This is a genomic window from Streptomyces sp. NBC_01241, assembly GCF_041435435.1.
Taxonomy (GTDB): Bacteria; Actinomycetota; Actinomycetes; order Streptomycetales; family Streptomycetaceae; genus Streptomyces.
The window spans coordinates 1147192-1260044 of record NZ_CP108494.1; the positions used below are offsets into that span (position 1 = coordinate 1147192).

Annotated in this window: 108 protein-coding genes, 14 pseudogenes and 1 riboswitch (2 of these 123 only partly in view); of the genes and pseudogenes, 73 read left to right on the plus strand and 49 right to left on the minus strand. The window is 69.2% G+C overall.

The window, feature by feature from the left end; all coding sequences use genetic code 11:
• The 5 genes from OG306_RS04635 to OG306_RS04655 all read right to left on the minus strand — a co-directional run.
• On the minus strand, positions 1 to 136 hold the 5' portion of the coding sequence (locus OG306_RS04635; RefSeq protein WP_266907307.1) for a carbohydrate ABC transporter permease. 827 nt of this gene lie to the left of the window's left edge; the window shows 136 of its 963 coding nt (coding positions 1–136); it begins with the start codon at positions 134 to 136; the stop codon falls past the left edge of the window.
• A gap of 83 nt (positions 137 to 219) precedes the next feature.
• Positions 220 to 1635: an extracellular solute-binding protein gene (locus OG306_RS04640; RefSeq protein ID WP_266744765.1), complete on the minus strand. Its 1416-nt coding sequence runs from the start codon at positions 1633 to 1635 to the stop codon at positions 220 to 222.
• Between the two features lie 275 nt (positions 1636 to 1910).
• Complete coding sequence (locus OG306_RS04645; protein ID WP_266907305.1) at positions 1911 to 2918, minus strand: LacI family DNA-binding transcriptional regulator; 1008 nt, start codon at positions 2916 to 2918, stop codon at positions 1911 to 1913.
• Positions 2919 to 3104: 186 nt separating this feature from the next.
• On the minus strand, positions 3105 to 3230 hold the full coding sequence (locus OG306_RS04650; protein WP_266744767.1) for a hypothetical protein: 126 nt from the start codon (positions 3228 to 3230) through the stop codon (positions 3105 to 3107).
• 33 nt (positions 3231 to 3263) lie between these two features.
• Positions 3264 to 3761: a MarR family winged helix-turn-helix transcriptional regulator gene (locus tag OG306_RS04655; protein ID WP_266744768.1), complete on the minus strand. Its 498-nt coding sequence runs from the start codon at positions 3759 to 3761 to the stop codon at positions 3264 to 3266.
• An 84-nt stretch (positions 3762 to 3845) separates the two neighbouring features.
• Between OG306_RS04655 and OG306_RS04660 the strand changes: the two are divergent.
• A pseudogene (locus tag OG306_RS04660) lies at positions 3846 to 3998 on the plus strand (3-phenylpropionate dioxygenase); the annotation flags it as partial.
• A 412-nt stretch (positions 3999 to 4410) separates the two neighbouring features.
• Complete coding sequence (locus OG306_RS04665; RefSeq protein WP_266907772.1) at positions 4411 to 5112, plus strand: NAD(P)H-dependent flavin oxidoreductase; 702 nt, start codon at positions 4411 to 4413, stop codon at positions 5110 to 5112.
• Here OG306_RS04665 and OG306_RS04670 read toward each other — a convergent pair.
• The 3 genes and pseudogenes from OG306_RS04670 to OG306_RS04680 all read right to left on the minus strand — a co-directional run.
• Positions 5061 to 5626: pseudogene (locus tag OG306_RS04670) on the minus strand (IS3 family transposase); the annotation flags it as partial. The gene OG306_RS04665 and the pseudogene OG306_RS04670 overlap by 52 nt on opposite strands.
• A 100-nt stretch (positions 5627 to 5726) precedes the next feature.
• A complete protein-coding gene (locus tag OG306_RS04675; RefSeq protein WP_266744770.1) occupies positions 5727 to 7103 on the minus strand; it encodes an alpha-L-fucosidase in 1377 nt (458 codons plus the stop codon).
• The gene (locus OG306_RS04680) at positions 7103 to 7294 is read right to left on the minus strand and encodes a hypothetical protein (protein WP_266744771.1); all 192 of its coding nucleotides are present in this window, start codon (positions 7292 to 7294) and stop codon (positions 7103 to 7105) included. The genes OG306_RS04675 and OG306_RS04680 overlap by 1 nt, the downstream gene beginning before the upstream one ends.
• Positions 7295 to 7606: 312 nt before the next feature.
• Between OG306_RS04680 and OG306_RS04685 the strand changes: the two genes are divergently transcribed.
• Positions 7607 to 8350: a DUF6461 domain-containing protein gene (locus tag OG306_RS04685; RefSeq protein ID WP_266744772.1), complete on the plus strand. Its 744-nt coding sequence runs from the start codon at positions 7607 to 7609 to the stop codon at positions 8348 to 8350.
• 7 nt (positions 8351 to 8357) lie between these two features.
• Here OG306_RS04685 and OG306_RS04690 read toward each other — a convergent pair whose 3' ends face one another.
• The 9 genes from OG306_RS04690 to OG306_RS04730 all read right to left on the minus strand — a co-directional run bounded on the left by OG306_RS04690 (position 8358) and on the right by OG306_RS04730 (position 17637).
• Positions 8358 to 8630, minus strand: a complete 273-nt coding sequence (locus tag OG306_RS04690) for an integrase (RefSeq protein WP_371665137.1) — start codon at positions 8628 to 8630, stop codon at positions 8358 to 8360.
• A gap of 371 nt (positions 8631 to 9001) precedes the next feature.
• Positions 9002 to 9709 carry a gamma-glutamyl-gamma-aminobutyrate hydrolase family protein gene (locus tag OG306_RS04695; protein ID WP_266744773.1) on the minus strand — a complete coding sequence of 236 codons (708 nt, stop codon included), beginning with the start codon at positions 9707 to 9709 and terminating at the stop codon, positions 9002 to 9004.
• Positions 9706 to 11196, minus strand: coding sequence for an aldehyde dehydrogenase (locus OG306_RS04700; protein WP_266744774.1), 1491 nt, complete (start codon positions 11194 to 11196; stop codon positions 9706 to 9708). Before OG306_RS04700 ends, OG306_RS04695 begins: the two co-directional genes overlap by 4 nt.
• Positions 11197 to 11216: 20 nt before the next feature.
• Positions 11217 to 12023: an acetoacetate decarboxylase family protein gene (locus tag OG306_RS04705; protein ID WP_266907303.1), complete on the minus strand. Its 807-nt coding sequence runs from the start codon at positions 12021 to 12023 to the stop codon at positions 11217 to 11219.
• 160 nt (positions 12024 to 12183) lie between these two features.
• Complete coding sequence (locus OG306_RS04710) at positions 12184 to 13548, minus strand: pyridoxal phosphate-dependent decarboxylase family protein (RefSeq protein ID WP_266744776.1); 1365 nt, start codon at positions 13546 to 13548, stop codon at positions 12184 to 12186.
• A gap of 42 nt (positions 13549 to 13590) precedes the next feature.
• Positions 13591 to 14436, minus strand: a complete 846-nt coding sequence (locus OG306_RS04715; protein WP_266744777.1) for a fumarylacetoacetate hydrolase family protein — start codon at positions 14434 to 14436, stop codon at positions 13591 to 13593.
• Between the two features lie 9 nt (positions 14437 to 14445).
• Entirely contained in the window at positions 14446 to 15381 is a 936-nt protein-coding gene (locus OG306_RS04720) for a 3,4-dihydroxyphenylacetate 2,3-dioxygenase (RefSeq protein ID WP_266744778.1), read from the minus strand.
• A complete protein-coding gene (locus OG306_RS04725) occupies positions 15374 to 16843 on the minus strand; it encodes an aldehyde dehydrogenase (protein ID WP_266744779.1) in 1470 nt (489 codons plus the stop codon). The genes OG306_RS04720 and OG306_RS04725 overlap by 8 nt, the downstream gene beginning before the upstream one ends.
• 218 nt (positions 16844 to 17061) lie before the next feature.
• A complete protein-coding gene (locus OG306_RS04730) occupies positions 17062 to 17637 on the minus strand; it encodes a MarR family winged helix-turn-helix transcriptional regulator (protein WP_266744780.1) in 576 nt (191 codons plus the stop codon).
• A gap of 272 nt (positions 17638 to 17909) precedes the next feature.
• On the opposite strand from OG306_RS04730, the gene OG306_RS04735 reads away from it, so the two are divergent.
• The 6 genes and pseudogenes from OG306_RS04735 to OG306_RS04760 all read left to right on the plus strand — a co-directional run bounded on the left by OG306_RS04735 (position 17910) and on the right by OG306_RS04760 (position 24606).
• Complete coding sequence (locus OG306_RS04735) at positions 17910 to 19265, plus strand: glutamine synthetase family protein (RefSeq protein ID WP_266744781.1); 1356 nt, start codon at positions 17910 to 17912, stop codon at positions 19263 to 19265.
• 484 nt (positions 19266 to 19749) lie between these two features.
• The gene (locus OG306_RS04740; protein ID WP_266744782.1) at positions 19750 to 21186 is read left to right on the plus strand and encodes an amino acid permease; all 1437 of its coding nucleotides are present in this window, start codon (positions 19750 to 19752) and stop codon (positions 21184 to 21186) included.
• A 136-nt stretch (positions 21187 to 21322) separates the two neighbouring features.
• Positions 21323 to 22033 (plus strand): type 1 glutamine amidotransferase, encoded by a 711-nt coding sequence (locus tag OG306_RS04745; RefSeq protein WP_371665138.1) that lies wholly within the window; start codon positions 21323 to 21325, stop codon positions 22031 to 22033.
• A 243-nt stretch (positions 22034 to 22276) separates the two neighbouring features.
• Positions 22277 to 23374: a hypothetical protein gene (locus OG306_RS04750; RefSeq protein ID WP_327259463.1), complete on the plus strand. Its 1098-nt coding sequence runs from the start codon at positions 22277 to 22279 to the stop codon at positions 23372 to 23374.
• A gap of 132 nt (positions 23375 to 23506) precedes the next feature.
• Positions 23507 to 23936, plus strand: a pseudogene (locus OG306_RS04755) (hypothetical protein); the annotation flags it as partial.
• Between the two features lie 25 nt (positions 23937 to 23961).
• On the plus strand, positions 23962 to 24606 hold the full coding sequence (locus OG306_RS04760; protein ID WP_266744785.1) for a protein-L-isoaspartate(D-aspartate) O-methyltransferase: 645 nt from the start codon (positions 23962 to 23964) through the stop codon (positions 24604 to 24606).
• Between the two features lie 4 nt (positions 24607 to 24610).
• On the opposite strand, the gene OG306_RS04765 is transcribed toward OG306_RS04760, so the two are convergent.
• A complete protein-coding gene (locus tag OG306_RS04765; protein WP_266744786.1) occupies positions 24611 to 25063 on the minus strand; it encodes a YbhB/YbcL family Raf kinase inhibitor-like protein in 453 nt (150 codons plus the stop codon).
• 111 nt (positions 25064 to 25174) lie between these two features.
• On the opposite strand from OG306_RS04765, the gene OG306_RS04770 reads away from it, so the two are divergent.
• The gene (locus tag OG306_RS04770) at positions 25175 to 25735 is read left to right on the plus strand and encodes a nucleoside-triphosphatase (protein ID WP_266744787.1); all 561 of its coding nucleotides are present in this window, start codon (positions 25175 to 25177) and stop codon (positions 25733 to 25735) included.
• Positions 25736 to 25924: 189 nt separating this feature from the next.
• Positions 25925 to 26286, plus strand: a pseudogene (locus tag OG306_RS04775) (hypothetical protein); the annotation flags it as partial.
• A gap of 36 nt (positions 26287 to 26322) precedes the next feature.
• Here the strand turns inward: OG306_RS04775 and OG306_RS04780 are convergent.
• Complete coding sequence (locus OG306_RS04780) at positions 26323 to 27807, minus strand: DEAD/DEAH box helicase (protein ID WP_266744788.1); 1485 nt, start codon at positions 27805 to 27807, stop codon at positions 26323 to 26325.
• A 171-nt stretch (positions 27808 to 27978) separates the two neighbouring features.
• Positions 27979 to 28182 carry a cold-shock protein gene (locus OG306_RS04785; protein WP_053666944.1) on the minus strand — a complete coding sequence of 68 codons (204 nt, stop codon included), beginning with the start codon at positions 28180 to 28182 and terminating at the stop codon, positions 27979 to 27981.
• A gap of 878 nt (positions 28183 to 29060) precedes the next feature.
• On the opposite strand from OG306_RS04785, the pseudogene OG306_RS04790 reads away from it, so the two are divergent.
• Positions 29061 to 29478 (plus strand): annotated as a pseudogene (locus OG306_RS04790) (ABC transporter ATP-binding protein); the annotation flags it as partial.
• 250 nt (positions 29479 to 29728) lie between these two features.
• Here OG306_RS04790 and OG306_RS04795 read toward each other — a convergent pair.
• Together OG306_RS04795 and OG306_RS04800 are read right to left on the minus strand one after the other, a co-directional pair.
• Entirely contained in the window at positions 29729 to 30034 is a 306-nt protein-coding gene (locus tag OG306_RS04795) for a hypothetical protein (RefSeq protein WP_371665139.1), read from the minus strand.
• Between the two features lie 28 nt (positions 30035 to 30062).
• The gene (locus OG306_RS04800) at positions 30063 to 30776 is read right to left on the minus strand and encodes an SDR family NAD(P)-dependent oxidoreductase (protein WP_266744790.1); all 714 of its coding nucleotides are present in this window, start codon (positions 30774 to 30776) and stop codon (positions 30063 to 30065) included.
• Between the two features lie 195 nt (positions 30777 to 30971).
• Between OG306_RS04800 and OG306_RS04805 the strand changes: the two genes are divergently transcribed.
• The 3 genes and pseudogenes from OG306_RS04805 to OG306_RS40885 form a co-directional block, all read left to right on the plus strand.
• Entirely contained in the window at positions 30972 to 32741 is a 1770-nt protein-coding gene (locus tag OG306_RS04805; protein ID WP_266744791.1) for an MOSC and FAD-binding oxidoreductase domain-containing protein, read from the plus strand.
• 203 nt (positions 32742 to 32944) lie between these two features.
• On the plus strand, positions 32945 to 33640 hold the full coding sequence (locus tag OG306_RS04810; protein ID WP_266744792.1) for a type 1 glutamine amidotransferase domain-containing protein: 696 nt from the start codon (positions 32945 to 32947) through the stop codon (positions 33638 to 33640).
• Between the two features lie 131 nt (positions 33641 to 33771).
• A pseudogene (locus tag OG306_RS40885) lies at positions 33772 to 33987 on the plus strand (hypothetical protein); the annotation flags it as partial.
• Between the two features lie 197 nt (positions 33988 to 34184).
• Here OG306_RS40885 and OG306_RS04815 read toward each other — a convergent pair.
• Positions 34185 to 34607 carry a secondary thiamine-phosphate synthase enzyme YjbQ gene (locus OG306_RS04815; protein WP_266744793.1) on the minus strand — a complete coding sequence of 141 codons (423 nt, stop codon included), beginning with the start codon at positions 34605 to 34607 and terminating at the stop codon, positions 34185 to 34187.
• A 380-nt stretch (positions 34608 to 34987) separates the two neighbouring features.
• On the opposite strand from OG306_RS04815, the pseudogene OG306_RS04820 reads away from it, so the two are divergent.
• The 3 genes and pseudogenes from OG306_RS04820 to OG306_RS04830 form a co-directional block, all read left to right on the plus strand.
• Positions 34988 to 35245, plus strand: a pseudogene (locus OG306_RS04820) (ABC transporter permease); the annotation flags it as partial.
• A pseudogene (locus OG306_RS04825) lies at positions 35221 to 35733 on the plus strand (ABC transporter ATP-binding protein); the annotation flags it as partial. The pseudogenes OG306_RS04820 and OG306_RS04825, both read left to right, overlap by 25 nt.
• Positions 35734 to 36312: 579 nt before the next feature.
• Complete coding sequence (locus OG306_RS04830) at positions 36313 to 37539, plus strand: NAD(P)-binding domain-containing protein (RefSeq protein WP_266752080.1); 1227 nt, start codon at positions 36313 to 36315, stop codon at positions 37537 to 37539.
• A gap of 12 nt (positions 37540 to 37551) precedes the next feature.
• Here the strand turns inward: OG306_RS04830 and mltG are convergent, their stop codons facing one another.
• Positions 37552 to 38400 (minus strand): endolytic transglycosylase MltG, encoded by an 849-nt coding sequence (mltG, locus tag OG306_RS04835; protein ID WP_266744794.1) that lies wholly within the window; start codon positions 38398 to 38400, stop codon positions 37552 to 37554.
• Positions 38401 to 38781: 381 nt separating this feature from the next.
• A complete protein-coding gene (locus OG306_RS04840; protein WP_371665140.1) occupies positions 38782 to 40587 on the minus strand; it encodes an ABC transporter ATP-binding protein in 1806 nt (601 codons plus the stop codon).
• 157 nt (positions 40588 to 40744) lie between these two features.
• Here OG306_RS04840 and OG306_RS04845 point away from each other — a divergent pair, with 157 nt between their 5' ends.
• The 5 genes from OG306_RS04845 (at position 40745) to OG306_RS04865 (ending at position 49985) form a co-directional block, all read left to right on the plus strand.
• Entirely contained in the window at positions 40745 to 41188 is a 444-nt protein-coding gene (locus OG306_RS04845; protein ID WP_189280113.1) for a MarR family winged helix-turn-helix transcriptional regulator, read from the plus strand.
• Between the two features lie 127 nt (positions 41189 to 41315).
• On the plus strand, positions 41316 to 44267 hold the full coding sequence (locus tag OG306_RS04850; RefSeq protein WP_371665141.1) for an FAD-binding and (Fe-S)-binding domain-containing protein: 2952 nt from the start codon (positions 41316 to 41318) through the stop codon (positions 44265 to 44267).
• Between the two features lie 319 nt (positions 44268 to 44586).
• Positions 44587 to 46062 (plus strand): Gfo/Idh/MocA family protein, encoded by a 1476-nt coding sequence (locus OG306_RS04855; protein ID WP_371665142.1) that lies wholly within the window; start codon positions 44587 to 44589, stop codon positions 46060 to 46062.
• Positions 46063 to 46287: 225 nt separating this feature from the next.
• Positions 46288 to 48207: an ABC transporter transmembrane domain-containing protein gene (locus OG306_RS04860; RefSeq protein ID WP_371665143.1), complete on the plus strand. Its 1920-nt coding sequence runs from the start codon at positions 46288 to 46290 to the stop codon at positions 48205 to 48207.
• Positions 48204 to 49985 (plus strand): ABC transporter ATP-binding protein, encoded by a 1782-nt coding sequence (locus tag OG306_RS04865; protein ID WP_371665144.1) that lies wholly within the window; start codon positions 48204 to 48206, stop codon positions 49983 to 49985. The genes OG306_RS04860 and OG306_RS04865 overlap by 4 nt, the downstream gene beginning before the upstream one ends.
• A gap of 329 nt (positions 49986 to 50314) precedes the next feature.
• Here OG306_RS04865 and OG306_RS04870 read toward each other — a convergent pair whose 3' ends face one another.
• Positions 50315 to 50755 (minus strand): Lrp/AsnC family transcriptional regulator, encoded by a 441-nt coding sequence (locus OG306_RS04870; RefSeq protein ID WP_371665145.1) that lies wholly within the window; start codon positions 50753 to 50755, stop codon positions 50315 to 50317.
• 141 nt (positions 50756 to 50896) lie between these two features.
• On the opposite strand from OG306_RS04870, the gene OG306_RS04875 reads away from it, so the two are divergent.
• Entirely contained in the window at positions 50897 to 51814 is a 918-nt protein-coding gene (locus OG306_RS04875) for an SMP-30/gluconolactonase/LRE family protein (protein WP_371665146.1), read from the plus strand.
• Between the two features lie 492 nt (positions 51815 to 52306).
• Here OG306_RS04875 and OG306_RS04880 read toward each other — a convergent pair whose 3' ends face one another.
• Positions 52307 to 53098: a metal-dependent hydrolase gene (locus OG306_RS04880; protein ID WP_371665147.1), complete on the minus strand. Its 792-nt coding sequence runs from the start codon at positions 53096 to 53098 to the stop codon at positions 52307 to 52309.
• Positions 53099 to 53236: 138 nt separating this feature from the next.
• Here OG306_RS04880 and OG306_RS04885 point away from each other — a divergent pair, with 138 nt between their 5' ends.
• A complete protein-coding gene (locus OG306_RS04885) occupies positions 53237 to 55750 on the plus strand; it encodes a DEAD/DEAH box helicase (RefSeq protein ID WP_371665148.1) in 2514 nt (837 codons plus the stop codon).
• Between the two features lie 46 nt (positions 55751 to 55796).
• A complete protein-coding gene (locus OG306_RS04890) occupies positions 55797 to 56669 on the plus strand; it encodes an acyl-CoA thioesterase (RefSeq protein ID WP_371665149.1) in 873 nt (290 codons plus the stop codon).
• 12 nt (positions 56670 to 56681) lie between these two features.
• Here the strand turns inward: OG306_RS04890 and OG306_RS04895 are convergent, their stop codons facing one another.
• The 4 genes from OG306_RS04895 to OG306_RS04910 form a co-directional block, all read right to left on the minus strand.
• Positions 56682 to 56948: a DUF6011 domain-containing protein gene (locus OG306_RS04895; protein WP_371665150.1), complete on the minus strand. Its 267-nt coding sequence runs from the start codon at positions 56946 to 56948 to the stop codon at positions 56682 to 56684.
• Positions 56949 to 57059: 111 nt separating this feature from the next.
• Entirely contained in the window at positions 57060 to 57332 is a 273-nt protein-coding gene (locus OG306_RS04900) for an SHOCT domain-containing protein (protein ID WP_371665151.1), read from the minus strand.
• Positions 57333 to 57417: 85 nt separating this feature from the next.
• Positions 57418 to 57882 carry a DUF6325 family protein gene (locus OG306_RS04905; protein WP_371665152.1) on the minus strand — a complete coding sequence of 155 codons (465 nt, stop codon included), beginning with the start codon at positions 57880 to 57882 and terminating at the stop codon, positions 57418 to 57420.
• A 208-nt stretch (positions 57883 to 58090) separates the two neighbouring features.
• Entirely contained in the window at positions 58091 to 58531 is a 441-nt protein-coding gene (locus tag OG306_RS04910; protein ID WP_371665153.1) for a DUF7144 family membrane protein, read from the minus strand.
• Between the two features lie 157 nt (positions 58532 to 58688).
• Between OG306_RS04910 and OG306_RS04915 the strand changes: the two genes are divergently transcribed.
• The 3 genes from OG306_RS04915 to OG306_RS04925 all read left to right on the plus strand — a co-directional run bounded on the left by OG306_RS04915 (position 58689) and on the right by OG306_RS04925 (position 60526).
• On the plus strand, positions 58689 to 59270 hold the full coding sequence (locus OG306_RS04915) for a helix-turn-helix domain-containing protein (protein WP_371665154.1): 582 nt from the start codon (positions 58689 to 58691) through the stop codon (positions 59268 to 59270).
• A gap of 80 nt (positions 59271 to 59350) precedes the next feature.
• Entirely contained in the window at positions 59351 to 59917 is a 567-nt protein-coding gene (locus OG306_RS04920; RefSeq protein ID WP_371665155.1) for a GNAT family N-acetyltransferase, read from the plus strand.
• Positions 59918 to 60037: 120 nt separating this feature from the next.
• Positions 60038 to 60526, plus strand: a complete 489-nt coding sequence (locus OG306_RS04925) for a glutathione peroxidase (RefSeq protein ID WP_371665156.1) — start codon at positions 60038 to 60040, stop codon at positions 60524 to 60526.
• A gap of 87 nt (positions 60527 to 60613) precedes the next feature.
• On the opposite strand, the gene OG306_RS04930 is transcribed toward OG306_RS04925, so the two are convergent.
• Entirely contained in the window at positions 60614 to 61840 is a 1227-nt protein-coding gene (locus OG306_RS04930; protein WP_371665157.1) for an acyl-CoA dehydrogenase family protein, read from the minus strand.
• 174 nt (positions 61841 to 62014) lie between these two features.
• Between OG306_RS04930 and OG306_RS04935 the strand changes: the two genes are divergently transcribed.
• Positions 62015 to 62665, plus strand: a complete 651-nt coding sequence (locus OG306_RS04935) for a TetR family transcriptional regulator (RefSeq protein WP_371665158.1) — start codon at positions 62015 to 62017, stop codon at positions 62663 to 62665.
• An 11-nt stretch (positions 62666 to 62676) separates the two neighbouring features.
• Here the strand turns inward: OG306_RS04935 and def are convergent, their stop codons facing one another.
• Entirely contained in the window at positions 62677 to 63222 is a 546-nt protein-coding gene (gene def / locus OG306_RS04940) for a peptide deformylase (protein ID WP_266744810.1), read from the minus strand.
• Between the two features lie 114 nt (positions 63223 to 63336).
• Between def and OG306_RS04945 the strand changes: the two genes are divergently transcribed.
• The 5 genes from OG306_RS04945 (at position 63337) to OG306_RS04965 (ending at position 67794) form a co-directional block, all read left to right on the plus strand.
• Entirely contained in the window at positions 63337 to 64575 is a 1239-nt protein-coding gene (locus OG306_RS04945; protein WP_266744811.1) for a Mur ligase family protein, read from the plus strand.
• Between the two features lie 34 nt (positions 64576 to 64609).
• Positions 64610 to 65338, plus strand: a complete 729-nt coding sequence (locus OG306_RS04950; RefSeq protein ID WP_266744812.1) for a type 1 glutamine amidotransferase — start codon at positions 64610 to 64612, stop codon at positions 65336 to 65338.
• A 142-nt stretch (positions 65339 to 65480) separates the two neighbouring features.
• Positions 65481 to 66509: a 6-phosphofructokinase gene (locus tag OG306_RS04955; RefSeq protein WP_266744813.1), complete on the plus strand. Its 1029-nt coding sequence runs from the start codon at positions 65481 to 65483 to the stop codon at positions 66507 to 66509.
• A gap of 111 nt (positions 66510 to 66620) precedes the next feature.
• Positions 66621 to 67571, plus strand: a complete 951-nt coding sequence (locus tag OG306_RS04960; protein WP_266744814.1) for a cytochrome c oxidase assembly protein — start codon at positions 66621 to 66623, stop codon at positions 67569 to 67571.
• Between the two features lie 64 nt (positions 67572 to 67635).
• Positions 67636 to 67794 carry a hypothetical protein gene (locus OG306_RS04965; protein ID WP_266744815.1) on the plus strand — a complete coding sequence of 53 codons (159 nt, stop codon included), beginning with the start codon at positions 67636 to 67638 and terminating at the stop codon, positions 67792 to 67794.
• 34 nt (positions 67795 to 67828) lie between these two features.
• Here OG306_RS04965 and OG306_RS04970 read toward each other — a convergent pair whose 3' ends face one another.
• Positions 67829 to 68224 (minus strand): SSI family serine proteinase inhibitor, encoded by a 396-nt coding sequence (locus OG306_RS04970; RefSeq protein WP_266744816.1) that lies wholly within the window; start codon positions 68222 to 68224, stop codon positions 67829 to 67831.
• 417 nt (positions 68225 to 68641) lie between these two features.
• On the opposite strand from OG306_RS04970, the gene OG306_RS04975 reads away from it, so the two are divergent.
• From OG306_RS04975 to OG306_RS05010, 8 genes are all read left to right on the plus strand, one after another.
• On the plus strand, positions 68642 to 69238 hold the full coding sequence (locus OG306_RS04975; protein ID WP_266744817.1) for a COG4315 family predicted lipoprotein: 597 nt from the start codon (positions 68642 to 68644) through the stop codon (positions 69236 to 69238).
• A 4-nt stretch (positions 69239 to 69242) separates the two neighbouring features.
• On the plus strand, positions 69243 to 69494 hold the full coding sequence (locus OG306_RS04980; protein ID WP_371665159.1) for a hypothetical protein: 252 nt from the start codon (positions 69243 to 69245) through the stop codon (positions 69492 to 69494).
• A 23-nt stretch (positions 69495 to 69517) separates the two neighbouring features.
• Positions 69518 to 69688 (plus strand): cupredoxin domain-containing protein, encoded by a 171-nt coding sequence (locus tag OG306_RS04985; protein ID WP_371665160.1) that lies wholly within the window; start codon positions 69518 to 69520, stop codon positions 69686 to 69688.
• Positions 69689 to 70069: 381 nt separating this feature from the next.
• The gene (locus OG306_RS04990) at positions 70070 to 72820 is read left to right on the plus strand and encodes a glycoside hydrolase family 48 protein (protein WP_266907768.1); all 2751 of its coding nucleotides are present in this window, start codon (positions 70070 to 70072) and stop codon (positions 72818 to 72820) included.
• Positions 72817 to 73053, plus strand: coding sequence for a hypothetical protein (locus tag OG306_RS04995; RefSeq protein ID WP_266744819.1), 237 nt, complete (start codon positions 72817 to 72819; stop codon positions 73051 to 73053). Before OG306_RS04990 ends, OG306_RS04995 begins: the two co-directional genes overlap by 4 nt.
• A gap of 83 nt (positions 73054 to 73136) precedes the next feature.
• Positions 73137 to 75251, plus strand: coding sequence for a glycoside hydrolase family 6 protein (locus tag OG306_RS05000; protein WP_371665162.1), 2115 nt, complete (start codon positions 73137 to 73139; stop codon positions 75249 to 75251).
• A gap of 189 nt (positions 75252 to 75440) precedes the next feature.
• Entirely contained in the window at positions 75441 to 75635 is a 195-nt protein-coding gene (locus OG306_RS05005; protein ID WP_266744820.1) for a hypothetical protein, read from the plus strand.
• 300 nt (positions 75636 to 75935) lie between these two features.
• Complete coding sequence (locus OG306_RS05010) at positions 75936 to 76829, plus strand: serine hydrolase (protein WP_266744821.1); 894 nt, start codon at positions 75936 to 75938, stop codon at positions 76827 to 76829.
• A gap of 54 nt (positions 76830 to 76883) precedes the next feature.
• On the opposite strand, the gene OG306_RS05015 is transcribed toward OG306_RS05010, so the two are convergent.
• Positions 76884 to 77462, minus strand: a complete 579-nt coding sequence (locus OG306_RS05015) for a TerD family protein (RefSeq protein ID WP_266907275.1) — start codon at positions 77460 to 77462, stop codon at positions 76884 to 76886.
• 107 nt (positions 77463 to 77569) lie between these two features.
• On the opposite strand from OG306_RS05015, the gene OG306_RS05020 reads away from it, so the two are divergent.
• The gene (locus tag OG306_RS05020) at positions 77570 to 77800 is read left to right on the plus strand and encodes a hypothetical protein (protein WP_266744823.1); all 231 of its coding nucleotides are present in this window, start codon (positions 77570 to 77572) and stop codon (positions 77798 to 77800) included.
• A 19-nt stretch (positions 77801 to 77819) separates the two neighbouring features.
• Here OG306_RS05020 and tatA read toward each other — a convergent pair whose 3' ends face one another.
• Complete coding sequence (gene tatA, locus OG306_RS05025; RefSeq protein WP_266744824.1) at positions 77820 to 78095, minus strand: Sec-independent protein translocase subunit TatA; 276 nt, start codon at positions 78093 to 78095, stop codon at positions 77820 to 77822.
• Positions 78096 to 78241: 146 nt separating this feature from the next.
• Here tatA and OG306_RS05030 point away from each other — a divergent pair, with 146 nt between their 5' ends.
• The gene (locus OG306_RS05030) at positions 78242 to 79780 is read left to right on the plus strand and encodes an LCP family protein (RefSeq protein ID WP_371665163.1); all 1539 of its coding nucleotides are present in this window, start codon (positions 78242 to 78244) and stop codon (positions 79778 to 79780) included.
• A 32-nt stretch (positions 79781 to 79812) separates the two neighbouring features.
• On the opposite strand, the gene OG306_RS05035 is transcribed toward OG306_RS05030, so the two are convergent.
• Entirely contained in the window at positions 79813 to 80190 is a 378-nt protein-coding gene (locus OG306_RS05035) for an ArsR/SmtB family transcription factor (protein ID WP_371665164.1), read from the minus strand.
• Positions 80191 to 80426: 236 nt separating this feature from the next.
• Here OG306_RS05035 and OG306_RS05040 point away from each other — a divergent pair, with 236 nt between their 5' ends.
• The 4 genes from OG306_RS05040 to OG306_RS05055 all read left to right on the plus strand — a co-directional run bounded on the left by OG306_RS05040 (position 80427) and on the right by OG306_RS05055 (position 83205).
• Entirely contained in the window at positions 80427 to 80693 is a 267-nt protein-coding gene (locus OG306_RS05040) for a GlsB/YeaQ/YmgE family stress response membrane protein (protein WP_266744827.1), read from the plus strand.
• A gap of 205 nt (positions 80694 to 80898) precedes the next feature.
• Positions 80899 to 81510, plus strand: a complete 612-nt coding sequence (locus OG306_RS05045; RefSeq protein WP_371666217.1) for a hypothetical protein — start codon at positions 80899 to 80901, stop codon at positions 81508 to 81510.
• Complete coding sequence (locus tag OG306_RS05050; RefSeq protein ID WP_266752084.1) at positions 81411 to 82091, plus strand: lysophospholipid acyltransferase family protein; 681 nt, start codon at positions 81411 to 81413, stop codon at positions 82089 to 82091. The genes OG306_RS05045 and OG306_RS05050 overlap by 100 nt, the downstream gene beginning before the upstream one ends.
• Positions 82092 to 82155: 64 nt before the next feature.
• Entirely contained in the window at positions 82156 to 83205 is a 1050-nt protein-coding gene (locus OG306_RS05055) for an NAD-dependent epimerase/dehydratase family protein (protein WP_266744829.1), read from the plus strand.
• Between the two features lie 83 nt (positions 83206 to 83288).
• On the opposite strand, the gene OG306_RS05060 is transcribed toward OG306_RS05055, so the two are convergent.
• From OG306_RS05060 to OG306_RS05070, 3 genes and pseudogenes are all read right to left on the minus strand, one after another.
• On the minus strand, positions 83289 to 84866 hold the full coding sequence (locus OG306_RS05060) for an alpha/beta hydrolase (protein ID WP_266744830.1): 1578 nt from the start codon (positions 84864 to 84866) through the stop codon (positions 83289 to 83291).
• Between the two features lie 157 nt (positions 84867 to 85023).
• Positions 85024 to 85853, minus strand: a pseudogene (locus OG306_RS05065) (urease accessory protein UreD).
• Positions 85854 to 86049: 196 nt separating this feature from the next.
• Entirely contained in the window at positions 86050 to 86334 is a 285-nt protein-coding gene (locus tag OG306_RS05070) for a type II toxin-antitoxin system Phd/YefM family antitoxin (RefSeq protein WP_266744831.1), read from the minus strand.
• Between the two features lie 429 nt (positions 86335 to 86763).
• Between OG306_RS05070 and OG306_RS05075 the strand changes: the two are divergent.
• Positions 86764 to 87232 (plus strand): annotated as a pseudogene (locus tag OG306_RS05075) (transposase); the annotation flags it as partial.
• Between the two features lie 77 nt (positions 87233 to 87309).
• On the opposite strand, the gene OG306_RS05080 reads toward OG306_RS05075, so the two are convergent.
• Both OG306_RS05080 and OG306_RS05085 read right to left on the minus strand, forming a co-directional pair.
• Positions 87310 to 87714: a hypothetical protein gene (locus OG306_RS05080; protein ID WP_266907271.1), complete on the minus strand. Its 405-nt coding sequence runs from the start codon at positions 87712 to 87714 to the stop codon at positions 87310 to 87312.
• Between the two features lie 80 nt (positions 87715 to 87794).
• Positions 87795 to 88241 (minus strand): hypothetical protein, encoded by a 447-nt coding sequence (locus OG306_RS05085; RefSeq protein WP_371665165.1) that lies wholly within the window; start codon positions 88239 to 88241, stop codon positions 87795 to 87797.
• A gap of 90 nt (positions 88242 to 88331) precedes the next feature.
• On the opposite strand from OG306_RS05085, the gene OG306_RS05090 reads away from it, so the two are divergent.
• Complete coding sequence (locus tag OG306_RS05090) at positions 88332 to 89018, plus strand: RHS repeat-associated core domain-containing protein (protein WP_266907267.1); 687 nt, start codon at positions 88332 to 88334, stop codon at positions 89016 to 89018.
• A 187-nt stretch (positions 89019 to 89205) separates the two neighbouring features.
• Positions 89206 to 89712, plus strand: coding sequence for a hypothetical protein (locus tag OG306_RS05095; RefSeq protein WP_266744836.1), 507 nt, complete (start codon positions 89206 to 89208; stop codon positions 89710 to 89712).
• Between the two features lie 252 nt (positions 89713 to 89964).
• On the opposite strand, the pseudogene OG306_RS05100 reads toward OG306_RS05095, so the two are convergent.
• Together OG306_RS05100 and OG306_RS05105 are read right to left on the minus strand one after the other, a co-directional pair.
• Positions 89965 to 90399 (minus strand): annotated as a pseudogene (locus OG306_RS05100) (transposase); the annotation flags it as partial.
• Between the two features lie 57 nt (positions 90400 to 90456).
• A pseudogene (locus tag OG306_RS05105) lies at positions 90457 to 90624 on the minus strand (IS1380 family transposase); the annotation flags it as partial.
• Between the two features lie 171 nt (positions 90625 to 90795).
• On the opposite strand from OG306_RS05105, the pseudogene OG306_RS05110 reads away from it, so the two are divergent.
• The 6 genes and pseudogenes from OG306_RS05110 to OG306_RS05135 form a co-directional block, all read left to right on the plus strand.
• Positions 90796 to 91989: pseudogene (locus OG306_RS05110) on the plus strand (IS4 family transposase); the annotation flags it as partial.
• Between the two features lie 251 nt (positions 91990 to 92240).
• The gene (locus OG306_RS05115; RefSeq protein WP_266744838.1) at positions 92241 to 92471 is read left to right on the plus strand and encodes a hypothetical protein; all 231 of its coding nucleotides are present in this window, start codon (positions 92241 to 92243) and stop codon (positions 92469 to 92471) included.
• Positions 92472 to 92480: 9 nt separating this feature from the next.
• The gene (locus OG306_RS05120) at positions 92481 to 93347 is read left to right on the plus strand and encodes a site-specific integrase (protein ID WP_266752085.1); all 867 of its coding nucleotides are present in this window, start codon (positions 92481 to 92483) and stop codon (positions 93345 to 93347) included.
• A 201-nt stretch (positions 93348 to 93548) separates the two neighbouring features.
• Positions 93549 to 94184 (plus strand): ATP-dependent Clp protease proteolytic subunit, encoded by a 636-nt coding sequence (locus OG306_RS05125; protein WP_323184038.1) that lies wholly within the window; start codon positions 93549 to 93551, stop codon positions 94182 to 94184.
• A gap of 7 nt (positions 94185 to 94191) precedes the next feature.
• The gene (locus OG306_RS05130) at positions 94192 to 94500 is read left to right on the plus strand and encodes a hypothetical protein (RefSeq protein WP_327349994.1); all 309 of its coding nucleotides are present in this window, start codon (positions 94192 to 94194) and stop codon (positions 94498 to 94500) included.
• Positions 94501 to 94905: 405 nt separating this feature from the next.
• Positions 94906 to 95070: riboswitch (cyclic di-AMP (ydaO/yuaA leader) on the plus strand.
• A gap of 3 nt (positions 95071 to 95073) precedes the next feature.
• Entirely contained in the window at positions 95074 to 95547 is a 474-nt protein-coding gene (locus OG306_RS05135; protein WP_266744841.1) for a C40 family peptidase, read from the plus strand.
• Between the two features lie 43 nt (positions 95548 to 95590).
• Here OG306_RS05135 and OG306_RS05140 read toward each other — a convergent pair.
• Together OG306_RS05140 and OG306_RS05145 are read right to left on the minus strand one after the other, a co-directional pair.
• Positions 95591 to 95704: pseudogene (locus OG306_RS05140) on the minus strand (LysE family translocator); the annotation flags it as partial.
• A 50-nt stretch (positions 95705 to 95754) separates the two neighbouring features.
• On the minus strand, positions 95755 to 96186 hold the full coding sequence (locus tag OG306_RS05145) for an ATP-binding protein (RefSeq protein ID WP_371665166.1): 432 nt from the start codon (positions 96184 to 96186) through the stop codon (positions 95755 to 95757).
• A 351-nt stretch (positions 96187 to 96537) separates the two neighbouring features.
• On the opposite strand from OG306_RS05145, the gene OG306_RS05150 reads away from it, so the two are divergent.
• A complete protein-coding gene (locus tag OG306_RS05150) occupies positions 96538 to 96639 on the plus strand; it encodes a DUF397 domain-containing protein (RefSeq protein ID WP_266744843.1) in 102 nt (33 codons plus the stop codon).
• Here the strand turns inward: OG306_RS05150 and OG306_RS05155 are convergent.
• Positions 96632 to 97774, minus strand: a complete 1143-nt coding sequence (locus OG306_RS05155) for an 8-amino-7-oxononanoate synthase (protein ID WP_371665167.1) — start codon at positions 97772 to 97774, stop codon at positions 96632 to 96634. The two genes, OG306_RS05150 and OG306_RS05155, sit on opposite strands and share 8 nt — an antisense overlap.
• A gap of 142 nt (positions 97775 to 97916) precedes the next feature.
• Here OG306_RS05155 and bioB point away from each other — a divergent pair, with 142 nt between their 5' ends.
• The 4 genes from bioB (at position 97917) to OG306_RS05175 (ending at position 101870) form a co-directional block, all read left to right on the plus strand.
• Positions 97917 to 99125, plus strand: a complete 1209-nt coding sequence (gene bioB / locus OG306_RS05160; RefSeq protein WP_327259451.1) for a biotin synthase BioB — start codon at positions 97917 to 97919, stop codon at positions 99123 to 99125.
• The gene (locus tag OG306_RS05165) at positions 99118 to 100422 is read left to right on the plus strand and encodes an adenosylmethionine--8-amino-7-oxononanoate transaminase (protein ID WP_266744846.1); all 1305 of its coding nucleotides are present in this window, start codon (positions 99118 to 99120) and stop codon (positions 100420 to 100422) included. The genes bioB and OG306_RS05165 overlap by 8 nt, the downstream gene beginning before the upstream one ends.
• A gap of 1 nt (position 100423) precedes the next feature.
• Positions 100424 to 101131, plus strand: a complete 708-nt coding sequence (gene bioD / locus OG306_RS05170) for a dethiobiotin synthase (protein ID WP_266744847.1) — start codon at positions 100424 to 100426, stop codon at positions 101129 to 101131.
• A gap of 61 nt (positions 101132 to 101192) precedes the next feature.
• On the plus strand, positions 101193 to 101870 hold the full coding sequence (locus OG306_RS05175) for a class I SAM-dependent methyltransferase (RefSeq protein ID WP_327259450.1): 678 nt from the start codon (positions 101193 to 101195) through the stop codon (positions 101868 to 101870).
• Positions 101871 to 102000: 130 nt separating this feature from the next.
• Here OG306_RS05175 and OG306_RS05180 read toward each other — a convergent pair whose 3' ends face one another.
• Both OG306_RS05180 and OG306_RS05185 read right to left on the minus strand, forming a co-directional pair.
• Entirely contained in the window at positions 102001 to 102372 is a 372-nt protein-coding gene (locus tag OG306_RS05180; RefSeq protein WP_266744849.1) for a fic family toxin-antitoxin system, toxin component, read from the minus strand.
• Positions 102369 to 102596 carry a hypothetical protein gene (locus OG306_RS05185; protein WP_030921856.1) on the minus strand — a complete coding sequence of 76 codons (228 nt, stop codon included), beginning with the start codon at positions 102594 to 102596 and terminating at the stop codon, positions 102369 to 102371. Before OG306_RS05185 ends, OG306_RS05180 begins: the two co-directional genes overlap by 4 nt.
• Before the next feature lie 224 nt (positions 102597 to 102820).
• On the opposite strand from OG306_RS05185, the gene OG306_RS05190 reads away from it, so the two are divergent.
• The 10 genes from OG306_RS05190 to OG306_RS05235 all read left to right on the plus strand — a co-directional run.
• Entirely contained in the window at positions 102821 to 103267 is a 447-nt protein-coding gene (locus OG306_RS05190) for a GNAT family N-acetyltransferase (RefSeq protein WP_266744851.1), read from the plus strand.
• Between the two features lie 177 nt (positions 103268 to 103444).
• Complete coding sequence (locus OG306_RS05195; protein ID WP_266744852.1) at positions 103445 to 104785, plus strand: hemolysin family protein; 1341 nt, start codon at positions 103445 to 103447, stop codon at positions 104783 to 104785.
• Positions 104782 to 105801, plus strand: a complete 1020-nt coding sequence (locus OG306_RS05200) for a hemolysin family protein (protein WP_266744853.1) — start codon at positions 104782 to 104784, stop codon at positions 105799 to 105801. Before OG306_RS05195 ends, OG306_RS05200 begins: the two co-directional genes overlap by 4 nt.
• Positions 105802 to 106077: 276 nt before the next feature.
• Complete coding sequence (locus OG306_RS05205; RefSeq protein WP_266744854.1) at positions 106078 to 106926, plus strand: SGNH/GDSL hydrolase family protein; 849 nt, start codon at positions 106078 to 106080, stop codon at positions 106924 to 106926.
• Between the two features lie 1028 nt (positions 106927 to 107954).
• Entirely contained in the window at positions 107955 to 109565 is a 1611-nt protein-coding gene (locus OG306_RS05210) for a sensor histidine kinase (RefSeq protein WP_371665168.1), read from the plus strand.
• A 2-nt stretch (positions 109566 to 109567) separates the two neighbouring features.
• The gene (locus OG306_RS05215) at positions 109568 to 109975 is read left to right on the plus strand and encodes a roadblock/LC7 domain-containing protein (RefSeq protein ID WP_266744855.1); all 408 of its coding nucleotides are present in this window, start codon (positions 109568 to 109570) and stop codon (positions 109973 to 109975) included.
• On the plus strand, positions 109972 to 110337 hold the full coding sequence (locus tag OG306_RS05220) for a DUF742 domain-containing protein (protein WP_327259449.1): 366 nt from the start codon (positions 109972 to 109974) through the stop codon (positions 110335 to 110337). The genes OG306_RS05215 and OG306_RS05220 overlap by 4 nt, the downstream gene beginning before the upstream one ends.
• A complete protein-coding gene (locus OG306_RS05225) occupies positions 110315 to 110923 on the plus strand; it encodes a GTP-binding protein (RefSeq protein WP_327259448.1) in 609 nt (202 codons plus the stop codon). The genes OG306_RS05220 and OG306_RS05225 overlap by 23 nt, the downstream gene beginning before the upstream one ends.
• A complete protein-coding gene (locus OG306_RS05230; protein WP_266907255.1) occupies positions 110920 to 112194 on the plus strand; it encodes a cytochrome P450 in 1275 nt (424 codons plus the stop codon). The genes OG306_RS05225 and OG306_RS05230 overlap by 4 nt, the downstream gene beginning before the upstream one ends.
• A 58-nt stretch (positions 112195 to 112252) precedes the next feature.
• Positions 112253 to 112853, plus strand: the 5' portion of a protein-coding gene (locus OG306_RS05235) for a cytochrome P450 family protein (protein ID WP_266907253.1). 629 nt of this gene lie beyond the right edge of the window; 601 of the gene's 1230 nt are visible here — the first part of the coding sequence; it begins with the start codon at positions 112253 to 112255; its stop codon lies beyond the right edge, outside the window.

Sequence of the window (112853 nt, forward strand, 5' to 3'; positions counted from 1 at the left end):
GGAAGCCGTGGGCCGTGAGATTGCGACGAAGGTGCTTGGCGAAGGTTCCGCCGGACGGCCCCGGCCCGCGGCCCTGGTGCCCGGGGCGGCGGGACTTGTTCGCCGTGGTCGTGGTGGAGAGGGTGGGGGCCGACAACTGTCGCCTCCTCGGTGCGGAAGTGCCGGAGTGCGGTCGGGGAACGGTCGGGACACCGGGGGCCGGCCGGCCCCCGGTGTCGGTCACTGGTTGGCCAGGACCTGGTTGACCTGCGCCTCGGCGGTGGCGAGCAGCTTGTCGACGTCGGCGTCCTTGTTGGTGAGGATGCCCGACATCACGTTGTCGAGGACCTTGTAGACCTCCTGGGCCTTCGGCGGCTCCGCCTTGCCCGGGACGGAGTTGTCCGTGAACGTCTTGAAGTTGGCGACCGGCATGGTGGCGTACTGGATACGCGCCGCGTCGTCCTTGGTCTTGGACTCGTTCAGCCAGAAGTTGGGCTGGGGAACGCCCACAGGCAGCTTGTCGGCCTTGGTGCGGGCCCACTCGAACTGCCCCTTGCCGACGGTGAGGTTCTTGAAGTTCAGCCAGGCGACGGCGGCCTTGATCTTGTCGCCGGAGATCCCCTTCTTGATCATGTAGTTGTTGCCGCCGGCCAGGGTGTTCTTCTCGCCCGGGATCGGTCCCATGCCGAAGTTCTCGTAACTGGCGCCGAGTTGCTGGACCATGTATGCGATGTCGTCGGGTGCGGCCAGGAACATACCCAGCTTGTCGGTGGCTATCTGCTTCTGCAGGTCGCCCCACTTGAGCAGTTGCGTCTTGCCCATGCTGTCGTCCTGCCAGCGCATGGCGTGCAGGTTCTCGGCGACCTGCCTGCCCAGTTCGTTGTTGAAGGCGGCCCTATTGCCGCTCGCGTCGACGACCTCACCACCGCGGCTGTACATCTGCGCGGTGAAGTGCCAGCCACCCGTGTTGCCGGCGCTGTACTCGCCGAAGCCCGCGATGCCCTTGCCCAGGCCCGCGATCTTCTTCGCGGCCGTGCGGACCTCTTCCCAGGTGCGCGGCGGAGCGTCGGGGTCCAGGCCCGCCTGTTGGAAGAGCTTGCGGTTGATGAGCAGGCCCATGGTGTAGTTGCTGGTGGGCAGGCCGTAGAGCTTGCCGTCCTGCTTGAGCGAGTTGAGGACGTTCGGGTCGATGTCCTTCAGCAGGGGAACGCTCTTGTCGCTGACGTAGGCGGTGATGTCCGCGGCACCGTCGTTATCGAGGACCTGCGGGAGATCGGTGAAGTAGGTGTAGAACACGTCCGGCTGGGACTTGGCCTTGAGCATCGCTGTGAAGCGCGGCGGCTCCAGACACTGGCCGGGGGTGGAGCGTCCTTCGATAGTGACGCCGGGGTACGTCTTGTTGAACTCGGCGACGTCCTCCTTCCACTCCTTGAGCTCGGCCGCCTTCGCCGCAGGGGGCATGCAGTCGATGGTGAGCGTCACCTTGGTCTTCGGGTCCAGGGGGGCGGCGGGGTCCAAGGACTCGCCACCTTCGGATCCACCGCTGCCGTTGTTGCTGCTGCTCGTGCCGCAGGCGGCGAGCGCGGTCAGCGTGAGCGCGGAGACGAGGGCGACCGCGCCGGCGCGGCGGGTACGGCGGAACCGGGCACTTCTCATGGGTGGTCCCCTTCGGGCATGAACGTGGAGGTCGCCCCACCGCCGATGCGTTGTGGGGCGTCGCACACTCAACCACCGCCAACAGGTGAACGCAATATCTCGCGCTGATTTCGTAATTGTTTGACAGATGACCGTATGGGGCGCGCCGGGAGCGGCGACCCACTGTCGGTCAACCCCGGCTACGCGGACATGGAAATGCCGCGGGGCCCTGTCCGAGGAGGGTGGACACGGCCCCGCGGCATCGCGAAGCGCGGCGGCGGGCAGGCGGCCGGGATCTACCGCGGCGCCTGGGCCGTGGAGCCGCGCACCACCAGTTCGGGCTCGAAGAGCAGTTCACCGGGGTGCACTTCGCCATCCCGGATCTGGGTGCACAGCAACTCGACGGCCGCGCGCCCCATCGCCTCGATGGGCTGACGCACGGTGGTGAGCGGGGGCTCCGTGCAGTTCATGAAGGCGGAGTCGTCGTATCCGACCACGGAGACGTCACCCGGTACGGCGAGCCCGCGCCGGCGAGCCGCCCGTACGGCACCCAGGGCCAGCGGGTCGCTCGCGCAGATGATGCCGGTGACACCCCGATCGAGAAGGCGCGATGCGGCCGCCTGGCCGCCCTCCAGGGAGAATATCGTCCGCTCCACGCACGCGTCCGGCAGTTCCCCGCCGTTGGCCCGTGCGACGTCCCGCGCGGCCCCCAGCTTGCGCCGCGAAGGGATGTGGTCGGCCGGGCCCAGCACCAGACCGATGGACTCATGGCCCAGCGAGACCAGATGACGCCAGGCCTGCTCGACGGCGACGGCGTCGTCGCAGGAGATGCAGGGGAAGTCGAGGTTCTCTATCGGAGCGTTGATGAGGACGACCGGAATCTTCCGCTCGGCGAGCAGCCGGTAGTGCTCGTGCGGGGCGTCCGCCTGGGCGAACAGCCCACCGGCGAAGACGACGCCGGAGACCTGCTGCTGGAGCAGCAGCTCCACGTAGTCGGCCTCGGAGACGCCGCCCTTGGTCTGGGTGCACAGGACCGGAGTGAGACCCTGCTGCGCCAGCGCACCGCCGATCACCTCGGCGAAAGCCGGGAAGATCGGGTTCTGCAGCTCGGGCAGGACCAGGCCCACGAGGCGCGCGCGCTCGCCACGCAGCTGGGTCGGCCGCTCGTATCCGAGCACGTCCAGCGCGGTGAGCACGGACTGCCGGGTCGCCTGGGAGACCCCGGGCTTGCCATTGAGGACCCGGCTGACGGTGGCCTCACTGACACCCACCTTCTTCGCTACTTGAGCAAGTCGTCGCGTCATACACGCAAGACTAACGCAAGCCTCGCAAGCGGCTTGCGTCAGTCTTACGTCTCGACCGAAGGGGCTCCCTGTCTCCCTCCTACGGGGCCCCGTCATCCTTCTACGGGTTGTCGTTGATCTTGAAGGTGGAGTCGGCGCTCCGGGTGTCCACCGCGTTGCCGGAGACTCGCTGGACTCCGCCACAGGTCAGAACCTCGGCGAGTCCTGGTCGCTGAGGTCATCGCGCTGTCGCGAGCCCTCGTCGGCCTCCGGATTGCTCACCAGGGCGACCGGGCGGTCCTTGCCCACGTGCCGTAGCCGTCGGTCGGTCACCAGATGCGGGGTGCCCGACGTGCAGACCGTGCCTTACGACGTGGAGTCGGTCGACTCCTCGTCGGACGCGAGGATCGAGTCCTCCAGCTTGCGCAGCAGCCGCGCGAGTTGGCGGCGCTCGGACGGAGACACTTTGCCGAGCATCCGGCGTTCGTTGTCGAGATGTTCCGCGAACACGGTGTCCACCGTCGCGAGGCCCTTGTCTGCGAGACGCGAGTAGACGGCTTTGCGGTCGTCGGCGTCCCGTTCACGGGTGATCAGACCGTCCTTCTCCAGACGGTCGATCCGCAGGGTCACCCCCGCGGACGACACCAGTCCGGAGTCGGCGAGCTGACCTGCCGTCAGACGATACGGCTCTCCCGACCACCGCAGCGCGGTCAGCACCTCGAAGCCGGCCACGGACAGTCCATGACGTTCGATCGATGCGGTGAGCCTGGTGCTGTAGCGCAGGAAGGAGCGGTGGAGCCGGGCCAAGACCTCCAGCGGGCTCGTCTCCAGTTCCGGCCGTTCGCGCGCCCAGTCCTCGATCACCTTCGCTACGGCGTCCCGGTCCGCCGGTCTCGATGCGCGCCGTTGGTGGTCTCGACCTGCTCCAGGGTCGCCAACGACGAGGGTTGGGAGGTCCTGGAGCAGGACCGCGTGATGCTGGAGGCCATGCCAGCCGACGCCGACCAGCGGGAGAATCTGTACCAGCACGACCTGGGCGTGGTCCGGCTGCGCCGGCTGTACCGGGCGGCGGCCGAGGCCCAGTCGTCGGCGGGCGCCTGAGCGGTCGGCACCGTCACGGCGATGTCGGCCATCGCGCCACGGCGCTGTCGGCTGATCAGGCCACGAGCAGTTCACGCAGGCGCTCGGCCGGGGGTTCCCGGCCGAGCGTTCAGCGGGGGCATGATGATGGTCATGACGTTGTCGACGGCATTCACGAAACTGTTCGGTGTGCGGCATCCCATCGCGCTGGCACCGATGGGGGGGTTCGGCCGGTGGTGAACTGGCGGCGGCCGTCTCACGCGGCGGCGGGCTCGGGTTGCTGGGCTCCGCGAACGGGGATCCGGACTGGCTGGCCCGTGAGCTGCCCATCGTGGCGCAGGGCACCACGGGCCCCTGGGGTGTCGGCCTCTGGACCTGGGCGATCGACGTCGGCGCGGTCGAGCGAGTATTGGAGCACAGGCCCAGAGCGGTGATGTTGTCCTTCGGGGACCCTAGCCCTTTCGCCGGGCGCATCCGCCGGGCGGGCGCGGCACTGATCATTCAGGTCACCGATGTGGACGAGGCCAGGCAGGCGGTGGACCTGGGCGCCGACGTCATCGTCGCGCAGGGCACGGAGGGCGGTGGACACGGAGCCCGGCACGGACGGTCCACCCTGCCGTTCGTACCGCTCGTGGTGGACCTCGCGGCACCCGTGCCGGTGCTGGCGGCCGGCGGGATCGCCGACGGCCGCGGCGTGGCCGCGGCCCTGGCCCTGGGCGCGGCGGGGGCGGCCATCGGCACCCGCTTCCAGGCCACGGCCGAAGCCCTGGTCCACCCGTCGATCGCAACCGCGATCGTCGAGGGACGCGGACAGGACACCGAGCGCAACCGTGTCCTGGACATCGCCCGCAGCTCCCAGTGGCCCGCGCGGTACACCGCTCGCACCCTGGGCCATCGCTACCTCGACCAATGGCGGGGCCGGGAAACGGAACTCGCCGCGGATCCCCGGGCGCAACGGGCCTACCAGGACGACGTGGCACGAGGCGAGATTCCCCCGCTGCCCGTATGGGCCGGCGAGGCGGTCGACCTCATCACCGACCTCCCGCCTGCGGCCGACCTCGTCGCCACTCTGGCCGCCCAGGCCGAGGACGCCCTGACCCGAGCCGGGAGGCACCGCTTCTTCCTCCGCAGGTGACGGCCGACGATGTGGTTGATCCGCGTCAGCCGGGTCACACGCTTGCGGTTATCCTCCGCCCCCTCGCACACAGTTCAGCATGGATGCGTGGGGCTCCGTAGGTGCTGGTGTTCGGGGTGGATGGCGCGGATCTCCCTCACGGTCCGCTTCTCCTCGGCCCGGCGCTCGGCCCGGCGCTCGGCGCGGGCCTGCTCGGTGGCCAGGTGCTGGTGGTAGCCGGCGCGGGACGCTCCGGGCATCCGGCAGATCCGCTTGACGCCGAAGTCGGTGCGGTTGCCGGAGATGAAGTCCCGGCGGCGGGGCCTCACTTCACCTCCCGCGCGAAAAAGGCGGCTGCCCGGCGCAGGATCTCGCGCTCCAGCTGCCACTCCTGCTCGGCCTTGAGCAGCCGGGCGTTCTCCGCCCGCAGCCGGGCCGGCTCCCCGGCCGCGCTCACGCTGCCGTCGCGGCGCTCGGGCGCGGCCCGGGTCTCGTCCATGCGCACCCACGTCCGCAGCGATTGCGCGGTGATGCCGTGCCGTCTGCGACGCTGTCGGGGCGGTCCGGGATCCGGCGGGTGCGGGAGCTGCCACGGCTGCCCGTGCCCGCCGCCGCGACAGGAACGGTGATCACGCTCATGCCGGCCCCTCGTCCCGCAGTTCGATCTTGACGACGGTGTCGACCGGGTCGGGCAGCGGATAGGTGTGGTGGCCGATCTCGCCGAACTGGATGAACGGAAGGTGCGGGTAGGAATCGATGACCCAGGAGTCGCACAACTGGAGTTCACGGCCGTCGGCGAGCGATGTCATCCGGGCGATGCGGTCCTTGGGGATACCGCCGGCCAGGGCCAGCGGCCCGATCGGGGCGCGCAGGACATGGGCATAGACCGCGTTCTCGGTGCGGGTGTAGTAGCCCCATTCCGGCGTGCCGAGTCCGGCCGGGCCCGCGCCGTGGATCGACTCGCCGTTGATGTCCAGCCAGGCGCCGATCGCGCGCAACCGCTCCTCGGCCTCGGGCTGAAGCGTGCCGTCGGGCTTGGGCCCGATGTTGAGCAGCAGATTGCCGCCCTTGGCCACGCACTCGACCAGCTTCGTGATCAGCTGCTGGGAGGTCTTCCACAGATCGTCGTCGGCGCAGTAGCCCCAGCTGTTGTTGAGGGTGACACAGGCCTCCCACGGGACGGGCGCGCCGTCCTGGCCGCGGATCCCCTCGACGGGAATGACCTGCTCGGGCGAGACGAAGTCGCCGCTGTAGGGGTTCGGTGCGGTGGTGGCGATGGATCCGAGACCGCCCCCGCTGGTCTCCAGGCGGTTGTCCATCAGGGCGTCCGGCTGGAGGACCCGGACCATGTCGACGATCTCCTGGGCGCCCCACTGTGCGGGGCCCATGCCGGCGTAGGAGAAGTCGAACCACAGGATGTCCAGCGAGCCGTAGTTCGTGCACACTTCACGGATCTGGCCGTGCAGGAAGCGCCGATAGGAATCCAAATCGCTGACGTGGCCGGCATGGGCGGGGTCGTCGCGGTGCGGGTGGTTCTCGTCGCCGTAGTGAGGGTAGTCCGGGTGGTGCCAGTCCAGCAGCGAGTAGTAGAGGCCGACCTTGATGCCGCGGGAGCGGAAGGCGTCGAGGAACTCCCGGACGAGGTCGCGGCCGATCCCGTTGCGCATGCTGGTGTAATCGGTGAGGGCCGAGTCGAACAGGCAGAAACCGTCATGGTGCTTGGCGGTCAGCACCGCGTACTTCATGCCGGCGGCCACGGCCAGATCGGCCCAGGTCTCCGGGTCGAAGTGCTCGGCGCCGAACCGGTCGACCGCGTCCTGATAGGCGTCGGCATCGACCTTCTCGTGCGAGCGGACCCATTCGCCCCGCGCCCACACCGCGTAGGCGCCCCAGTGGATGAACATGCCGAACCGGTCGTGACGGAACCAGGACGAGCGGGCGAACCGGTCGGGGACGGTCTCCAGGTCGGGCAGGACCGGCCCGGGATTCAGCGGGGTGTTCACCGTCGTCATCACTTCACCGCCCCGGAGGCCAGGCCGCTCACGATGTACTTCTGCGCGAACAGGTAGACCGCCACCACCGGCAGCATCGTGATCACCAAGTCGGCGCAGACCAGGCTGTAGTCGAAGCTGTAGGTGGTCTGAAAGTTGAACACCGACATCGGCAGGGTCCAGAGGTCGGAGTCGGGAATCAAGAAGAGCACGTTCTGAAACTCGTTCCAGGCATAGGTGAAGACCAGTATCAGCGCGGTGGAAGTGACCGGTTGTCGGCGTACTCGCGTATGTGCAGAGGTAGGTACGGATGAACGTGCAGAGCAAGTAGCCGCCGGCTGGCCCTCATTGCCGTGCGAGATGATGGGGGTCCGGTCCCCGTGATGTGTAGGCAGTCCCGCTCTTCTGTGGGCAAACAAGCGGCCGTCCCAGTCATCCGTAGGAAGTTGCGAGTCGCCCCGTCAGCGCCGAGACCGCGCCACTTCTCTCGGCCAATGTCCGAGGCATGCGCAAGGATCTTGGCCATGACTGCAACTGCTGCCGACTACGTATGGCTCAACGAGCGCTTCCCCGACCTCGCGGAGGCGTATTGCTTCACGCTGGTGCACAACCTGGCGCCTGTGGACGTCCTTGCCCGCCTCGAAGGCCAGAGCGAGCCTTCCCAGACCGGGGTGGAGGCGATAGTGGACGCGGCCTTTGAGCTCCTGGACCGTTCGGACAACACCCGGCAGTTCATCGCCATGACCACTGTCGGGGACTGGACCCTGCTGATTGAGCCCGTCGGCTACATCGGCGTCACCGAAGAGAGAGCCCTGCCCGCTTCTGCGGGCACCCGCTGGGTCTCGCACTTCGTCAACATCAACGGCCTCGACTCGTTCCTCTGGGCCCAGGACACGGCCGGTCGCCTGACGTTCGAGCCCGCAGTGCCCGACCGCCGCTGGGGAACAACCCCTGACGAACCCGTCCCGGTGCCGCCCCACGAAATCCGGATCGACATGGGCTCGTCCAAGACCATCGCGGGCTTCGCCTACCTGCCCCGCCAGGACGGCAGCATCAACGGTCGCGTCGGCCAGTACGAGTTCTACGTCAGCTCCGACGGCACGACCTGGGGCTCCCCGGTCGCCACCGGCACCTTCGCCGACGACTCCAGCCGCAAAACGGTCGGCTTCCCGCCCACCGCCACCCGCTACATCCGCTTCCGCGCCCTGACAGCGGTCGACGGCGGTCCCTACACCACCTGCGCCACCCTCTCCGTCATCGGCTCCTGACCAGAAGTCACCGCAGCGGTGGCCGACAAGGGCGCAGGCCATGGCGGCGAGGGCGAGAGACACGGAACCAGGAGCCCGGCTCCGGGCGCGTCATCGGATCGATGGCGCCCGGGACCTCCCAGTCGTCGGCCCAGCCGACGATGTGGACGCCGATGGAGGCGACGGCCCTCAGCACGTTCTCCCGTTGACGCTCGGGGGATGACGTGGCCGGCTTCACGCGGGACAGCCGCCGCACCCCGAGCAGGCATTTGCCGCATCCATCCCAAGGTCGTTCCATCACGTTCAGGTCCGTACCGTGCCATTTACTCTCCGTTCGAGCGTGCAGAGTACGGAGATTTGACGGCAGGACCTCCGCGAGCGATCTTGGTCAGCCCAAGGAGCTCAGTCGAACCTGACGGTTGACATGGGAGATGTTCGTGTCCACCAACCTTCGTCCGTCTTCCCGACCCCGTCCGATGCGGGAGGCTCGGGTCCGGGGGTGGCCTGCACGCGGCCACCCCCGGACAGGCACCAAGGATGCCTGGTCGCAACGGGCACGGCGAGTCCGTCTTCGCCTTCGATGACAAGATCTGCCACAGCTGCCGATAACAGGGCAGACGTTGCCTGTTGGGGCACTGGTGACCTGGGGCCGAGATTCGCCATCCGGGCTGCTCAGCCGGAGCGGGCGTGGCGCACCAGGGTATCGAACAGGTTCTGCTGGAAGGGGTCTTGGTGCGCGGTGTCCTCCGGGTGCCACTGCACCGCCACGAACCAGCCTCCTGCGGAGGGCAGTTCGAGGGCTTCGATGGTGCCGTCGCCGGCTGTGGCGGTCGCGGTCAGACCGTCGCCCAGGCGGTCGGTCCGTTGGTGGTGGTAGCAGGACGCCTCGAGCTTGTCGGCGCCCAGCGCACGCGCCGTCCGCGTTCCGGGGCGGATCGCCACCGGGTGCAGCAGATGGCGGTGCTCGTGGCCGGGGCCGCCCATGTCCTGCTGGAGGCTGCCGCCGAGGGCGACGTTGACGACCTGCAGGCCGCGGCAGATCGCCAACAGCGGCATCCCCGACTGCAGAGCTCGCCGGGCGGCTTCAATGTCAAAGGCGTCCTGGAGGCCGTCGACGTCGTAGACGCTGTCGTGGGTGTCGGCGGCGCCGTAGCGGTACGGGGCGATGTCGCCACCGCCGGGGAGCAGTACGGCGTCGAAGCGGGCGAGGCGGGCGGCGACGTCCTCTTCGGCCGGGTCGGCCGGATGGATGGTCGCCGGTTCGCCGCCGGCCCGCCAGACGGCCTCGACGAGCGCGCGGGCGTTGACCTCGGCGGCGTACCGCAGCGCGGAGGTAGTGGCGCAGAAGCGGGCCGGGATGGCTATCAACGGGCGCGTCACAGCTGAATCCAGGTGGTCTTGAGGTCGGTGTACTTCTCCAGGGCGTGGACGGACTTGTCCCGACCGTTGCCGGACTGCTTCATTCCGCCGAAGGGCACCGTCAGGTCGCCCTCCTCGTAACAGTTGACCCAGACCGTCCCGGCCCTCAGCGCGCGCGAGACCTGGTGGGCGGTGGACAGGTCGGAGGTCCACAGGCCGGCGGCGAGGCCGTACTCGGTCGCGTTGGCGAGGCGTACGGCCTCGTCGAGGTCGTCGAAGGCGAGTACGGACAGGACGGGGCCGAAGATCTCCTCGCGGGCCAGCCGCATGTCCGGGTCGACACGGTCGAAGACGGTGGGCTGGAGAAAGCTGCCGCCGGTGGCGGTCATGGTGCGGTCCCCGCCGGTGAGCAGGCGGGCGCCCTCCGCCCGGCCGGTGGCGATGTGGTCGAGGACGCGCTCCAGGTGGGATTCCGAGACCAGGGCGCCCATCTCCGTCGCCGGGTCCAGCGGGTCGCCGACCTTCAATTCCCGCGCCCGCCGGATGACGGCCTCGGTGACCTGCTCGGCGATGGAGGAGTGCACGAGGAGCCGGGAGGGGGCGGTGCACATCTCGCCCTGGTTGAAGAAGATGCCCCAGGCGGCGGTGGCGGCGGCCTTCTCCAGGTCGGGCGCGTCGGGCAGGATGATGTTGGGTGACTTGCCGCCCAGCTCCAGCCAGACCCGCTTGAGGTTCGAGTCGGCGGCGTAGTGCAGGAAGTGGCGGCCGACGGCGGTGGAGCCGGTGAAGGCCAGCACGTCGACGTCCGGGTGCAGGCCGATCGCACGGCCGGCGGCCGGGCCGTCACCGGTGACGACGTTGAGGACGCCCGGGGGCAGTCCGGCCTCGGTGCCGATGCGGCCCAGCAGCAGAGCCGACAGCGGGGACGACTCGGACGGTTTCAGTACGACGGTGCAGCCCGCGGCAAGGGCCGGGGCGACTTTCCAACTCGCCAGCGTGAGAGGGAAGTTCCATGGCACGACCGCACCGACCACACCGGCCGGCTCCCGTGTGACGAGGGCGAGGGCGTCGGGGGCGGTGTGCGGGGAGGAGTCGGCAAGCTTGTCGGCCAGCTGCCCGTACCAGCGGAACGTGCTGATGACGGCGCGCAGTTCGATGTCGTACGCGTCGGTGATGGGCTTGCCCATCTCCAGGCTGACCGTGAGCGCCAGTTCCTCCCGTCGCTCTTCGAGGAGTTCGGCGATCCGCAGCAGGGTCCGGCCGCGTTCGACGGGGGCCAGGCGTGGCCAGGGGCCGGAGTCGAAGGCGCGGCGTGCGGCCGAGACCGCGAGATCGACATCAGCCTCACCCGCGTCGGCCACGTGGGTGAGAATCCGCCCGTTGCGGGGTGCGACGACGGCGAACGTTGCGCCACTGCCGCTTTCGGCCCGGCCGTCGATGTGGTGCCGGGTGGGCGGGCCGAGCTCCTCGGCCCGGGTCAGCAGTTCCTCATGGGTGACGTTGCGCATGGGTGTCTCCGGCTGCCCCGTCACTCGGCGCCGGAGGTGCCGGACTCCAGAAGCCGCCCGCCGTCCCAGACCACGCCGACCTGGCGGTAGTACGCGGCGATCGGCTCGCGGATCTCCAGGCGGGCCAGCTCCTCGGTGGGTGAGGCGAACAGTTCCAGGTCGGCGTCGCCGACCCAGGGCTGACCGCCCTCGAAGGAGACGGCGCCGGACTCGATCAGTTCGTCCAGCGCGAGTCCCTTGCCGTTCTCGATGGACGGCAGCCAGCGGTGGTGGGCCATCGGATGGGCGTTGACGAATCCGTTCGTCTCCGACGGCTCGCGCAGGGTCACCACGGCCTGCGCCAGACGCCGGTCGGCGGCGGCGAGGGTCGCACCGAACCGTGCCCCGGCCTGGATCCGGGGCGCCGGCCCGTAGGGATGCGGGCGGGTCTGGTGGATGGAGCCGAGCTTCTTCGGGTAGCCCTGGTGCAGTCCGCGGGCGATCGCGAAGTCCTTGTCGACCCAGATGTACACGCAGCGGGTGTAGGTCCGGCCCTGGTACTTGCAGCGGACGACGGCGAACGCCTCCTTGTACTGTGCGAGCACCGGGTCCAGAAGCTCCTCCCCCGACGCCGAGCAGGACTGCCAGTCGGCCCAGATCAGCGCGACGGCACCGGGGTCCTCGTCGGCGAGCTCCAGCGGCTCGGGCAGCAGTTCACGCACCCGAACGGGGTCGGTGCGGTACTCGACGGTGAGCAGGTCGCCGGAGTAGCGCCACGGCGGGGAGGGGATCAGCGACGAGGCGCCCGTCGCCGTCTTGGGGTGGAAGTAGCCACGGACACTGGCCATGTCGTCACGCTCCAGAGAGATCAGCAGGGGCGGGCACGCCTCCTGCGCGGGACGCGGCGGCCGTGGGAAGGGGTGCGCCGCCGCGTGGGGTTCGGGTCGGATGCCGGGCTTCCGGCTCACCGTCGGCTGGGCCGTGGTGAGCCGGTGGCACCCGGGACGGTCATGAGCGGGCGAGCCGCTCCAGCCGCTGGTGCAGGTCCTCGACATACGTCTCGGATTCGGGCTTCATCAGCACGCTGCGCAGGATCCGTGCGCCGTCGGCGTCGGTGGTGATCTTCGGGTGGCGGGCGGTGAAGCGCTCGGCGCCGACGCGGAGGGTGCTGAGGAAGACCGGATCCTGGCTGTCGGTCATCCCTTCCCGCATGATCCGGTCGCTGGCCGCGTCGATCTTCGACAGGCTGGTGCCTTCGGTCACCGGGAAGTAGCTGACGATGTCGAGTTGCGGGGGCTGGTAGAGCTCCAGGTGTTCGGAGCCCTCGATCAGTTCCGCCCAGCGCAGTGCGGCGCGCCGGCCGGCCGCCAGCACCTGGCCCAGCCCCTCGCGGGTGGGCGGCAGCATCTGGAAGGTGAGCCACAGCGCGGCAGCCGCCGCACCCGCCCGGGAGCACTCCAGGCTGATCTCGCCCAGATGCAGTTCCTCGGAGGTGAAGTAGGTGTACGGCGAGTCGTGCAGGTAGAACCGGCCGACCGAGGGGTCGCGGAAGAGGACGGCTCCGCAGCCGTACGGCTGGAGACCGTGCTTGTGCGGGTCCACCACGATGGAGTCGGCCTCGGCGATCGCCCGCCAGGGCTCGGCCGGCAGGCCCTCGGGGCCGTCCGCGTCGGCCAGCAGCGTGAAGAATCCGCCATAGGCGGCGTCGACGTGGATCCGCACGCCGTACCGTTCACGCAGTGCCAGCGCCTCGTGGACCGGCTCGATCGCGCCGAGGCCGGTGGTACCGGCAGTGAGCACCACCGTGCCGACCCGCCCGCCGCGCAGCAGCTCCTCCAGCGCGTCGAGGTCCATGCGGCCGAGGTCGTCGGTGGGGACGGGGAAGCCTTCGACACCGAGAACGCCGCACATGCGGCCGTGGGTGTAATGGGCCTCGGTGCTGTAGGCGATGCCCTTCCCGGGGTGCAGTTCGCGGGCCACGAAGAGGGCTTCGAGGTTGGCAATGGTGCCGCTGGTGGTCAGGTGCCCCAGGTGGGTTCCGTAGCCGAACATGGTGGCCAGCTGCTGCACGACCTCACGCTCCATGTCGGCGGTGGCCGGCCCGCCGTCCAGGGCGTGGTTGTTCGGGTTGATCAGCATGGCGGTCAGGTAGCCCACCACGGCTGCCGGGTGAGGCGGCTTGAGCATCTGGCCCGCGTAACGGGGGTGGAAGAAGGGGTAGTTGTCCTTCAGCCGCTCGGTGAAGGTCTCGAACGCGGCGGCGAACCGGTTGTCGTCGACGGCCAGCGCCGGGTGCGGGTCGAAGGGGCCGAAGGCCTTCGTCCACTCGGCGTTCGATGCGACCGCCGCGGCCAGCCACTTGGTCAGGTCCATTCGGTCACTCTCCTTGATCTGGTGCGTTGTTGTGGTTCGGACTCAGCGCTTGGGCGGGCGGACTCCGCGGAACTCCCAGTCGCCGCCGAGCGCGGTGGACAGCACTTCCTCGGACTCGGTGGGCTGGGCTCCGACGTCGGTGCGGATGGGGGTGGGGCCGGTGACGATGTGGTTGGTGAGGCGTCCAAGGCCTTCAACCTCGACCTCGACGACGTCGCCCGGCTGGACGGGGCGCGAGTTGGCCGGGGTGCCGGAGAGGAGAACATCACCGGGGAAGAGGGTGATGGTGCGGGCGATGTCGGCGACGAGGTAGTGCATGTCCCACGTCATCTCGTCCGTCGAGCCGTCCTGGACGACCTGGCCGTTGACGTACGTGCGCAGCCGCTTGCCGTGGAAGTCCCAGTCGGTGACCAGGCCGGGGCCGAGCGGGCAGAGGGTGTCGGAGCCCTTGACGCGGAGCATGGAGCCGGCGTCGGTGTCGCGGAAGTCGTGCAGGCCGTAGTCGTTGGCGATGGTGTAGCCGGCGATGTACTCCCCCGCCTCGGCCGGGGAGACGTTCCGTGCCGTCCTGCCGATGACGATGGCGACCTCGCCCTCGTAGTTGAGCCATTTGCAGCCCTCGGGGCGCACGATCGCGCCATTGTGGGAGTTCAGGGCCGAGGTCGGCTTGTGGAAGTACGTGGGGGTGTCGGGCAGGCCGATCTGGAACTCCTCGACCCGGCTGCGGTGGTTGAGGTGGACGGCGATGACCTTGGACGGGACGACCGGAGGCAGGTGCTGCGCCATTTCGGTCTTCACGCGGCGGCCGTCCGCGGCGACCAGTTCGTCCCCATGGACGGTGACCTGGACGGCCGCGCCGTCCAGCAGAATGCGGCGGTACTCGGGCATGACGGACTCCTAGATGGGGCTGCGCGAAGAGTGTGCGGACGGGGAGGCGGGCAGGTCGGTGCCGGTCCAGCCGTTGGCCGGGCGGTCGAACCAGAGGTGGGCCTGACCGGTACCGACGGAGTTCTCGTACTCGCCGTACTGGCGGGCCTTCGCCATGCACGCGTGTTCGCCGAGCGCGCCGGCCATCATCAGATAGTGGAAGAACTTCGCCTCCGGCTTGTACTTCCAGAACTCGTCCATGGTTTCGAGGACCCTGTCGTGCCGGCCCTCCTTGAACCAGGCGATCCGCTCCTCGTCGGCCGCCCGTGCCTCGGGCGTGAAGATGTGAACGGGATTGCTGGCCTCGTGATCGCGGAGCTCGCGCAGCGGCCAGAAAGTGTGCGACAGCGCGCCGGAGGCGATCAGCATCACCCGGCGGCCCGGGGTGGCGGCGATACCGTCCGCGAGAGCGCGGCCCAGGCGCAGATGGTCCTCCATGTCGCCGGTCTGACAGACCCCGATGGTCACCCACCGCTTGTCGGGCAGACCCTCGCCGAGGAACTTCCACAGGTTGATGGTGGCGTAGTAGACCGGCAGGTACGCGTCGTCGATCGGCGTGATGAACGTACCGTGCTTGTCGGCGAACGAGGCGATGTTGTCGGCGAGTTCGGGGTCGCCGGGGAAGTCGTACGGCATGCGGCACATGCCGCGCGGCAGTTCCTCGGAGGTGAACAGGCCCGCACGCCGGTCCTGCGCGGCGACGACGAACTCGACGGTGGTCGCCCAGTGAGAGTCCAGGACGACGACGGTGTCGTAGTCGTCGCGCTCGAAGACGTCCCGGCGCAGTTGCTCCAGGCCGGTGACGAGGGTGATCTCCTTGCCCTCGTTCAGCTCCAGCCGCTCCTCCTCGGGGAGCACGATGGTGGGGACGTGGGCGAGCAGGCCCGCCCCGACGATCTCACCCATGGTTCTTCCATCCCTTCGGGGCGACGACGGTGTTCTTCACGTCGCAGTAGAAGTCGAAGCTCCAGGTGCCGCCTTCTCGGCCGACCCCGGACTGGCGGGAGCCGCCGAACGGGGCCTGGAGGTCGCGCACGAAGAAGCAGTTGACCCACACGGTGCCCGCGACGAGCCGTCCGCTGACGCGTTCGGCGCGCTCCGGGTCGCCGGTGGCGACGGTGGCGGCCAGCCCGAAGCGGGTGTCGTCGGCCAGGCGGACGGCTTCCGCCTCGGTGGTGAAGGTCTGCAGGGTCAGTACCGGGCCGAAGACCTCCTCCTGCACGATCTCCGAGTTCTGAGCAACGTCCGTGAGGAGGGTCGGCGCGTAGTACTGACCCTCCTTGCGGTGACCGCCGATGACCGCGCGGGCCCCCGCCTCGACGGCCCGCTCCACGAAGCCGTCGATCTTCTCCAGTTGCCGGACGTGGATGTTGGGGCCGATGTCGGTGGCCTCGTCGCGTGGGTCGCCCTGTTTCAGCGCGCTCGCCTTCTGCACGAAGCGACGGGTGAACTCCTCCGCGACGGACTCCTCGACCAGCAGTCGAGTGGCCGCCAGGCACACCTGGCCGGCGTTGTCGTACTGCTCCACCGCCAGGCCCACGGCCAGGTCCAGGTCCGCATCGGCGAACACCAACAGCGGTGATTTGCCGCCGAGTTCGAGGCTGAGCGGAATGAGGTTGGCGGCGGCCGACGCGGCGATCCGCCGGGCCGTCGGCACGGAGCCCGTGAAGCTGATCCGCCGCACGTCCGGATGCGAGGTCAGCGCGTCGCCGATCTCGGCGCCGTAGCCCTGGACGACGTTGAAAACACCGGCGGGCAGTCCTGCCTCGGCGGCGATGTCCGCGAGCAGCGAGGCGGTCAGCGGGGACCACTCGGCGGGCTTGAGGACCACTGTGTTGCCGGCGGCCAGGGCCGGGGCGACCTTCCAGGTGGCCAGCATCAGCGGGGCGTTCCACGGGGTGATCAGTACGCAGGGGCCGGCGGGGTCCCAGCTGACGTGGTTGGTGTGGCCCCGGGTCTCGAAGTCCTCGTGGCCCAGCTTCAGCAGCCAGTCCGCGAAGAAGCGGAAGTTGTGCGCGACCCGGGGCATCACGCCTCGCCGGTGGGAGCGGAGCAGGGCGCCATTGTCGGCGGTCTCGACGATCGCCAGGTCCTCGATGCGCTTCTCCACACCGTCGGCGATCGCGTGCAGGATCCGGGCGCGTTCGGCGCGCGGGGTGGCGGCCCAGCCGGGGAAGGCGGCCTTCGCGGCAGCCACCGCGGCCGCCGCCTCCCTCGTGGTGCCCCGGGAGATCTCACCCAGAACGCCGCCGTCGATCGGTGAGATGTCGGTGAACGTCTCGGCGGAGGCAACGCGTTCGCCTCCGATCCAGTGCCGGGTGTCTACCGGCACCCCGGCGACGACAGCTGCTTGGGGCTCGCGGGTCATGTCCCAACCTCCAGTTCGTTTGAGTCCAAATAACCAGCCGACTCGCCGGAGTGTCAAGGGATTCCAGCAATTTATTTGGGGTCAAACGTTTTCTCCCTGGGGGTGCCCCGCCTCCGGGAGACAGCGGACCCGACGGACCGTGCGGGTACCACCGTCTCCGGTCATGAGCGCGATGCCCGGCGGGCACACCGATGGGAGCCCGGGCCCCGACGGTCCGGCTACGGGCGCGGGCGGCGGCCCGAGCGACGCGGGGCGAGCTTCTCGCCGTCGAGCAGTTCCCGCCTGCGCTGCTCGCCGTGCTCCTCGAGACGGCTGACGATGGCGCGCAGACTGTCGGCGAGCTGAAGGCACTCCTGGGCACTGAGCGGGGCGGCGACGAAGGCCTCTTCCGCGTTGAACGCCGGGAACAGCCCCTCCATGAGCTTCTCCCCCTGGGGGGTCAGCGAGAGGAGGACCCGGCGGCGGTCCTCGTGGTGAGCGGAACGGGAAACGAGGCCGCGCGATTCGAGGGTGCGGGAGATGCCGGTCAGCGTGCCCTTGGAGATGCCCGCCTCCTCGGCCACCGACCAGGTCTCCGCCTCACCCCAGATCCACAGCACCCACAGCACCACGAAGCCGGTCCACGTCAGTTCGTGCGGACGCAGCACCGAGTTCTCCAGATGCTGACGGACGGCCGCGGCGGCCCGGTGGATGTTGCCCACAGCGGCCATGGCCTCGTGCTGCAACGCGAGACCGCCCAGCCGCCGCCGCACGGCCTGCTCGGTCTCGGTGATGGATCGGCGGGGCCCGGACACAGGCTTCTCCTCAACTGTCGGGGGCGGCAAGGACCGCCGATGTATTCGTTCGCGGCCAAAGGTATCTCCGCAGCCCCTGGACCCGACGGCCTCCGACCCGTACGGGGATACACAAATTCTCCTCGACCCCCTTGTGGGCACCGCACCCGACTCTTATCGTTTGGCATCAAATGATTGCCCCCTGGCCCAAGCCGGCCGGCCGACAGGCCGCATCATCGCTGCGCGGGCAAATCGAACCGTATGCACATCTCGCCGCACCCCTGGAGTATCCCTTGAGCGCCCATACCGACCCCCAGGTCCGACAGATGATGGAGACGCTCGCCGCCGAGGGGACCGATGTCCTCCGCGTCACCTACCCGGACCTGATGGGGTCCGACCGCAGCCGGGACATCATGCTGCACCATCTGCTGCACGCGGCCGGACACGGCCTCGCCTTCAGCCGCGCCGTCTATCACACCGGCGCCCTGGGCGATCACTCCGACATCGCCGGCGGCCTCGAAGCCGGCATGCCCGACGTCCTGGTGCGCCCGGACCTGGACACCGTCGTCCCGCTGCCGTGGGAGCCGAACGCGGCCTGGTGCATCGGCGACGTACGGGACCCGGCTACCGGCCGGAGCGTGCCCGAATCCCCCAGGGACCTGCTGCGTCAGGTCCTCACCCACCTCAACGACGCGGGCCTGACCGCGCTCGTCGGCCCGGAACTGGAATACGTCCTGCTCGAGCCGGACGCCGATGCACTCACCGGGTGGCGGCGCTACGCCCCCGCCCCGGGCAACGTCTACACCACCGGCCGCCGCGCCGACCCGGACGGACACCTCCTGCGCACCATGCGCGCCCTGCACAAGCTCGGTCTGGACGTCAGCGGCGGCAACCGCGAGTTCGACGGCGGGCAGTTCGAGATCAACCTCAACCACTCCGAAGCACTCCACGCCGCGGACCGTGCCTTCCGGTTCAAGGTCGCGGTCAAGGAACTCGCCCGTGCCGAGGGCCGGCTGGCGACGTTCATGGCCAAGCCGTTCAACGACGGCGGCGGTTCGGGTTTCCACCTGCACGTCTCCCTGATCGACGCGGACGGGACCAATGTCTTCGACGCCCCCCACGAGGCCCACGGACTCTCGGCCACGGCCCGCCACGCCCTGGCCGGCGTCCTCGCACACGCGCCCGCGCTGTCCGCCCTGCTCAACCCCACCGTCAACTCCTACAAGCGGTTCGGGCCCGAAACCACCGCCCCCTGGCTGATCAACTGGGGCCTGGACAACCGCAACGCCATGGTGCGCATCCCGCCGGAGCGCGGTGCCGCCTCCCGGCTGGAGGTCCGCCTCGGCGACGCCACGGCCAACCCGTACCTCGCCACCGCCGGCCTCCTGGCCGCCGTCCACCTCGGCATCACCGCCGCCGTCGAGCCCCCCGCACCGGCGACCGGCCACGCCGCCGACACCGGCGCCGCCGACCGGCTGCCCACCGACCTCGGCCAGGCCCTGGACGCCCTCGAGGCCGACGACCAGCTCACCGGCGTCCTCGGCAAGGCGTTCGTCGACGCCTTCCTGACCTTCAAGCGGGACGAACTCGCCCGGTTCCACAAGTACGTCACCGACTGGGAGTTCCGCGAGTACGCCCAGATCAACTGAGACCGCCCGCTCCCCGCTTCCGTTCACCCGACTCAACCACCTGCTCGGCGCCTCACCGCGTTTCCACCCGACCCCGCACGGCGCCCCACCCCGCCTCCGCCTGATCCAGCACGGAGCCTCACCCCCTCCGCCTGATCCAGCACGGAGCCTCACCCCCTCCGCCTGATCCAGCACGGAGCCTCACCCCCTCCGCCTGATCCAGCACGGAGCCTCACCCCCTCCGTCTGATCCAGCACGGAGCCTCACCCCTTCCGTCTGATCCCTGGCGGCGCTCCACCCCGCCTCCGCCTGATCCTGCACGGCGCCTCATCCTTCCTGCGCCGCTTCCCGCAGACCGGCCGTCGCCGCAGCGCTGCCACCACATTCCTTCCGCGGCCTCGCCCTGCCCCGCCACCACCCGCGCGGGCCGGGTCCTCGCTCACACCCCGCCGGAGCGAGGTGCCGCGTCCGTACGTCAGCCCATTCCTTTGCGAGGGACCTCCCGATGGCATTTCGCACGTCCAACGACACCACTACGTCCCGCCCGGCAGACCCACAGGCAGAAAGCTGTCCCCAGCCCGGCGCCCCCGCCCTGGGCGCCGGCCTCAAACGGCGCCACGTCACCATGCTGGCCATCAGCGGCGCCATCGGAGCCGGCCTCTTCCTCGGTGCCGGGGCAGGCATCCACACCGCCGGACCCGGCATCCTCATTTCCTACACGCTGGCCGGCCTGCTCATGGTCCTCGTCATGCGCATGCTCGCGGAGATGGCCGTCGCCCAGCCCAACAGCGGCTCCTTCTCGGTCTACGCCGAAAAGGCCTTCGGCCGCTGGGCCGGCTTCACCGTCGGCTGGCTGTACTGGTGGCTCCTGGCCGTCGTCGTAGCGGCCGAGGCCACTGGAGCGGCCGCCATCGCCCACAGCTGGCTGCCGACCATCCCCCAGTGGGCCTTCGTCCTCGCCTTCATGGCAGCCCTCACCGTCGTCAACCTCTTCAGCGTCGGCCACTTCGGCGAGTTCGAGTTCTGGTTCGGCGCCATCAAGGTCACCGCTGTCGTCGCCTTCCTCGTCCTCGGCTCCCTCGCCGTCTTCGGCCTGCTGCCCGGAACCCAGGCGGTGGGGATGACCAACCTGACCGATCACGGCGGCTTTCTCCCGCACGGCGTGAACGGCGTACTGACCGGGCTGCTCGCGGTCGTCTTCTCCTTCGGCGGCATGGAACTCGTCACCATCGCCGCCGCCGAGTCCCCCGACCCCTCCCAGGCAGTCGCCAAGACCACCCGCACCGTCATCGTCCGCCTGTTGATCTTCTACATCGGCTCCGTCGCCCTCATGGTGCTGCTGCTGCCCTGGAGTTCCGCCTCCGCCGCCACCAGCCCGTTCGTCAGCGTCCTGCAGCAGATCGGCATCCCGGCCTCCGCGGCGCTGATGAACGTCATCGTCCTCACATCCCTGCTCTCGGCCCTGAACTCCAACCTCTACGGCGCCTCCCGCATGGCCTTCTCCCTGGCCCAGCGCCGCGAGGCACCCCAGGTCCTGCTCCACGTCTCCAGCTCCGGCGTCCCCCGCCGCGCCGTCCTCGCCTCCGTCTCCTTCGGATTCATCGCCGTCATCCTCAACTTCCTCGCGCCCGACCGCGTCCTGCCCTTCCTCCTCAACACCATCGGCGCCGTCATCCTCGTGGTCTGGATCGCCATCGCCCTCTCCCAGCTCCGCCTCCGCCAAATGGCCAGGCGCACCCCCGACCAGATCCTGACCGTGCGCATGTGGGGCCACCCCTGGCTGAGCTGGACGGCCCTGGCCGGCATGGTCGGTGTCCTCGCCCTGATGTGCACCGACACCGATGCGCGCACCCAACTGCTCTCCACCGGCGTCCTCACCGCGCTCATCCTGCTCGCCGCGGCCATCCGCGCCGCATGGGCGAAGAACCAGGCGCAGCCGTAGCACCACGTTCCCCGAAGTGGCGTCCCACGACGCCCTGCCGGCCCGCGCACCCACCCTCCGCGCACCGGCAGGGCGCCTCGGGACGCGCCAGGGCTGCGCGACACCCCCTCGGATCCCGGAGAATGGAGATCACCTCATGCGCGCACTCGTCATCCAACACGAACACGTGTCGGCGCCCGGGCTGGTAGGAGACCGGCTCGTCCAGCGTGGCTACGAGCTCACGCTCCTCACCGTCGTCCCGGAGGAGCGGCACCACACGCCGGACGTACAGTTCGACTTCCCCGAAGCCGACGGCTGGGACCTCGTCGTGTCGCTCGGCGCCCCGTGGTCGGTCTACGACGAGACGACGGTCGGCAGCTGGATCGGCGGCGAACTCGCCCTGTTGCGCATGGCCCATCACCTCGGCATCCCGGTACTGGGCATCTGCTTCGGCGCCCAGGCCCTGACGACGGCCCTGGGGGGTACCGTCGAGGCCGCGCCACGTCCGGAGATCGGCTGGACCGGCATCGACACGGACGACCCCGCCCTCATACCGCCCGGCCCCTGGATGCAGTGGCACCACGACCGCTGCGTGCCGCCGCCCGGCGCCCGGGAAACGGCCCGCAACACCGTGTGCACGCAGGCGCTCCGGATGGGAAACTCACTCGGGGTCCAGTTCCACCCCGAAGCGACCCCGGCCGTCGTACGGCGCTGGGTGGACTTCGGCGGCGCTGAACAGTGCGCGCGGCTCGGCATCGATCCGGAAGAACTGGTCGAGCGCAGCCGCGCCATGGAACCGGTGGCGCGGGAGAACGCATACCGCCTGGTCGACGCGTTCCTCGACCGGGTGGTCTCCCCCGCCCGCTGAGACACGGGGCGGCACACGCCGAAGCGGCCAGGCCAGAAGCATGGCGGGGGTGGTCGGTCCGGGTCGGTGGTGCCGGAGGCGACGGCGGGCCGGAGGCCACGGCGGGCCGGTTGCGCGCCCACCGCTTGAGGTCGCCGACGCGGTATCCGGGCGTCACGTCCTCGACGGCCTCGGCCGAGACGGTCACGTCCGTCATCAGGAGCGCATCATCAAAGGAGGGGAGACCATCGACGAGGAGTGGCGATGAGGTTGTCGTTCCTTGAACCCCTCTACGCGGAGCCGGGCCCGTTCGCCTCCGTATACCTGGACACCTCCCGAGACGTCGAGCATCCCGAGCGGACGATCGCGCTGCGCTGGCAGCGGCTGCGCGAGAGCCTGTCCCGTCAGGGCTCGGACCGGGCGCTGCTGAACGCACTGGAGGAGGCGGTCGGTGCCGACACAGGGGTGCCAGGGGTGCACGGTCAGGCCATCTTCGCCGCCCACGGCACACTCGTCCTGGACGGGGAGCTGCCCAGGCCGCCCGAACGCGACTCCGCGCGCTACAGCACCCTGCCGGACGCGATGCCCCTGGTCACCCAGCACGTTCCGGAGATCCCCTACATGGCCGTAGTCGTCCACTACCGCGGCCTTCCGACCGCCGAGACCCACGGCTGGGTAACTCTGGAGGCGGAGACCGGCACCTGGCCCGCGTCCACCGTCACCCCGGGTGAGCGGCTGCACCGCAGGGTCGCGGTGGCGACCTGGCACCACACCTCCCTCCGGCTCGGCCACCGGCTGGACGAACGGGCGCGGCGCGCCCATGCCGACGCCGTCGTCGTGGGCGGGGACGAGTGGGCGTGCAACGTACTGATCCGCCGCCTGCCGCACACCCTGCGGGACAAGGTCGTACGCGTGGGCGGCCGGACCCCCACCGACACCGGACGCGCCCTGTTGGAGCCGCAACTCGACGGCGTCTTCCACGGCCGCATGGCCGCGCACGACCGGGAACTCGTGGACATCTTCATCGGCCGGCGTGCCCTGGACGGACCCATGGCAGAGGGGCTGGCCGCGACCGTCGCCGCACTCCAGCGCGGCCAGGTCGCGGCACTGCTGCTGAACCGGCTGCCAGGGTCTTCGCTGCGGCTCTGGGCGGGCTCCCAGCCCACTCACCTCGCCCTGACCGAGGCGGAGCTGATGTCCTTCGGCGTTCAGGCCCCGCGCGAGGAACGCGCCGACGAGGCACTCGTCCGGGCCCTCGTCGGCACCGGTGCCGAGCTGGTCGTCGTACCGGAGAACGAGCTGAGGCTGTACGAGGGCGTGGGCGCCCTGCTGCGGTACACCGACCCGGGTACCCCGTCCTGACGCCGGCGCACTGCGCCTCCCGGTTCACGGGTCGTCGCCCCTTGCGCCCGACCGCCCCGGATCGCGCCGCGCGCGGAACGTGCCGACACTGGGCTGGAGCGGCAGCGCGGCGGATGAGCGGCGATGGGACACATGGACAGGAGCAGGAGCGGCACGGAGGAGACGGACGTCTCGATCACCCCGCCCAAGACCCGGGCGGTAGCGTTGGCCGGCGGTGGCCCACGCGCTGGGGTACTCCCTGGAACAGACGGCGGTCCGCGGTACGGCGCCGACGCTGATCGACCTCAACCAGGCCAAGGGCGTCGACTGCACGGGCTGCGCCCGGCCGGAAACGAACCCTGCTCTGCGGTGCCGGCACCGGCACCGGCACCGCAGCGAGTACTGCGAGAACGGCGCCGAGCACATGAGCGACGAGGCGACGTCACGACGGATCACGGCCGGGCTCTTCCGAGAGCCCCCGGTCTCCGAGCCGGCCGAACGATCGGCCCGGTGGCTCAACCAGCAGGGCCGGCTCACCGAGCCGATGGTCGAGCGGCCCGGCTCGGACCACTACGAACCCATCGGCTGTGATGCGGCCCCGCGGTCCGATGCCCCATGAAGGGACCCCCGAGGACTTGGTCCGCGCGGCCCACGCCGTGGGCGTGACCGACGACCGTCTCCTGGAGGCCGTACGGAGCATCCCCCGGGCGGAATTCGTCCCCGCGGCCGAGGTGGTATCCGCGTACCGGGACACGCCCGTGCCGCTCCCCCACGGGCAGGTGACCACCCAGCCCTCGCTGATCGCCATGATGGTCTCCGCTCTCGGCCTCACCGGAGACGAACAGGTCCTGGAGGTCGGGACCGGATACGGCTGGCAGACCGCGCTGCTGGCCCGCTTGGCCGCGTACGTCGTCAGCGTCGAGCGCTGGCCCGACCTGGTCGACGAGGCCCGCTCGCGGCTGGCCGGGCAGGGCATCGGCAATGCCGAAGTCGTACTCGGCGACGGGACCCTCGGGATGCCGGCCCGTGCCCCGTACGACGCCGTCATCGTCTGCGCGGCCTTCCCGCGAGTGCCTGAGCCGCTCGTGGATCAGCTCCGCACCGGTGGCCGGCTCGTCCAGCCGATCGGGCATGGTGGGCAGGAGCACGTCCAGCTGTACGAGCGGCGGGCCCGCGGCCTGGTGCACCGCAGGATGGTCACCGCGGCCCGGTTCGTCCGGCTGTACGGCGCCCAGGGCTACGACCAGCGCTGACGCGTCAGCGCTGATAGGTCCCGACCAGAGTGCCGGAGGCCAGCTCCCTGCCCTTCAGGGCACGGTGCACGTCCTCGGCGCCCGGGTGGTCGTGCAGCGGCAGCGGCTCGGACAGGGCGTACAGGCGGAAGAAGTAGCGGTGCGGCCCGTGCCCCGGTGGAGGCATCGGCCCTCCCCAGCCCACGCGGCCGAAGCCATTGGGCCACGGCAGGCCCCCCTGGGGCTTCTGACCCTCCGCCGCCCCGGTGGCCCTCGGATCGATGCCGGTCACCAGCCAGTGCAGGAAGGTCGTCCCCGGCGCGTCCGGGTCCTCGCACAGGAGCACCAGCTCCGTGGCCTCGTGGGGCACTCCCGACCAGGTCAGGGGCGGTGAGATGTTCTCACCCTCGCCACTGTACCGACGGGGGATCACCGTTTTGTCGTCGAACGCGGTGCTGCTGAGTTCAATTCCGCTCATGCGCGCCGCCATACCCGCAACGGCGGCACCGGCACCGGTCCGCACCACCAAATCACCCGTTCGGCCGAGCCCACCCGGGCCACTTCCGAAAGGGGGAGTGAAGATGGCAGTGTGCCGACAAGGATCCTGCTCGAGGGCCGCCCTGGCGCGGGCAAGACGACCGCCCTCCGTCGGCTGGCCGCGCTGCTGCCCACTCACGCGGCCACCGGCTTCACCACGGAGGAGATCCGCGAATCCGGCGCCCGCGTCGGATTCGCCCTGGAGACCCTGGCAGGCCGGCGGGAGGTGCTCGCCCATGTCGACCTGCCCGGTCCGCCACTGGTAGGGAAATACGGCGTCGACCTGGGCGTCATGGAAGGACTGGCGCTGCCGTCGCTTCGGTCGGCGGCAACCGAGGAGGCAACAGAGCGGCTGGTGCTCATCGACGAGCTGGGGCGGATGGAACTGGCGTGCACGGCGTTCCGGCACGCGGTCGACGCGCTGTTCGTCGCAGAGGTCGACGTCGTCGCCACGGTCCACACGCACCGCGATCCGTTCACCGACGCCCTCAAGCGGCGCGCCGACATCGAGGTCGTCCAGCTCACTCCGGCAAACCGGGATGTCCTGCCGGGGGAGCTCGCGGCCCGGCTGCAGCAGCCCCGGACGCACGGGAGGCCTCCCTCTCACGGATGAGAGACCGGCCTCCGACCCCCTCCTCGGTCGTGCGGATCACGGTGGCCCGGTACCCGGCGACGCGCTCGACGAGACGAAGAGGGCTTCGGGATCGTTTCCGGCGTGACTCCTCCGCTGGTCGCGGGGGGCGGGGACGCTGTCGGGTGTCTCGGTCGCGGGTACGTCGGCCAGTGCGACTGTGATCCGCGCGAGGAGGGGCTCCCGGCGGCTCAATTCGCCGCTCCTTCACGGGTGCGTCGCCACCTGGCCCGGAAGGACTCGCGGGGTTGTACGGGGGTGTCACGGCCCTTCGACGTCTCCGAGCGGCGTCTCGGCTTCGACACCTTCGACCTGCTCGAACAGATCCTCGTCTCGCGCCAACTCACCCGCGACGGCGACGATGGCCACTACCACCGCACGAACTCCCGGCACCGGTACGCCTGGCCGGCGGAGCTCGACCTCATGGCACGGGTCGCAGGGCTCGAGCTGGAACGGCGCGTCGCGGACTGGGACGGTGCGCCGTTCACCCAGACTCCGCGAAGCACATCTCCGTGTGGCGCAAGCCGACTTGAGTCACGCACACAGCGTACGAGGGCACCGTTGCCGAACTATGCGCCACGACGGACCCGGGCGGCCATGCGGGCCTCGGCGATCTGGCGGGCCTCAGCAGACCGGCGAGACTCGCCACCGCCACCGGCCCGCCCCGGGCGGGTGCCCAGACCGCGGAAGGGGGCGCCGCCGCGCTTCGGGCGCTCCGCGACCGGCCCGCTGCCGCCGACGGGGACACCGGAGGGAGCCTGGGCGCCAGTGATGCGGCTCAGCTCGGCCTCGCCGGAGCGGACCTGCGTGATCTGCGGCCTGATGCCCGCGTCGGACATGAGACGGGCCATGTCCCGGCGCTGGCCGGGGAGGACCAGCGTGACGACACTGCCGGACGCGCCGGCGCGGGCTGTACGGCCGCCGCGGTGCAGGTAGTCCTTGTGGTCGCCGGGCGGGTCGACGTTGACGACGAGATCGAGGTCGTCGATGTGGATGCCCCGAGCCGCAACGTTGGTGGCCACGAGGGCCGTGACGTCGCCGGTCTTGAACTGTGCCAGGGTGCGGGTGCGCTGGGGCTGCGACTTGCCGCCGTGCAGCGCCGCGGCCTTCACGCCGCTGCTCAGCAGGTGCTTGGTGAACTGGTCGACAGCATGCTTGGTGTCGAGGAACATGATCACGCGCCCGTCGCGGGCCGCGATCTCGGTGGCGGTGTCGTACTTGTCGGCGCCGTGCACCTGCAGCACGTGATGCTCCATCGTGGTGACCGCACCCGCCGACGGGTCGACCGAATGGACCACCGGGTCATGGAGGTAACGACGGACAAGAAGGTCGATGTTGCGGTCCAGCGTGGCCGAGAACAGCATGCGCTGGCCGTCGGGACGTACCTGGTCCAGCAATTCGGTGACCTGCGGCATGAAGCCCATGTCCGCCATCTGGTCGGCCTCGTCCAGGACGGTGATGTTCACCCGGTCCAAGCGGCAGCTCTTGCGCTCGATGAGATCCGCGAGGCGGCCAGGAGTCGCAACGACCACCTCGGCCCCGGCACGCAGTGCGCCGGCCTGCCTGCCGATCGACATGCCGCCGACCACGGTGGCCAGCCGCAGCTTCAGCAACCGGGCGTACGGGGCGAGCACATCGGTGACCTGCTGGGCCAGCTCGCGCGTGGGGACGAGGATCAGGGCCAGTGGCTTCCGCGACTCCGCACGCTGCCCGGCCGTCCGCACGAGGAGCGCCAGACCGAAGGCGAGCGTCTTGCCCGATCCGGTGCGCCCGCGGCCCAGGACGTCACGCCCTGCGAGGGAGTTCGGCAACGTGGCGGCCTGGATCGGGAACGGCTCGTTCAGGCCGAGGCTGGTGAGCATCTTCAGCAACTCGACTGGCATATCCAGTTCACCGAAGGTCGCGGCCGCAGGGAGGGCCGGGGTGACGGTGACCGGCAGCGCGAACTCCCCCTGTGGTGCGGAGGAGCGGCGCCCGGTATCGCCTGGACTGGCGCCAGGGCGCCTCTGGCCCTGTGGGCGGAAACGGTCGTTCGTGCGAGCTGAACGGCTCATGGAGAACCTTCCTCGACAGGGCGCGCATCGAGGAATTTCCGACAGGATGAGCCGGATGAATTGCAAGAACGAGCCGAATGTAAGACTAAAAGAATTCCATCGGAATACAGGAAGCAGAAAGCCGGGGCCCCGACGCAAGGCGGAGCCCCGGCTATCTCATACGCTATGGCGTCAGGCGGGAGTGATGTTCTCCGCCTGCGGACCCTTCTGACCCTGCACGACGTCGAAATTCACCTTCTGGCCTTCCTGAAGCTCACGGAAGCCCTGCGTGGCGATGTTCGAGTAGTGGGCGAAGACATCCGGACCGCCACCGTCCTGCTCTATGAAGCCGAAGCCCTTTTCCGCGTTGAACCACTTGACGGTGCCAGTAGCCATGTCACATCTCCTTGGGGGCAGTGCCCGCGGGCCCACACCATGTGAACCCCTGCGTTGCCACAATGAACCCCGTCCGGATAAGCACCGGAGATACAAAAATGCCCAACGACATACAACCGCCAAGGCATTTGAAGTTTCGGGAACCACAACTGCAACTACGACTTAAGTCTAGCACGGCAGAGACATCCGAACTACTTTCACCCGCGACGTAAAGCCTCAGCCTCACGGCAGCATCTGATCGATATGCCAGCCGGCGCCGACTCGAGTACATACGGGGGGTGAATTTTCTCATTGCTCAAGGTGTGACCAATGAGAACTCATCCTATCCAGCGACGAGCACCTGACCTCCACGAGCCTTTCCTTGTGCGAGCAAAGCCAATCGCACTTCTTGGCTCGGATTATCTCGATTCATTTCTGCAAATGAAAGGCCCGGAATTACTGGTGTCGAGCTGCTCGCATCCCTCCCGCCACCAGGCCTCCCCCAGGCGGCGCGAATCCCCGTCGAACCGGCTGCGGATTCCCGCCCGCACGCAGCTGCTGCCCCGCGATGGCGGCCGTCAGGGCGCCGGGCAGCTTCCCTTACTCACCCTCGAAAGGGTCGAGCAGCCAGTCCTCCACAAGGCTGCGACTCTGCTCGTAGGAGTCGGAGAACAGGGCGAGTTAATCGCTCGCCAAGGCACGATGTCGCCGTGCGTGGATCAGATCCTCCCATTACGCAAGGCAATCAAGCCGGGACTTTCAGATGGGATCTTCGTCGGTGCGGTCGCCGCCCGTTGAGGTGGCCGGTACAGCGGCTCTGCCGCGGAGCGACCTGACGCACTCGCCGTCCCCGGATCGGCACGATCGATCGCCGCGCCCCGCCCACCGAGGATGAGTGCATGGCTGAGACGGCAACAGATATCGAGACGGGAACTGCCGCCCGAGCGGAGCGCCTGCACCGTGAGTACGGGCGCGGCGGTGCTGCCGTGCAGGCGTTGCGCGGGGTGTCGGTGGCTTTCGCGCCTGGGACGTTCACGGCGGTGATGGGGCCTTCGGGTTCCGGCAAGACCACCTTGCTGCACTGCCTTGCGGGGATGGACCGGCCCACTCGGGGCTCTGTCCGGTGGGGGCGGTATCGAGGTGTCCCAGCTGCCTGAGCGACGGCTGGCGGAACTGCGGCGTAGCCGGGTGGGGTTCGTGTTTCAGGCGTTCAACCTGATGCCGGCGATGACGCTCGCGCAGAACGTCGAGCTTCCCGGCCGACTGGCCGGCGAGCGGCCCGACCGGGGCTGGGTGCTGGAAGCGCTCGCGGCGGTGGACTCGGAAGTACGGGCGACGCGTTCCTTCAGCAGGTATCCGATACCCGCCGCACCGTCCGCCAGCAGGAGAGAGGCCAAGGCGGTCCACCCGGCCCATCAGGCCCTCGCACCGCTCCAGGTACTGCCCGCCGCGCTACTGTGACAGCGGCCCCCGCTCTCTGATGGGTCATGCCTCGTCATGATCGCGACAGCGTCATCATCGCCGAACCCGGCCCCCATCTCGCCGTCCAGCGCCACCCAGACACGAACTACAGCTGCCGTGAGAACACGGAAACCCTGCTCAGATGCATGAACGTGCTGACGGGGAACGCCGCGCTGCCCGGCAGCTCGCTCAGGGTGAAGGCCTCGGCCAGGCGCTTTCCGACCTGCCCGGGATCCGGCGCCTCCCGCCAGGTGCGGACCGGTACGAACTCCCAGTGCAGGGCGTTGCGTTCGCCGCCGACCCGGCGCTGGCGCAGGAACCGCACGGTGTCCATGCAGACGGTGCCGATCACTCCCGCCGCCAGACCCGCACCGACAGCGCCGAGCGGAGCCAGTTGCTTGCGCGTGCGCATAGGTCGATCACTCGCGATCCCGGTACTTTCAAAAGCCGGCGCTCTGGCCGCCGTCGACGTGCAGGATCTCGCCGGTGACGAACGAGGCCTTTTCGAGGTACATGATCGCCTCGACGACGTCGTCGATCTCGCCCATCCGCCCGAGCGGGTGCAGCGCGGCGAGCGTGCCGCCCGGGTCGTCCGGGTGCATCGGAGTGCGGATGACGCCGAGTGAGACGGCGTTGGCGCGGATGCGGCGCGCCGCGTATTCGATGGCCAGCTCCTTCGTCGCCGCGACCAGGCCGCCTTTGGTCAGCGAGGCGAGCGCCGCGGGTATGCGCGCGTTGGCGCGGTCGACCAGCGACGTCGACACGCACAGGACGTGCCCGCCGTCGCCGCCCGCCAGCATCGCGGGGATGGCGCTGCGCGTGACGTCGAAGAAGCCGCGCAGGTTGACGCCGGTCACCAGGTCGTAGTCGGCGTCGGTGTAGTCGGTGAATGGTTTCTCCCGGTAGACGCCGGCGTTGTTCACCAGCGTGTCGATCCGGCCGAAGCGGTCCAGCGCCTGCTCGACGATCTGCGCACCGGTACCCGGCCGGCTCAGGTCGCCGGGCACGGCGAGTACGTCCGGATCGTGCGACGAGGGGATGGACCGGGCGGTCACGACGACGGCGTACCCGCGCCTGCGGTACGCGTTGGCGACGGCCGCGCCGATGCCTTGTGAAGCACCGGTGACGATTGCCACCTTCTTCTCCGAGCTCATGGGTATGTCCAAGCTGAGGTTCTTGCGCTGGAAGTCTCCGGCTCGCGGCGGGCCACACGCGGCGACGGCGCCCACCGGCTCTCACTCTACGTGTCGCCGAGCCCCGGCGCCGCGTAGAGCTCTTCGGGTGCGGTCGGCGGCCGACCGTACGACGCTGGAGACACCGGCCTGTCGAGCGCGGGAGGAGCACAGGTCATGGCCGCTCTGGTCGCCGTGAACGTCGGCATGCCCAAGGACGTCCCCTGGCACGGCAGAACCACCCACACCGGCATCTGGAAGCACCCCGTCGCCGGGCCCGTGATGGCGCGCCGCCTCAACCTGGACGGCGACGGGCAGGGTGACCTCGCCGGACACGGCGGCGAGCAGCGTGCCGTGCTGGTCTACCAGTTGAGCTCCTATCGCCATTGGCAGGAGTACCTGAAGCGGGACGACTTCACGTACGGCCAGTTCGGCGAGAACCTCACTGTGGACGGACTCGCCGACGACGAGGTGTGCATCGGTGACCGCTACGAGATCGGCGGTGCGGTCTTCGAGGTCACCCAGCCCCGCGTGACGTGCTACCGCGTGGGGTTGCGGCTCGGCGAGCCGCAGATGGCCGCCCTGCTGGTGTCCCATCGCCGCCCGGGCTTCTACATGCGGGTGCTGACTGAAGGGCGGGTGCGGGCCGGGGACGAGATCGTGAAGATCGCCTCGGGCCCCGAGGAGATGACCGTCGCGGAGATCGACGCGCTGCTCTACCTGCCCGGCCACGCCCGGCCGCAGCTCGAACGGGCCCTGCGCATCCCCGCGTTGAGCCCCGGTTGGAAGACGTCGCTGCGAGCCCTGCTCGACGACGCGGATCGCGGCTCCGACGCCGTGGGTGGAAACCGCGGGCTGACCACCAGCAGCCCGCCGCCGGCCTGGCCCGGGTTCCGTCGGCTCGAAGTCGCCCGCATCGAGCCGGAGAGCGCAAGCATCTTCTCGCTCACTCTGGCGGCAGTTGACGGTGAGCCGCTCCCAGCCGCTCTGCCGGGACAGTTCCTCACAGTCCGCCTGCGGCCGGACCCACAGGCCTCCCCGGTCATCCGCAACTACTCGCTCTCCGGCCGACCGGGCGCCGAGACGTACCGCATCAGTGTCAAGCAGGAGCCACACGGCGTCGCAAGCACCTACCTGCGTCAGCACGTGAAGGTGGGTGACGTTCTCGATGTCGCCGCTCCGCGCGGCACGTTCCTGCTCGCGGACGCGGACACTCCGGTCCTGCTGCTGTCCGCCGGTGTCGGTGCCACCCCGGTCCTGGCCATGCTGCACGCTCTGGCCACGGAGCGCTCGCAGCGCGCGGTGTGGTGGCTGCACGCGGCCCGGGACGGCGAGAACCACCCGTTCGCCGGCGAAGTGCGCGCACTGCTCTCCCAGCTGCCCGCAGGCCGGTCGTTCGTCTCCTACAGCCGTCCGTCCGGCGTCGACCGCCCAGGTGTCGACTACACGGTCAGTGGGCGGTTCAGTCCCGAGCGGATCCGCAGCCTGGAGCCGCCTCCGGACGCCGACGCCTACATCTGCGGGCCGAGCGCGTTCATGCGGGACATGACCGGAGCCCTGGATGCCTGCGGCCTGTCGTCCTCCCGGATCCGCACCGAGGTCTTCGGGGCCACGTCCGCCGTCACCCCCGGTGTGGTGACCGGATCCGCCCGGGCACCGCACCAGCCGGCCGCTCCTCCCGGCGGGCGCCCGGGACCGTCCGTAGCCTTCGCGCGCAGCGGGCTGATCGTCCCCTGGCACCCTGACTACGGGACGCTGCTCGGACTCGCCGAGGCGTGCGACGTGCCCGTGCGCTGGTCCTGCCGCACCGGAATCTGTCACACCTGCGAGACCGCGCTTCTCTCCGGCCACGTCGAGTACGCCCCGCAGCCCCTGGAGCCCCCCGCCGGAGGAAGCGCGCTCATCTGCTGTTCGACGCCCCCGGCCGACGTGGTCCTGGACATGTGACCGGATGCGTCCGTGGCCGAGGGCGCCACCGCCGACGGCGCGATACGCGTCCAAGGCCGCCGACGGAGCACCGGGTTGCGCGGTCGGCGCAGCTGCCTAGCGTGGTTGCGTGGGAAGGGGGAGAAAACCGGCGGGGCGGGTCGGTTTCGTGGGGCATCCCGCCGGACCCGCTCCTGGCATGCGTCCGAGAGGGGATTTCTCCCATGGCAAAGGTGCTTTTCATCGTCAGCGGAGCCACCTACTGGGTGTTGAAGGACGGCACGCGGCATGCGACCGGCTACTGGGCCGAGGAGTTCGCGAACCCGTACAAGATCCTCACGGACGCCGGTCACGAGGTCGTCGTCGCGACGCCGAACGGTGTGACGCCGACCGTCGACATGATGAGCCTGCGCCCCGAGATGGTCGGGGGAAACGACAGCGCCCTGGAGCTGGAGGCCATCATCCGTTCCGCGGAGGTGATGCGTCGACCGCTGCAGCTGTCGGACGTGCGCCTGGAGGACTACGACGCGGTCTACCTGCCGGGCGGTCACGGTCCGATGGCGGACCTGGCGTGGGACGCCGACGTGGGGCGGCTGCTGACCCAGCAGTTGGCCTCGGGCAACCCGCTGTTCATCGTCTGTCACGGTCCCGCCGCGATGCTGGCCACCAGGATCCACGGCGAGTCGCCGTTCAAGGGCTACAACATCACCTGCTTCACCGACGAGGAGGAGGACGGCGTCGGACTGGCCTCCAGGGCGCCGTGGCTGCTGGAGACCGACGTGAAGGCGAAGGTCGGGGTCAACTTCAGCCGTGGTCCGATCTGGGAGCCCTACATGGTCGAGGACCGCAACCTGGTGACCGGACAGAACCCGGCCTCGGCCGCGGTCCTCGGGAACCGGATGCTGGAGATCCTCAAATGACCTGTCCTGGAGCGATCCGGCCCAGGCACGCGCCCGCGTCGCAGGACGTCGGGCGCGTGGTGTTCCGAGCGAAAGGGCCATAACGATGGAAGCGACGGTTGCCCAGGCTCTGCTGGATCGGCCCATGGCTGCTGCTGCGGCTACTCGTCCTGCCACCGCCCCGGCGCGACGCAGAGCACGTCCTGCACTGGTCCAGCTGGCGCCGACGCCACCAGCACCGAGCCCGAACCTGCCACCTCGCCTGGCACGCCTACGCCGACACAACGCCCTGCCCAGCGACAACACCACCCAGATCACGAACTACGGCTGCCGTGCTTCAAGCGCCGTTTTCAGAGGGCGGTACCTGAGGTGACGGTTGGGCTGGGCAGGCTGGTTGCGGCCCGCCGGTGGGGCTACGGACGTGGCAGGGTGAACAGCCCCTGCTCGGTCTCGGCCAGGATCCCCCGCTCGGCGAGCCGCTTGAGCTTGTACCGTGCAAGTTTCTCTCCGTTCGCGCACGCATGGCACGGAGAATCGGCGGCACGACCCCTGGGAGCGATCGTGGTCAGCCCAGGAAGCTCAGACGAACCTGACGGTTTTCTTTAGCGATGTTCGTGTCGACCAGGCATACCGACTGCCACGTCCCCAGTTCCAGCCGGCCGGCGATCACCGGCAGTGTGGCGTGCGGTGGAACAAGGGCGGGGAGTACGTGGTCGCGGCCGTGGCCGGGGCTGCCGTGGCGGTGCTGCCAGCGATCGTCGGCGGGGAGCAGGGTGTGGAGGGCGGCCAGGAGGTCGTCGTCGCTGCCCGCGCCGGTTTCGAGGACGGCGATGCCGGCGGTCGCGTGCGGCACAAAGATGTTGAGCAGGCCGTCGCCGGTGGGGGCCGTCCGGGCGAGGAATTGTTCGCAGTCGTGCGTCAGGTCGGTGACGGACTCCGTCGCTCCGGTGGTGATGTGCAGGACGCTGGTGGTGAAGGCATGGGGCATGGCTCCATCCTCTCGTTCGTGCCGCGAGATCGCGCGTTCACGTGCCGAGACACCATTGACTGTTTCAGTTCTGGATCTCTACGTTCAGCGCCATGTTCCGTTCAGCTCTGCTCACTTCGCGCGGTCACATCGACCTGCTGCGGGTGGTTTCCGCTGCGTGTCGCCGCGGCTGCTGACGTCCCCTCAGCGCATCTGCCGACGGTGACCGGGCGATCCGGTCGCCCGTTCCCGCTGCCGTACGTGCCTGTTGGCATGTGCCTCGGCGTACCCCACCTCGTCGACCGCGCGTCGTAGCCCGTGCCGCAATGGCGGCAGCGGTTCGCGTGCCCGTGCGTCCGAGGTGCACTTCCCACTGACCGTGGACCGCTGGTGGAGCCCTTATGACCATCGGCCATGCCTTCGTCCCACCGGATATATCACCGGAATCCGGTAAATCTTCCCCTTCGGCCGCTCGTCGGTCGCTCGATCTCGAGCCGGTGGTTCCGGCTTCTGTCCGGGGTGTACACCTCCTGGCGGTGCCCCGTTGGATACGGCGTGCCGTCGGGCCGCTGCTGCTGCTTGTGCTGTGGCAGGTGCTCAGTGCCACCGGGGTCCTGCACCCCGATGTGCTCGCATCGCCCGGCACCATTGCCCGCGCGGCGCGTGCGGCCTGCCGGAACCCGCCGTCCGGGTCGAGGGGCTGACCCGTTCCTTCGACGGCAAAGCTGTCATCGAAGGGCTCGATGTCGCCCTGAACGCAGGGGAGTTCACCGCGCTCCTTGGACGCAGCGGCTGCGGGAAGTCGACTCTGCTGCGGGTGCTGGCCGGGCTGGACTGCAAGATCACGGGCACCGTGCTCGTACCGAAGCGACGGGCCGTCGCCTTTCAGGCGCCGCGGCTGATGCCGTGGAAGCGGATCTGGCGCAACGTGCTGCTGGGGCTGCCCGGAAAGCCCGAACGAGCCGTCGCGTAGCGCGCGTTGAAGGAGGTCGGGCTCGAGGAGCGGTTCGGGGCCTGGCCCAGGACGCTGTTCGGTGGTGAGGCACAGCGGGCCTCGCTGGCCCGGGCGTTGGTGCGTGCGCCCGATCTGCTGCTGCTCGACGAACCGTTCGGCGCACTCGACGCATTGACCCGGATCAGGGCGCAGCTGCCGCCGGACCCGCTGCCGGACATCTTCTTCGGCGGCTCGTCGGCGGCGGCGGGGCTGATGGCTGCCGCGCATGCAGATGTCTATCTGACCTGGGGCGAGCCGCCGGCGGCCGTGAAGGAGAAGATCGACTGGATTCGCGGGCTGGCGGAGGAGCAGGGACGTACGGTCCGCTTCGGCATCCGGCTGCACACGATTTCCCGCGACTCCTCGCGGGAGGCGTGGGCGATCGCCGGGCGGCTGCTGGGCGATCTCGATGCCGAGACGGTCGCCGCCGCGCAGCAGGCGCTGGGGCAGAGCGAGTCGGTCGGGCAGCAGCGGATGCTGGCACTGCACGGCGGCTCCCGCGACACGCTGGAGATCGCGCCGAATCTGTGGGTGGGCGTCGGCCTGGTGCGGGGCGGTGCGGGCACCGCGCTGGCCGGCCCGGCGGGGCTCCGCTGCTCGTCGCGGGCGGACGCTGAGCTCCCGAGCTCCCGACCACCTGTGCGTCTGTGCGTCTGTGCGTCTGTGCGTCTGTGCGCGAGCATCACGGCCGATCGCGGGAAGATCCGCACCCTCGAAGAAGTTAGTAGAAGCGTGAACAACTTTGAGGTGGCCGCAGCGCGCACGGTCGAAGTCGTCGTGATAGGCGCCGGACAGGCAGGACTGTCCGGCGCCTACCATCTGCGGCGCGCCGGTCTGGAGCCCGACCGTGACTTCGTCGTGCTCGACCACGCCCCGCGTCCCGGCGGCGCCTGGCAGTTCCGCTGGCCCTCACTGACGTACGGCAAGGTGCACGGCATGCACGCGCTGCCCGGCATGGAACTCACCGGAGCGGACGACAGCCGGCCCTCCTCCGAGGTGATCGGTGCGTACTTCGACACGTACGAGCGCACCTTCGACCTGCGGGTTCACCGGCCGGTCGAGGTGCACGCCGTGCGCGAGGGCGATGGCGGACGACTGCTCGTCGAAACGTCCGAGGGTACGTACGCCACCCGCGCCCTGATCAACGCCACCGGCACCTGGGACCGGCCGTTCTGGCCGCGTTACCCGGGTCAGGAGAGCTTCCGGGGGCGGCAGCTGCACACCGCGAACTACCCGGGACCCGCGGAGTTCACCGGGCAGCGCGTGGTGGTGGTCGGTGGCGGTGCCTCCGGTACGCAGCATCTGATGGAGATCGCCGAGGTGGCAGCCGAGACGTACTGGGTGACCCGTCGGCCACCGGTCTTCCGGGAGGGGCCGTTCGACGCGGACCGGGGACGAACCGCCGTGGCAATGGTGGAGGAGCGGGTACGAAGGGGGCTGCCGCCGCAGAGTGTGGTGAGCGTGACGGGGCTGCCGCTCACCGACACGGTCCGGCTCGCCCGCGAGGAAGGCGTGCTCGACCGGCTGCCGATGTTCGAGCGGATCACGCCGACCGGGGTCGCCTGGGGTGACGGCCGGACGGTCGAGGCGGACGTCATCCTGTGGGCGACCGGATTCCGGGCCGCCATCGATCATCTCGCCCCGCTGAAGCTGCGCGAGCCGGGCGGCGGCATCCGCGTCGACGGCACCCGGGCCGTACGGGACGGACGCATCCATCTCGTCGGATACGGGCCGTCCGCCAGCACGATCGGGGCCAACCGGGCCGGGCGGGCCGCAGTGCGTGCGATCACGCGTCTGCTGCACGAGACCGGGACCGCGGCCGGGACCGCGACCGATGTGGAGGAAGAAGCGGAGACGGGGGCGGAGGCCGGGGCGGTGGCGGGGGCGGGGACCGAAGCAGAGGCGGGAACGGGGGCCGGGGCGGGGGCGGACGCGGCGCTCGCGTCCGCCGCGGTGTGATCGGGCGGGTGCTCAGCCACCGGACGCGCTGCGGTGCCTGCGGTTGAACTCCTCCACATTCCTCTGCTGTTCCGTATAGCTGCTGGTGAAGCGGGTGTCCCCCGGCGCGACCGTGACGAAGTACAGCCACGGTCCGGGCGTGGGCGTGATCGCCGCCACCATCGCCTGCTCCCCCGGGTTCCCGATGGGTGTCGGCGGCAGGCCCTTGCGCTCATAGCTGTTGTAGGGGCTGTCGATCTTCGTGTCACCGGTGGTGGTGTGCAGGGTGCTGCGGTTCAGCGCGTAGTTGAGCGTGGAGTCCATCTGGAGCGGCATGCCCCGGTCGAGCCGGTTGTAGATGACCCGGGCGACCTTGCCCATGTCGCGCTCGGTGTCCGCTTCCGCCTGCACGATGCTCGCGATCGTCACCGTCTGGTACCCCGAGACGCCGTTGCGCCGCGCGCCCGCGGTGATGTGGTCCGCGCCGAATCGCTCGACCGCCGTGTCGGCCATGTACCTGAGCAGGCTCTGCGGGGTGGTGTCGGACGTGATGGGGTACGTCGCCGGGAAGAGGTAGCCCTCGGGATTCCCCTTCGCCGCGGCCGGGAGCGGCAGATCCGCCGTGCCGACGGCCTTCTCGGTGGTGCCGGGTGCGACGGCCAGGGTCTTGTCCACCGCGGCGTACACCTGAGACGCCCGCCGGCCCTCGGGGACCACCAAGGGGTGAACCCGTTCGACCTTCGGCCCCCGCAGGAGCAGTGGTACGAGGACGGCGGCCGCCACGGCAAGGACGAGGACGAAGCCGATGAGCAGCACCAGACGGCCGCACCGGGTCGGGCGGCGAGCGCGGCCAGGCGGGGTGTCCGGAGGCTGGTTCACCATGCGGGCACGCTATCCCGCTGTCCGGAACGCCCATCTGGACGACACGAACCGGACTCACGAACAGAACATACGAACAGGGGATCGGATGTTCGCTGGAACGCGTGATCGTTTCGCCATTCGTTGCTCAGCTTCCCCGCGACGGATGATGATTACAGGGCGCAAGCGACGGGCTGCAGACCGCAACTGCGTTGTCCCACAGATGCACCATGTACAAGGAGAAACACCGAATGAACCTCATCACCAACCTGCTCGCCGGCATCGTCCACTTCGTGGGTTGGCTCGTCTGACCATCGCTTCGCCCGGCGCCGTCGCTCCCCGTCCCACGGGAGCGGCGGCGTCGCCGCATGTACGGCCTCGGCGGGGCACGCCCGAACCCGCCGATCAGCCTGTCGTGGGCGCCAGTTGGGTGTCCCGACGGACGAGGGCTGCGTAGCGCCCGTCCTGGTTGAGGAGTTCGTCATGGCTGCCGCGCTCCGCGGTGCGACCGCCGTCCAGGACGACGATCTGGCCGGCGTCGCGGACGGTGGAAAGACGGTGCGCGATGGTAATCGTGGTGCGTCCCGCGGAGAGCGCGTCGATCGCTTCCTGCACGGCGAATTCCGTACGGGTGTCGAGGGCGCTCGTCGCCTCGTCGAGCACGAGGACGGGCGGGTCGCGCAGGATCGTACGGGCGATGGCCAGGCGCTGTTTCTCGCCGCCCGAGAAGCGGTAGCCGCGTTCACCGACCAGGGTGTCGTAGCCGTCGGGCAGTGAGGCGATGTGGTCGTGGATCTGCGCCGCGCGGGCAGCCGCCTCTATTTGGGCGTCGGTCGCGTCCGGCTTGGCGAAGCGCAGGTTGTCGGCGACCGAGGCGTGGAAGAGGTAGGTCTCCTGGGAGACCACGCCCACGGCCCGGGCCAGAGTGTCGAAGTCCAGATCGCGTACGTCGACGCCGTCGAGCGTGACCCGGCCGCCGGTGACGTCGTAGAGCCTGGGCACCAGATAGCTGAGCGTGGACTTGCCGGACCCGGTGGGGCCGACGACCGCCAGGCTGCCGCCGGCCGGAACGGTCACATCGATGCCGCTCAGGGTCGGACCGCTCTTCTCGTCGTAGCTGAAGTCGACGTCCTCGAAGCGGATCTCTCCGCGGATCTTGTCCAGCCGGACGGGGTTCTCGGGCTCGGTGATGTCCACTTCGAGGTCGAGGTACTCGAAGATCCGCTGGAAGAGCGCGAGGGACGTCTGCATCTGCACGCCGGTGGAGAGCAGGCTCACCGCGGGCCGGAAGAGGCCCTGCTGGAGGGAGACAAAGGCGACGAGTGTGCCGATGGAGACGGCGGGGCCGCCGGACTGCAGGTCGAGGCCCGCTGCCCAGTAGATGACGGCGGGCATGGCCGCCATGACGATGCCGATCGTCGACATCCGCCACCGACCGGCCATGCTGGAGCGCACTTCGAGATCGACCAGCTTCTCGGACTCTTCGGCGAAACCCTGGGTGAGGGAGTCCGCCCGGCCCATCGTCCTGCCCAGCAGGATGCCGCTGACGGAGAGCGATTCGGTGACCGTGGCCGCCATGGCCGCCATCTGCTTCTGCCGCCGGGTGGTGATCTTCTTGCGCTCACGGCCGACCCGGCGGCTGATCCAGACGAAGACCGGCAGCAGGAGGAGCGAGACGAGGGTGAGCCGCCAGTCGAGCGCCAGCATGGCGACGACCGTGGCGATGACCGCGGTGAGGTTGGAGACCAGTGACGTCGCGGTGGAGGTGACGGTCGCCTGCATGCCGCCGATGTCATTGGCTATACGGGACTGCACCTCGCCGGTACGGGTCCTGGTGAAGAAGGCGAGCGGCATCCGCTGCAGCTGGGCGTAGACGGCGGTGCGCAGATCGTGCATGACGCGCTGGCCGACCGTGGTGGAGATCAGGGTCTGCAGGACGCCGAAGACGCTGTTCATCACGGCGGTGAGGATCATGCCGAGGGCGAGCAGCGACAGCAGTCCCGTACGCCCCTGCGGGATGGCGGTGTCCAGGATTTCGCGCAGCAGGAACGGCGAGGCGACCGAAACCAGCGATGAGGCGCCGACGAGCAGTCCGACCAGGGCCAGGCGGCCTCGATAGGGGTGGAAGAGGCGCAGGATGCGGCGCAGCTCGGGGGGCGGGCCGCTTTTGTCCCGGGGCGGGGGTGTCCAGGTGATTTCGTCGGGTTTCATGGGCTCCTTCGTCAGGCGTGCGTCGGGCGTGCGGCAACTCGTCCCGCATCCGGCAACTGGAAGACCGGGACTCGAGGTCCGGGGACTCGAAGCCTTTGAGAGCATAGCTCATTGTTACCTATACTCACAATGCACAAGGTCCTGATACTGTTCGAGCATGGACTCCTCCGACGCCGATGGCGTGCTCGCCGAGCAGTTGCTGCGGGTGACCCGCAGACTCCAGCGGATCCAGAGCCGCCAGTTGGAGCCGATCGGCATCACTCCCGCACAGTTCCGGCTGCTCCGCACCGTCGCGCATTACGACGGCCCTCCCCGGATGGCCGATCTCGCGCAGCGGCTGGACGTCGTCCCGCGCGCCGTGACCAGCCTGGTCGACGGCCTGGAGGCCAGTGGCCGGGTGCGCCGCGCCCCCGATCCGGACAGCCGGCGGGTGGTCCGGATCGAGATCACCGAGGAGGGTCTCGCCACCCTCCGGTCGCTGCGCGACGCGCGCCGGGCCGCCGCAGAGGAGATCCTGGCTCCGTTGACTGCGGATCAGCGCGAGGTGCTCGGCGGGCTGTTGTCCGCCCTGGTCAACGGAATGCCGGAGCGCCGCTGCTGAACCAGCGGGGACGCGCGTTCGCCCGATGGGCGCTGCGTACATGCCATTGCCGTCCGGAACCGCACCGTACAAGCGCAAACCGCACAGGCACACACAAGTACAGAACAGAACCGCCGAGGAGAGCGCCATGCCACTGCTGGAGCCGAAGCCGGAAGCACTCCGCCCCACCGCGGTGCGCGCCCCGTCCGTGGACCGGGTCCCCGACCGGCTGGCTCCGGGGACGCCCGAACCGCTGCGCGGCGACCTGATCGACCTGCTGGGCCCGGAGAAGGTGCAGTGGAAGGTCTCCGACCTGGTGAAGTACGCCTCCGACGCCAGTCCCTACCGGTTCGTCCCCCAGGTCGTCGTGGTCCCGGAGGACATCGACGACATCTCGGCGATCCTGTCGTACGCGCACGGCAAGGGCCGCGAGGTCGTCTTCCGCGCGGCCGGCACCAGCCTGAACGGCCAGGCCCAGGGCGAGGACATCCTCGTCGACGTACGCCACCACTGGGCGGGCATCGAGGTCCTGGACGGCGGCGCGCGGGCCCGCATCCGGCCCGGGACGACGATCCTGCGCGCCAACGCCACCCTCGCCCGGCACGGCCGGCTGCTGGGGCCCGATCCGGCCAGCGCCATCGCGTGCACCATCGGCGGAGTCGTCGCCAACAACGCCTCCGGTATGACCGCGGGGACGACCCGCAATTCGTACCGCACCGTCTCCTCCCTCACCTTCGTGCTGCCGAGCGGCACGGTCGTCGACACCGGGGACCCCGCGGCGGACGAGGACCTGGCGCGTGCCGAGCCGCGGCTGTGCGAGGGGCTGCTGGCGCTGAAGGCGGAGATCGAGGCGGATGCCGGGCTCACCGCCCGGATCCGCGCCAAGTACGAGATCAAGAACACCAACGGCTACCGGCTCGACGCCTTCCTGGACGGCTCGACGCCCGTGCAGATCCTGCGCGGTCTGATGGTCGGCTCCGAGGGGACCTTCGGCTTCATCTCCGAGGTCGTCTTCGACACCCTGCCGCTGGACCGCCGCGTCTCCACCGCCCTGCTGTTCTTCCCCTCGCTGACCGCGGCGGCGGCCGCCGTGCCCGGCTTCAACGAGGCGGGGGCGATCGCCGTCGAACTGATGGACGGCAATACGCTGCGCGCGTCGGTGAGCGTCCAGGGCGTGCCCGCCGACTGGGCCGAGCTGCCCAAGGAGACCACGGCGCTGCTGGTGGAATTCCGGGCTCCGGACGAGACGGGCCAGGAGGCCTACGAGCGGGCGGCGGCAGCGGTCGTCGAAGGACTCGACCTGGTGGCCCCCGTGGCGTCGGTGACCAATGGGTTCACCCGCGACGCCAAGGTCATCGCGGGCTACTGGAAGGCCCGTAAGGCATTCGTCACCGCGGTCGGCGGCTCCCGGCCCTCGGGTACGACGCTGATCACCGAGGACTTCGCGGTACCGCCCTCCCGGCTGGCCGACGCCTGCGAGGCCCTGCTCGGACTTCAGGCGGAGCACGGCTTCGACGCCGCCGTCGCCGGTCACGCGGCGCACGGCAATCTGCACTTCCTGCTCGCATTCGACGCGGCGAAGCCGTCCGACGTCGACCGCTACGCCGCGTTCATGGACGACTTCTGCCGGCTGACGGTGGACCGCTTCGACGGCTCCCTGAAGGCGGAGCACGCCACCGGCCGTAATATCGCCCCCTTCCTGGAGCTGGAGTGGGGTCCGAAGGCGACCGGACTGATGTGGCGCACGAAGCAGATCATCGACCCCGACGGGGTGCTGGCGCCCCGCATCGTCCTCGACCGCGACCCGAAGGCCCATCTGCGCGGGCTGAAGACCATCCCCGAGGTCGAGCCGATCGCCGATCCCTGCATCGAGTGCGGCTTCTGCGAACCCACCTGTCCCAGCCATGACCTGACCACCTCGCCGCGCCAACGGATCGTGCTGCGCCGGGAGATGATGCGGCAGCCCGGCGGCTCCCCGGTGGAGGCACAGCTGCTCGACGCGTACGGCTACGACGCCGTCGATACGTGCGCGGGCGACTCGACCTGCAAGCTGGCCTGTCCGGTCGGCATCGACACCGGCGCCATGATGAAGGACTTCCGCCACCAGCGGCACTCGCCGCGCGAGGAGCGCATCGCGGCACTCACGGCGAAGAACTTCAAGGCGGTGGAGGCTGCGGCCCGAATCGCGGTCGCCGCGGCCGACCGGGTCGGCGACCGACTCGGCGACGGGCCGCTGAAGACCATCACCGCGCTCGCCCGCAAGGCCGTACGCCCCGATCTGGTGCCCGAGTGGCTGCCCGAGATCCCCGGCGCCGCCGCCCGGAAGCTGCCCCGCACCTCCCGTGTCGGGGCGAGCGCCGTCTATTACCCGGCGTGTGTGAACCGTATCTTCGGCGAGCCCGAGGGCCATCGTGGCCCGTCGCTGCCGCAGGCGGTCGTCGCCGTCTCCGCCCGCGCCGGAAGGCCGGTATGGATCCCGGACGATGTCGCGGGCACGTGCTGCGCCACGATCTGGCACTCCAAGGGGTACGACGAGGGCAACGCAGTGATGGCCAACCGCATCGTGGCGGCGGCCTGGGGCTGGACCGCGGGCGGAAAGCTGCCGCTGGTCGTCGACGCCTCGTCGTGCACGCTGGGCATCGCCCATGAGGTGGAGCCGTATCTCACCGACGAAAACCGGGAGTTGCACGGGGAGCTGACCATTGTCGACTCCCTCGTCTGGGCGGCCGACGAACTGCTTCCCGAGCTGTCCATCCTCCGGAAGGTCGGTTCGGCGGTCCTGCATCCGACGTGTTCCATGCAACATCTGGACGACGTGGAGCAGTTGCGCGCGGTCGCGGAGGCGTGCGCGGAGGAGGTCGTGATCCCCGACGACGCCGGGTGCTGCGCCTTCGCCGGCGACCGCGGCATGCTGCACAAGGAGTTGACGGCCTCCGCGACGGCGAAGGAGGCCGCCGAGGTGAACACGCGGGAGTACGACGCGTATCTCTCGGCCAACCGGATGTGCGAGATCGGAATGGACCGGGCCACGGGACACTCGTACTACTCGGTGCTGATGGAGCTGGAGCGTGCGACGCGCCCGGGGGCCGTAGTGCGCTGATCTCGGGCCGTCCGGTGACCGCCCGTCCTCGGTCGCCTGACGGTACAGATCGTCCTGACCCGGACTGACAAGGCCTGCCACCGGCTGCCTCGGGCCGCCCCGAACCACCGCGGGCTTCCCTGGACCATCGGCCGCTGTACCCAATCGCCGGGCGTGCTCGGAATCCGAGCACGCCCGGCTTCTGCGTGCCCACAAAAGTCCATGGTTTCGGCGCAGGAGTCCAATCACTCCCCTTGCGCATCAGCAATACCAACTACCAGGGTCTTTAACGAGGTTCACTCAACAGCCGCGCACGTCAGACCCCTCTCCTGGAGGATCGATGAACGACGCAGCACAGCAGAACGACGACGGTACGCGGGACGGCGAAGACGGCTCGGTGAGCCGCCGCTCGGTCCTGTGGACGACCGCCACGGTGGCCGGTGCCGGGATCGGACTCGGCGGTCTCGGAAGCAGCACCGCGGCCGCCGCCATCCCCGGCCGGAGTCCGGAGACCGCTGCCGCGGCACAGCCGGATCAGGCGGCCGCCCCGAAGCGCCAGGGACGCACCATGGTGGGGGTGCCGTTCGACCGGCGTTCCACCGTACGGGTCGGCCTGGTCGGCCTCGGCAACCGCGGTGGCAGCATGATCGACCTCTTTCTCGCCGTCGGCGGCGTGCAGGTCGTCGCCGTCTGCGACCCGGTCAAGGCCAAGGCGGAACGGGCGGCTGCGAAGGTGACCGCCGCAGGGCAGCCGGCCCCCGCCGTCTACACCAATGGCGAGGACGACTACGAGAACCTCTGCAAGCGCGGGGACATCGACTTCGTCTATGTGGCGACGCCCTGGGACTTCCACTTCGAGATGGCGAAGACCGCCCTGCTGAACGGCAAGCATGTCGGCGTGGAGTGTCCCATCGCTCTCCAGCTCGACCAGCTGTGGGAGTTGGTCGACCTCTCGGAGCGCACCAGACGCCACTGCATGCAGCTGGAGAACTGCTGTTACGGACGCAACGAGATGCGGGTACTGCGCATGGCGCATGCCGGGCTCTTCGGTGATCTGCTGCATGGCGCGGGCGCGTACAACCACGATCTGCGTGGCCTGATGTTCGATCCGGGGTACTACGAAGGGCCCTGGCGCAGGCTGTGGCACACCCGGTTGCGTGGCGATCTCTACCCCAACCACGGCTTCGGTCCGGTCGCCAACTACATGGACATCAACCGTGGTGACCGTGCGGTGAGCATCACCAGTGTGGGCTCACCGTCCCTGGGGCTCGCCGAGTACCGCGAGAAACACATGCCGGCCGGTGATCCGAGCTGGAAGGAGACCTATATCGAGAGCGACCGGACGATCAGTCTCGTCCAGACCGCCAAGGGACGGGTCATCCGGCTGGAGCACGATGTGTCCACTCCGCATCCGTACTCGCGGATCAACAGCCTCGGCGGTACGAAGGGTGTCTTCGAGGACTATCCGGCCCGTATCTACATCGAGCCCGACCACACCGACGACAACTGGGGCGACTTCTCGAAGTACACGCAGTGGGACCACTGGCTGTGGAAGGAGCATGCCAACCCGCCCGGCGGTCACGGCGGCATGGACTACATGCTGGTGTTCCGGCTGATGCAGTGCATGCGGCTCGGTCTCGTCCCCGACTTCGATGTGTACGACGCGGCGACATGGACGTCGCCCGTGCCCCTCAGCCATCTGTCCATCAAGGCGAAGGGCGCGCCGCAGCAGATTCCGGACTTCACGCGCGGTGAGTGGAAGAAGGCCCGCTCCGGCGTGGATTCGAAGGATCCGGAAGGTCCGGGGAAGGCCTGACCGTCCGACGCGAGGGATGAGAGGAAGTGTGGGGTCCGGGCCGGCTCGGTTGAGCCGGCCCGGACCCCGCAGTGCTTCCCCCTCCCGCCCGCCCACTCGCGACCATGGCGTGAAAGGTGCCGTTCGTGGAGAAATTCGATTGCTCCGACGGGCCTTCCGGGGTGAACCTTGCACGGTTTGAGTCATTCACCGAACAAACCGGCACACACCGACCCATGGGACGTCATGCAGATTCGCGATCTTCCGTACTCGGATCCTGGCGATCCCGATGTCCGGTCGGGCCCACGCTTCCTGATCTGGCTCGGCCGCAATCAGCTCCGCGGTCAGCTCAAGGCCCTTTCCTGGGGGCTGTTGCACCAGTGTTCCCTGGCCGGACTGCCACCTGCCGTCGGCTTCGCCGTGCAGGCCGTCGTCGACCGTTCCGGCAGCCGCCTCGCGTGGGCGGGCGGACTGATCGCGGTCCTGGGTGTGCTGATCGCGCTGGGCGACACCATGCTTCACCGGAGCGCCATCACCAACTGGATCACCGCCGCCGCGCGCGTGCAGCAACTGCTGGCCCGTAAGACCGCGGAGCTCGGCTCGGCGCTGACCCGCCGGGTCGCCGCGGGCGAGGTCGTCGCGGTCTCCACCGGTGACGTGGAGAAGATCGGCTGGTTCGTCGAGGCACTCTCCCGCTTCGCCGCGGCCGCTGCCGCCCTCGTGCTGATCTGCGCGGGGCTCGTCCTCTATCTGCCCTCGCTGGGCATCCTGGTGACACTCGCCATGCCGTTGCTGGCCCTGGCCGTGCTGCCGCTGCTCCCCCGGGCCACCCGGCGCGCCGACCTCCAGCGCGAGAAGGCGGGCAAGGCCACCGAGCTGGCCTCGGACACGGTCGCCGGGCTGCGGGTACTGCGCGGCATCGGCGGCGAGGAGCTGTTCCTCGGCCGCTACCGGCGCGCCTCGCAGGAGGTCCGCAAGGCCGCGGTGCGCAGTGCGCGGATGTGGTCCCTGATCTCGGCCATCCAGGTGCTCCTGCCCGGCGTGCTGCTCATCTCGCTGGTCGTGCACGGGGCGACGCTGGCCCGCGACGGCCGGATCGAGGTCGGTCAGCTGGTCACGGTGTACAGCGCGGCGACGCTGTTGCTGTTCCCGCTGCGCCACTTCGAGGAGATCGCGATGGCGTACTCCTTCTCACGGCCCTCCGCCAGGCGTGCGGTCCGGGTGCTGTCGCTGCACCGCACGGACCGGCCCTCGACCGTCGACGCCGTGCCGACCGGTGATCTGTACGACCCGGTCACCGGGCTGATGGCCCCGGAGGGTCTGTTCACCGCGGTGGTCTGCGGCGACCCGGACGAGGCGGGCCGGCTGGCCGAACGGCTCGGCGGACACGCGCACGTGGACAAGGACACGACCGGAATCCGGAACGAGGACGGGAACGCGTCGAAGTACCCGACGCGCGGGACGGACCACAACAGGCCGGAGAACGGCGGGCGGGCCGCCACGGACGGCGTCACGACGGAGCCGATGCATCTGTCCGTCCTGCTCGGTGGCGTACCGCTGGACGAACTCCCGCTGGACTCTGCCCGGACCGCGGTTCTGGTCCAGGACAAGGACCCGGTCCTGCTCTCCGGCACGCTGCGCGAGCTGCTCGATGTTCCGGCCTCGGAGCGGGTGTCCGCCGAGGACGCGCTGTCCGCCGCCCAGTGCGGTGACGTGCTGGACTCGTTGGCGCAGGCGTCCGTCGCCACGGACGGCGACCCCATGACGACGCGCATCACCGAACGCGGGCGTTCGCTCTCCGGTGGCCAACGCCAGCGACTCGCCCTGGCCCGCTCCTTGGTGACCGACCCGGAGGTGCTGGTTCTCGACGAGCCGACCTCCGCCGTCGACTCGCACACCGAGGCCCGGGTCGCCGCCGGAATCAAGGGGCTGCGTCAGGGCCGTACAACCGTGGCGTTCGCCTCGTCGCCGCTGCTGCTCGACCTGGCGGACCGGGTGGTGCTGGTGCACGGCGGCACGGTCGTCGCGGTCGGCGCACACCGTGAACTACTGCGTACGGACCTCCGTTACCGGGCGGTCGTGACACGCGAGACGGACGACGAGACCGCCGTCCCGGCCGCTCAAGGCACACTCAGGACCACCGAGGAAATCGAGGAACGGGCATGATCGGCGTCGCAGAACCGGCGTACGACCCGGCCGCACCGGAGTCGGCGACGACCCTGCCGGTCGGCACCTCCGCCACCGTACGGAGTTATGTACGGGAGCTGCTGCGGCGCCACCGCAGGCCGTTCGCCGTGCTCATCACGTTCAACGCCATCGCGGTGATCGCCTCGATCACCGGACCGTATCTGCTGGGCGGGCTGGTCGAGGATCTCTCCGACGGCGTCACCGACCTCCATCTGGAGCGCACCGCCGGGGTGTTCGCGCTCGCACTGATCGTGCAGACAGTCTTCACCCGGTCGATGCGTCTGCGCAGCGCGATGCTCGGTGAGGAGATGCTGGCCGATCTGCGCGAGGACTTCCTCGTGCGGTCGGTCGGGCTGCCGCCGGGCGTGCTGGAGCGGGCCGGGACGGGTGATCTGCTCTCCAGGATCACCACGGACATCGACCGGCTGGCCAACGCGATGCGCGAGGCCGTGCCGCAGCTGGCGATCGGTGTGGTGTGGGCGGGGCTGTTGCTGGCCGCGCTCACCGCGACGGCTCCGCCGCTGGCGCTCTCGGTGCTGATCGCCCTGCCCGTCCTGCTCATCGGCTGCCGCTGGTACTTCAAGCGGGCTCCGTCCGCGTACCGTTCGGAGGCCGCCGGATACGCCGCGGTCGCGGCGATGCTCGCGGAGACCGTGGATGCCGGGCGGACCGTGGAAGCGCACCGGCTGGGTGCGCGCCGGGTGGCGCTGTCGGACACGCGCATCCGGCAATGGACCGCGTGGGAGCGGTACACACTCTTCCTACGTTCCGTGCTCTTCCCCGTCATCAACGCCACCTACGTGACGATTCTCGGCGCGGTCCTGATGCTCGGCGGCTGGTTCGTCATCGAGGGCTGGCTGACCGTGGGACAGCTGACGACGGGGGCGCTGCTGGCGCAGATGATGGTCGATCCGATCGGGCTGATCCTGCGCTGGTACGACGAGCTGCAGATCGCTCAGGTGTCGCTGGCCCGGCTGGTGGGCGTCCGGGACATCGAACCGGACGCCGGCGACGCGGAGGTGGTCCCGGACGGCCGGGACGTACGCGCCGAGGAGGTCCGCTTCGGCTACCGCGCCGGGCTGGATGTCCTGCACCGGGTGTCGTTGGACGTCGCGCCGGGTACGCGCCTGGCGCTGGTCGGCCCGTCCGGGGCCGGAAAGTCCACGCTGGGCCGGCTCCTTGCCGGGATCTACGCGCCGCGCACGGGTGAAGTGACGCTCGGTGGTGCGGAGTTGTCGCGGATGAAGGCGGAGCAGGTACGTACGCATGTGGCGCTGGTCAACCAGGAGCACCACGTGTTCGTGGGTTCGCTGCGGGACAACCTCCTGCTGGCCCGCGCCGGTGCCGGGGACGCCGAGCTGTGGGCGTCGCTCGCGGCGGTCGACGCGGACGGCTGGGCGAGGGGCCTGGCGGAGGGGCTGGACTCCGAGGTCGGCTCCGGCGGTCTGGCGCTGACCCCCGCTCAGGCCCAGCAGATCGCCCTGGCCCGGCTGGTCCTGGCCGATCCGCACACGTTGGTGCTGGACGAGGCGACGTCCTTGCTGGACCCGCGGGCCGCCCGGCATCTGGAGCAGTCGCTGGCCCGGGTGCTGGACGGCCGTACGGTCGTGGCGATCGCCCACCGGCTGCACACCGCACACGACGCGGATGTGATTGCGGTCGTCGAGAGCGGCCGGATCAGTGAACTGGGCAGCCATGACGAGCTGGTGGCGGCGGACGGCGCCTACGCGGCGCTGTGGCGGTCCTGGCACGGCTGAGGAGCGAGGGGCCCGCCGGTCGGGCCAGGCAAGAAGTGCGCGCGACGCGTACAACGTCGCCGTCATCACGACTGACCTTGAACACCCCGACTGCGAGGAACTGTTCACCCGGCTTCACCACACTTCCGGGCGGCCCGTTTCCATTCCGCGCGAGCACCCCACCTCGAACCGGTGCTGCAGCAGAAGGACATCGGGGAGCTCGCCGGACGCAGCCCCGGGGGCATCCGCTACTCCTTGGAACAGGCTCGCGTCCCCCTGTGAGTGCGGCGCGGCGCGACGAGGCAGGAATCGATGTCGTACAGGGCGTCATAAACCTTCACGGAGGTGCTTCAGACTCCCGTCGACACCGGCCTCTCGAAGAACGTCTCCAGGGCCACCGTCGCCTGAGTGCCACTGACGCCTTCGATCTCGTACAACCGCCTTAGTACGTCCTGAAGTTGCTCGGTCGTCCCGGTCCTGACCTTGACCAGGACCGATGCGCTGCCCGCGATGATGTGGGCCTCCTGCAGTTCGGGGATCGCGGCGAAGCGCTTGCCGGAGTCGCCCATCCAGGCCGACGAGTCGACCATGACGAAGGCCAGCACCCCGCCGCCTACGGCGGCGGGGTCCACCTCGACCGTCGTGCGGCGGATCACCCCCGACTCGCGCAGCTTGCGCACCCGCTCATGGGCCGCGCCCGCCGAGAGCCCGACGGCCTTGCCCAGGGCGGTGTACGCCTGCGTGGCGTCCTCCTGCAGCAGGTTCAGCAGCTTCCGGTCCACATCATCCATAACACTCTCCTCCGAACCGGCTCCAGCAAATGGCTTCGCCCACCATATGACATCCTGCAATACTCACTTTTGGCAGGATGCTACTCACAACTTAGATGCTGTTCATAACTTGGAACGCAGGACTACTGAAGGAGAACGGACATGGCCACCGGCCGCTCCGCGCTGCACGAAGTGCTCGACGACAGGTTCCGTACGGAGAAGTGCACCGTGGGTGATGGGCAACTGGAGACGCTCCACGTGGGCTCCCGCTGGGCGGAGGGGCCGCTGTACATACCGGCCTGGCGCCAGCTGATCTGGAGTGACATCCCGAACGACCGGATGCTGCGCTGGGACGAGATGACCGGGGCCGTCAGCGTCTTCCGCTCACCCGCGGGGCACTCCAACGGCAACACCTTGGACCGGGAGGGCCGTCTGATCACGTGTGAGCAGGGCAACCGCCGGGTCACCCGCACCGAGCACGACGGCTCGGTCACCGTGCTCGCCGACCGCTACCGGGGCAAGCGGCTCAACAGCCCGAACGACGCGGCCGTGAAGTCCGATGGCTCGATCTGGTTCTCGGATCCGGACTTCGGGATCACCAGCGACTACGAGGGCCACCGCGCCGAGAGCGAGATCGGCTCCAACAACGTCTACCGAATCGCCCCGGACACCGGCGAGGTGCGGCTCGCGGCCGACGGCTTCGGCGCCCCCAACGGCCTTGTCTTCTCAGCCGACGAGAGCGAGCTGTACGTCTCCGACACCCGGGCCAACCGGATCCGCGTCTTCGAGGTACGCGCGGACGGCACCCTCTCCGAGGGCAAGGTTTTCGCCGACGGGACCAAGGAGGGCCGCTTCGACAATATCCGCTTCGACGACCGGGGCCACCTCTGGGCCGCGGCCATGGACGACGGAGTGCACTGCTACGCCCTGGACGGGACCCTGCTCGGCCGCATCCTGGTGCCCAACACGGTCTCCAATATCCGCTTCGGCGGCCCGAAGAGGAACCGCCTCTTCATCACGGCGAACGACACGCTCTATTCGCTGCTCATGGGGGTCACGGCGGCACCGAGGGCGGTTTGAACCCCAGTTCTCGGAACTGCCCCCCATGACCTTCTTGGCGGCCATTACCTTCTTGGCGGCCCCGCAATGGGGCGCCACCTCGGCACAGTGATCGGGTTCTCGGTCCCAGCCGTTTCAGTACGGGTGCTTGTCGGGCTTGTTCACCCATGCCTCGTAGGAAGTGGCCCCCAGCTCGGGAAGGAGCTGTTCGAGAGTGATGCTCCGCCGGTCCGGGGGTTTCTCGAAGTCGCGGCACCGGGGGCGACGGCGAGGTGGTGTCCGGCGAGGGCGCCGGGCCGAGGCACGAGGCGGACCGGAGCAGGTCATCGCCGTAGACGGTGGTGACGCCCGGTGTAGCCGATGCTGCGCGGCCTGCTCGACGGGAACGGTCCAGGGGCGGCCGGGGAGATCGTTCCGGCTCAGCGTCCGGTGCAGCGCGACTCTGCCTGGTCGGCCGTTCCCCGTCCCGGCCGTCGGGCCCGGCTTGTCGGCACCGGCCATCGGTACCGACGGTCAGATGAAGTTCAGCGCCACTGCCCCGCTCAGTCCCCCGAGCACCATGAACACCGGCATCAGCACCTTCAGCTCCACCCAGCTCCCGGCCCGGAACCGCATGCCCTTCGGCGGCCCGATCGGGTACCAGCGCTTGCGTCCCAGCGGTATGGGCCACAGGATCGGGCAGCCGGAGACGGTCAGTGCGTCGCCGATGTCGTGGACGAGCGCACCGAGCACGATCGGCAGCCCCAGCCACAGGTACTCCTGCCCGGGGGCGCTGAACAGCCAGTCCGAGCCGTTGCCCGGCTTGTCCAGGACGCCGGCCAGTATCCAGGCGCTCGTCGCGCCGAGCAGCCACACCAGGACGTCACTGGACATCCGGGCCGCCCGCCACAGCAGTCCTTCGACGGCGAGCACCAGGTGGACGAAGAGGATCGCCAGGACCGCCCACCGGCCGCCGGTGATCGCCGCGGCGGAGGCGCCGGCGCCGATCAGGACCGCCCAGAGCCAGGTGTGCGTCAGGGTCCGGTGGCCGCCGTTGCGGTGCGAGTCGCCACGCATCCTGGTCGCCTTGTAGACGGCGTGCGAGAGCTTGTCGACGATCTCGCAGAGACCCCGGGAGACCGGACCGAAGGCGCGCGAGATGGTCGCGGACTTGTGGTCGAGGTCCGGGGCCAGCGCGGCTCCGGCGGTGATCAGCGCGCCGACGACCAGGACGGGCCACGGCATCGCGTGGCCGGCGGCCGCCGCCGCCGCGCCCACCCCCAGCCAGGCCGCTGCCCCTGACAGAGAGTGTGCCGGTCCCATCATGGTTCTTCCCGCCCCCAAAATCGCATCGCTGCCATTGCCGCCCAGGCACGGCCGAGTTGAGTGGGCAGCGTATCGCCCGTGATCTTCATACAGTCGTCCGGTTCCCTCATCCGGGCGGAAGGCAGGCAAGATGGGGGCGTGACCCTTATCGATCAGCTGCCCCCGACCGACGACCCCGACACCCTCTTCGAGGCTTTCTCGTCATGGACGAAGACGCAGGGCATCACCCTCTATCCCGCTCAGGAGGAGGCGCTGATCGAGGTGGTCTCCGGCGCGAATGTGATCCTTTCCACCCCGACCGGCTCCGGAAAGAGCCTGGTCGCGGCGGCCGCGCACTTCACGGCGCTGGCCCAGGACAAGGTCACCTTCTACACGGCGCCGATCAAGGCACTGGTCTCGGAGAAGTTCTTCGACCTGTGCAAGCTGTTCGGTACGGAGAACGTCGGCATGCTCACCGGCGACGCCTCCGTCAACGCGGACGCCCCGGTGATCTGCTGCACGGCCGAGGTGCTGGCGTCCATCGCGCTGCGTGACGGGAAGTACGCCGACATCGGCCAGGTCGTGATGGACGAGTTCCACTTCTACGCCGAGTCGGACCGCGGCTGGGCCTGGCAGATCCCGCTCCTGGAGCTGCCGCAGGCCCAGTTCGTCCTGATGTCGGCCACGCTCGGTGACGTCAGGATGTTCGAGGAGGACCTGACCCGTCGCACCGGCCGCCCCACGTCCGTGGTGCGCTCCGCGACCCGGCCGGTGCCGCTCAGTTACGAGTACCGGCTGACCCCGATCACCGAGACCCTCACCGAACTCCTGGAGACCAGGCAGTCGCCGGTGTACATCGTGCACTTCACCCAGGCCGCGGCCGTCGAGCGGGCGCAGTCGCTAATGAGCATCAACATGTGCACCAAGGAGGAGAAGGAGAAGATCGCCGATCTGATCGGCAACTTCCGCTTCACCACCAAGTTCGGCCAGAACCTCTCCCGCTATGTGCGCCACGGCATCGGGGTGCATCACGCGGGCATGCTCCCGAAGTACCGGCGCCTGGTGGAGAAGCTCGCCCAGGCCGGTCTCCTGAAGGTGATCTGCGGTACGGACACCCTCGGCGTCGGCGTCAACGTACCCATCCGCACGGTGCTGTTCACGGCGCTCACCAAGTACGACGGCACCCGCGTTCGTACGCTGCGCGCCCGTGAGTTCCACCAGATCGCGGGCCGGGCGGGCCGGGCCGGATTCGACACGGCGGGCTTCGTCGTGGCACAGGCGCCCGAGCACGTCATCGAGAACGAGAAGGCCGTCAAGAAGGCGGGCGACGACCCGAAGAAGAAGCGCAAGGTGGTCCGCAAGAAGGCCCCCGAGGGCTTCGTCGCCTGGTCGGAGACCACCTTCGACAAGCTGATCCAGTCCGATCCGGAGCCACTGACCTCCCGCTTCCGGGTCACGCACACGATGCTGCTGTCCGTGATCGCGCGTCCCGGCAACGCCTTCGAGGCGATGCGGCATCTGCTGGAGGACAACCACGAGCCGCGCAGGGCACAGCTGCGGCACATCCGCCGCGCCATCGCGATCTACCGCTCGCTGCTGGACGGCGGTGTCGTGGAGCAGCTCGACAAGCCGGACGCGGAGGGCCGTATCGTCCGGCTCACCGTCGATCTCCAGCAGGACTTCGCCCTCAACCAGCCGCTGTCCACCTTCGCGTTGGCCGCGTTCGACCTGCTGGACCCCGATTCCCCTTCGTACGCGCTGGACATGGTCTCCGTCGTCGAGTCGACGCTCGACGACCCGCGGCAGATCCTCGCCGCGCAGCAGAACAAGGCGCGCGGCGAAGCGGTCGGGCAGATGAAGGCGGACGGTGTCGAGTACGAGGAGCGGATGGAACTGCTCCAGGACGTCACGTATCCGAAACCGCTGAGCGAGCTGCTGTGGCACGCGTACGACGTGTACCGCAGGAGCCACCCGTGGGTGGGCGACCACCCGGTGTCACCGAAGTCCGTGATCCGTGACATGTACGAACGCGCCATGACGTTCACGGAGTTCACCTCGAACTACGAGCTGGCCCGCACCGAGGGCATCGTGCTGCGCTATCTGGCGGGTGCGTACAAGGCTCTTGAGCACACCATCCCGGACGACATCAAGTCCGAGGACCTTCAGGACCTGATCGCCTGGCTCGGCGAGATGGTCCGCCAGGTGGACTCCAGTCTCCTCGACGAGTGGGAGCAGCTCGCCAACCCGGAGGTGGAGACCGCCGAGGAGGCTCAGGAGCGGGCCGACGAGGTGAAGCCGGTCACGGCCAACTCCCGTGCCTTCCGGGTGCTGGTGCGCAACGCGTTGTTCCGCCGAGTGGAGCTGGCCGCGCTGGACAAGGTCCACGAGCTCGGTGAGCTGGACGGCGACACGGGCTGGGACGAGGACGCGTGGGGCGACGCCATGGACGCCTACTGGGACGAGTACGACGATCTGGGCACCGGTCCGGACGCGCGCGGGCCGAAGCTGCTGAAGATCGACGAGGACGCCGCGCACGGCCTGTGGCGGGCGCGGCAGACCTTCGCCGACCCGAACGGCGACCACGACTGGGGCTTCAGCGCGGAGATCGACCTGGCGGCCTCCGACGAGGAGGGCCGGGCGGTCGTCAGGGTCACCTCGGTCGGCCAGCTGTGACCGCGCTCATACCCACGGCACCCCCGCGAGAGTGGAGACGAACCGCATGACGAACCCTGCCGAGCGGCTGGTCGATCTGCTCGACCTGGAGCGGATCGAGGTCAACATCTTCCGTGGGCGCAGCCCCCAGGAGTCCCTGCAGCGGGTCTTCGGCGGGCAGGTCGCCGGACAGGCCCTGGTGGCGGCCGGCCGTACCACCGACGGGGACCGGCCGGTCCATTCGCTGCACGCCTACTTCCTGCGTCCGGGGCGTCCGGGTGTGCCGATCGTCTACGACGTCGAGCGCATCCGCGACGGCCGGTCGTTCACCACCCGCCGGGTCACGGCCGTCCAGCAGGGCCGGACGATCTTCAATCTGACGGCGTCGTTCCACCGGCCGGAGGAGTCGGGCTTCGAGCACCAGCTGCCGCCCGCCCGTGAGGTCCCCGATCCCGAGGAGCTGCCGACCGTCGCCGAGGAGGTGCGCGAGCACCTGGGGGTGCTTCCGGAGGCGCTGGAGCGGATGGCCCGTCGGCAGCCGTTCGACATCAGATACGTGGACCGGCTGCGCTGGACGCGGGACGAGGTCAAGGGCGCGGACCCGCGCAGCGCGGTCTGGATGCGCGCGGTCGGCCCGCTGGGCGACGACCCGCTGGTGCACACCTGCGCGCTGACGTACGCCAGCGACATGACGCTGCTCGACGCGGTCCGTATCCCGGTGGAGCCGCTGTGGGGTCCGCGTGGTTTCGACATGGCGTCGCTGGACCACGCGATGTGGTTCCACCGGCCGTTCCGGGCGGACGAATGGTTCCTCTACGACCAGGAGTCACCGATCGCCACCGGCGGACGGGGGCTGGCGCGCGGCCGGATCTACGACCGCGGGGGCAACCTGCTGGTGTCCGTGGTGCAGGAGGGGCTGTTCCGCCGCCTGGGCGAGTAGCCGTGCCCGGGCTCAGATGCCGAAAAGCGGGTCCTGTTCGACCTCGTGGCGGCGGGTGCGGATATCCGGGCCCGCGGGGTGCAGTTTGGCGTCGCAGGCGGGGCCGAGTCCGGTGCGGCGGGACTCCGTACCGGTGAGTGGCCGGCCGCACATGCGGCAGCGCACCACCCGCCGCCGGGCGGACGGGCCGCCCGGACCGTCCTCGGGCGGGGGCTCGGGCAGTGGCTCGGGAAGACCGGACTCGGGCAGGCGTTCGCGGAGCGGTTCGGCGGAGTCCACGGATCGATCTTCTCAGGGCGCCCGTCCACCCTGCGACTTCGCATGTCGAACAGCACACGACGGAGGTGTTCGCGCGACCCGGGTACGACCCCGACCGCGTGTCCCGACCGGTCAGGAGGCGAGGATTCTGGCCTTCTGTGCCTCGAACTCGCTGTCGCTCAGCACTCCTTGGCTCCTGAGGTCACCGAGCTCCTTGAGCTGGGCGATCTTGTTGCTCATCTCTTCCTCCGGCGCCAGGGCGGTGGGAGCGGGAGCCGGCTGGGCCCGGGTGGCTTCCTGCTGTGCCCAGCGGCCCGCCTGCCGCCGGGAGACCCGGTTGGAGACCGAGGTGGCGGTGCTGGCGATCACCGCCGTGCGGGCGACGCCGCGAAGAAGGCCTGGCATGTTGCATCTCCTTTGACTGGCTCTGCGGGAACGGGCGGCCCGACGGGACCGCGAACGGGTTCGGACCCGGGACTCGGCCGCGTCGTCAGGCCCTGGACTCGGCCACGTCGAGCGAGGCCAGAACCTCGTGGACCGGGATCCGCCCGTTGGCGACGAGGCGTCCGCCGGAGCGGCGCAGGGCTGCCGCGAACGGTGCCGTCCACACGTTCTCGTAGACGAGGATTCCGGCAGCGCTGCCGGGTTCGAGGATCGCGCTCGCCTCATCGATGTCGTCCTGGCCGATCAGGCCCGAGGACACCCCCTCGAACACGGCGAGGTCCACGCCTCCGTCCCCGGTCAGCTCGGAGAGTTCCACGCCGTCGACGGTGCCGTCGCGATTCTTCCTGACGAAGGTCAGATCCAGGATCCGGATGATGCCCCGGTCGACCAGGTCGACCAGCAGGAGCAGTCCTTGTCCCGTGATCCGGCTTCCCGCCGGAAACTCGACCACCAGGTAGTCGATCGGTCCTGTCTCGTCGCTCTCGACGCTCACGTCAGCTCCTTCCGACATCTCGACTGCCCCGGTTCCGTCGAGGCCACGTCCTTCGCCATTGCAGCAGCGGTGGGACCGGAACGCATCTCGGCCACGGCCCCGGGAGGACCCGGTCCCGTTACGCCATTGGACTGACAGCCGTCCACTCCCCCGGCCGGCCGGTGAGAGCCGTACCCCTGTGGTCCCCCGCCGCCACGGATGATGGTCGCGCTCTGGCCTGCGAGCGTCAGGTCCACTCATCCTGCTGCGGACCCGCGCAGAGTGCCCAGAGGATGAAGACGTCGATGGCGATGAGCACGATGGACCAGAACGGGTAGAAGGGCAGCCACAGGAAGTGGGCGAGTGCGCCCAGGCCCACGAGCACGATACCCACGACGCGCGCCCAGGTGGCTCCGCTGATCAGCAGCGCACAGCCGGCGAGGACGATGACGATGCCCAGGATGAGGTGGATCCAGCCCCAGCCCACGAGGCTGAACCGGTACACGTAGTTGTCGGTTGCGACGAACACGATGTCCCGGGTGATGGCCGCGATCCCCTCGAAGGTCGCCATCGCGCCTCCGAAGATCATCAGAACCGCGGCGAAGGTGGTCCACCCGTACCGGAAGGGATGACGTGCAGCCGGGGTGGTGTCACGCGCCACACTCGGCCCGTTGCTGGCACTGGCCATGTCAGCCTCCTCGGGTAGCAGAGCGACCCGGCGGACCCGAGTGGGCTCGCCGGGATTTCGCCGAACCAGCGTGGCACGACGACTCCCGGTCAGCAGAAGAACGACGTCCCGGCCATGGCTTCCCAGAATTTCTCGCAACAGGGATATCATCCCCGATGTGAGAGATTCCGAACGGGCGGAGCCGGGCTCCATCGCCGCCCGGCTCGCCGCGCGGCTGGGCGAACTGCGTACCGGACGCGGCTGGTCGCTGGACGAACTGTCCCGGCGCAGCGGGGTGAGCCGCTCCACGCTGTCCCGGCTGGAGCGGGGCGAGCTGAGCCCGACCGCCGCCCTGCTCGGCACGTTGTGCACGGTCTACGGGCGGACGATGTCGCGACTGCTGATGGAGGTCGAGGCGGAAGCACCGCAACTGGTGCCCGCCGCGCGGCAATCGGTGTGGCGGGACGAGGCGTCGGGCTTCGTACGCCGCTCGGTCTCGCCGCCCCACACCGGCCTGCGCGCTGAGGTTGTCGAGGGCACCCTGGACGCGGGGGCCGCCATCGCGTACGAGAGCGCGCCGGTGCCCGGCGTGGAGCAGCACGTCTGGGTGCTGGAGGGGACGGTCGAGATCACCGTCGACGGCGCCGTGCACACCGTGGGCAGTGGAGACTGCCTGCGATTCCTGCTGCACGGCCCCTCGCACTTCCGCTGTCCGGGGCCGGAGCAGGTCCGCTACGTGCTGGTGGTCGTCCTGCCGTGAATGACGCGAAGACCACCACGAAGACCGCGAGAGCCAGTGACAGCCGTGACAGCCGTGACAGCCGTGAAAGGACCTGCTTCATGATCGGGACCGTTGCGGTCTCCGGACCCGAACTGGTCACCTACGCCGATGAGTTGGCCGCGCTCCTGGTGGAGACCGTGAACGGCGGATCGTCGGTGGGTTTCCTCGCTCCGCTGGACCGCGGCGCGGCTGCCGACTGGTGGCGGAAGAGAGCCGGCGCCGTCGACGCCGGAGACCTCCAGGTCTGGATCGCCCGGGACGCGGAACGGGTGGCCGGGACCATCGGCCTGGTCCGGTCTCCGCTGCCGAATGCCCGTCACCGCGCGGAGATCGCCAAGCTGATGGTCCGTCCGTCGTGCCGCGGCCAGGGGCTCGGGCGGTCGCTGCTGGCCGCCGCCGAGCGGTCGGCCGCCGAGGCGGGGATCACGCTGCTGGTGCTGGACACCGAGAGCGACAGCCCCGCCGAACGGCTCTACCGTTCGGCGGGCTGGACGGAGTGCGGCTCGATTCCGGAGTACGCCGCCGACCCGGCCGGGACCCTGAAACCGACGACGCTCTACTACAAGGCGATCAGCGCCGCGCCGGAGTCGTCGGATCGGGCGGTGAGCCCGTCCACGTCCTCGTAGAGGCCACGCCGTCGGCGCGTCGTTGATCCCCGTTGTTCGGACGTCGGCCGTTCGAGTTCGTGACGATCAGCCAGTGGGCACGACAATGGCGGTGGAAGCCACCCTCACAAGGAGAGCCTCATGACGCTGTACGACATCCCCCTGCGCACACTCACCGGCGAGCCCGCATCCCTGGCCGACTACCGCGGCCGGGCGGTCCTGTTGGTGAACGTCGCGTCGAAGTGCGGGCTCACCCCGCAGTACGCGGGCCTGGAACGGCTCCAGAACGCGTACGGGGACCGCGGCTTCACCGTGCTCGGTGTGCCGTGCAACCAGTTCGCCGGCCAGGAGCCGGGGAGCGCGGAGGAGATCCGGTCCTTCTGCTCGACGACGTACGGTGTCAGCTTCCCGCTGCTGGAGAAGACCGACGTGAACGGCGAGGGCCGCCACCCGCTCTACGCCGAGCTGACCGCTCTCGCGGACGAGGACGGCGAGGCCGGTGACGTCCAGTGGAACTTCGAGAAGTTCCTCATCTCACCGGCGGGCGAGCCGGTCGCGCGCCTCCGCCCGCGCACGGAGCCGGAGGCCCCGGAGCTCATCGCCGCGATCGAGGCCCAGCTGCCCGCCTGACCGGTTCCGTCGTCGATACCGGACAGCCGAAGCGGGGGTGCGGGCCGCACGGGCGTGAACCGTGCACACTGCCACCCCCGCCCCGCGCTAGCGGATCGGCATGCCCGAGAGGGTGCGGGCGATCACCAGGCGCTGGATCTCGCTCGTGCCCTCGAAGATCGTGTAGATCGCCGCGTCCCGGTGCATCCGCTCCACCGGGTACTCACGGGTGAAGCCGTTGCCGCCGAGGATCTGGACGGCCTGCGCGGTGACCTTCTTCGCCGTCTCGCTCGCGTACAGCTTGGACATGGAGCCCTCGGCCGAGGTGAACGGCTTGCCGGTGGCCGCCATCCAGGAAGCGCGCCAGACCAGCAGCCGGGCCGCGTCGATCTGCGTACGCATGTCGGCGAGCTGGAAGGCGACACCCTGGTTGTCGATGATCGGCCGGCCGAACTGGGTGCGGGTCTTCGCGTACTCCAGCGCGACCTCGTACGCGGCACGGGCGGTGCCGACCGCCATGGCGCCGACCGCGGGGCGGGAGGCCTCGAAGGTGGCCATCGCCGCGTTCTTCACCCGCTCCCCGCCGGACGCGGCGCGCTCACGGGCCCGGGCCAGGCGCCGGTCGAGCTTCTCCTTGCCGCCGAGCAGGCAGTGGCCGGGGACGCGGACGTCCTCCAGCACGACCTCGGCGGTGTGCGAGGCACGGATGCCGTGCTTCTTGAACTTCTGGCCCTGGGAGAGGCCGGGGGTGTCCGGCGGCACGATGAACGAGGCGTGCCCCTTGGAACCGAGCTCCGGGTCGACCACGGCGACGACGACATGGACGCCCGCGATGCCGCCGTTGGTCGCCCAGGTCTTGGTGCCGTTCAGCACCCACTCGTCCTTGGCCTGGTCGTACACCGCGCGGGTGCGCATCGAGGCGACGTCGGAACCCGCGTCCGGCTCGGAGGAGCAGAAGGCCGCGACCTTGACGTCGTCGGCGTCGCCGTACATCTGCGGGATCCAGGTGCCGATCTGCTCCTCGGTGCCGTTGGCGAGGACGCCCACGGCCGCCAGGCCCGTACCGACGATCGAGAGGGCTATGCCCGCGTCCCCCCAGAAGAGCTCCTCCATCGCCATCGGGATGCCGAGGCCCGTCGGGTCGAAGAACTGCTGGGCATAGAAGTCGAGGGAGTAGATGCCGACCTTGGCCGCCTCCTGAATGACGGGCCAGGGCGTTTCCTCGCGCTCGTCCCACTCGGAAGCCGCCGGACGGATCACGTCCGCGGCGAAGCCGTGAAGCCAGTCACGCACCTGCTTCTGGTCGTCGTTGAGTTCGAGCGTGAACTCCGCCATGTTCCCCTCCACGTACTGCCCTGAAAAATCCACTGGTTACTTGCGGTAACCGCAGTCTGTTACCGGCAAGTAGCCTCTGTCAACCGCCCAGGTGCCGATCCACACGCCGCGGGACAGGGTGTTACGTTGCGCAGGCAGGACGCAATGTGCATGGCCAGGGCGGGGAGACGCGACATGGAGACCACACAACAGGCCGAGCGGCAGCGGACAGCGGCCGAGAGCCGCCGCCGCGAGCTGCTCGAAGCCGCCGACCGCGTGGTGCTCAGGGACGGGCCGGGCGCCTCGATGAACGCCATCGCGGCGGAGGCCGGAATCACCAAGCCCATCCTCTACCGGCACTTCGGTGACAAGGGCGGCCTCTACCGCGCCCTCGCCAAGCGCCACACCGACGCCCTGCTGATCGCTCTGCGGACGGCGCTGGACGCACCGGCCGAGCGCCGTCGGCGCGTGGAGTCGACGCTCGACACGTATCTCGCGGCGATCGAGGCCCGCCCGCAGGTCTACCGCTTCCTGATGCACCCGTCCGACGACTCCGCGCCCTCGACGGAGCAGGGTTTCGACGTCGGGCGGCACTCCGCGCCACTGCTGCGCAGGCTCGGCGAGGAACTCGCCCTGGTCATCGCCGAGCGGGTCGACCTGGGCCCCGACAGCGAGGCCATGGCCCGCATCTGGGGCCACGGCATCGTCGGCATGATGCATGCCGCGGGCGACTGGTGGCTCGGCGAACGCCCTTGCTCCCGCGAGCAGTTGGTGCGCAGCCTGGCAGATCTGCTGTGGGGCAGGCTGGCCGACGCGGGCGACCGGCCCGGCGGCCCGGGGTTCTGAGGCGCGCGCGGTCAGCCGCCCCGCGCCCAGGGCGCCCGGCGGGCCGCGCGCAGCGCCCTCGACCGGCGCAACCCGGTCAGCCGGTCCGTGTAGACCGTGCCTTCGAGATGATCGCACTCGTGCTGCAGGCAACGGGCGAAGAAGCCGGTCCCGGTGACCCGTACCGGCTCGCCCTCGACGGTCACGCCCTCGACGACGGCCCGGTCGAAGCGCGGGGTGCCCGCCTCGATGCCGGGGAGCGAGAGGCAGCCCTCCGGGCCGCGTACGGTGATGCCGTCCGCCTCGACCAGCTTCGGGTTGACGAGATGTCCGAGGTGTCGGACATCGTCGTCGTCCGGACAGTCGTAGACGAACACCCGCAGCGGAACACCGACCTGATTGGCCGCGAGCCCGACGCCCTGGGCCGCGTACATGGTGGCGTACATGTCCTCGACGAGGCGGGCGAGCGAGGGGCCGAAGTCCGTCACGGGCTCGCAGGCGCCGTGCAGCACCGGATCGCCGAGCAGACTCATGGCACGAATCAGTCCGGAACTGCCGGGGATCGGGCGGTTTCGCATGGCGGCAATCGTACGTTCTACGTGACCTCCACCTCCCCGGCGGTGCCGCGGTGCGGTCGCCGCGCCGGACATCGATAGGCTGGGCGTGGACCGATGCAAGGAGGATCTAGGACGATGGCAGGCAACACGGAGCCGCTGTCGCCGCGGGCCAAGCTGGCCGTGACGGCGGGTAAGGCCGCGGCGGCGGTGTCGCGCGCTGCGGGGCGCGGCAGCGGATCGGTGATCGGCGGCCGGGTGGCGCTCAAGCTCGACCCCGACCTGCTGGGGCGGCTGGCGCAGCACCTGGACGTGATCCTCGTGTCGGCGACGAACGGCAAGACGACGACGACCCGGCTGATCGCCGAGGCGCTGCGGGCCGCGGGCCCGGTCGTGTCGAACGCTCTCGGCGCGAACATGCCGGCGGGCATCACCTCGGCACTGGCGGGCGGTTCGGACTCGAAGTACGGCGTCATAGAGGTCGACGAGAAGTACCTCGCCGGGGTCGCGCGCGATACGACGCCCAAGGTGATCGCACTCCTCAATCTCTCCCGCGACCAGCTGGACCGCGCCGCGGAGACCCGGATGCTCGCGGAGAAGTGGCGTGAGGGGCTGTCCGGTTCGAAGGCCGTGATCGTCGCGAACGCCGACGACCCGCTGATCGTCTGGGCGGCGTCCTCGTCCCCCAATGTGGTGTGGGTCGCGGCCGGCCAGGCGTGGAAGGACGACGCCTGGTCCTGCCCGTCCTGCGGCGGTGTGATGCAGCGCCCGGGCGACGACTGGTTCTGCGGCGAGTGCGGTTTCCGCCGCCCCGCGCCGAGCTGGGTGCTGCACGGCGACTACGTCCTGGACCCGCACGGTTCGGCGTGGCCGATCCACCTCCAGCTGCCCGGCCGCGCCAACAAGGCCAACGCCACCAGCTCCGCCGCCGTGGCCGCCGTCTTCGGTGTGCCGCCGCAGGTCGCGCTGGAGCGCATGTACCAGGTGCAGGCCGTCGCGGGCCGCTACGACGTGGTCGGCTTCCTCGGCCGCGAGCTGCGGCTGCTGCTGGCGAAGAATCCCGCGGGCTGGCTGGAGACGTTCTCCCTGATCGACCCGCCGCCCACCCCGGTGATCCTCTCCGTCAACGCCCGGGGCGCGGACGGCACGGACACCTCCTGGCTGTGGGACGTCGACTACACCCAGCTCGCCGGTCACCCGATCTTCGTGCTCGGCGACCGCAAGCTGGACCTCGCGGTCCGTCTCGAAGTGGCCGGTCTCGACTTCCGGGTCTGCGAGAACCTCGACGAGGCCGTGCAGCAGGCCCCGCCCGGCCGCATCGAGGTCATCGCCAACTACACCGCCTTCCAGGATCTGCGCCGTCGTGTCGGCAACTGACCCCGGCCCCGGCCACCTCCGGAGAGGACGAAGCATGAGCAACAACGGTCTGCGTCTGGTCTGGGTCTATCCCGACCTCCTCAGCACCTACGGCGACCAGGGCAACGCGCTCGTGGTGGAGCGCCGGGCCCGGCAGCGCGGTCTCGAGGTGCAGCGCGTCGACGTCCGCAGCGACCAGCCGGTCCCGACGTCCGGTGACATCTATCTGATCGGCGGCGGTGAGGACCGGCCGCAGCGGCTCGCCGCGGAGCGGCTGCGCCGCGACGGCGGGCTCAGCCGGGCCGCGTCCAACGGCGCGATCATCTTCTCGGTCTGCGCCGGGTACCAGATCCTCGGCCATGAGTTCATCAACGACCTCGGTGAGCGCGAGGCCGGTCTCGGGCTGCTCGACGTGGTCTCCACCCGCGGCGAGGGGGCCCGGTGCGTCGGAGACGTACTGGCCGACATCGACCCGCGCCTCGGCCTGCCGCCGCTGACCGGTTTCGAGAACCACCAGGGCATCACCCATCTCGGCCCGACGGCACGGCCGTTCGCCCGGGTGCAGTTCGGCCGGGGCAACGGCACCGGCGACGGCACGGAGGGCGCGTACAACGACACCGTCTTCGGTACATACATGCACGGCCCCGTCATGGCACGCAACCCGCTGATCGCGGATCTGCTGCTGAAGCTGGCCCTCGATGTCAACGCCCTGCCGCCGACGGACGACCGCTGGTACGAGGCGCTGCGCGCCGAGCGCATCGCCTCGGCGACCCAGCCCGCCTGATGAGGCACATCCGGCTCAGCTGAGCGGCGTCCAGCAGGCGGACGCCCGGTTCGGTCCCGCCACCCTGCGCCGGTAGGGTGGCGGGATCCAACCGGACGACGTGGTCCGGTCGTCGGCCCACGTTGCAAAGGTTTCCCGGGCAATGCGAATTGGTGTGCTCACCTCCGGCGGCGACTGCCCCGGCCTGAACGCCGTCATCCGTTCCGTCGTGCATCGCGCGGTGGTCGACCACGGCGACGAGGTCATCGGCTTCCACGACGGGTGGAAGGGTCTCCTCGAGTGCGACTACCGCAAGCTCGACCTCGACGCGGTCGGCGGCATTCTCGCCCGCGGCGGTACGATCCTCGGCTCCTCCCGGGTCCAGCCCGCTCATCTGCGGGGCGGCGTCGAGCAGGCCAGGGGCCATGTCGCCGACCTCGGTCTCGACGTGATCATCCCGATCGGCGGCGAGGGCACGCTGAAGGCGGCCCATCTGCTCTCCGAGGCGGGCCTGCCGATCGTCGGCGTACCGAAGACGATCGACAACGACATCGCCTCCACCGACGTGACCTTCGGCTTCGACACCGCCGTCGGTGTCGCCACGGAGGCGCTGGACCGGCTGAAGACGACCGCCGAATCGCACCAGCGGGTGCTGATCGTCGAGGTCATGGGCCGCCACACCGGCTGGATCGCCCTGCACTCGGGCATGGCGGCCGGCGCGCACGCCATCGTCGTGCCGGAGCGCCCCTTCGACATCGACGAGCTGACCGAGGTGGTCGGCAGGCGTTTCTCGGCCGGCAAGAAGTTCGCGATCGTCGTCGTCGCCGAGGGCGCCAAGCCCCGCGAGGGCTCGTCCATGGAGATCGAGCAGGGCACCAAGGACATCTACGGGCACGAGCGGTTCGCCGGCATGGCCACACAGCTCTCCTCCGAGCTGGAGCAGCGCCTCGGCAAGGAGGCCCGCCCGGTGATCCTCGGCCATGTGCAGCGCGGCGGAACGCCGACCGCGTACGACCGGGTGCTCGCCACCCGTTTCGGCTGGCACGCAGTGGAGGCCGCACACCGCGGCGAGTTCGGCAAGATGACGGCGCTGCGCGGCACGGACATCGTGATGGTGCCGTTGGGCGCTGCCGTGGAGACCCTGAAGACGGTCCCGGCCGAGCGGTACGCCGAGGCGGAATGCGTGCTCTGAGCGACACCCTGTCCGACGAACTGCCCCCGGCCGCAGCTGCGGCCGGGGGCAGTTCTACTCTGGTCGGGACAACCGGCACGAAACGGGGACGTCCCCAGCGGGAGTGAACAGATGGATCACAGCGGGCACGGCATGAACATGGATCTGCCGCCGTTCACGCTGGGACGTGGGCTTCAGTTCTCCGCGGACCCGTTCTTCCTCATCGGCTGTGTTCTCGCCATCGGCCTGTACGGGTACGCCGTGCTGCGACTGCGCCGACGCGGGGACACCTGGCCGGCCAGCCGTATCGTCTTCTTCGTCGTGGGCGTGCTGTCCATCGCCCTGGTGATGTGCACGAAGCTGAACGACTACGGCATGGTCATGTTCAGCGTGCACATGGTGCAGCACATGGTGATCAGCATGCTGTCGCCGATCCTGCTGCTGCTGGGCGCTCCGGTGACCCTGGCGCTGCGCGCGCTCCCGGTCGCGGGACGTGGCCGCACCGGCCCGCGCGAGCTGCTCCTCATGCTGCTGCACAGCCGCTACATGAGGATCATCACGCACCCGGTCTTCACGATTCCGCTCTTCATCGCCAGCCTGTACGCGCTGTACTTCACCCCGCTCTTCGACTTCCTGATGGGTTCGAAGACCGGGCACATCGCGATGATGGTGCACTTCCTCGCCGTGGGTCTGGTGTTCTTCTGGCCGATCATGGGCGTCGACCCGGGGCCGCACCGGCCCGGCTATGTGATGCGGATGCTGGAACTGTTCGCGGGGATGCCGTTCCACGCGTTCTTCGGTATCGCGCTGATGATGGCGACGACGCCGATGGTGGAGACGTACAAGAATCCGCCGGCCTCGCTCGGCATCGACGCGCTGAGCGACCAGAACTGGGCGGGCGGTATCGCCTGGGCCTTCAGCGAGATCCCGTCGGTGCTGGTGCTGATCGCGCTGGTCTTCCAGTGGTACCGCTCCGAGCAGCGGACGGCGAAGCGCTCGGACCGGGCGGCGGACCGGGACGGGGACCAGGAGCTGCAGGCGTACAACGCCTATCTCGCCTCGTTGCAGGCGCGCGGGCAGTAGCGGTGGACATGCCTCCGGGGTGACGATGGCATCCACGGCCATCCGGCCGATGAGGAGGGTGGGCATGTCCGGATCCACGAAGACCATGGGTGTGATCACCGTGGCGGCCCTGGTGGCGGTCACCGGCTACACGGTGGCGCTGGGGAGCAGTGGCTGGCTCTGGTTCGGCTGGGTGGTGCTCGGGCTGATCACCGTAGGGATGGCCGCGACGCGCGAGTCCTGAGCCGGGCGGGCCGCCCGGCTCAGGACGGCCGGGCTCAGAAGCGGAAGACCGGTCCGGTGGCCGCGTCCATCACACAGACGTTGAGGAACGTCTTCTGCCAGGAGACGGAGCGCCCGTCCCACGTGCCGGTGACGGTGGCCGCCACCGGGTCGTACTCCTGGCTGCACGGGTGCGGGTCGCCGGGCAGGTTGTCCGGATCTCCTGCCGCCGCGTCCATCGCCGCACAGGCGGCGGCCGCCTCGGGGTGGTGGGCGTCCGGGGCGGGTGGGCAGAACAGTGCGAGGCCACGGATCCAGGTGTTCTCGCTCCCGGAGACGGTGAGGAAGAGCCCGCGGTCCGGCACCGGGTCGTCGGACCGGGCCGCCGCGGCGGGCACCGCGGCGGTGAGGGTGAACAGGGCGGCGGCGGCGAAAGCGGTGCTCAGGCGCATCGGGAGAACTCCTGGGGCTCGGGGGCTGCGCGGTGTCCCGCCAAACGGACCGGGGACGTCCTGACAAGGGACCGGCGACGTCGCGGCAACGGACGGGGGGCGTCCTGACAACGGGCCGGGGCGCGCGTCCCGGGCGTCCCCCATGTCCTGAACATCCCTCCCGCCCCAGATGCCCCGTGTCCGGGAACCCAGCAAGACGATCTTGGAATGCGGCACCAAGCAAGGCGCCGCGCCGCAGGTTCCACCCTCCGGGGCAGTCGGCGAGTCCGGCTGGACTACCGGCGGACGGCAGACCCGCACCCGGATGGACTCGACCGCCGGGTCATCCCGAGCGCCTGCCTTCCCCCGGTCGGACACCACCTGACGTTCGGGCCAGAGTGCCGCCGGAGCGGCGGCCCGATCCGAGGAGCTCTTGTGATGGGGAACCATGCGAGGACAGCCGCGGCCCTGATCGCTGTGGGGCTGTGCGCCGCCGCTGTCGGCGGCTGTTCGAACAGCGGCGGTACGAAGTCGACGGCATCGACATCCGCAGCGGTGAGCACCCCGGCGGCATCCGGGAGCTCCTCCCCCGCGGCCCCGGCCTCCCCGTCGGAAACGGCTTCCGCCACGGCAACCGTGGCCGCCGCGTCAAGCCCGCTCGGGACCATCCTGGTCGACGGCAAGGGCCGGACCCTCTACCTCTGGGTCGCCGACACCACGTCCAAGTCGAACTGCTCCGGAGAATGCGCCAAGGAGTGGCCGCCGCTGACGGTCAGCGGTGAGCCGGTCGCCGGCAAGGGCGTGAAGGCCGGTCTGCTGGGTACGACGGAGCGCGGCGACGGCAGCAGGGAAGTCACGTACAACGGACACCCGCTGTACTACTTCGCCGGCGACAGAAAGGCCGGAGAAACCAACGGCCAAGGGGTGAACGATTCCGGCGCCAAGTGGTACGTACTCGATACGTCCGGCAACAAGGTCCTGGGCACAGCCAAGTCCGGCACGCCGCAAGCAGGCTCGCTCGGTGACGGTCACTGACACCATGCCCGCTTCGCTTCTGCACGGCCGGGCAGGTGTCACCGCGGCCGCCGCGATCGTCTTCGCGAGCGCCCTCGTCGGCTGTTCGCACAACGGTGGCACCGGCTCGTCGCCCACCAGTGCCACACCCTCCGCCTCCGCCACTCCCTCGCCCTCGGCCTCCGCGTCCCCTTCGCCGCCCCCGGTCGGCAGGACACGGATCACGATCAAGAACTTCGCGTTCGCACCGGCCCAACTGACGGTCCCTGCGCCCTGATCACCGTCGTCAACGAGGACGCCGTGGCCCATACGGTGACCGCCACCGCCGGTGCCACCAACGGGAAGACGTTCGACACCGGTGATATCGCGCCCGGGAAGACGGCCACGTTCACCGCTCCGGCCAAGCCCGGCACCTACCCGTACCTCTGCACCATTCATCCGTACATGAAGGGTGCGCTCACCGTTCGGTGACGCGCGCGATTCCACGCCGACGGAACACGCGATTCCGGTCCGGGCACACCGTCTGTCACCAGCGGTTGTGCGCCACGGGCCGGGCCCGTGTCGGGACGTCACGTCAACGAAGCCGTAAAGCAGTTGCGATGCGAGTCTTGACAGGTGCGCATCATCACGCCACCTTGGGAGCGCTCCCACAATCAAGACTTGCACACAACGGCCATCGCGCACCCTGCGTTGATCCCGCCCGGGGCATCGGGCCCGTACGCCGCCCGGACCCGTTCCGCACCACCGCGCCGCCGCCGTCTCCATGCCTCCACTCCTCCCCCACGACACCCCACCACTGGAGGATTTATGTCGATATCCCGTAGAACGTTCAGCAGCGCCCTGGGCGGCGGTCTGCTCGCCATCGGCCTGGCGCAGGGCGCCGCCGCAGCCGCAACCGCCGCACCGGCGGCCGGCGGCGCCGCCCGGGACGCCGCGGCCGACGACCCGTACACCCAGGCGTTCCTCACCCAGTACGGCAAGATCAAGGCGGCGGCCAACGGCTACTTCAGCCCGGCGGGCCTGCCGTACCACTCGGTCGAGACCCTGATGGTCGAGGCTCCGGACCACGGTCACGAGACCACCTCGGAGGCCGTCAGCTTCTGGATGTGGCTGGAGGCGGCGTACGGGCGGGTGACCGGTGACTGGGCCCCGTTCAACCAGGCCTGGGCGGTGGCGGAGAAGACGATCATCCCGCAACACACCGACCAGCCGACCAGCGACGCGTACAATCCCGGGGCCCCCGCGACGTACGCCCCCGAGTGGCCGCTGCCGGACAACTACCCCTCGCCCCTGGACCCTTCGGTCCCCGTCGGCACGGATCCGCTCGCCACCGAACTGGCCGCGTCCTACGGCACGATGGACGTGTACGGCATGCACTGGCTGATGGACCTGGACAACACCTACGGCTATGGCAACAAGCCGGGCACCGGCGGCGAGTCGGGCCCGGGAGCGGGTCCTTCGTTCATCAACTCCTACCAGCGCGGATCGCAGGAGTCGGTGTGGGAGACCATCCCGCAGCCCACCACCGACCTCTTCGCGTACGGCGGCCCGAACGGCTATCTCGATCTGTTCGTCGGCGACCAGAACTACGCCAAGCAGTGGAAGTACACCAACGCCCCGGACGCCGACGCCCGCGCGGTCCAGGCCGCCTACTGGGCCTACCGCTGGGCCTCGGCACAGGGCAAGGAGGGTGAGGTCGCGGTGTCGGTGGCGAAAGCCGCCAGGATGGGTGACTACCTCCGCTACGCCATGTTCGACAAGTACTTCAAGCGCGTCGGCGACTGCACCGACCCCGCCTCCTGCCCCGCCGCCTCCGGCCGCGACTCCCAGCACTACCTGCTGTCCTGGTACTACGCCTGGGGCGGCGCCGCGGCCGGCAGCGGCGGCGGCTGGGCCTGGCGCATCGGTGACGGCGCCTCCCACCAGGGGTACCAGAACCCGCTCTCCGCCTGGGCGCTGTCCAACGTACCCGCGCTCACTCCGAAGTCGGCCACGGCCAGGTCGGACTGGGCGAAGAGTCTGACCCGGCAACTGGAGTTCCTGACCTGGCTGCAGTCCAGCGAGGGCGCGCTCGCGGGCGGGTGCACCAACAGCTGGGAGGGGCAGTACGGTACGCCGCCGGCCGGCACCCCGACCTTCTACGGCATGGCCTACGACTGGCAGCCGGTGTACCACGACCCGCCGAGCAACAACTGGTTCGGCTTCCAGGCGTGGGGCATGGAGCGGGTCGCCGCGTACTACTACGTCACCGGCAACGCGACCGCCGGAGCCGTGCTGGCCAAGTGGGTCGCGTGGGCCTCCGGCGAGACGACCGTCGGCGCGGACGGCAGCTACCGCTTTCCCTCCACGCTGAGCTGGACGGGGAAGCCGGACACCTGGAACCCGGCATCCCCCGGGAAGAACGCAGGGCTGCACGTATCGGTGGTCGATTACTCCAACGACGTCGGCGTGGGCGCCGCGTACGTCAAGACGCTCACCTACTACGCGGCGAAGTCGGGCGACCGGGCCGCGGGCGCGCTGGCCAAGGCCCTCCTCGACGCGATGGCGCTGAACGCCGACGCCAAGGGCATCGCGGTGCCGGAGACCAGGACCGACTACAAGCGGTTCAAGGACGAGGTGTACGTCCCGTCGGGGTGGTCGGGCACGATGCCGAACGGCGACACCGTCGAGCCGGGCGTCACCTTCACCGACATCCGCACCTGGTACCGGAACGACCCGGACTGGCCGAAGGTCCAGGCCTATCTCGACGGCGGTGCGGCGCCCACCTTCACCTATCACCGCTTCTGGGCCCAGGCGGCGCTCGCGCTGGCCTTCGCGATCTACGCCGAACTGCTGGTGGAAGGGGGCGGCAGCGGCGGGGACACCGAGCCGCCGACCGTGCCCGGTGGACTCACCGTGACGGCCACGACGAGCAACAGCGTGTCGCTCTCCTGGTCGGCCGCCACCGACAACGTCGCGGTCACGGGCTACGACGTCTACCGCAACGGGGTGCTCGCGGGGAACGCGACGACGCCGGCGTTCACCGACACGGGCCTCGCCGCAGCCACCGAGTACAGCTACGCGGTGGCCGCGCGGGACGCGGGCGGCAACACCTCGGCGCTCTCCGCCGCCGTGTCCGCGACCACGAAGGCGGGCAGCGGCGGCAGCGGCGCGGTGAAGGTCCAGTACAAGAACACCGACTCCTCGGCCACCGACAACCAGATCCGGCTCGGTCTGCAAATCCTGAACACCGGCAGCGCCCCGGTGGACCTGTCCACAGTGACGGTCCGGTACTGGTTCACCTCCGAGGGCGGCGCGAGCACCTTCAGCACCAACTGCGACTACGCCGCGCTCGGTTCGTCCAACATCACTCACAAGGTGGCCACCGTCGCAGCCCCGAAGGCGGGCGCCGAGCGCTACCTGGAAGTCGGCTTCACCGCAGGCGCGGGCACGCTGGCCGCGGGCGCCTCGACGGGCGAGCTCCAGCTGCGCCTGAACAAGACCGACTGGTCCAACTTCGACGAGGCCGACGACTACAGCCACGCCGCCAACACCGCATACGCCGACGCCCCGAAGATCGCTGCGTACATCGGCTCCGCCCTGGCCTGGGGGATCGAGCCGTGAGAAGCCGCCGCACACCGGCCGGGCGCACCGGCCGCCGGCTGCGGGAGCTCGTCGGAGCGGCGGCCTCGCTGCTGCTCGCCGCGGCCTCGATGCTCACGGGCGCCCCGACCGCGTCGGCCGAACCGGTCACCGAGACCGACGACTACAGCCGCGCCACCGACGCCTCGTTCACCGACGCACCGAGGGTCACCGTCCACGTAGACGGGGCCCTGGTGTGGGGCACCGCACCCTGACCGGTCCGCCGCCCCCGCGTCGCACCCCCACGAACCCGTCTGCGGCAACCACCGCGGACGTACGAGAGGAGCACGGAGCCGCAATGAGAACCAGAGGCACCACCCTGCACGGAGTACGCCGGAAACTGGCCGCGCTCTCCGCCCTGGCGATGGGCGCGGCGCTCGCAGTTGCCCTGCCCTCACCGGTGCAGGCCGCCGCAGCCCGGGTCGACAACCCCTACGTGGGCGCCACCGCGTATGTGAACCCCGACTGGTCCGCCAAGGCGGCGGCCGAGCCCGGCGGCAGCGCGATCGCCGACGAGCCGTCCTTCGTCTGGATGGACCGCATCGCGGCCATCAAGGGCACGGGCGGCGCGATGAGCCTGCGCAAGCACCTCGACACCGCCCTGGCTCAGGGCGCGAACCTCTTCCAGGTGGTCATCTACGACCTGCCGGGACGGGACTGCGCCGCACTGGCGTCCAACGGCGAACTCGGTCCCACCGAGCTCGACCGGTACAAGACCGAGTACATCGACCCCATCGCCGCCATCCTCGCCGACCCGGCTTACGCGAGTCTGCGCATCGTCACGATCATCGAGCCGGACTCGCTGCCGAACCTGGTCACCAACGCCGGTGGCACGGACGGGTCCACCGACGCATGCGCAACGATGAAGGCGAACGGCAACTACGAGAAGGGTGTCGGCTACGCCCTGCACACCCTCGGTGCCATTTCCAACGTCTACAACTACGTCGATGCCGCCCACCACGGCTGGCTGGGCTGGGACTCCAACTTCGTCCCGGCGGCGCAGGAATTCAAGAAGGCCGCGACGTCGGAGGGCGCCACGGTCGCCGACGTCCAGGGCTTCATCGTCAACACGGCCAACTACTCGGCCCTGAAGGAGCCGAACTTCAAGATCACCGACACGGTGAACGGCACCACGGTGCGCCAGTCCACGTGGTTGGACTGGAACTACTACGTCGATGAGCTGTCGTTCGCGCAGGCGCTGCGCACCGAGCTGGTCAGCCAGGGCTTCGCCTCGAACATCGGCATGCTGATCGACACGGCCCGCAACGGCTGGGGCGGTTCCGCCCGGCCCACCGCCGCAGGACCGCTGACCAATGTGGACGACTATGTCAACGGAGGCCGTGTCGACCGGCGCATCCACGCGGGCAACTGGTGCAACCAGAGCGGCGCGGGTATCGGTGAGCGGCCCACCAGCGCCCCCGAACCGGGCATCGACGCGTACGTCTGGGCGAAGCCCCCGGGCGAGTCGGACGGCAACAGCCAGCCCGTCGACAACGACGAGGGCAAGGGCTTCGACCGGATGTGCGACCCCACGTATACGGGTAACGGCCGCAACGGCCACAACCTGACCGGCGCCCTGTCGAACTCCCCGCTCGCGGGCCACTGGTTCTCCGCGCAGTTCCAGGAGCTGGTACGCAACGCCTACCCGCCGCTGAACGGCGGCGGCGGTGCCGACACCCAGGCGCCCACCGTGCCCACGGGTCTGAAGGTCACGGGGAAGACCAGCGGCAGCGTCTCGCTGTCGTGGACGGCGTCGACCGACGACACCGGCGTGAGCGCGTACGACGTCTACCGCGCGGGAACGAAGGTGGGTTCCTCCGCGTCGACGTCCTATACGGACACGGGCCTGACGGCCTCGACCACGTACAGCTACACCGTCAGGGCGCGGGATGCGGCCGGTAATGTCTCGGCGGCATCCGCGGCGGTCTCGGCCACGACCGACCAGGGCGGCGGCACCGGGACCGGGACGCTCAAGGTCCAGTACAAGAACACCGACTCCTCGGCCACCGACAACCAGATCCGGATGGGTCTGCAACTGGTCAACACCGGGTCCGCCGCAGTGGATCTGTCCACGGTGAAGATCCGGTACTGGTTCACTCCGGAGGCCGGCGCGAGCACCTTCGACACCGCGTGCGACTACGCGGTCATCGGCTGCTCCAACGTGACCCGCGGGGTGTCCTCGTCGGGCAGTTCCGCCGCCGGGGCCAGCCACTACCTGGAGGTCGGCTTCTCCAGCGGCACGCTGGCCGCCGGAGCCTCCACCGGGGAGATCCAGCTGCGGCTGAACAAGAGCGACTGGTCGAACTTCGACGAGACGGACGACTACAGCCGCGGCACCAACACGGCCTACGCCGACGCCTCGAAGATCGCCGTCTACGCGGGCGGCACCCTCTCCTGGGGCACCGCTCCCTGACCGGGCGTCATCCCCGTCGCCGTCCGCGCGGGCGGCGACGGGCCGGGTGCCGGACGAGGGACGCGCCCGGCACGATCCGCCCCCTGCCGCTCTCCCGGCAGGGGGCGGCCGGCGTTTCTCGGGCGGGCTCGAATCCGGGGCGGAAAACGGGTCCACAGAACGAAGCCGTCCGGCCACGCCGGGGTGCCGGTGTGCTCCCCGTACGTATTCGATCCGACGGGCCTGGCCGGGCCCGGGGCCCACACCCTCGACATCGCGGTGTTCGGGACGCCGGCACCCCGCCTGGACGCGACGAGCCCGACCCACTTCGCCCTCCCCGGCCAGCGGGTCAACGGCCTGCTCGGTCCCGTACGGTTGCGGGTCGGTGGCGGGCTGCCGGTTTGACGAATATCACATGCCGACATGTCACCTCATACCGGACATTTCCCCCATTGTGGCCAACAGGGCTGCCTCCCGGGCGCGTAGGGTCGGCCTGGCTCATGAATGGGGATCCGGTTCGGTACGGCTGAGCCCCGACCCCCTTCGTCACATCTCCGCGGCCCGAAGACACCAGGGCGCAACCTGCTGCGGCCCACCTCGTTGCGTGGTTGCAGGCAATACGCGACGCAAGCGCGACTCTCAGCCGGCCAGAGCGAGGTCCGGCGAGACGACCTCCGACACAGCGTGGGACAGGACACAGCCTTCATGTACCGATCACCCCTATCGGCCGGCGCTCGGCGCGGCATGGCCGCCGCCCTGGCCGCATGCTCCATGCTCACCGCGTTCGCCCTGGCCACCCCGGCCTCCGCCGACACGGCCAGTGCCACGGCGGCCGGTTCGAAGGTCGTCTGCACGTCGAAGAAGCCGGGCCTGGCCGCCGCGCTGTCCCACGACATTGCCGGCGCCCTCGACAGTCGTCAGGGAACATCGTCGCTGGCGCTCTACGACCGGAACACCCGGACCACCTGCGAGCTCAACGCCGGCACCCACTTCGACTCGGCCAGCGTCGTCAAGGTCTCGGTGCTCGGAGCACTGCTGCGGCAGGCCGAGGAAGCACACCGGAAGCTGACTCCGCGGGAGGTGGAACTGACCACCGCGATGATCACTACGTCGGACAACGACTCGACCTCCGCCCTCTGGCGCCAGATCGGTGCCGCCGGGTTCCAGAGGTTCCTCACCCTGGCCGACATGCGGCACACCGTTCCCGGTGCGGGTGTGAGCTGGGGTCTCACCCGGACGACCGCCGGCGACCAGCTCCGGCTGCTGCAGCTGCTGACGACGCAGAACGCCGTACTCACGCCGGCCTCGCGCGCGTACGCCCTCGATCTGATGCATCGGGTCGCCCCCGACCAGAGATGGGGCGTGCCCGCCGGATCACCCGCCACGGCAAGGGTGCAGGTCAAGAACGGCTGGCTGCCGCGCGCCACCGACGGGTGGCGGGTGCACAGCGTGGGCGCCTTCACCGGAAACGGTCACGACTACGGCCTGGCCGTCCTCTCCAGCGGCAACCGCACCATGGACTACGGCGTCGCCACCATCGAAGGAGCGGCCCGCGTCATCCACCGCGACCTGACCGGTGCGGCGGCAGTGGGCCACTGACCGGGACATGTGACCGCCCCTCCCCCGCGCGCACCCTTCCCGGCACCGCGCCACTCAGGCGACAGCTACGCCGTAGTCGGTGGCGATACCCGCCAGTCCCTGTGCATAGCCTTGGCCGATGGCGCGGAACTTCCACTCCCCGCCCCTGCGGTACAGGGCGCCGAAGACCATCGCGGTCTCACCGGCGGCGTCATAGGAGAGCTCGTAGCGGCACATCTCACGGCCGGTGAGGTTGTCCACCACGCGGATGAAGGCTTCGTCGACCTGCCCGAAGTTCTGGCCGCGCCGTTCCGCGTCGTGGATGGAGACCGCGAAGACGACCTGCCCCACTTTTTCGCCCAGCCCGTCGAGGTCGACGAGGATCTGTTCGTCGTCCCCGTCTCCTTCACCGGTCGTGTTGTCGCCCGTGTGCCGAACGGCACCATCGGGGCTGATGAGGTTGTTGTAGAAGACGAAGTGCTCGTCGGAGATCACCTTCATCTCAGGACCGCAGATGATCGCGGACGCGTCGAGGTCGAAGTCGGCGGCGCCGACCGGCCGTGCGTCCCAGCCCAATCCGACCGTGACGTCCGCGAGTGGTGTGCCGTCCTGGTTGAGGACGACGTTCTGGCCCTTGGCGAGGCTGACGCCCATGTGTACTGCTTCTCCCCATGGTCGAGTTGCGTCAGGGCTCGCGGTCGAGCCCCGGAGTGACGCGTTTCACAATAGTTTAAAGCTTGCGCAATAATTAAAGTATGAACATGGATGCGAACGACTTGACCGGCTGGGAGCGCGCGAAGCTCGAAGGCGGCCCTGCGGACGGGGCATGGATGCGGGTCACCAACCGGCCCGCGGTGCTGCAGGTCACCTACCCCTGCCAACTGGATTCCTCGCCCGGGGACATGCGGGTGGAGGCCCTCTACCTCTATCGCCGGGATCCCCGGGTGCGGAGTGAGCCGCTGAGGTACGGCTTCGATGGCGCCAGCCCCTGATGGTGCCGCCTCGCCCGGTTCAGCGGGCGGCGTCGTTGCTTTCCGCGGCCGGGCGGGCCGGAGCCGGCTCGCCCGCGGCCGGGATCACCGAAGGTGCGACCCGCACGGACGGGCCGGGATCGGCGGCGGGACCCGGTGCGTCATCCTCCTTCATGGCCTTGGTCTCGCTCTTGAGGATGCGGAGCGACTTCCCCACGGCTCGCGCGGTGTCCGGCAGTTTCTTCGACCCGAACAGCACGATGACGACGATCGCCACAATCAGCAGATGCCAAGGCTCCAGCCCATTACGCAACATTTCCCGCCCTGCCCTTCACCTCATCGACCAGGGTGCGCACCCAGGAGTGGCCCCCACTGGAAAGCTTGCTACATTGCGCAACTGTACAACCTTGGGGTGGGGCGAGTCGTCCCTCTGTATCAACCGGACGGATGAGGCGCGTACACATGGCAGGCACCCGCCGACAGATGGCGTCTCCGCGTCACGACGACGCTCGATCCGCCGTACGCGCCCGGCGGCGCAAGCGCAGCCGGGCGCGACTCGTGCTGGTGACGGCTCTGTCCCTGCTCGTGCTGGCGACAGCAGGAGCGGGGTGGATCTACCTCCGGCTGGGCGGCAACATCGAAACCTTCAGCTCGGACGGTATATCCGACGACCGGCCGGATGCCGCCGCCTCGAAGGGGGAGAACGTTCTGGTCATCGGCTCGGACGCGCGCACCGGCGGGAACAGTGATCTGGGCGGCGGCGACAAGAGCGACGTCGGCCGCTCGGACACCGCCTTCCTGCTCCACATCTATGCCGATCACCAGCACGCCGTCGCCGTGTCCATCCCGCGTGACACCCTGGTCGACATCCCGCCCTGCAGGCTCCCGGACGGGAGTTGGTCCAAGACGCAGACCAACACCATGTTCAACGGGGCGTACTCCATGGGCCAGACCGCCAAGGGCAACCCGGCCTGCAGCCAGAACACCGTCGAGAAGCTGACCGGACTACGTGTCGACCACACCGTCGTCGTCGACTTCAAGGGCTTCTCGGAACTGACCAAGGTCGTCGGTGGCGTCGAGGTGTGTCTGCCGCAGGACATCTACCAGCGGGATCTCAATCCCAACCGCACCACGCGCGGCAAGCTCCTCTTCGCCAAGGGCAAGCAGAAGGTCACGGGGCAGCAGGCACTGGACTACGTGCGCATTCGGCACGGCATCGGCGACGGCTCCGACATAGGCCGCATCAAACGCCAACAAGCCTTCGTCGCAAGCCTGATCAAGAAAGTGAAGAGCGACGGTCTCACCCCCACCAAGCTCCTGCCGCTCGCGGACGCCGCGACCCGGTCCATGACCGTCGACCCCGGCCTGGGATCAGCCGACAAGCTGTTGTCCTTCGCGATGACGATGAAGGACATCGACCTGCACAACACCAAGTTCGTGACCGTTCCCTGGCGGTACCAGGGGGCACGGGTCGCCATCGTCGAACCGGACGCCCACGCCCTGTGGGCGGCGCTGAAAGTCGACCGGACCATCGACGGCACGGATGCCAGCAGCAAGGAAGCCGGCAGCAAAGCCCCCAACGAGACGGCCTCGGCCGCCCCCTCGGCAGCTGCCGATGAAGCGTTCTCCGGGGACGGCATCGGTGTCGCCGTCTACAACGGCACCACCGTCACCGGACTCGCCGCCGACGCGGCGCTGACCCTCAAGGACCACGGCTTCACCGTCACCGGCACCGCCACGGCCGGAAGTCAGGACCACAGCACCACAGTGATCGAGTACGGACCGGGGCAGGAGGACCGGGCGAAGACGGTCGCCCGCCTCTTCCCCGACGCGGAACTCCGGGCGGCTGCCACAACAGGTATCGATGTGATCCTCGGCCGGGACTACGCGGACAACCCCGCAGCCACCGCCTCCGCCGAGCCGGCCTCCGTACCCGCCGAAGTGGCTGACGGTGCCCGCTCCGCCGACGACGACCTCTGCGCCGACCTCTCCTACGGCTGAGCGGAAGCCGCCTTCGCGGCCCCTCAGTGGTCTCAGGCGCCGGTCCCGCGGAGCGCGCGCACCGGTGCGGACGCAGCATCGGCGCGCGCGGTCAACTGGCCGACCATCAGCCGCACCACGGTCACGGTATCGGGGTCGTCCACGAAGTAGACCATCCGTCGGCCCTCGCGACGGGAGCGCACGAGACCGGCGAGCTTCAGCTTCGTCAGGTGCTGGCTGACGGCGGGCAGCGCGCCGCCCACTCGCTCCGCGAGTCCGCTCACATCACTCTCGCCCCGGGCCAGCGTCCACATGATGTGCAGCCGCGCCGAGGACGCCAGCAGCCCGAAGGCCGAGGCCGCCGCCGCGAGTACCTCGGCAGGCGGGTCCTCGAAGCTGTCGGCGCCTGTCGTCACCGTCGTCCCTCCCATGTCCCGGGGTCGCTTGCGAACCTTCCCAGTCTAGACCGCAGTCCAGAACCCCGAACGACGTCGGCCGCCCGCCGATGAGCCCGTCCATGCCCACCGGCCGCCAGAGGTTCCGGCGCAACCAGCACCGCCCGCGCCGCGTCTTCACCCTTATCTGTACGGTTGCGCAACCGCGCAATGCATCGCTGTCGGCCGGAGGAGCCTCCGCCCGGTGCGATCCGAGAAAGGAAACAACGAACGTGGGCATCATCAGCTGGATCATCCTCGGGCTCGTCGCCGGAGTCATCGCCAAGGTCCTGCTCCCCGGGCGCGACCCCGGTGGCCTGATCGGTACCACTCTCATCGGCATCGCCGGCGCCTTCGTCGGCGGCTGGCTCTCGGCGCACTTTCTCGACCGTCCCGTGGAGAACGACTTCTTCGACCTGACCACATGGGGCGCGGCGATCGGCGGCTCCCTCGTCCTGCTCATCGGCTACCGCCTGCTCTTCGGCAACTCGCGGGACTGACGAAAGCCCGGAACTCCGTCGGCACTTCTCCCGCTCCTCGCCGGTTTTCACGTGGCTGTGGAAACCAGCGAGGAAGCCGGGAGGTGAACGCCTGCCGGGGCGGGTCGAGATCAGTCACGTCGGTCAACTCGCCTGGATCTCGGCCGCGCCGAGCGCGCCGGCATCCGGCCCCGCGCCGCGCGCGAAATGCGTCGCCGTGCTGCGCATGGAGGCCGGCCGTACGCCTCACGGCCCCGCGCTGACCGCACCGGCCGGCGAGCTCGGCGCCCGCAACCGGGATTCCGTGCGTGGTGGGCCGGCCACCAGGTGCGCGGTCCACGGCAACTCACCACGACCTGTGTCCGCCCTCGTCGGCGCCCTCACGCTCGACGTCCAGCAGTTCTCCGTCGACACCCACCCCGGCCAACAGCTCATCACCTGCGCCACGGAACCCGGCTCGTCCTCCCACGAGGCGCTCCGACTCCTCCTGCAGTGGTCCGCAGCCGGCACCGGCCGCCAGGACGAAGCCCTCCCGGGCAAAGAACAGGGCACCATTGAGCGTCAGCTCCGACCCGTCCGCAGACCGGTACACAAGACGACGGCTGCACCTAGGCTGTCCTCCCCTGATGTGTCCGCCGACCTCGCGGAATGCAGCCCTGGAGCCGATCCGACCGAGCTGGGAGCCGTCCCGTGTTCTACTACGTGCTCAAATACGCCATTATCGGGCCGCTTCTCCGGCTGTTCTTCCGTCCCAGGATCGAGGGTCCGGAGCACATCCCGGAGCACGGCGCGGCCATCGTCGCCGGTAACCATCTGTCGTTCTCCGACCATTTCCTGATGCCCGCGATCCTCAAACGGCGCATCACGTTCCTCGCCAAGGCGGAGTACTTCACCGGGCCGGGAGTGAAGGGGCGGCTGACCGCGGCCTTCTTCCACAGCATCGGTCAGATTCCGGTGGACCGGTCCGGCAAGGACGCGGGGCAGGCGGCGATCCGCGAAGGGCTCGGGGTGCTGGGCAGGGGCGAGCTGCTGGGGATCTATCCGGAGGGCACCCGTTCGCACGACGGCCGGCTCTACAAGGGCAAGGTCGGTGTGGCCGTGATGGCGATCAGGGCGCAGGTGCCGGTGGTGCCGTGCGCGATGGTCGGCACGTTCGAGATCCAGCCGCCGGGACAGGTCGTGCCGCGCATCAAGCGGGTCACCATCCGCTTCGGCGAGCCGCTGGACTTCTCCCGCTATGCCGGTCTGGAGAACCAGAAGGCGGCGATCCGGGCCGTCACCGACGAGATCATGTACGCCATCCTCACCCTCTCCGGCCAGGAGTACGTCGACGAGTACGCGGCCAAGGTGAAGGCCGCGCAGGCCGAGCAGACCAGGCAGACCGGGCCGTCGAAGAAGTTCCCGAAACTGCGACGCTGACGGCGGATCCGCGCAGGGTGAACTCCTCTCGTCCGGGTCGCGGTCCCCGCCTAGCGTGCCTCTCATGACCAAGGGAAACGCATGGGTTCTGGGAGCGACGGGACAGATCGGGCGAGCGGCCGTGCAGGCGCTCGTCGAGGACGGCTGGGAGGTGACGGCCGCTTCCCGCGGCGGCGGCCGGGACGCGCGATGGGACGACGCGGTGCGCACGACGGCTCTCGACCGGGACGAGGACGGGGCGCTCGCGGCCGCGCTGGGCGACGGCTGTGACGTACTGGTCGACATGGTGGCGTACGGGGCGGGCCACGCCCGGCAGCTGACCGGCCTCGCGGGCCGGATCGGTTCGGCGGTGGTCATCTCCAGCGGTGCGGTGTACGAGGACGATCGTGGGCGCAGCTTCGATACGCAGGACGAGCCCGATGGATTTCCCCGGTACCCCGTGCCGATCCCGGAGACCCGGCGCACGGTTCCGGCCGGTGACGCCACCTACGGGACCCGGAAGGTCCAGCTGGAGCAGGATCTGCTGGCGGCGGGGGACGCGCTGCCGGTGACACTGTTGCGCGCGGGGGCGATTCATGGGCCGTACTGCCGCTCCCCGCGCGAGCTGTATTTCGTGAAGAGGCTCCTGGACGGCCGGGAGCGACGGGTGCTCGCGTACGGCGGTACGTCGCGTTTCCATCCGGTTCATTCCACCAACCTGGCCGAGCTGATCCGGCTCGCCGCCGGGCGGCCGGGTTCGCGGGTGCTCAATGCCGGGGATCCACAGGCGCCGACGGTCGCGGAGATCGGCGCGGCCGTCGACGCGGTGCTCGGCCGGAGCACCGAGACCGTGCTGATGGCGGGCGCGCCAGGGGAGGACGGCGTCGGGGAGACGCCGTGGAGCTGCCCCCATCCCGTCGTCTACGACATGACGGCGGCCGAGCGGGAGCTCGGGTACCGGCCGGTGACGGGCTACGCTCAGTCGCTTCCGGAGACGGTCGAGTGGATCGCCGCGCAACTGGCGGGCAGGGACTGGACGGAGGCCTACCCCGCCATGCTGCGGTCGTACGGGAGAAAGCTCTTCGACTACGCGGCGGAGGACGCCTGGCTGGAGACGTACGACCGGCAGGCATGAGACGGATCCGGTAACGCGAGAACGGGCGGCCGGTGGATCCGGGTCCGCCCGTTCCCGTTACTCGGGAGCGCTGGATGTGACCGTTACGGCTTGGGGGTGGCGTGCGGGGCGCACGTCACGTCGTCGCGGTCGGTGCTGCCCGTGAGCAGGTAGGCGTCCACCCGCTCGTTGATGCAGGGGTTGACCAGACCGGTGACACCGTGCGAACCGGCGTCCCGTTCCGTGATGAGGCGCGAGCCCTTGAAGCGCTTGTGCAGTTCGACGGCGCCCTGGTACGGGGTGGCGGCGTCACGCGTGGACTGCACGATCAGCACCGGGGGCAGGCCCTTGCCGGTCTTGACGTTCACCGGGTTCTGCTGCTTGGCCGACCATGTCGCACAGGGCAGGTTCATCCAGGCGTTGGCCCAGGTCATGAACGGGTAGTCCTTGTGCAGCCGGGTGTTGTCGTGGTCCCACTTCTGCCAGCTGGTGGGCCATTTGGCGTCAGTGCACTCGACGGCCGTGTACACGGCGTTGCCGTTCTCCGAGGAGATGTTCCCCGCGGTGTCCGACATGTCCGGGGCCGCCGCGTCGACCAGGGCCTGGGTGTCGCCACCCAGGTAGTCGCTCCAGGTCTGGGCGACGAGTGCCCAGGTGGAGTCGTAGTACGGCGCGTTCTGGAAGAAGCCGATGAGTTCGGCGGGGCCGACGACGCCACCGATCGGCTTCTTCTTGGCACTGGCGCGCAGCTTCAGCCACGCCTGCTCGACCTTCTCGGGGGTGTTGCCGATGTGGAAGGCGGAGTCGTTCTTGGCGACCCATGCCTTCCAGTCGTCCCAGCGCTTCTGGAAGGCGATGTCCTGATTGAGGTTGGCCTGGTACCAGATGTTGTCCTTCGACGGGTCGACGACACTGTCGACGACCATGCGGCGGACGTGGGTCGGGAAGAGTGTGCCGTAGACCGCGCCGAGGTAGGTGCCGTAGGAGACGCCCAGGTAGTTGAGCTTCTTCTCACCGAGCGCGGCGCGGATGACGTCCAGGTCGCGTGCGGTGTTCGGCGTGGTCATGTGCGGCAGCATGTCGCCGCTGCGTTCGGCGCAGCCGTCCGCGTACTCGGCTGCGAGCTTGCGCTGGGCACGCTTGTCGGCTTCGGAGTCGGGTACGGGGTCGGCCTTCGGGGCCTTGACGTACTCCTGGGGGTCGACGCACGAGATCGGCGCGGAGTGGCCGACGCCCCGCGGGTCGAAGCCCACGAAGTCGTAGGCCTTCGCCGTGTTCGCCCAGAGGGGGTTCTTGTTGGTGATCCGGGTCGGGAACCGCAGCCCCGAACCGCCGGGGCCGCCCGGGTTGTAGAGCAGGGCGCCCTGTCGCTCGTCCTTGGTGCCGGTGCCGACGTGCCGGTCGACGGCGAGCTTGATCTGCTTGCCGTCGGGCCTGGCGTAGTCGAGCGGCACGGTCACCCAGCCGCACTGGATCGGCTTGGCCAGGGCCCAGTCGGCCGGACAGTCCTTCCAGTCGATGCCGGAGCTGGCTGCCCGGGCCGCGGCGAGCTCGACACCATACGCCTCGGAACCTTGGTGGTGACGGCTTTCGGCGGTGGCCGCCGGGGCGGATATCGCGCCCGCGATGAGCGTGCCCGCGATCAGAGCGCCGGCCGAGCCGAGCACTGCTGTGCGTCTCAAGTGGAGCCTCCCCCATATGTGAAGCGCCACCGGTGGCGGCGCGTTTCATTCGGGACCTCCCGCGGATCCTGTCGTCTGTGAGGTTCCTGAGAACAGGCCGCACACCCACTTCTTTACCGAATCGATAACCGGACATCCGTGTCCCGCTGAGCGGAGTTCAGCCTGCCGAGGTGTGGAGTACGTCGTTCAGAGCCTCGTCCAGGGCCCTGCGCAGCAGGCGAGCGTCGGGGGCGACCGCGGTCACCAGCACACCCGGACCGGCGAGCGGGGTGAGGACTGCCGTTGGTCCCAGCAGGCGCGCTTCGGGACATTTCTCGTTGAACGCCGGGTCTACGACGAGGAGTTGACCGACGACTCGATGGCCGCCCAGTACGGCCGCGCCGTCCCGTCCTTGGGGTGCTCCCGGCCCGTACGCGACCTGCTGGTCGATCAACGGACGGCCGGCGCGACGCACGGTGAGGCGACTGGTGAGGGTGCCGGTCCTCTCGCCGTGCCGGCCGAGGATCTGCTCCTCGCGCAGCACCAGCCTTGCGGTGGGGGCGAGTTCGACGCGCGTGGTCATGCGCAGGGCACTGCTGTGCGCCGAGACGAGTTGCTCCGGCGGCCGGCAGAGCCCGGCCCGCTCCCCCACGCTCAACTCGATGTCATACGTGGCGGGTTCGGCCCCGGCCCCGGCCCCGGCAGGGCGATGGTCGCCGCCACCGAGCCGACGGTGAGCCGGGCGCCGTCCCCGACCCACGCCTCTACGGCGAGCCGGTCGCCGTAGAGCGGTGCGCTCATGACTCCGACGACGGTGACCCGGGCGTACGGGCCGTTTCCGGCCCGGGTCGGCAGACCGGGGACGATGCGCCGTCCGGCGAGGGGGACGAGTTCGACGTCGACGGGTATGCCGGGTTCGAAGCGCACGGCCGTTCCGGCGGCGACGTTGAGACGCAGACCGTGGGCGGCCGCACCACACACCCCGCCCGCGAACAGCCCACGCAGCATCCGGCCGAGCGGCACATCGGGGGCCGGTGCCCCGGAGCCACCCTGGCAGCCCGGCCCCCGTTCAGGCATGCCGCAGCGCCCCCGAAGCCCCGCCACGGCCGGGGGCGCTGCGGCATTCCAGGTCGCGGGTCGTCGGCGGCACCCTCAGGCGCCGAGCCCAGGCTGCGCGCTCAGGCGTCAGGCCCGGACGCCGCACTCAGGCGCCGGGCTCGGAATGCCCCCGGTGTTCCGCCGCGATGCCGAAACGCCTCCGTTCGCCGGGAGCGGACACGGAGGAGCCGATCGAGGAGACCGAGCTGATCACCTGCTCCTCGTCCGCCACCCCTCCGTTTTCGAGTCGCTCCAGGTCAGCGGCCGAAACGAGCGCCACGAGGGGCTTGCCGTGCCGCGTCACGACCACTCGCTCGCCGCCGTAGACGACGCGGTTGATCAGTTCGGCGAGCTCAGCTCGGGCTTGCGTCACCGGAATCTCGTAGGCCATGCTCCCTAGCCTATGTAATGTCCACCTGGTCCGCCGTGGTCCGTAGCGACAGCGATTATCCAGGTCAGAGGCTCTCGCGTGCTCCCGTGCGCTCTCGTTTGTGAGAGATGTGTGAGACGAGGCGAGACCAAGAGTTTTCTGGTAGCCCTGGATCTTGGCGGGTCTCAGCTTGACTCTGTCGGAGATCTTGGAATCAGCGGTGTCAACCACCGCTGCTTCTCCAGGACTTCGGCCGGTGGATTTTGTGCTGGTCCAGGAAAGTCTCATCACAGTCGTGTCCGTCCGCCGGGCCGGTGCGCGCGAGCCCATTCCCTGCGCGCGGAAGGAACAACCCGGCCACCATGGCACAGCCCATCGAGGTGATCGGCGGGATCGACACCACCCTGACTTCCACCAGGCCGCCGTCATCGACACCATCGGCCGGCACCTTTGGCCAAGCGCTACCGGCACCTGAGCGAAGAGATAGCAGACGCGGACGCCGATCTGCACGTTCTGATCGCCCGCACTGCCCCCGGCCTGCTCGCGCTGCCAGGCGTTGGGACCGAGACCGCCGGGCAATTGCTGGTCACCGCCGGGGACAACCCCCGACAGGCTCGTCTCGGAGGCATCCTTCGCCCACCTGTGCGCTGCCGCACCTGAGCCAGCCTCTTCCGGGCGCACTGACCGCCATCGACTCAACCGTGGCGGTGACCGCCAGGCCAACCGAGCGCTGCACACAATCGTGCTGGTCCGCATGCGCCACGCCCCACGCACACGTGACTACGTCGCACGACGCACTCTCGAAGGGCTCAAGACGAAGGACACCTTCAGATGCCTCAAGCGCTTCGTCGCGCGAGAGGTCTACCACCACGTCACGAGCACATTCAGCAGCGCACGATCGACGTCCCCAGCGACTTGACGATCTATAGGAGCTTCAGGGTCAAGCTCAGGCAGCAGCCGGTCACGGCGCGGGCCCCTGCCCTTGGTCACGCCTGATCAGGCGACAGGGCATTTCTGAAGTGGAGTCATCCCCTTCTGCGTTCCGCCCTCGGTATCCGCCTGGAACAGGAAGGAGTAGCAGCGGTAGGTCCGAGAGTACGAGGAGCCGAACATGCTGGTCTCCTCGTATGTCTCGAAGAACTGGACGATGGTGGTCAGTGAATCGTCCGACGGTGTGTAGGAGAGGAGCGTGCCATCATGCTGTTGCGCGATACCGCGCGTCCGCACCTCGCTCGGATGGTGGTCTTTCGCTTCGTCCAGCATGTCGCCCGCGTACGACCGGGCCTGGCTCGCCACCCGGCGCAGCGCTTGTTGCTCATTGCGCTCGTTGGCGCGGTCCTGGCGGTTGGCCAGGACCAAGAGCGTCGCTGCGATGAGCACCACCACGACCATGGGCGCCATGAGGGCGACCAGGCAGCCACGGGCTGGTGCTCCGTCGCGGCCGGACCGCGACGGAGCACCGACATGGGAGGGACCCGGGCTCACTGGTCCTCTTGCTTGAGCGCAGCGGGACCGAGCGTCATGAACGCCTGCGCGTAGGCGGTCGTGCCGGTCTTGTTCGGATGGTAGCTCTCGTGACTAAGGCAGGTGTCTCCCCAGAACCACCAGCAGAGCTGCGTGGCGTCGTCGCCGTGGTGGAAGTCGCCGTCACCGTACGGTCCGGCCACGACCCCGTTGATACCTTCCGTCGGGTCGCAGATGCGCTTCCCCTCGAACGCCGATTGCGGAGACCGGTATCGCACGCCGTCCGCACTCATGGAGTTCGCCAACTCGCGTTGCTTGTCCTCGAAGTACTGGGCCATGTCGTTCAGGATGACACGCTGAGACGCGCTCACCAGCGTCGAGATCGTCGCCTTCGACGCCCGGTCGTGGATCTGCTCCAACGCCGTTCTGGTCTCATTCACGGCTGCGTTGATGTCCGCCTTCATCGAGGCTTCGGAGGGACATCCGCTGACAACGCAGTCCTGGATCTTCTTGTCGAAGCGAGCGTCGTTGCCGCCTCGCCCATGGCGACGACCATGTCCGTCCAGCTGGAACTGGAGACCACCACCGCCAGAGTCCACCGTTACGACGAGTACGGCAACCCGCTGGACGCCACTGCCGCCGCAGCGGAGTACGGATCCCTGGGCGCCTACCAGCGCGCCACCGACGGCCTGGCTGGATACACCCTGATGGGTGTCCGCGTCTACGATCCGACCACCGGCCGCTTCCTCCAGGCCGACCCGGTCTACGGCGGCAACGCCGACGCCTACGTCTACCCCGCCGATCCGATCACGCAACTGGATACCAGCGGGAGTCGACTGAACTATCGCGATCAGCAAAAGGCGACAAAAAAACTACACGCTATATCTCAGGCGATCCTGCACCGGGCATTCCAAGTGCAGTCTCACCTGGCGCCTGAAGCTGAAGAGCATATGGAAGAAGTACGGCTCCGTGAAATTGGTGTTCAGCATCACCATTCCAGGGAAGCGAATTGTGACAAATCAGAGCTACGGCCACGCGGAGGCAGGGGATTACTTCTTCCACACCTCCTGGGGGTTCCGAACGGGAGAAGCAGGACGGAGGCGGAGCGAGGAAAGTACAGCGTCCTCGGGTTCACGAGATGGTTCGACTGGACGGACAATGTTGAATGGTCTGGCACCGTCACTGTCCAGAACATTTGTGTGAAGAACCCGAGGCTGAGCATTTACGCACTGTTCACCTGAGGATCTTCAGTTCGATTCAGGTGATTACGTGAAATAGCATATCGCCGGAAGGGATCCTTCCGGCGATATGCTATTTTCTGGGGCGAACTTTCAACAGGTGAATCCAATCGGAAGGCTGGCGAGAGTGTCGAACTTTCTGGACTGGCGGAACAGGATGCTGCAAGCCGTCTGGCGACAAGGGGAGTCCATGTCGGAGGAGGTGCTGGCGTGGATGTCCGAGGTGCATGATGAATTCGGGGAAATTTCCGGAGATGAATTCTGCGAACTCTGGACCACGCGAACCTTCTCCATGGCGAGATCAGCCTTCGAGGTGATCCAAAAATCGGTATTTGATGAAACAGAGAAAAGGGTTGCCGGGGAGGAGTTTTGTTACGTCAATTATTTTCGCGACCCGGAATTTGGGCCGGTCGGTGTGGTTCGCTTCAAGTCTGCAGAAGTCTCGACGCCGAACTGGGCAGAAGTCCTGGGTGTCATGGCGGAAGGGGTGCAGGAATTTGTTATGGATTATTATGTCACGGTCTGGCCCGTCTGTGGCCGCCACTCCTTCGGTCTGCACGTGGATTATTTCCGTGAGACTGCAGTTTGGAAATGTAATGGAGGGCCTGCAGGTGGTCACGTGGTAAGGGCGCTTGGTCCTTCGATCCGGCTGTGGATCGTGGCGGATGACGACGTGAGAGGGCGGCATGTGAGTTGACATATGTTTTGCCGCCCAGCAGAACTTGGAGGTTGGCCATGTAGGTGGTTGATGGAAGTTCCCCCAAGGCCGGGTCGTTAGCCTCGATCGTTCATGAGTCCTCGTCGGTTCGCTGACGGGAGCTTCGTGCTTGCGAGGTGCGGTCTTTTCGGGGTTGGGGCAGGTTGGCGGCCCGGCTGTCGCGTCGGGTGGGCGCCGGGTTCCACTTTCCGGTGCGGTGATGCGGATCGTTGGGGCGGCCGGTGTGGCTGGTCAGCCGGGGCTCGGCAGGGCATTGAGCCGGTCGATTGCCTGGATGACTTCGTTGGTCCAGGGCCATCGTGTGGTGAAGCGGAGCCAGCGGCGGCGGCCGGTGGTGACGAGGTGGGCGGCGGCGGAGAACAGCCTCAGGCGGAGCCTCTTGGGTTCCCAGCGGCGCGTTTCTGTGGTCAGGGCGAGCATCGGCATCCAGGCGAGGAGGTCGAGTGCGAGGGAGACGATCTCCAGCCAGATCTGGTTCTGTGCGGTGTCGTGCAGAGGCAGGTTGCGCAGGCCGGTGTCGCGGGCGTTTCGGATGCGGTCCTCGCAGCGTGCCCGGCGGCGGTGACGCAGTTCGAGGTCGGCGAGCTGTCCGCCTTTGGTGTTGGTTGCGAAGCAGGTGAGCCGTAGTCCGTCGAGGTCGGTGAACCGCAACTGTGCGCCGGGATGGCAGTCCCCGCCCAGAGCCGTCGCGAGCGCGACATCCAGCAAGACCTTGCCCGGATCGTGCACCGCCCGCGGCTTGCGCCACGGCGCCAACGCCGTCGATATCGCGGTGTCCAGGCCCAACTTGCGGACCGTCTCGACCAGCAGCACCGCCCCGGCCTGCGAGACCGCCCCGCTGCCACCGCCCTCGACGCGGACACGCGGGTACAACCCGATACGCTTACTCACCTGGAGAGTGCTTCTTCCCGTGCAGCCAAAAGGACCCTAGACAAGTCCCATCGTTGCAGGTCAGGAGCACTCTCCGCTTATTTGATCAAGCATCGGACAACCCACCTCGTGAAAGCCCGAGGTTAAGGGCAATACCGGTAACTTACAGAGATTCTGCTCGTTGTTGTTGGTATGCCAAGAGCGGGCCAACTGAAGTCATCTGGTGAGCGGTTGTCGGACCGAGTTGCGGTCGGAGTGCTGACGCAGGCGTTTCCTCGGTCGCTGGTGGACGAGGTACTGGTGGAGACGGGCCGGATGCAACTGCGGAACCGGTTGCTGCCGGCCCGGTTGGTGGTCTATTTCGTGCTGGCGATGTGTTTGTTCTCCGGGCAGAGCTATGAGGAAGTCGCCCGGCTGCTGACAGCTGGTCTGCAGGACGAGCGGCGTTGGCGTGGGACGTGGGTGGTGCCGAGTACGGCTGCGATCTGGAAAGCCAGGTCCCGGCTGGGTGTGGCGCCTCTGCGGCGGCTGTTCGCGCGCGTGTGCTGTCCGGTCGCCACACCCGACACGCAGGGCGCCTTCTACGGCGTCTGGCGGCTGACCGCGATCGACGGCACCACGTTTGACCTGCCGGACACGAAAGCGAACATGGAAGCGTTCGGCCGCCCGCCCCGCTCCGGGCGGGGCGAACTTGAGGTCGGCCGCCCGCAGTTGCGCATGGTCGGCCTGGTGGAATGCGGCACCCACGTCGTTTTCGACGCTGCGGTCGGAGGTCTGCGCGCCGGAGAGCAGACACTGGCCCGGGCGGTGCTGGGGTCCCTGCGGCCGGGGATGCTGCTCCTGGCCGACCGCGGTTTCTACGGCGTGGACCTGTGGTGCAAAGCGGCAGCCACCGGGGCGGACCTGTTGTGGCGCGTGCGCAAGGACCTGGTGCTGCCGGTGGTGGAGCAACTGCCGGACGGCTCCTACCTCACCGAAATTTTCGATCGGAGCGACATCCACCACACTCGTCGTGGGGTGCGGGTGCGCGCGGTGGAGTACACCATCGCCGGCCACGAGGGTGTCTACCGGCTCCTCACCACCATCCTCGACCCGTCCATGGCCCCAGCCGCGGAACTGGCAGCCCTTTACGCCCAGCGATGGGAGTTCGAGTCCACCCTCGATGAGATCAAGACCCACCTCGGCGGGTCGCACCTGGTGCTGCGTTCACAACACCCTGACGGAGCCGAGCAGGAACTTTACGGCTTCCTGCTCGTCCACCACGCTATCCGGCACCTGATGCACCAGGCCGCGAACCAAGCCGGTCAGGATCCCGACCGCATCTCCTTCATCCGTTCAGTGCGCGTCGTGCGCCGCCAGGTCACCGACCAGGCGGCATTTTCCCCCGGCAGACTCACCCGCGCGGTCAAAGCGACCCACGCTGAACTCATCGAGCGTCTCCTGCCACCGCGACGCCGCAGATCCAACCCCCGCGTCATCAAACGCAAAGTCCTCGCCTGGCCCCTCAAACGCGCCGCCCACCGTGTTACGGACCGTCCAGCTATCCCGACTCTCACCATCGTCAACGCCACCAAACCCAAACGGGTCAAGCGGACCAAAGCGCCCTAAGTTACCGGTATTGAGGTTAAGGGGGGTACATGCCACAGATCAAGAAGGTCACGTTGCAGAGCGGCAAGGTCCCTTACCGCGCCGTCGTCGACATGGGCCATGACGCCCAAGGCAAGCGCAAGCAGCGCACCGTCACGATGGACACTGCCACAGAGGTGCGTAACGAGATCGCCCGCATCCGCAATCAGCGGGCGACGGGCATGTTCGTGCCGAGCAAGATCACGGTGTCCGAGTGGCTCGACATCTGGCTGGGCAAGTAGGCCAAGGACCTGGAGGAGAGCACGGCCCAGGGGTACAAGAACGCTTTGGTTCACGTGCATTCCTACCTCGGCTATATGCGCCTGCAGGAACTGACGGAGGAACACGTCGAGTTCATGGTCGCCTGGCTACTCGTCGGCGCCCGCAGACGTGGCGGCCAAGCCGGCACAGGGCTGCGCCCCTCGACGGCCCAAGGGGTGCTCAGTCGCCTGAAAGAGGCCCTCGGTCGGGCCGTCGTACGGAAATTGGTGCATGCCGACGTCGCCCAGGTCAAGGACTTCCTTCTCGGCATCAAGGACGAACGCCTGTTTGCCCCGCTGACACTCAGCCTCATGGGCCTGCGTCCCGCTGAGTTGCCGGGTCTGCGCTGGGAGGACATCGACTTCGACGCCGAAACACTGGTCATCTCCAACACCAGGACGGTGATCGGCAACGCCCGGGTGCTGAAGAAGGACACCAGAACCGAGGCGGGCGAACACACACTGCCGCTGCCACTGCCGGTGAAGCAGGCGATGCTCGCCTTTCAGGTGATGCAAGAGGTAGAGCAGATGTCGATGGGCGCGCTCTATCAGCGCTCTGGCTATATGTTCGTCGACCACTTCGGCCAGCCGCTCACGACTCGCCACCTGCGTGAGGCCGCGTACTCCCTGCAGCGGAAGCTGGAGCTGCGGAAGGTCCGGCTCTACGACGCGCGCCACTCGTGCCTCAGGTTTCTTGCCGTCAACGGCGTGCCGGACTTCGTCCTCGCCGCATGGGCCGGGCATGCCAACGCCACCTTCACCAAGCGGGTGTACGTCCACCCGAGCCACGCGGACCTCCGCGTCGCCTCGGACCACCTCACTTCTCTACTCGGTTTCAGTGAGGGCAAAGCAGCCTAATGATCAAGACGTCTAGAGATCGTGAGATATCCGCCCTCAGCGAACAGCCAAAAAAGCCTCTGAACTGGGACTTTTAGTGGATCGCCAGGATCACGCTCCCACCACAACCTTCTGTACGTCCTGTACATTTTTTACAGGTGCTCGCGCAGAGTCCGCTCACGCGAATCCCGTACAGATCCCGGAGGAGAGGCATCGTTCATGCTGTTCCGTCCTGCCGCCCGCTACGTGCTGCCCGAGTTCACCGAGCGCACGACCAACGGGACCCGCACCCTCGACCCGTACTCCAAGCTGCTCGCCGAACGGATCGTCTTCCTCGGCACCCCGGTCGACGACACCGCGGCCAATGACCTGGTCGCCCAGTTCATGTATCTGGAACACGCCGCCCCGGACCGGCCCATCTCCCTCTACATCAACTCCCCCGGCGGCTCGTTCGGGGCCATGTCGGCGATCTACGACACGATGGAGTACCTCACCTGCGAGGTGGAGACCTACTGCCTCGGCCAGGCAGGTTCCTGCGCGTCGGCACTGCTCGCGGCGGGTGCTCCCGGCAGGCGGCACGCGCTGCCCGGGGCGCGGGTCGTCGTACAGCAGCCCGCACTCACCGAGCCGGTGCAGGGCCAGCCGTCCGATCTGGAGATCGAGGCGCAGGAGTTGGAACGGGTCCACGAGATGCTCACCACGCTGTTGGCCCGCCATACCGGCCGCGGCGCCGAGCAGATCGCCGCCGACATCGAGCGCGATCTCATCCTCGACGCCCCCGGCGCCAAGGCATACGGCCTGGTGGACCACGTCATGGAGAACCGGAAGTCGTCGCTCCCGCCGCACGGTGCGCGGTGAACGCCCGGTGCGACCACCGGAGTTGCCACCACCGCCCGCGCTGACACGCGCCGAGGGCGAGTTCATCGACCGCTATCTCGAAGTCCTCGACCAACTGGGCCGGATCAACCCGGCCCGCGGCGACGACACCTACTCCGCGCTGCGGGCCGCACAGGCACTGGCCTCACGGGCGGCCGCGCTGCGGGACGCCCTCACGTTGATGCACGAACGCGGCGAAGCACGGATCCACGCCGCCACCCTGGCCCGGGCGCTACGGGTGCTGGACGGGGAACGGCGGGCCGGACGCGTCACCGTACCTCCCGATCCGACGAGTTGATCAACCGATTTTCCGCCAGGCCGGCCGGGACCAGCCGGGCTCCCCCGCAACCCGCCCCGGCCGGGGGCACCCAACTCCCGTTCGCGACACGCCCGGTGGTCACATCGAAATTCCTAGCTCTTTCGGCGTAGAAAGTCCCTCTCGCGAGATATTTCTCCAGTTGCGCGCTCCCGGCGGGCAATGAGCGGAATCCTTGATTCCACCCCTGGTACGGGACCGGTCCGAATGAACGTCAGCGTTCCCGGAACCGCCGGCTCCACCCGAACGGGTCAGCCGCGAAGAGCCTCACAATTCGTCGTTTATCCTCGAAAATCCGGCAGTCGGTGAGTCAAGATCCGTGGGACGACAAGCCCCCGCCACAGCGACGGGGCGGTCCGGGCGGACGCCGAGTCCTGCCGCCGTCCGGATGTCTGGTCGACAGAAGTGGATCGGCAGGAGTGGAGGACCCGAGCACAACGGGTCGACCGGATCACCGGTCGGCCCTCGGGGTGAAGCCGCCGAGCGCGGCCGGGCAACTTCGCCAGCCCGAACCCGACAGGTCATCCTTCACAGGCGGCTGACGAAGGGTTGCGCATGACTGCGCAGGTTCATGTCCCGTCTCTGCTCGCCCGGGCCGGTACGGCCTCGGTTCTGACTCTGGCCGCCGTCGGCGGCACCATGCTCGCCCCGGGCGCCGCGACGGAGGCCCAGGCGGCGACTCTCTCCATGAAGGCACTCAAGGTCGCCGCGTCCAAGAAGGGATCGCCGTACAGGTGGGGGGCCACCGGCCCCAACCTCTTCGACTGCTCGGGACTGACGGCCTATTCGTTCAAGAAGGCCGGCAAGAGGCTCCCCCGCACGGCCCAGCAGCAGTACAACAAGACCCGCCACATCCCGGCCTCGCACAGGCAACGCGGCGATCTGGTCTTCTTCCACTACGGCCACAGCGTCTACCACGTGGGGATCTACGCCGGTCACGGCAAGATCTGGCACTCGCCGAGGAGCGGTGCGGTGGTCCGGCTGGAGAAGATCTGGACGAAACACGTCTATTACGGCCGGGTCCGCTGACGCGGTCTCAGCGCCGCTGACAAGCCCGGTGCGGCTGAGGACTTCAGCGCAGCAGGGGGCCGGACGCCAGGACCAGTCCCCACGCGGTGAGCGCCGCGCCGCCTCCGCCCTCGACGGCGCGGGCGGCACGCGGGCGGCGCAGCCGCCGCCCCATCCGTCCCGTCCGCCGTCGGCCTGTCCGGGTAACGGGGCGGATCGGGTGGCCGTTCAGTTCTGTACGGGGGTGCTCCATGGGAGCGCGATCCAGACCCTCTTGCCTCCGTCGGCGGTGGGGGTGACGGTCAGCCGGCCTCCGCACTCCTTGGCCAGGGAGCGGATGATCACCATGCCGCGTCCGTTGTCCTGCTGAACGGTGGTGGGCAGCCGCCGGGGCCGACGCGGGTGACTGTCCGTCACTCCCAGCTGCAGCTGTTCCTCCCGTTCCAGTCTCAGGTCCACGGTGAAAGTGGGCGACTGCCCGAAGGTGTGCTGGACGGCGTTGGTCGCGAGCTCCGAGACGACGAGCCGGATGCCGTCGGCGAACTCCGTGTCGGTGGCCAGTCCCCATTCGGTGAGCACCCGGTCCACGTATCTCCGGGCCGCCGCGACCGAGACCGGCTCGCTCGGCAGAGTGACGCTGGCTTCTTGATGGTCTGCCATGGCGAGCCGTCCCTTTCCCACCCGGACCGACTCGCGCTCGGTCCCGGTTGTGCTTCGCGCCAGATTGCCCTTGATGCTGCCCCCTCCGGCGGCGATCCACCGAGATATGCATATATCTGTCGCTCAATGCGGTGAACCCTGCCACGCAAAACCGTATGCGGGCGTCACACTGTCCGCTCGGCAGGAGGAGGAGCGGGGATAGGGAGGAAGGCCGCCGATCCAGCACGGTCCCGGGCTCAACTTCCCCATATTCAACATCAGTTGCTTCCGTTCTCGGTCGGCGAATATGCCGGTCTCACCGGCTGTTCTCGACCATGTGACGAGTAGCCGTTCGGTGACGGACGGCTGGCCGTGCGGGACTCCAAGGACGTGTCCAGGCCCCCACTGCGGTTCTCCGCGGCGGGGGCCTGGACCTCTTTCGTCTCCGGCCTGCACCGGGGTCCGGTCAGCTGACGGGAGCGGTCCGTCGCACGATCGCCACCGCCTCGGCAATCTGTTCCTCGGTCAGATCGGCGCGCCCGGTCAGCCGCAGCCGGGAGACGCCGTCCGGCACCGACGGCGGCCGGAAGCATCCCACCGCGATTCCGGCGGTACGGCAGTCGGCCGCCCAGCGCACCGCCGCGTCTGCCGAGGGCGCCCGTACCGAGACCACGGCGGCATCGGGGCGCACGGCGGTCAGGCCGGCGGCGGTCAGCCGCTCGTACAGCGCGCTGGCGACGTCTCGGACCCGTTCGGCGCGCTCCGGCTCGCGGCCGAGCAGTCGCAGGCTGCCCAGCGCGGCGCCCGCGGCGGCCGGCGCGAGACCCGTGTCGAAGATGAAAGTCCGGGCCGTGTTGACCAGGTGTTCGATGACCCGGGCCGGACCGAGGACCGCTCCGCCCTGGCTGCCCAGGGACTTGGAGAGGGTGAGCGTGGTGACGATTCCGTCGCCGCCCGCGAGACCGGCGGCGGCGAGCGCGCCCCGGCCGCCGTCCCCCAGTACGCCCAGACCGTGCGCGTCGTCGACGAGCAGCGCGGCGCCCTCCGCCCGGCAGGCGTCGGCCAGTTCGGGCAGCGGCGCGGCGTCGCCGTCGACCGAGAAGACCGAGTCGGTGACCACCAGTGCACGGCCGTCGTGCGTCTGCAGGGCCTTGCGTACGGCGTCGGGGTCGGCGTGCGGCACGACGGCGGTCCCGGCCCGGGAGAGCCGGCAACCGTCCACGATCGAGGCGTGGTTGCCCGCGTCGGAAACGATCAGCGAGCCGCGGCCGGTGAGCGCGGTGAGGGCAGCGAGATTGGCCGCATAGCCCGATGACAGGACCAGGGCCGCCTCGAACCCGCAGAATTCGGCCAGCTCGTGTTCGAGTTCGGCGTGCAGAGCGGTGGAGCCGGTGACGAGCCGGGATCCGGTCGCGCCCGCACCCCATCGGCGGGCGGCCTCGGCGGCGGCAGCGGTGACCTCGGGGTGCCGGGTCAGGCCCAGATAGTCGTTGCTCGCGAGGTCCAGGAGTTCTGGTTCGGCGGGCCGGGGGCGGAGCGTACGGACGAGTCCGGCGTCCGCGCGGCGGCGCGCCTCGTCGCCGATCCAGTCGAACGGGGCGAAGGACATGAGCGGTCCCTTTTGTAGGCAGCTCACAGACTCTAACCGGGGGCGCAGCAGGTCATGCTGTGGCAATACCCACACCATCGGCATGCTCCATTGTCCGATTCCTCCTTGGCTGCGGGCCGTGCCGTAGGCCAGGATCAACGTCATGGACCTCCTGAACACGCTGGTGGACAAGGGGCTGCGGCGCGAGCTGCCGACCCGCGAAGAAGCACTCGCCGTACTGGCGACCTCGGACGACGATCTGCTCGACGTGGTGGCCGCGGCCGGAAGGGTGCGCCGTCAGTGGTTCGGGCGGCGCGTGAAACTGAACTATCTGGTCAATCTCAAGTCCGGGCTCTGCCCCGAGGACTGCTCGTACTGCTCGCAGCGGCTCGGATCGAAGGCCGAGATCCTCAAGTACACCTGGCTGAAGCCGGATGAGGCGTCGAAGGCAGCTGCGACCGGGGTGGCGGGTGGCGCCAAGCGGGTGTGTCTGGTGGCGAGCGGCCGCGGACCGACGGACCGTGATGTCGACCGGGTGTCGCAGACCATCGAGACGATCAAGGAACAGAACGAGGGCGTCGAGGTGTGCGCCTGTCTCGGTCTGCTCTCCGGCGGACAGGCCGACCGGCTGCGTTCGGCGGGCGCCGACGCGTACAACCACAACCTCAACACGTCCGAGGGGACGTACGGGGACATCACCACCACCCACACCTACGCGGACCGGGTGGAGACCGTGCAGCAGGCGCAGGCCGCCGGGCTCTCGGCGTGCTCCGGGCTGATCGCGGGGATGGGCGAGAGCGACGCCGATCTGGTCGATGTCGTCTTCTCGCTGCGGGAGCTGGACCCGGACTCGGTGCCGGTGAACTTCCTGATCCCGTTCGAGGGAACCCCGCTGGCCAAGGAGTGGAACCTCACCCCGCAGCGGTGCCTGCGCATTCTGGCGATGGTCCGGTTCGTCTGCCCGGATGTGGAGGTCCGGCTCGCGGGCGGGCGCGAGGTGCATCTGCGCTCGATGCAGCCGCTCGCCCTGCACCTGGTCAACTCGATTTTCCTGGGCGACTACCTGACGAGTGAGGGGCAGGCGGGGCAGGCGGACCTGGACATGATCGCGGACGCCGGTTTCGAGGTGGAGGGAGCGGGGACGACGACGCTGCCCGCGCACCGTGCGCCGGCGGGGGGCGGGTGCGGTTCGCACGACGATGGGTGCGGTTCGCACGACAGCGGGTGCAGTTCCCGGAACGGCGGGTGCGCGCCGTGCGGAGACGCGCCCGGGGATGCCGTGGCCGAACCCGGCGAGGTTCCGGCAGCACGCACGGATCTGGTGGCGGTGCGTCGTCGCGGCGCGGGCACGGATCTCGCTCCCAATGCATGAGGCCCTCACCCCGGACGAGCTCCGCTCCCTGGACCGGGCCCACGTCTGGCATCCGTACGGCCCCATGCCGGGACGTCAGGAGCCATTGGTCGTGGAGTCCGCGTCCGGGGTACGGCTCCGGCTCGCCGAACCGGCCCACGGGCAGCAGGAGCTGGTCGACGGCATGTCGTCGTGGTGGTCGGCGGTGCACGGCTACAACCACCCGGTGCTCAACGAGGCGGCGCGCGGCCAGCTGGACCGGATGAGCCATGTGATGTTCGGCGGGCTCACCCATGAGCCCGCCGTGCGGCTGGCCACCCGGCTGGTCGAGATCACCCCGGAGCCGCTGCGGCATGTGTTCCTCGCCGACTCGGGTTCGGTGTCGGTCGAGGTCGCGGTGAAGATGTGTCTGCAGTACTGGCGCTCGGCCGGGCGGCCGGCCAAGCAGCGGCTGCTGACCTGGCGCGGCGGTTACCACGGGGACACCTGGCAGCCGATGTCGGTGTGCGACCCCGAGGGCGGCATGCACGAGCTGTGGTCGGGCGTGCTGCCCCGGCAGATCTTCGCGGACGAGCCACCGGCCGGTTTCGACGCGGAGCCGGATGCCGCGTACGCCCGTCATCTGCGGGAACTGATCGCGGAGCACGCCGACCGGCTGGCCGCGGTGATCGTGGAGCCGGTGGTGCAGGGCGCGGGCGGTATGCGGTTCCACTCCCCCGCCTATCTGCGGGTGCTGCGCGAGGCGTGCGACGCGCACGACGTGCTGCTGGTGTTCGATGAGATCGCCACGGGGTTCGGCCGTACGGGGAAGCTGTTCGCCGCCGGGCACACGGGGATCTCGCCCGATGTCATGTGTGTGGGCAAGGCGCTGACCGGCGGCTACCTGACGATGGCGGCGACGCTGTGCACCTCTCGGGTGGCGGAAGGTATCTCGCGCGGCGACGTGCCGGTGCTGGCACACGGACCGACGTTCATGGGCAATCCGCTCGCCTCCGCGGTGGCGTGCGCCTCGATCGACCTGCTGCTCGGCCAGGACTGGGAGCGGGAGGTCCGGCGGATCGGTACGGGGCTGCGGGAAGGTCTCGCCCCGGCGGCGGAACTGCCCGGCGTGCGAGAGGTGCGGGTGCTGGGCGCGATCGGCGTCGTACAGCTCGATCACGAGGTGGACATGGCCGCCGCGACCCGGGCGGCGGTGCGGGAAGGCGTGTGGCTGCGGCCGTTCCGCGATCTCGTCTACACGATGCCGCCGTATGTGACCGGTGACGACGATGTGGCGCGGATCTGCCGCGCCGTGTGCGCGGCTGCGCGGGAGGGCTGAGATGACGGTTCTGGTAGTGACGGGTACGGGCACGGAGATCGGCAAGACGGTGGTGACCGCGGCCGTGGCGGCGGCCTGCCGGGATCGCCGCGTCGCGGTGCTCAAGCCCGCGCAGACAGGGTTGGCCCCCGGCGAGCCCGGGGATGCCGCCGAAGTCGTACGGCTGGCGGGCGGCCAGGTGACCGCGGTCGAACTGGCCCGGTTCCCCGAGCCGTTGGCCCCGGCCACGGCCGCTCGCAGGGCCGGTCTCCCACCGGTACGGCCGTACGAGATCGCCGAGGCGGTCCAGAAGCTGGCGGCCGAACACGATCTGGTGCTGGTCGAGGGTGCGGGCGGGCTGCTCGTGCGGTTCGACGACGAGGGCGCGACCCTCGCCGACGCGGCCCGGCTGCTGACCGCACCGGTTCTGGTCGTGACGCAGGCGGGACTGGGCACGCTCAATGTCACGGCGCTGACCTCGGAGGCCCTGCGGGCCCGGGGACTGGAGTGCCTCGGCGTGGTGGTGGGCAGCATGCCCGCCGAGCCGGACCTCGCGGCGCGCTGCAATCTGTCGGATCTTCCGGTGGTGGCGGGTGCCCCGCTGCTGGGTGCGGTGCCGGCCGGTGCGGGGGCGCTGGAGCCGGCCGTTTTCCGTGCACGGGCCGGGAGTTGGCTGGCCGCGGAGCTGGGCGGGAACCGGTCGCCGGATGAGCGGCTGAGCCGTGCGTGACGGGGGGAGAATCGAAGTAGCCGTACCTTGCGGGTCGAGTGCCGTGTCGAGGAGGTCCGTCATGCGTCTTCGCAGCACGAAAATCCCGGAGGACGCGGTGCACCACCCCGTCTTCGCCCGGATCTACGCCCGGATGAGCGTGGCGGCGGAGACCGGGGCGGGGCTGGCCGCGGTGCGCTCGGAGCTGTTGGCCGGTCTGTCCGGCCGGATCATCGACATAGGTGCGGGCAACGGCCTGAACTTCGCGCACTACCCGCCCGCGGTATCGGAGGTGGTGGCCATCGAACCCGAGCGCAGCCTGCGGCAGTTGGCGGTGGCGTCGGCACTGCGTGCCGGAATTCCGGTGGATGTGGTGCCGGGCACGGCGGAGGCCCTGCCGGTGAAGAGCGAGGCGTTCGACGGGGCGGTCACCTCGCTGGTGCTGTGCACCGTACGGAATGTGGAGCGATCGCTCACGGAAATCGTGCGGGTGCTGCGGCCCGGCGCCGAGTTGCGCTTCTTCGAGCATGTGCGAGCCGATGACCGGGTGATGGCAGCGACCCAGCGGGCACTGGACCGTACGGTCTGGCCACTGCTGGCGGGCGGGTGTCACACGGCGCGCGACACCCTGGCCGCCATCGAGAGGGCCGGGTTCACGGTGGAGACCTACCGGCGGGTCAGGATGCCGGACTGGGGATTCCGGCTGCCCACGTCCGACTGCGTGCTGGGCGTGGCCCGGCGGCCGGCCGAGCTGGACTGACCCGTCGGCTCGCCGCCACGCAGCCCACCGCGCGCACCGGAAACGTACAGCCCACGCGCGCACCCGCAACGTACAGCCCACGCCCGCACCGCAACCATCCCGCGGGCCGGGGACCTCCGGGCCGCAGACCTCACAGACTCCACTGGCGCAGTTCGTCGGCGATGGCCCGGACGTCCGCCTTGTCCTCCTTCACCAGTCGGGCCAGGTCACGCACCTGCTCGGGCGAGGTGATGACCTTCAGCCCGGAGGCGACGAGATAGCCGTACGCGACGGCCGAGGAGAACATCGCGTTGGAGTGTTCGAGCGCGGGGACATGGAGCAGCAACTGCAGCAGGGCCGCGGCCCTGGAGTGCGGATCGCTGTAGACAGGGCTGCCGAAGATCTCGGCCTCATGGCGGGCCACCGCGGCCACGAGCGCACCCCAGTCGACGACCTGCGGATCGCCGGGGGTCTTGTGCTCGGCCACCATGAGCAGCCAGGAAAGGTCGATCTGGAGATTCAACGCGTGCCTTTGCGCTCCGGGCCGAACTCCTCGGCGAACACCGACTCGTACTGCTTCATGAAGTCGGCCGCGGCTTCGACAAAGGTGTGTCCGACCTCACCCGCATCCTGCTTCACGAGTTCCTCTATGTAGCGGTTCACGCTCATCCCCCTCTGCAGCGCGCGCTGTCGCGCGGCCTCGGCGGTGGCCTCGTCCACTCTCACGTTCAGCTGAGTCTTGGGCACAGCAACACGCTAGCGCGGGCGCGCTAGCACCGGCAAGAGGAGCCGTACGGCGCCCCGTACACCGGTCGTGCGTGAGTGCACCGGTCTCCGCGTCGACCGCACCGGTCACCGTCGACCGCACGGGTCGTACATGACCAGGCGGTCATGCGTGCCGGCCCGGCCGTCCGTGACCACATGGTGGAATTCGTTCGTCGCTCCAGCCGTCCCGGTGATGGGATCCCGGCATGAAAAAACTCGATGGCGACATGCACGACCTCGTCGTACGGGCCGCGACACCGGCCGACCTCGACTCCGTCCTCGCCTTCTGGAAGGTGGCGGCCGAGGGAACCAGCGTCAGTGACAACCGGGACGGGGTCGAGCGGCTGGTCGCCCGTGACCCGCAGGCGCTGATCCTCGCCGAGTCCGACGGCGTACTCGCCGGAACGGTGATCGCCGGGTTCGACGGCTGGCGGTGTCACCTGTACCGGCTCGCCGTCCATCCCGACCGACGGCGCCGAGGTGTCGGCAGCACGCTGCTCGCCGCCGCGGAGGAACGCTTCGTGCGGCTGGGCGGGCGACGTGGCGACGCGATGGTGCTCGACCGCAATGAACTGGCGCAGCACGCCTGGCGCGCCGCGGGCTACGGGCCCGAGCTGCAGTGGAGCCGTTGGGTGAAACCCCTCACGGGCTGAAGGACGATCACCCGAAAAGAGGAGCCTTCTTTGCCGATCCTTTACGATAGGTGGATTCCTGACCGATCCTTCCGAAAGGTGTGAGCGTCCGCCCATGGGCGAGCCCCCCAGTAGTCGACAGTCCCGGCACCGAGCAATCCTCCCGCCCCTGCCCGATCATGGGACGGAGGTGAACCGATGACTGAAGTGCTTCTGCTGCTCGTGGCGGTGCTGCTCTCGCTCGCCTGCGGCGCCTTCGTCGCGGCCGAATTCTCTCTGACCACCGTCGAGCGCGGCCAGCTCGAACGGGCCGTGGAGCGGGGTGAGCGCGGCGCGGTGAGCGCGATGAAGGCCGTCCGCAGCCTCACCTTCCAGCTGTCCGGCGCACAGCTCGGCATCACCGTCACCAATCTGGTGGTCGGCATGCTCTCCGAATCGTCCATCGCGAAGCTGATTCGCGGTCCGGTGGAGGCCGTGGGCCTGTCCCCGAGCGTGGCGTCCTCCGTCGCCCTCGTCCTGGGAACCGCCCTGTCCACGGTGTTCCTGATGGTCGTCGGCGAACTCGTCCCGAAGAACTGGGCCATCTCCTCGCCGCTCGCCGTGGCGAAGGCCGTGGCGACCCCGCAACGGGCCTTCACCGCCGTGTTCCGGCCGTTCATCAGCCACCTCAACAACACCGCGAACCGGATCCTGCGCCGCCTCGGCCTGGAGCCCACCGAGGAGCTGGCCTCCGCGCGCAGCCCGCAGGAGCTGGTGGCGCTGGCCCGGCACTCGGCGAAGGCAGGCGCGCTGGAGGCGGACACCGCGGAGCTGTTCGTCCGCACGCTCAACCTCGCGGAGCTGACGGCGGAGAACGTCATGACGCCGCGGGTGCAGGTCACCGCGCTGGAGGTGCAGGCGACCGCAGAGGATGTCGCGAACGCCACCCGGGCGACCGGCCTGTCCCGCTTCCCCGTCTACCGCGGCAGCCTCGACACCGTCGTCGGTGTGGCGCACATCAAGGACGTGCTGGCCGTCCCGGCCGAGCAGCGGCCCCGGACCCGCGTCTCGGAGATGCTGCGCGAACCCCTGCTCGTGCCGGAGACCCTCACCGTGGACCGGCTCCTGGACCGGCTGTCCGGCAAGCTCGCCATGGCCGTCGTCATCGACGAGTACGGCGGCACGGCCGGCGTCGTGACTCTGGAGGACATCGTCGAGGAGGTGGTCGGCGAGGTGCGCGACGAACACGACCCGCACGAGACACCGGACCTGGCACCGGCCGGCGAGGACGCCGACGGTCGGACCCTGTGGTCGGCCGACGGCGCCGCGCGCATCGACCAGCTGAAGAGGATCGGACTGCGGGTGCCGGACGGACCGTACGAGACGCTCGCCGGACTCGTGGCCACCGAGGTCGGCCGCATACCCGCTGTGGGTGATTCGTTCGAGCTGGCCGGCTGGCGGGTCGATGTGGTGGACGCCTCCGGGCGCCGTGCCGCGCGGGCCCTGCTGCATGCGCCGCTGCCCGGCGACTGCGACGAGCGGACGGAGGACGCACGATGATCGCCGTCCAGCTCTTCATCGGGGCGATGACCCTGGTCGTGAACGCCTTCTTCGTCGGCGCGGAGTTCGCGCTGATCTCCGTACGCCGCAGCCAGGTCGAGCCCGAGGCCGAGGCCGGGAACCGGCGGGCGCGCAGCGTCATCTGGGGCCTCGAACACGTATCGGCGCTCCTCGCGGCGGCGCAGCTGGGCATCACCCTCTGCACACTGGTCCTCGGCATCGTCGCCGAACCGGCCATCGCGCATCTGCTGGAGCCCGCCTTCGACGCGGTGGGTATACCGCACGGACTGATCCACCCGATCTCATTCGTGATCGCCCTGTCCCTGGCGACGTACCTGCACATGCTGCTCGGCGAAATGGTGCCGAAGAACATCGCCCTGGCCGAGCCGGTACGGGCCGCGCTGCTGCTGGGTCCGCCGCTGGTGACTCTCGCCAGGGCGCTGCGTCCGGTGATCTTCGCGATCAACGCCTTCGCCAACGCGCTGCTGAAACTCCTGCGCGTCGAAACGAAGGACGAGGTGTCCGCCACGTTCTCCGACGACGAACTGGCCCGGCTGGTGAAGGACGCCGGCGACGCGGGGCTGGTCGACGACCGCGCGGCCGAACGGCTGCACCACGCTCTTGAGCTCGGCCGGCGCCCCGTGCGGGACGTGGTGCTGCCGGTGGAGCGGGTGGTGTACGCCCGGATCGGAACGACGCCGGAACAGTTGGAGCAACTCTCGTACGAGACCGGTTTCTCGCGCTTTCCGGTGATGGACAGCGAGGAGCGGATCCTGGGCTACCTCCATGTGAAGGACGCCTTGGACGCCACACCGCGCGATGTGCCGTTCCCGGTCACGGCGATGCGGCCGATCGCCCGGGTGCGGGCCGCCACGCCGCTCGACGACGTACTGACCGCGCTGCGGCGCAGCCGTACGCACCTGGCGGTGGCGCTCGACGAGGACGGTCGACTGGCCGGGCTGGTCACGATGGAGGACGTGCTACGGGAACTGGTGGGCCGGCCGCAGGCAGGCTGACCGGTGAACGGGGGCGGTGGGCGCGGCCGGGCAGGGCTCAGCGAGGGCCCGGGGCGCGCCCCACCTGCGGAAGGACCACCGCTCACGGGAGGGGCCGCCGGTCGTGGGAAGGCCGTCACTCCGGGACCGTCAACGGCCAACGCCGGGTTTGTTCCTGCGACCGCCCCCGAGCGGCTGAGGACGCAGCCGCTCAGGGGGGCGGCCGACGGCCACGCTTCGTGCCCGGCCGACGTCGCCCGGAAGCGTTCGTGGGCACCGCGATACGATCGCACCGCCATGGAAATGAATGCCTCCTGCACCAGTCTTGTCGCGGTCGGCGACTCGTTCACCGAGGGCATGTCGGACCTGCTGCCCGACGGCTCGTACCGGGGCTGGGCCGATGTTCTCGCCGGACGGCTCGCGGTCCGTACGCCAGGATTCCGCTACGCGAATCTCGCCGTACGAGGCAAGCTGATCGGCCAGATCGTCGACGAGCAGGTCGATGCGGCGGCTGCCCTGCGGGCGGATGTCGTCACGCTCGTCGGCGGACTCAACGACACGTTGCGGCCCAAGTGCGACATGGGCATGGTCCGCGGACGGCTCGAAGAGGCCGTGGAACGTCTCGCGCCCTCGTGCAAAAAGCTTGTGCTCATGCGCAGCCCCGGTCGCAACGGCCCGGTGATGGAACGCTTCCGGCCGCGGATGGAGGAGCTGTTCTCCCTGGTCGACGAGTTGGCCCTCCGCCACGGTGCGTTGGTCGTCGATCTGTACGGGGCACCGGCCCTGGGCGATCCCCGGCTGTGGGACGTCGACCGGCTCCATCTGACGGCCGACGGACACCACAGGGTCGCGGAGGCGGTCTGGCAGACGCTGGGGCTGCCGCCCGAGAGCGACTGGCGCACGCCGCTCCCCACCTCCGTGCCCCCCGGATGGGCGATACGACGCGTCGAAGACCTCCGTTTCGCCCGCCGGCACCTGATGCCGTGGATCGGCCGTCGGCTGACCGGCCGCTCGTCCGGGGACGGACGGACAGGCGCGCAGTACAACGCGGAGCTGGGGGCGGCATTCTGGGTCACCCCCGAGGATGTCCACAACCCCGGCCCCGTGGTGACCTGGCGCCAGGTGGACGCGCCTCCACTCTCGTAGCAACCCACAATCCGGACCGCAGCGCCGGCCTGTACAAACCGCCAGCAGAATCTGGACACCGTGTTCCACACGCGAACGGACAGACACAGGTCAAGGCAGGTCAAGGGCGCTTTCAGCAGATCAACCACTGATCATCTCTCACGGATTCCCACTGCCGGTCGGCTCGGCCCCGTGAAAAGCGTCCCACGCGGCCGCGGCCGTCCGCAGGTCTTCGACTTCCACGTGGACGGACCCGGCCTCTGTGAAGGCCACGGCACCGGACCGTGCCGGCCCGGCTGATCGTGGCCTGTCGCCGGATCGTCCCCCTGCCCGCCTGGTCGAGGACCTGTGGACGGAGCCCCCGCTCGGAGCTGTGGGCGCCGTGCAAACCTTTGTCGGCGCACTGCGTCGCGCCCTGGAACCGGACCGGCCACCCCGGGCCCCGCCCGCCTGCTGGTCGAGAACGACGACCAAGGCGTGCCGCACACCGCGCGGGTCGGGCACCGCGGCCAGCCGCTTCAGCAGGCCAGGAACCTCGCCGGTCCCGGCCTTGGGCTGCTCGCGCGGTTGGTCCGGGGCGGACGGGATCGGCGATGACTCGTCGGCACGCACGGTCTTCCATCGAGGCCACGGGGCGTCGAGAACTCCATGATCTCGGAAGCCTGTGCCTGCTCCTGCTCCCGGGGGCAAACGCACCCGACGCTTCGTCATGAACCGGATGCCTGGTACCCATGCCGAAGTCCTGATTACCGCTCTGCAGGGCGTGAGCTGTGGCGCAGCGCGCCCAAGTGGGAAGGAAGCCGGGGCTGTTCACGCTCGGAGAGCACTTCCGCTTAAGCGGATTGGAGATACGATCTTCAGACAACCTCTGGTGCAGGAGTGGTTCCTCCCGTGAAGACGACGACGAACCGGGGCGATGCCGACAGGTCGCCCCGGGTTCGCGGACTCCTGTGCTGCCGCCCGCCCGGTCCTCCCCCACCGCACGTCGCTTGATGTTCGACGCCTGGCTTCCACCAGACATCGACTTATTGCCGAATCAAAGGTCTTCCATGGCTCGTTCCCCCGCGTCCACTGTCAAACCCCGTAGGAGCATTGGCCTTTGGAAGCCGTCTCTCGTACTCACACTCCTTGTCTTCTCAGGAGCCGTGGTGCCGATCGCAGGCGTCGGCATGACCGCGACCGTGGCATACGTTGTGGCCTTTCTGCTGGTCTTCGCCTGCCTCGTCCACCTGTGCAGGCAGCACCGGGCGAGCGTGGCCGAAGCCATCCGCCTGGGTGCCGAGATACGTGAGCGTGAGGCGGAGGCCGCACGCCGTGATGCCGACTGGCACGCACATGTGCGTAAGCAGTTTGAAGCAGCGCTCCAGGAGGCGGAGTTCCTCCTGGAGGAGCGGCTACCTGCCGCTCTCGGCAGGAGCGGGATTCCCGCATCACGGGACAGTTCGGAGCCACTCGTTCGGGAGCTCTCCAAGCGCTTCGACCGGCTGCTCACGGATGTGTCCGATGCGATCGACAACCGCGAGGAGTCGCAGCGCATCGCGTTGGTCGAGCTGGCGAGCAGGGTCCAGACCTCGGCACACCGGATTCAGGCGACGGTCACGGGTGTGGCGGAGCGTCACCCGGGCGACGCAGACTTGCTCGAGGCCACCATGCATGTGGACCACGCGGCGACTCAGCAGGCGCGACACGCCCAGAGTCTCAAGGTTTTGTGCGGGGAGTGGCCCGGCCAGCAGTGGCAGAAGCCGCTGGCGCTGGTCGATGTGGTGCGGGCCGCCTCGGGCCGGATCGTCTCGTTCAAGCGTGTCGAGGTGACTGGTGACCCGGATGTCGGCATCACCGCATCGGTGGTCGAACCACTGATCCATCTCATCGCGGAGCTGCTCGCCAACGCGACCGAGTACTCACCGCCGAGGACCGGCGTGCCCGTCACGGTGCGGACCGTGCAGCGTGGTGCGGTCATCGAGGTGGATGATGGCGGCCTCGGCCTGGACGAGCACCGGCTGGCCGAAGCACGTGACATCGTCTCCGGCCGCCGCCTTCTCGGCGTCGGTGATGTCGGCGAGATCCCGCAGACCGGCTTCGCGGTCGTCGGCCGCTTCGCCCACCGGCACGGTCTCAGCGTCGATCTGGGTCCGTCGCCGTACGGAGGTGTCCGCGCGGTGATCCTCGTGCCGCTGGAGCTCCTGAAGACCCTCGCGCCCGCCGGAGCGCCCGGCGGGCGGGTGCATGCCTCGCCGCCGCCGGCTCCGCCGTCACCATCACCGGCCGTGCCCTCCGCCGACGTCACCCCGGCCGCCCCCGACCGCACCGTTCCTGCACAGGCCCCGGCTCCGGCGGCTGAACCCGCCCCGTCGCCCGAGCCGCCCCGGGAAGCGGACCGGTCCGGTTCGCTCCCGCCTGCCACCGATGGTCCGGCCGCACGTCAACGCCGGTTGCCCCAGCGCAGGTCTCGACGTGACGGATACGTCCCCGCGGTGGAGGAGGCGCCGACCGCTGTCACTCCGCCGGGTTCACCGGAGAACGCCGGCGACTGGATGGAGCAGTTCTTCGAAGGCGGCCGGACCACGCCCCCCGCCTCCGGCTCCGCTCCCGGTCACGACCCGCACGACCCCCCGCACGACTCCTCCGCCACCCCCGATTCCTCGGAAGGACAGATGTGAGCATGAATTACGTGGAGAACCCGGAGCAGCGTGGCTGGATGATCTCCGAAGTCGCCGCAGTGCCCGGCGTACGGCTGGCGATCGTCTTCAGTTCCGACGGTCTGCTGTTGGCCAACTCGGAGGGCATGGACCGCGACTCCGCCGACCGGTTGTCGGCGAGCTGCGCGGGTCTTCAGTCCCTCGGCCGCGGTCTCGGACGGGAGTACGGCGAGGACGGCGGCGCCGTGCACCAGCAGATGGTGGAGTTCAATGGCGGATTCCTGTTTATGCGCAGTGCCGACGGAGCACATCTGGCCGTCGTGACGGGCCCCGTGATCGACCCGAAGCTCGTCGCCCGGCAGATGCAGGCGCAGGTGATGAAGATCGGGGCGAGCAATCTCAGCAGCCCGCCGCGCCAGGGCTCCGCGTGAGCGGGCCGGGAGAGGGGTTCTCGGACGGTGCGTTACGCCCGTACGTGATCACGAAGGGGCGCTCCCGGCCAACCCGTAACACGATCGGCGTCGAGACGCTCCTCGTGGCGGTGGCTCCCCCACGGGCCCTCCCTGTCTCCGCGACCAGGGAAGAGATCACCCTCGTGCGCATGTGCGCGCAGTTGCTGTCCCTCGTGGAGGCCGCCGCTCATCTCGGACTGCCGGTCAGTCTGGTGAAGGTGCTGGCATCCGACCTCGTCGACAGCGGGCATCTGTCCGCACGCTCCGGTGTTCCACGGGCCGCCCCGCCCGATAAGCAACTGCTACAGGAGGTACTGGATGGTCTCCGTCGGTTCCGCTGACCGCTACCTGCCCGACACGGTGCAGCAGGCCGTCAAGATCCTCGTCGTGGGCGCGTTCGGCGTAGGCAAGACCACGCTCGTCGGATCCGTCAGCGAGATCGAACCGCTGCGCACCGAAGAGGTGATGACGGCAGCGAGCGTGGGGGTCGACGAACTGGCCGGCCTGAGCGACAAGACGACCACCACCGTCGCCATGGACTTCGGCCGTGTCACGCTCAGCTCGCGACTGGTCCTCTATCTGTTCGGTACACCTGGCCAACAACGGTTCTGGGATCTGTGGGAAGGGCTGGCCGAGGGCGCCCTCGGTGTGCTCGCACTGATCGATACCCGCAGGCTGGAGGAGAGCTTCGACGTACTGGAGCAATTGGAGATCCGCGGGCTCCCGTTCGCGGTCGCGATCAATCAGTTCCCGGACAGCGAGCGCTACACCGACGAGGAACTGCGCGGTGCGCTCGATCTGCTGCCCGAGACACCCATAATGACCTGCGACGCGCGCGACCGCGCCTCATCGGTCGATTCCCTGATCAGGTTGGTGGAACACGTATCGGGCATCCATGCGGCGCGCACCCTGGAAACAGCCTCATGAGCACTCTGCCGCCGCCGGGGTGCCCGTCGCACGCAGGGCACGGCACCGGACTGCTTCCGCTGTCCGCAGTCGTCGGCTCGTCCGACCCGCATGCGGTCTACCGCAGGCTCCGCAAGGAGTGGGGCAGCGTCGCGAAGGTCGAGCTGGAGCCGGGCGTGCCTGCCTGGCTGGTGATGGGCTACCAGGAACTGCTGGTCATCACCCGGCAGGAGCAGCTCTATTCCCGCGATGCCCGTAACTGGCGTGACCTGAACGAGGGGGTCGTCTCGCCGCATTCGGGACTCCTCCCGATGATGGGATGGCGTGCCAACGTCATCGGAGCCGACGGCCCCGAACACCGGCGGCTGCGCAAGCCTCTCGACGACGGGATCGCGCGGATAGACCAGCGCAGGGTGCGTCGTGAGGTGGAGGCGTTGTGCACGGATCTGATCGCGTCGTTCTCCGAGCGTGGCAGCGCTGATCTGGTCAACGAATACGCCACGATCGTGCCGATGCTGTCGCTCGCTTCGTTGTTCGGCCTCGACAGCGAAGAGGGCCGGGAACTGCTCGACGCGCTCATCGCACTGTTCGGCAGTGCGGGGGACTCCCAGGCCGGAAACCGCGACTTCGAGCAGATCCTCCTCGATACGGTGCGCGAGCGGCGGAGCAATCCGACCGACGACATGACGACGGTCTTCATCAACCACCCGAATCTACGCAACGAAGCGGAGCGCCTGCAGTCCATCGTCGTGATGATCTCCGCAGGAAACGAGACGGTCACCGCCTGGATCTCGCACACGCTCCGGCTTATGCTCACCGATCCGCGTTTCGCCGCCCGCCTGCACGGCGGGAGGCTCGGAGTGGATGACGCGCTCGACGAGGCGCTGTGGCGCGATCCCCCCATGAACAACATGCCCGCCCGGTACGCGCTTCACGACACCGAGCTGGGAGGCCGGCACATCCGGCGCGGCGACTGCCTCATCCTCGGGCACGCAGCCGCCAACGACGATCCCGAGGTCCGGCCGGACGGTGCGGACGAACGCTGGGGAAACCGCTCGCATCTGGCCTTTTCGGCCGGCCCGCATGTGTGTCCCGCACAGGTGCCCGCTCGGCTGATCACTCGTACCGCGGTGCAGACCGCTCTGCATCTGCTGCCGGACATGAGACTCGGCATTCCGGCGGACGAGGTGGCCTGGCGTCCCTCTCCCTGGACGAGGGTGCCGGTCGCACTGCCCGCGGAGTTCTCCGCGGCCCGTATACCGGCCCGTATCCCTACCACGACGGGTCGATGAACCCGCGTATCCGACAGGACCGGCGCACGGCGGGTCCTGAGATTAGGAGCAGTTCGGCATGACGCCACATATACCTGTCATCGCTCTGGATCCTCATGGGACGGACCATCACGGCGAGGCGGCCAAGCTCCGTGAACTCGGCCCCGTGGTGCGAGTCCAGCTGCCCGGCGACGTGATGGCCTGGTCCGTGACGGATCACGCCCTGCTGAATGAGATGATCGCCGACCCCCGCTTCAGCAAGGACTGGCGCAACTGGAACGCCATCATCCGAGGCGAGATTTCGGACGGCTGGCCCCTCATCGGCATGGTGAAAGTCACCAACATGGTGACCTCGGACGGCCAGGAACACCGCCGCCTGCGCAAACTCGTCACCCAGACCTTCACACCGCGCCGCGTCCAGGAACTGCGTCCCCGCATCCAGCAGATCGTGGATGACCTGCTGGATGACCTGCCTTCGCATGCCGCCGCCGACGGCAGTGTCGACCTCCGCCGTCATTTCGCGCACCCTGTGCCCATGCAGGTCATCTGCGACCTGTTCGGTGTTCCGGCCGACGAGCGTCCCCGCCTGCAGGAGCTGATGGACAACATCTTCCGCTCCGATCTGCTGCCCGAGGATGTCAGCGCCAGCCAGATCGAGCAGTACGAACTGCTGGCGCGGG

Coding starts and splice junctions, on each gene's coding strand:
- OG306_RS04640 (WP_266744765.1), bottom strand. CDS start 1,635: ATGAGAAGTGCCCGGTTCCGCCGTACCCGCCGCGCCGGCGCGGTCGCC.
- OG306_RS04645 (WP_266907305.1), bottom strand. CDS start 2,918: ATGACGCGACGACTTGCTCAAGTAGCGAAGAAGGTGGGTGTCAGTGAG.
- OG306_RS04665 (WP_266907772.1), top strand. CDS start 4,411: ATGTTGTCCTTCGGGGACCCTAGCCCTTTCGCCGGGCGCATCCGCCGG.
- OG306_RS04675 (WP_266744770.1), bottom strand. CDS start 7,103: ATGACGACGGTGAACACCCCGCTGAATCCCGGGCCGGTCCTGCCCGAC.
- OG306_RS04685 (WP_266744772.1), top strand. CDS start 7,607: ATGACTGCAACTGCTGCCGACTACGTATGGCTCAACGAGCGCTTCCCC.
- OG306_RS04700 (WP_266744774.1), bottom strand. CDS start 11,196: ATGCGCAACGTCACCCATGAGGAACTGCTGACCCGGGCCGAGGAGCTC.
- OG306_RS04705 (WP_266907303.1), bottom strand. CDS start 12,023: ATGGCCAGTGTCCGTGGCTACTTCCACCCCAAGACGGCGACGGGCGCC.
- OG306_RS04710 (WP_266744776.1), bottom strand. CDS start 13,548: ATGGACCTGACCAAGTGGCTGGCCGCGGCGGTCGCATCGAACGCCGAG.
- OG306_RS04715 (WP_266744777.1), bottom strand. CDS start 14,436: ATGCCCGAGTACCGCCGCATTCTGCTGGACGGCGCGGCCGTCCAGGTC.
- OG306_RS04720 (WP_266744778.1), bottom strand. CDS start 15,381: ATGGGTGAGATCGTCGGGGCGGGCCTGCTCGCCCACGTCCCCACCATC.
- OG306_RS04725 (WP_266744779.1), bottom strand. CDS start 16,843: ATGACCCGCGAGCCCCAAGCAGCTGTCGTCGCCGGGGTGCCGGTAGAC.
- OG306_RS04740 (WP_266744782.1), top strand. CDS start 19,750: ATGGCATTTCGCACGTCCAACGACACCACTACGTCCCGCCCGGCAGAC.
- OG306_RS04745 (WP_371665138.1), top strand. CDS start 21,323: ATGCGCGCACTCGTCATCCAACACGAACACGTGTCGGCGCCCGGGCTG.
- OG306_RS04750 (WP_327259463.1), top strand. CDS start 22,277: ATGAGGTTGTCGTTCCTTGAACCCCTCTACGCGGAGCCGGGCCCGTTC.
- OG306_RS04760 (WP_266744785.1), top strand. CDS start 23,962: ATGCCCCATGAAGGGACCCCCGAGGACTTGGTCCGCGCGGCCCACGCC.
- OG306_RS04765 (WP_266744786.1), bottom strand. CDS start 25,063: ATGAGCGGAATTGAACTCAGCAGCACCGCGTTCGACGACAAAACGGTG.
- OG306_RS04780 (WP_266744788.1), bottom strand. CDS start 27,807: ATGAGCCGTTCAGCTCGCACGAACGACCGTTTCCGCCCACAGGGCCAG.
- OG306_RS04785 (WP_053666944.1), bottom strand. CDS start 28,182: ATGGCTACTGGCACCGTCAAGTGGTTCAACGCGGAAAAGGGCTTCGGC.
- OG306_RS04795 (WP_371665139.1), bottom strand. CDS start 30,034: ATGCGCACGCGCAAGCAACTGGCTCCGCTCGGCGCTGTCGGTGCGGGT.
- OG306_RS04800 (WP_266744790.1), bottom strand. CDS start 30,776: ATGAGCTCGGAGAAGAAGGTGGCAATCGTCACCGGTGCTTCACAAGGC.
- OG306_RS04805 (WP_266744791.1), top strand. CDS start 30,972: ATGGCCGCTCTGGTCGCCGTGAACGTCGGCATGCCCAAGGACGTCCCC.
- OG306_RS04810 (WP_266744792.1), top strand. CDS start 32,945: ATGGCAAAGGTGCTTTTCATCGTCAGCGGAGCCACCTACTGGGTGTTG.
- OG306_RS04815 (WP_266744793.1), bottom strand. CDS start 34,607: ATGCCCCATGCCTTCACCACCAGCGTCCTGCACATCACCACCGGAGCG.
- mltG (WP_266744794.1), bottom strand. CDS start 38,400: ATGGTGAACCAGCCTCCGGACACCCCGCCTGGCCGCGCTCGCCGCCCG.
- OG306_RS04840 (WP_371665140.1), bottom strand. CDS start 40,587: ATGAAACCCGACGAAATCACCTGGACACCCCCGCCCCGGGACAAAAGC.
- OG306_RS04845 (WP_189280113.1), top strand. CDS start 40,745: ATGGACTCCTCCGACGCCGATGGCGTGCTCGCCGAGCAGTTGCTGCGG.
- OG306_RS04850 (WP_371665141.1), top strand. CDS start 41,316: ATGCCACTGCTGGAGCCGAAGCCGGAAGCACTCCGCCCCACCGCGGTG.
- OG306_RS04855 (WP_371665142.1), top strand. CDS start 44,587: ATGAACGACGCAGCACAGCAGAACGACGACGGTACGCGGGACGGCGAA.
- OG306_RS04860 (WP_371665143.1), top strand. CDS start 46,288: ATGCAGATTCGCGATCTTCCGTACTCGGATCCTGGCGATCCCGATGTC.
- OG306_RS04865 (WP_371665144.1), top strand. CDS start 48,204: ATGATCGGCGTCGCAGAACCGGCGTACGACCCGGCCGCACCGGAGTCG.
- OG306_RS04870 (WP_371665145.1), bottom strand. CDS start 50,755: ATGGATGATGTGGACCGGAAGCTGCTGAACCTGCTGCAGGAGGACGCC.
- OG306_RS04875 (WP_371665146.1), top strand. CDS start 50,897: ATGGCCACCGGCCGCTCCGCGCTGCACGAAGTGCTCGACGACAGGTTC.
- OG306_RS04880 (WP_371665147.1), bottom strand. CDS start 53,098: ATGATGGGACCGGCACACTCTCTGTCAGGGGCAGCGGCCTGGCTGGGG.
- OG306_RS04890 (WP_371665149.1), top strand. CDS start 55,797: ATGACGAACCCTGCCGAGCGGCTGGTCGATCTGCTCGACCTGGAGCGG.
- OG306_RS04900 (WP_371665151.1), bottom strand. CDS start 57,332: ATGCCAGGCCTTCTTCGCGGCGTCGCCCGCACGGCGGTGATCGCCAGC.
- OG306_RS04905 (WP_371665152.1), bottom strand. CDS start 57,882: ATGTCGGAAGGAGCTGACGTGAGCGTCGAGAGCGACGAGACAGGACCG.
- OG306_RS04910 (WP_371665153.1), bottom strand. CDS start 58,531: ATGGCCAGTGCCAGCAACGGGCCGAGTGTGGCGCGTGACACCACCCCG.
- OG306_RS04920 (WP_371665155.1), top strand. CDS start 59,351: ATGATCGGGACCGTTGCGGTCTCCGGACCCGAACTGGTCACCTACGCC.
- OG306_RS04925 (WP_371665156.1), top strand. CDS start 60,038: ATGACGCTGTACGACATCCCCCTGCGCACACTCACCGGCGAGCCCGCA.
- OG306_RS04930 (WP_371665157.1), bottom strand. CDS start 61,840: ATGGCGGAGTTCACGCTCGAACTCAACGACGACCAGAAGCAGGTGCGT.
- OG306_RS04935 (WP_371665158.1), top strand. CDS start 62,015: ATGGAGACCACACAACAGGCCGAGCGGCAGCGGACAGCGGCCGAGAGC.
- def (WP_266744810.1), bottom strand. CDS start 63,222: ATGCGAAACCGCCCGATCCCCGGCAGTTCCGGACTGATTCGTGCCATG.
- OG306_RS04945 (WP_266744811.1), top strand. CDS start 63,337: ATGGCAGGCAACACGGAGCCGCTGTCGCCGCGGGCCAAGCTGGCCGTG.
- OG306_RS04950 (WP_266744812.1), top strand. CDS start 64,610: ATGAGCAACAACGGTCTGCGTCTGGTCTGGGTCTATCCCGACCTCCTC.
- OG306_RS04955 (WP_266744813.1), top strand. CDS start 65,481: ATGCGAATTGGTGTGCTCACCTCCGGCGGCGACTGCCCCGGCCTGAAC.
- OG306_RS04960 (WP_266744814.1), top strand. CDS start 66,621: ATGGATCACAGCGGGCACGGCATGAACATGGATCTGCCGCCGTTCACG.
- OG306_RS04965 (WP_266744815.1), top strand. CDS start 67,636: ATGTCCGGATCCACGAAGACCATGGGTGTGATCACCGTGGCGGCCCTG.
- OG306_RS04970 (WP_266744816.1), bottom strand. CDS start 68,224: ATGCGCCTGAGCACCGCTTTCGCCGCCGCCGCCCTGTTCACCCTCACC.
- OG306_RS04975 (WP_266744817.1), top strand. CDS start 68,642: ATGGGGAACCATGCGAGGACAGCCGCGGCCCTGATCGCTGTGGGGCTG.
- OG306_RS04980 (WP_371665159.1), top strand. CDS start 69,243: ATGCCCGCTTCGCTTCTGCACGGCCGGGCAGGTGTCACCGCGGCCGCC.
- OG306_RS05000 (WP_371665162.1), top strand. CDS start 73,137: ATGAGAACCAGAGGCACCACCCTGCACGGAGTACGCCGGAAACTGGCC.
- OG306_RS05010 (WP_266744821.1), top strand. CDS start 75,936: ATGTACCGATCACCCCTATCGGCCGGCGCTCGGCGCGGCATGGCCGCC.
- OG306_RS05015 (WP_266907275.1), bottom strand. CDS start 77,462: ATGGGCGTCAGCCTCGCCAAGGGCCAGAACGTCGTCCTCAACCAGGAC.
- OG306_RS05020 (WP_266744823.1), top strand. CDS start 77,570: ATGGATGCGAACGACTTGACCGGCTGGGAGCGCGCGAAGCTCGAAGGC.
- tatA (WP_266744824.1), bottom strand. CDS start 78,095: ATGTTGCGTAATGGGCTGGAGCCTTGGCATCTGCTGATTGTGGCGATC.
- OG306_RS05030 (WP_371665163.1), top strand. CDS start 78,242: ATGGCAGGCACCCGCCGACAGATGGCGTCTCCGCGTCACGACGACGCT.
- OG306_RS05035 (WP_371665164.1), bottom strand. CDS start 80,190: ATGGGAGGGACGACGGTGACGACAGGCGCCGACAGCTTCGAGGACCCG.
- OG306_RS05045 (WP_371666217.1), top strand. CDS start 80,899: ATGGAGGCCGGCCGTACGCCTCACGGCCCCGCGCTGACCGCACCGGCC.
- OG306_RS05055 (WP_266744829.1), top strand. CDS start 82,156: ATGACCAAGGGAAACGCATGGGTTCTGGGAGCGACGGGACAGATCGGG.
- OG306_RS05070 (WP_266744831.1), bottom strand. CDS start 86,334: ATGGCCTACGAGATTCCGGTGACGCAAGCCCGAGCTGAGCTCGCCGAA.
- OG306_RS05080 (WP_266907271.1), bottom strand. CDS start 87,714: ATGGCGCCCATGGTCGTGGTGGTGCTCATCGCAGCGACGCTCTTGGTC.
- OG306_RS05085 (WP_371665165.1), bottom strand. CDS start 88,241: ATGAAGGCGGACATCAACGCAGCCGTGAATGAGACCAGAACGGCGTTG.
- OG306_RS05090 (WP_266907267.1), top strand. CDS start 88,332: ATGTCCGTCCAGCTGGAACTGGAGACCACCACCGCCAGAGTCCACCGT.
- OG306_RS05095 (WP_266744836.1), top strand. CDS start 89,206: ATGTCGGAGGAGGTGCTGGCGTGGATGTCCGAGGTGCATGATGAATTC.
- OG306_RS05115 (WP_266744838.1), top strand. CDS start 92,241: ATGCCACAGATCAAGAAGGTCACGTTGCAGAGCGGCAAGGTCCCTTAC.
- OG306_RS05135 (WP_266744841.1), top strand. CDS start 95,074: ATGACTGCGCAGGTTCATGTCCCGTCTCTGCTCGCCCGGGCCGGTACG.
- OG306_RS05145 (WP_371665166.1), bottom strand. CDS start 96,186: ATGGCAGACCATCAAGAAGCCAGCGTCACTCTGCCGAGCGAGCCGGTC.
- OG306_RS05155 (WP_371665167.1), bottom strand. CDS start 97,774: ATGTCCTTCGCCCCGTTCGACTGGATCGGCGACGAGGCGCGCCGCCGC.
- bioB (WP_327259451.1), top strand. CDS start 97,917: ATGGACCTCCTGAACACGCTGGTGGACAAGGGGCTGCGGCGCGAGCTG.
- OG306_RS05165 (WP_266744846.1), top strand. CDS start 99,118: ATGCATGAGGCCCTCACCCCGGACGAGCTCCGCTCCCTGGACCGGGCC.
- bioD (WP_266744847.1), top strand. CDS start 100,424: ATGACGGTTCTGGTAGTGACGGGTACGGGCACGGAGATCGGCAAGACG.
- OG306_RS05175 (WP_327259450.1), top strand. CDS start 101,193: ATGCGTCTTCGCAGCACGAAAATCCCGGAGGACGCGGTGCACCACCCC.
- OG306_RS05190 (WP_266744851.1), top strand. CDS start 102,821: ATGAAAAAACTCGATGGCGACATGCACGACCTCGTCGTACGGGCCGCG.
- OG306_RS05195 (WP_266744852.1), top strand. CDS start 103,445: ATGACTGAAGTGCTTCTGCTGCTCGTGGCGGTGCTGCTCTCGCTCGCC.
- OG306_RS05200 (WP_266744853.1), top strand. CDS start 104,782: ATGATCGCCGTCCAGCTCTTCATCGGGGCGATGACCCTGGTCGTGAAC.
- OG306_RS05205 (WP_266744854.1), top strand. CDS start 106,078: ATGGAAATGAATGCCTCCTGCACCAGTCTTGTCGCGGTCGGCGACTCG.
- OG306_RS05210 (WP_371665168.1), top strand. CDS start 107,955: ATGGCTCGTTCCCCCGCGTCCACTGTCAAACCCCGTAGGAGCATTGGC.
- OG306_RS05215 (WP_266744855.1), top strand. CDS start 109,568: ATGAATTACGTGGAGAACCCGGAGCAGCGTGGCTGGATGATCTCCGAA.
- OG306_RS05225 (WP_327259448.1), top strand. CDS start 110,315: ATGGTCTCCGTCGGTTCCGCTGACCGCTACCTGCCCGACACGGTGCAG.
- OG306_RS05230 (WP_266907255.1), top strand. CDS start 110,920: ATGAGCACTCTGCCGCCGCCGGGGTGCCCGTCGCACGCAGGGCACGGC.